The 113,508-nt window shown below is 52.3% G+C and carries 113 protein-coding genes and 7 tRNA genes (1 of these 120 cut by a window edge); 54 read left to right on the top strand and 66 right to left on the bottom strand.

The annotated features are described in order from the left end of the window. The first annotated feature begins 906 nt into the window (after positions 1–906). From Q9J80_RS01545 to yciA, 3 genes are all read left to right on the top strand, one after another. Positions 907–1,560: an opacity family porin gene (locus Q9J80_RS01545; protein WP_500796400.1), complete on the top strand. Its 654-nt coding sequence runs from the start codon at positions 907–909 to the stop codon at positions 1,558–1,560. A 690-nt stretch (positions 1,561–2,250) separates the two neighbouring features. Beyond that, positions 2,251–2,481, top strand: coding sequence for a hypothetical protein (locus Q9J80_RS01540; RefSeq protein ID WP_301673753.1), 231 nt, complete (start codon positions 2,251–2,253; stop codon positions 2,479–2,481). 207 nt (positions 2,482–2,688) lie between these two features. Beyond that, positions 2,689–3,135, top strand: coding sequence for an acyl-CoA thioester hydrolase YciA (yciA, locus tag Q9J80_RS01535; protein WP_002230436.1), 447 nt, complete (start codon positions 2,689–2,691; stop codon positions 3,133–3,135). A 50-nt stretch (positions 3,136–3,185) separates the two neighbouring features. On the opposite strand, the gene Q9J80_RS01530 is transcribed toward yciA, so the two are convergent. After that, the gene (locus Q9J80_RS01530) at positions 3,186–4,007 is read right to left on the bottom strand and encodes an SDR family oxidoreductase (RefSeq protein WP_304671467.1); all 822 of its coding nucleotides are present in this window, start codon (positions 4,005–4,007) and stop codon (positions 3,186–3,188) included. Between the two features lie 253 nt (positions 4,008–4,260). Between Q9J80_RS01530 and Q9J80_RS01525 the strand changes: the two genes are divergently transcribed. Further along, complete coding sequence (locus tag Q9J80_RS01525; protein WP_002213814.1) at positions 4,261–4,719, top strand: c-type cytochrome; 459 nt, start codon at positions 4,261–4,263, stop codon at positions 4,717–4,719. A 163-nt stretch (positions 4,720–4,882) separates the two neighbouring features. Here Q9J80_RS01525 and lst read toward each other — a convergent pair whose 3' ends face one another. Next, positions 4,883–5,998 carry an N-acetyllactosaminide alpha-2,3-sialyltransferase gene (lst, locus tag Q9J80_RS01520; protein ID WP_304671466.1) on the bottom strand — a complete coding sequence of 372 codons (1,116 nt, stop codon included), beginning with the start codon at positions 5,996–5,998 and terminating at the stop codon, positions 4,883–4,885. 329 nt (positions 5,999–6,327) lie between these two features. On the opposite strand from lst, the gene Q9J80_RS01515 reads away from it, so the two are divergent. Both Q9J80_RS01515 and Q9J80_RS01510 read left to right on the top strand, forming a co-directional pair. Continuing rightward, a complete protein-coding gene (locus Q9J80_RS01515; protein WP_304671465.1) occupies positions 6,328–8,553 on the top strand; it encodes an NADP-dependent isocitrate dehydrogenase in 2,226 nt (741 codons plus the stop codon). 142 nt (positions 8,554–8,695) lie between these two features. Further along, positions 8,696–8,998, top strand: a complete 303-nt coding sequence (locus Q9J80_RS01510; RefSeq protein ID WP_301673653.1) for a hypothetical protein — start codon at positions 8,696–8,698, stop codon at positions 8,996–8,998. A 314-nt stretch (positions 8,999–9,312) separates the two neighbouring features. Here Q9J80_RS01510 and Q9J80_RS01505 read toward each other — a convergent pair. From Q9J80_RS01505 to dut, 5 genes are all read right to left on the bottom strand, one after another. After that, positions 9,313–9,402: transfer RNA gene (locus tag Q9J80_RS01505), tRNA-Ser, on the bottom strand. A gap of 78 nt (positions 9,403–9,480) precedes the next feature. After that, a tRNA-Ser gene (locus Q9J80_RS01500) sits at positions 9,481–9,571 on the bottom strand. An 82-nt stretch (positions 9,572–9,653) separates the two neighbouring features. After that, positions 9,654–10,433, bottom strand: a complete 780-nt coding sequence (gene yaaA, locus Q9J80_RS01495) for a peroxide stress protein YaaA (RefSeq protein ID WP_301667824.1) — start codon at positions 10,431–10,433, stop codon at positions 9,654–9,656. A gap of 156 nt (positions 10,434–10,589) precedes the next feature. Beyond that, positions 10,590–11,777: a succinyldiaminopimelate transaminase gene (gene dapC / locus Q9J80_RS01490; protein WP_301673652.1), complete on the bottom strand. Its 1,188-nt coding sequence runs from the start codon at positions 11,775–11,777 to the stop codon at positions 10,590–10,592. 75 nt (positions 11,778–11,852) lie between these two features. Then, entirely contained in the window at positions 11,853–12,305 is a 453-nt protein-coding gene (dut, locus tag Q9J80_RS01485) for a dUTP diphosphatase (protein ID WP_301673651.1), read from the bottom strand. A 145-nt stretch (positions 12,306–12,450) separates the two neighbouring features. On the opposite strand from dut, the gene Q9J80_RS01480 reads away from it, so the two are divergent. Then, positions 12,451–13,161, top strand: coding sequence for an AzlC family ABC transporter permease (locus Q9J80_RS01480; protein ID WP_301673650.1), 711 nt, complete (start codon positions 12,451–12,453; stop codon positions 13,159–13,161). Further along, positions 13,158–13,466, top strand: a complete 309-nt coding sequence (locus Q9J80_RS01475) for an AzlD family protein (RefSeq protein ID WP_301673649.1) — start codon at positions 13,158–13,160, stop codon at positions 13,464–13,466. Before Q9J80_RS01480 ends, Q9J80_RS01475 begins: the two co-directional genes overlap by 4 nt. Before the next feature lie 68 nt (positions 13,467–13,534). On the opposite strand, the gene Q9J80_RS01470 is transcribed toward Q9J80_RS01475, so the two are convergent. The 6 genes from Q9J80_RS01470 to dnaB form a co-directional block, all read right to left on the bottom strand. Then, positions 13,535–14,008, bottom strand: coding sequence for a PilX family type IV pilin (locus tag Q9J80_RS01470; protein ID WP_301673752.1), 474 nt, complete (start codon positions 14,006–14,008; stop codon positions 13,535–13,537). A gap of 1 nt (position 14,009) precedes the next feature. After that, positions 14,010–14,606, bottom strand: coding sequence for a pilus assembly PilX family protein (locus tag Q9J80_RS01465; protein WP_301673648.1), 597 nt, complete (start codon positions 14,604–14,606; stop codon positions 14,010–14,012). Then, positions 14,585–15,526 (bottom strand): PilW family protein, encoded by a 942-nt coding sequence (locus Q9J80_RS01460; RefSeq protein ID WP_301673647.1) that lies wholly within the window; start codon positions 15,524–15,526, stop codon positions 14,585–14,587. The genes Q9J80_RS01465 and Q9J80_RS01460 overlap by 22 nt, the downstream gene beginning before the upstream one ends. Beyond that, on the bottom strand, positions 15,523–16,134 hold the full coding sequence (gene pilV, locus Q9J80_RS01455) for a type IV pilus modification protein PilV (protein ID WP_301673646.1): 612 nt from the start codon (positions 16,132–16,134) through the stop codon (positions 15,523–15,525). The genes Q9J80_RS01460 and pilV overlap by 4 nt, the downstream gene beginning before the upstream one ends. 28 nt (positions 16,135–16,162) lie before the next feature. Further along, positions 16,163–16,828 (bottom strand): GspH/FimT family pseudopilin, encoded by a 666-nt coding sequence (locus Q9J80_RS01450; protein ID WP_301673645.1) that lies wholly within the window; start codon positions 16,826–16,828, stop codon positions 16,163–16,165. 156 nt (positions 16,829–16,984) lie between these two features. Next, entirely contained in the window at positions 16,985–18,391 is a 1,407-nt protein-coding gene (gene dnaB, locus Q9J80_RS01445; RefSeq protein WP_301673644.1) for a replicative DNA helicase, read from the bottom strand. A 162-nt stretch (positions 18,392–18,553) separates the two neighbouring features. Between dnaB and Q9J80_RS01440 the strand changes: the two genes are divergently transcribed. Next, positions 18,554–19,135, top strand: coding sequence for a superoxide dismutase (locus tag Q9J80_RS01440; protein WP_301667832.1), 582 nt, complete (start codon positions 18,554–18,556; stop codon positions 19,133–19,135). Positions 19,136–19,199: 64 nt separating this feature from the next. On the opposite strand, the gene Q9J80_RS01435 is transcribed toward Q9J80_RS01440, so the two are convergent. Then, on the bottom strand, positions 19,200–19,532 hold the full coding sequence (locus tag Q9J80_RS01435; RefSeq protein WP_301673643.1) for a general secretion pathway protein GspG: 333 nt from the start codon (positions 19,530–19,532) through the stop codon (positions 19,200–19,202). A 333-nt stretch (positions 19,533–19,865) separates the two neighbouring features. Between Q9J80_RS01435 and cysT the strand changes: the two genes are divergently transcribed. The 3 genes from cysT to Q9J80_RS01420 all read left to right on the top strand — a co-directional run bounded on the left by cysT (position 19,866) and on the right by Q9J80_RS01420 (position 22,895). Next, positions 19,866–20,702: a sulfate ABC transporter permease subunit CysT gene (gene cysT / locus Q9J80_RS01430; protein ID WP_301673642.1), complete on the top strand. Its 837-nt coding sequence runs from the start codon at positions 19,866–19,868 to the stop codon at positions 20,700–20,702. 262 nt (positions 20,703–20,964) lie between these two features. Further along, entirely contained in the window at positions 20,965–21,825 is an 861-nt protein-coding gene (gene cysW / locus Q9J80_RS01425; RefSeq protein WP_301673641.1) for a sulfate ABC transporter permease subunit CysW, read from the top strand. Further along, a complete protein-coding gene (locus Q9J80_RS01420; RefSeq protein WP_301673640.1) occupies positions 21,822–22,895 on the top strand; it encodes a sulfate/molybdate ABC transporter ATP-binding protein in 1,074 nt (357 codons plus the stop codon). Before cysW ends, Q9J80_RS01420 begins: the two co-directional genes overlap by 4 nt. Before the next feature lie 56 nt (positions 22,896–22,951). Here the strand turns inward: Q9J80_RS01420 and ilvA are convergent, their stop codons facing one another. Beyond that, positions 22,952–24,478, bottom strand: a complete 1,527-nt coding sequence (gene ilvA, locus Q9J80_RS01415; RefSeq protein WP_301673639.1) for a threonine ammonia-lyase, biosynthetic — start codon at positions 24,476–24,478, stop codon at positions 22,952–22,954. Positions 24,479–24,625: 147 nt separating this feature from the next. Here ilvA and Q9J80_RS01410 point away from each other — a divergent pair, with 147 nt between their 5' ends. Continuing rightward, on the top strand, positions 24,626–25,795 hold the full coding sequence (locus Q9J80_RS01410) for a D-alanyl-D-alanine carboxypeptidase family protein (RefSeq protein ID WP_301673638.1): 1,170 nt from the start codon (positions 24,626–24,628) through the stop codon (positions 25,793–25,795). Positions 25,796–25,919: 124 nt separating this feature from the next. Here Q9J80_RS01410 and Q9J80_RS01405 read toward each other — a convergent pair whose 3' ends face one another. Both Q9J80_RS01405 and Q9J80_RS01400 read right to left on the bottom strand, forming a co-directional pair. Further along, positions 25,920–28,571, bottom strand: a complete 2,652-nt coding sequence (locus tag Q9J80_RS01405) for a restriction endonuclease (RefSeq protein ID WP_304671460.1) — start codon at positions 28,569–28,571, stop codon at positions 25,920–25,922. Between the two features lie 10 nt (positions 28,572–28,581). Continuing rightward, on the bottom strand, positions 28,582–30,210 hold the full coding sequence (locus tag Q9J80_RS01400) for a site-specific DNA-methyltransferase (protein ID WP_304671459.1): 1,629 nt from the start codon (positions 30,208–30,210) through the stop codon (positions 28,582–28,584). A gap of 66 nt (positions 30,211–30,276) precedes the next feature. Between Q9J80_RS01400 and Q9J80_RS01395 the strand changes: the two genes are divergently transcribed. Further along, the gene (locus tag Q9J80_RS01395) at positions 30,277–30,432 is read left to right on the top strand and encodes a hypothetical protein (RefSeq protein WP_301673635.1); all 156 of its coding nucleotides are present in this window, start codon (positions 30,277–30,279) and stop codon (positions 30,430–30,432) included. Between the two features lie 442 nt (positions 30,433–30,874). Here the strand turns inward: Q9J80_RS01395 and Q9J80_RS01390 are convergent, their stop codons facing one another. From Q9J80_RS01390 to Q9J80_RS01335, 12 genes are all read right to left on the bottom strand, one after another. Beyond that, on the bottom strand, positions 30,875–31,447 hold the full coding sequence (locus Q9J80_RS01390; protein ID WP_003678083.1) for a 50S ribosomal protein L25/general stress protein Ctc: 573 nt from the start codon (positions 31,445–31,447) through the stop codon (positions 30,875–30,877). A 66-nt stretch (positions 31,448–31,513) separates the two neighbouring features. Then, positions 31,514–32,497: a ribose-phosphate pyrophosphokinase gene (locus Q9J80_RS01385; protein ID WP_301673634.1), complete on the bottom strand. Its 984-nt coding sequence runs from the start codon at positions 32,495–32,497 to the stop codon at positions 31,514–31,516. A 167-nt stretch (positions 32,498–32,664) separates the two neighbouring features. Beyond that, a tRNA-Gln gene (locus Q9J80_RS01380) sits at positions 32,665–32,740 on the bottom strand. Positions 32,741–32,752: 12 nt separating this feature from the next. Then, positions 32,753–32,828 (bottom strand) — tRNA-Gln (locus Q9J80_RS01375). A gap of 8 nt (positions 32,829–32,836) precedes the next feature. Beyond that, positions 32,837–32,912, bottom strand: a tRNA-Gln gene (locus Q9J80_RS01370). Between the two features lie 7 nt (positions 32,913–32,919). Beyond that, positions 32,920–33,765, bottom strand: a complete 846-nt coding sequence (gene ispE / locus Q9J80_RS01365) for a 4-(cytidine 5'-diphospho)-2-C-methyl-D-erythritol kinase (RefSeq protein ID WP_304671458.1) — start codon at positions 33,763–33,765, stop codon at positions 32,920–32,922. 9 nt (positions 33,766–33,774) lie between these two features. After that, positions 33,775–34,356: an outer membrane lipoprotein LolB gene (locus Q9J80_RS01360; RefSeq protein WP_304671457.1), complete on the bottom strand. Its 582-nt coding sequence runs from the start codon at positions 34,354–34,356 to the stop codon at positions 33,775–33,777. 139 nt (positions 34,357–34,495) lie between these two features. Beyond that, positions 34,496–36,340: a tetratricopeptide repeat protein gene (locus Q9J80_RS01355; RefSeq protein WP_301673751.1), complete on the bottom strand. Its 1,845-nt coding sequence runs from the start codon at positions 36,338–36,340 to the stop codon at positions 34,496–34,498. 326 nt (positions 36,341–36,666) lie between these two features. Beyond that, complete coding sequence (gene panC / locus Q9J80_RS01350; RefSeq protein ID WP_301670150.1) at positions 36,667–37,503, bottom strand: pantoate--beta-alanine ligase; 837 nt, start codon at positions 37,501–37,503, stop codon at positions 36,667–36,669. Between the two features lie 122 nt (positions 37,504–37,625). Next, positions 37,626–38,417 carry a 3-methyl-2-oxobutanoate hydroxymethyltransferase gene (panB, locus tag Q9J80_RS01345; RefSeq protein WP_301673632.1) on the bottom strand — a complete coding sequence of 264 codons (792 nt, stop codon included), beginning with the start codon at positions 38,415–38,417 and terminating at the stop codon, positions 37,626–37,628. Between the two features lie 141 nt (positions 38,418–38,558). Then, a tRNA-Thr gene (locus tag Q9J80_RS01340) sits at positions 38,559–38,634 on the bottom strand. Between the two features lie 34 nt (positions 38,635–38,668). After that, positions 38,669–38,744 (bottom strand) — tRNA-Thr (locus Q9J80_RS01335). A 165-nt stretch (positions 38,745–38,909) separates the two neighbouring features. On the opposite strand from Q9J80_RS01335, the gene Q9J80_RS01330 reads away from it, so the two are divergent. Continuing rightward, a complete protein-coding gene (locus tag Q9J80_RS01330; protein WP_301673631.1) occupies positions 38,910–39,701 on the top strand; it encodes a polyamine aminopropyltransferase in 792 nt (263 codons plus the stop codon). 54 nt (positions 39,702–39,755) lie between these two features. After that, positions 39,756–40,397, top strand: coding sequence for an alpha/beta hydrolase (locus Q9J80_RS01325; RefSeq protein ID WP_301673630.1), 642 nt, complete (start codon positions 39,756–39,758; stop codon positions 40,395–40,397). 78 nt (positions 40,398–40,475) lie between these two features. Here Q9J80_RS01325 and Q9J80_RS01320 read toward each other — a convergent pair whose 3' ends face one another. Further along, the gene (locus tag Q9J80_RS01320; protein ID WP_301673629.1) at positions 40,476–41,399 is read right to left on the bottom strand and encodes an RluA family pseudouridine synthase; all 924 of its coding nucleotides are present in this window, start codon (positions 41,397–41,399) and stop codon (positions 40,476–40,478) included. Positions 41,400–41,741: 342 nt separating this feature from the next. Between Q9J80_RS01320 and Q9J80_RS01315 the strand changes: the two genes are divergently transcribed. The 8 genes from Q9J80_RS01315 to dcd all read left to right on the top strand — a co-directional run bounded on the left by Q9J80_RS01315 (position 41,742) and on the right by dcd (position 50,632). After that, entirely contained in the window at positions 41,742–43,802 is a 2,061-nt protein-coding gene (locus tag Q9J80_RS01315) for an HsdM family class I SAM-dependent methyltransferase (protein WP_301673628.1), read from the top strand. A gap of 17 nt (positions 43,803–43,819) precedes the next feature. Beyond that, positions 43,820–44,917 carry a restriction endonuclease subunit S gene (locus tag Q9J80_RS01310; protein WP_301673750.1) on the top strand — a complete coding sequence of 366 codons (1,098 nt, stop codon included), beginning with the start codon at positions 43,820–43,822 and terminating at the stop codon, positions 44,915–44,917. Between the two features lie 135 nt (positions 44,918–45,052). Further along, on the top strand, positions 45,053–46,348 hold the full coding sequence (gene hisS, locus Q9J80_RS01305; protein ID WP_301673627.1) for a histidine--tRNA ligase: 1,296 nt from the start codon (positions 45,053–45,055) through the stop codon (positions 46,346–46,348). Then, positions 46,349–46,978: a YfgM family protein gene (locus Q9J80_RS01300; protein ID WP_301673626.1), complete on the top strand. Its 630-nt coding sequence runs from the start codon at positions 46,349–46,351 to the stop codon at positions 46,976–46,978. A gap of 156 nt (positions 46,979–47,134) precedes the next feature. Beyond that, entirely contained in the window at positions 47,135–48,592 is a 1,458-nt protein-coding gene (gene der / locus Q9J80_RS01295) for a ribosome biogenesis GTPase Der (protein WP_301673625.1), read from the top strand. Between the two features lie 30 nt (positions 48,593–48,622). Then, positions 48,623–49,522, top strand: a complete 900-nt coding sequence (locus Q9J80_RS01290; protein WP_250314142.1) for a recombination-associated protein RdgC — start codon at positions 48,623–48,625, stop codon at positions 49,520–49,522. Between the two features lie 61 nt (positions 49,523–49,583). Further along, complete coding sequence (locus Q9J80_RS01285; RefSeq protein ID WP_301673624.1) at positions 49,584–50,000, top strand: MORN repeat-containing protein; 417 nt, start codon at positions 49,584–49,586, stop codon at positions 49,998–50,000. 65 nt (positions 50,001–50,065) lie between these two features. After that, on the top strand, positions 50,066–50,632 hold the full coding sequence (dcd, locus tag Q9J80_RS01280) for a dCTP deaminase (protein ID WP_061387521.1): 567 nt from the start codon (positions 50,066–50,068) through the stop codon (positions 50,630–50,632). Between the two features lie 63 nt (positions 50,633–50,695). Here the strand turns inward: dcd and Q9J80_RS01275 are convergent, their stop codons facing one another. Next, entirely contained in the window at positions 50,696–51,400 is a 705-nt protein-coding gene (locus tag Q9J80_RS01275; RefSeq protein ID WP_301673623.1) for an SIMPL domain-containing protein, read from the bottom strand. 153 nt (positions 51,401–51,553) lie between these two features. On the opposite strand from Q9J80_RS01275, the gene Q9J80_RS01270 reads away from it, so the two are divergent. Beyond that, positions 51,554–52,507 (top strand): PhoH family protein, encoded by a 954-nt coding sequence (locus tag Q9J80_RS01270; RefSeq protein ID WP_301673622.1) that lies wholly within the window; start codon positions 51,554–51,556, stop codon positions 52,505–52,507. A gap of 103 nt (positions 52,508–52,610) precedes the next feature. Here the strand turns inward: Q9J80_RS01270 and Q9J80_RS01265 are convergent, their stop codons facing one another. From Q9J80_RS01265 to yjgA, 5 genes are all read right to left on the bottom strand, one after another. Further along, a complete protein-coding gene (locus Q9J80_RS01265; RefSeq protein WP_301670138.1) occupies positions 52,611–52,934 on the bottom strand; it encodes a hypothetical protein in 324 nt (107 codons plus the stop codon). A gap of 172 nt (positions 52,935–53,106) precedes the next feature. Beyond that, the gene (locus Q9J80_RS01260) at positions 53,107–54,468 is read right to left on the bottom strand and encodes a polynucleotide adenylyltransferase PcnB (protein WP_304671456.1); all 1,362 of its coding nucleotides are present in this window, start codon (positions 54,466–54,468) and stop codon (positions 53,107–53,109) included. 300 nt (positions 54,469–54,768) lie between these two features. After that, positions 54,769–56,469 (bottom strand): single-stranded-DNA-specific exonuclease RecJ, encoded by a 1,701-nt coding sequence (gene recJ / locus Q9J80_RS01255; RefSeq protein WP_304674136.1) that lies wholly within the window; start codon positions 56,467–56,469, stop codon positions 54,769–54,771. A 68-nt stretch (positions 56,470–56,537) separates the two neighbouring features. Beyond that, positions 56,538–57,251: a YidX family protein gene (locus Q9J80_RS01250; RefSeq protein WP_304674135.1), complete on the bottom strand. Its 714-nt coding sequence runs from the start codon at positions 57,249–57,251 to the stop codon at positions 56,538–56,540. Between the two features lie 46 nt (positions 57,252–57,297). Beyond that, on the bottom strand, positions 57,298–57,810 hold the full coding sequence (gene yjgA / locus Q9J80_RS01245; RefSeq protein ID WP_304674134.1) for a ribosome biogenesis factor YjgA: 513 nt from the start codon (positions 57,808–57,810) through the stop codon (positions 57,298–57,300). A 152-nt stretch (positions 57,811–57,962) separates the two neighbouring features. Between yjgA and pmbA the strand changes: the two genes are divergently transcribed. Then, a complete protein-coding gene (gene pmbA / locus Q9J80_RS01240) occupies positions 57,963–59,294 on the top strand; it encodes a metalloprotease PmbA (protein WP_304672643.1) in 1,332 nt (443 codons plus the stop codon). Positions 59,295–59,620: 326 nt separating this feature from the next. On the opposite strand, the gene Q9J80_RS01235 is transcribed toward pmbA, so the two are convergent. After that, positions 59,621–59,824 carry a cold-shock protein gene (locus Q9J80_RS01235; RefSeq protein WP_003682902.1) on the bottom strand — a complete coding sequence of 68 codons (204 nt, stop codon included), beginning with the start codon at positions 59,822–59,824 and terminating at the stop codon, positions 59,621–59,623. A gap of 249 nt (positions 59,825–60,073) precedes the next feature. Between Q9J80_RS01235 and clpS the strand changes: the two genes are divergently transcribed. Beyond that, positions 60,074–60,376, top strand: a complete 303-nt coding sequence (clpS, locus tag Q9J80_RS01230; protein ID WP_301673618.1) for an ATP-dependent Clp protease adapter ClpS — start codon at positions 60,074–60,076, stop codon at positions 60,374–60,376. Between the two features lies 1 nt (position 60,377). After that, positions 60,378–62,669, top strand: coding sequence for an ATP-dependent Clp protease ATP-binding subunit ClpA (clpA, locus tag Q9J80_RS01225; protein ID WP_301673617.1), 2,292 nt, complete (start codon positions 60,378–60,380; stop codon positions 62,667–62,669). 71 nt (positions 62,670–62,740) lie between these two features. Here the strand turns inward: clpA and rfaD are convergent, their stop codons facing one another. The 5 genes from rfaD to adk all read right to left on the bottom strand — a co-directional run bounded on the left by rfaD (position 62,741) and on the right by adk (position 67,110). Next, complete coding sequence (rfaD, locus tag Q9J80_RS01220) at positions 62,741–63,745, bottom strand: ADP-glyceromanno-heptose 6-epimerase (protein WP_301673616.1); 1,005 nt, start codon at positions 63,743–63,745, stop codon at positions 62,741–62,743. Between the two features lie 63 nt (positions 63,746–63,808). Continuing rightward, positions 63,809–64,771, bottom strand: a complete 963-nt coding sequence (gene hldA / locus Q9J80_RS01215; RefSeq protein ID WP_301673615.1) for an ADP-heptose synthase — start codon at positions 64,769–64,771, stop codon at positions 63,809–63,811. Between the two features lie 104 nt (positions 64,772–64,875). Next, a complete protein-coding gene (locus Q9J80_RS01210; protein WP_301673614.1) occupies positions 64,876–65,268 on the bottom strand; it encodes a DUF2185 domain-containing protein in 393 nt (130 codons plus the stop codon). A 96-nt stretch (positions 65,269–65,364) separates the two neighbouring features. After that, positions 65,365–66,096 carry an orotidine-5'-phosphate decarboxylase gene (gene pyrF / locus Q9J80_RS01205; RefSeq protein WP_301673613.1) on the bottom strand — a complete coding sequence of 244 codons (732 nt, stop codon included), beginning with the start codon at positions 66,094–66,096 and terminating at the stop codon, positions 65,365–65,367. A 366-nt stretch (positions 66,097–66,462) separates the two neighbouring features. Further along, on the bottom strand, positions 66,463–67,110 hold the full coding sequence (gene adk, locus Q9J80_RS01200; protein ID WP_019272635.1) for an adenylate kinase: 648 nt from the start codon (positions 67,108–67,110) through the stop codon (positions 66,463–66,465). A gap of 214 nt (positions 67,111–67,324) precedes the next feature. Between adk and htpX the strand changes: the two genes are divergently transcribed. After that, positions 67,325–68,164 (top strand): protease HtpX, encoded by an 840-nt coding sequence (htpX, locus tag Q9J80_RS01195; RefSeq protein WP_301673612.1) that lies wholly within the window; start codon positions 67,325–67,327, stop codon positions 68,162–68,164. A gap of 217 nt (positions 68,165–68,381) precedes the next feature. On the opposite strand, the gene Q9J80_RS01190 is transcribed toward htpX, so the two are convergent. Both Q9J80_RS01190 and Q9J80_RS01185 read right to left on the bottom strand, forming a co-directional pair. Further along, positions 68,382–69,680 (bottom strand): adenylosuccinate synthase, encoded by a 1,299-nt coding sequence (locus Q9J80_RS01190; RefSeq protein ID WP_184910097.1) that lies wholly within the window; start codon positions 69,678–69,680, stop codon positions 68,382–68,384. 82 nt (positions 69,681–69,762) lie between these two features. Beyond that, entirely contained in the window at positions 69,763–70,935 is a 1,173-nt protein-coding gene (locus Q9J80_RS01185; RefSeq protein WP_301673611.1) for an ATP phosphoribosyltransferase regulatory subunit, read from the bottom strand. A gap of 335 nt (positions 70,936–71,270) precedes the next feature. Here Q9J80_RS01185 and norM point away from each other — a divergent pair, with 335 nt between their 5' ends. From norM to Q9J80_RS01145, 8 genes are all read left to right on the top strand, one after another. Continuing rightward, a complete protein-coding gene (norM, locus tag Q9J80_RS01180) occupies positions 71,271–72,650 on the top strand; it encodes a multidrug efflux MATE transporter NorM (RefSeq protein ID WP_301673610.1) in 1,380 nt (459 codons plus the stop codon). A gap of 63 nt (positions 72,651–72,713) precedes the next feature. Then, entirely contained in the window at positions 72,714–73,487 is a 774-nt protein-coding gene (locus tag Q9J80_RS01175; RefSeq protein ID WP_301673609.1) for an LEM-3-like GIY-YIG domain-containing protein, read from the top strand. Between the two features lie 46 nt (positions 73,488–73,533). Continuing rightward, positions 73,534–74,574 carry a UDP-N-acetylmuramate dehydrogenase gene (gene murB / locus Q9J80_RS01170; protein ID WP_304671450.1) on the top strand — a complete coding sequence of 347 codons (1,041 nt, stop codon included), beginning with the start codon at positions 73,534–73,536 and terminating at the stop codon, positions 74,572–74,574. 11 nt (positions 74,575–74,585) lie between these two features. After that, on the top strand, positions 74,586–75,236 hold the full coding sequence (locus Q9J80_RS01165; protein WP_301673607.1) for a TetR/AcrR family transcriptional regulator: 651 nt from the start codon (positions 74,586–74,588) through the stop codon (positions 75,234–75,236). 47 nt (positions 75,237–75,283) lie between these two features. Continuing rightward, a complete protein-coding gene (locus tag Q9J80_RS01160) occupies positions 75,284–76,090 on the top strand; it encodes an SDR family oxidoreductase (RefSeq protein ID WP_301673606.1) in 807 nt (268 codons plus the stop codon). 50 nt (positions 76,091–76,140) lie between these two features. After that, on the top strand, positions 76,141–76,707 hold the full coding sequence (locus Q9J80_RS01155; protein WP_301673605.1) for a ubiquinone biosynthesis accessory factor UbiJ: 567 nt from the start codon (positions 76,141–76,143) through the stop codon (positions 76,705–76,707). Between the two features lie 19 nt (positions 76,708–76,726). Next, on the top strand, positions 76,727–77,617 hold the full coding sequence (locus Q9J80_RS01150) for an NAD(+) kinase (protein WP_301673604.1): 891 nt from the start codon (positions 76,727–76,729) through the stop codon (positions 77,615–77,617). 24 nt (positions 77,618–77,641) lie between these two features. Continuing rightward, positions 77,642–78,400, top strand: coding sequence for a pseudouridine synthase (locus tag Q9J80_RS01145; RefSeq protein WP_301673603.1), 759 nt, complete (start codon positions 77,642–77,644; stop codon positions 78,398–78,400). Positions 78,401–78,454: 54 nt separating this feature from the next. On the opposite strand, the gene Q9J80_RS01140 is transcribed toward Q9J80_RS01145, so the two are convergent. Both Q9J80_RS01140 and folE2 read right to left on the bottom strand, forming a co-directional pair. Further along, complete coding sequence (locus tag Q9J80_RS01140; protein ID WP_301673602.1) at positions 78,455–79,120, bottom strand: NAD(P)H-dependent oxidoreductase; 666 nt, start codon at positions 79,118–79,120, stop codon at positions 78,455–78,457. A 112-nt stretch (positions 79,121–79,232) separates the two neighbouring features. Then, the gene (gene folE2, locus Q9J80_RS01135) at positions 79,233–80,006 is read right to left on the bottom strand and encodes a GTP cyclohydrolase FolE2 (RefSeq protein WP_369415224.1); all 774 of its coding nucleotides are present in this window, start codon (positions 80,004–80,006) and stop codon (positions 79,233–79,235) included. A 202-nt stretch (positions 80,007–80,208) separates the two neighbouring features. On the opposite strand from folE2, the gene Q9J80_RS01130 reads away from it, so the two are divergent. Continuing rightward, positions 80,209–81,366: a trans-sulfuration enzyme family protein gene (locus Q9J80_RS01130; RefSeq protein WP_301673600.1), complete on the top strand. Its 1,158-nt coding sequence runs from the start codon at positions 80,209–80,211 to the stop codon at positions 81,364–81,366. Between the two features lie 63 nt (positions 81,367–81,429). Here Q9J80_RS01130 and hemB read toward each other — a convergent pair whose 3' ends face one another. Together hemB and yhbY are read right to left on the bottom strand one after the other, a co-directional pair. Next, the gene (hemB, locus tag Q9J80_RS01125; protein ID WP_301673599.1) at positions 81,430–82,431 is read right to left on the bottom strand and encodes a porphobilinogen synthase; all 1,002 of its coding nucleotides are present in this window, start codon (positions 82,429–82,431) and stop codon (positions 81,430–81,432) included. Between the two features lie 182 nt (positions 82,432–82,613). Beyond that, positions 82,614–82,898 carry a ribosome assembly RNA-binding protein YhbY gene (gene yhbY / locus Q9J80_RS01120; protein WP_301673598.1) on the bottom strand — a complete coding sequence of 95 codons (285 nt, stop codon included), beginning with the start codon at positions 82,896–82,898 and terminating at the stop codon, positions 82,614–82,616. 108 nt (positions 82,899–83,006) lie between these two features. Here yhbY and Q9J80_RS01115 point away from each other — a divergent pair, with 108 nt between their 5' ends. The 10 genes from Q9J80_RS01115 to Q9J80_RS01070 all read left to right on the top strand — a co-directional run bounded on the left by Q9J80_RS01115 (position 83,007) and on the right by Q9J80_RS01070 (position 91,639). Further along, positions 83,007–83,627: an RlmE family RNA methyltransferase gene (locus tag Q9J80_RS01115; RefSeq protein ID WP_002213963.1), complete on the top strand. Its 621-nt coding sequence runs from the start codon at positions 83,007–83,009 to the stop codon at positions 83,625–83,627. A 63-nt stretch (positions 83,628–83,690) separates the two neighbouring features. After that, entirely contained in the window at positions 83,691–85,658 is a 1,968-nt protein-coding gene (gene ftsH / locus Q9J80_RS01110) for an ATP-dependent zinc metalloprotease FtsH (protein ID WP_301673597.1), read from the top strand. Between the two features lie 221 nt (positions 85,659–85,879). Continuing rightward, positions 85,880–86,311, top strand: coding sequence for a type II toxin-antitoxin system RatA family toxin (locus Q9J80_RS01105; protein ID WP_301673749.1), 432 nt, complete (start codon positions 85,880–85,882; stop codon positions 86,309–86,311). Beyond that, positions 86,304–86,582: an RnfH family protein gene (locus Q9J80_RS01100; protein ID WP_002217575.1), complete on the top strand. Its 279-nt coding sequence runs from the start codon at positions 86,304–86,306 to the stop codon at positions 86,580–86,582. Before Q9J80_RS01105 ends, Q9J80_RS01100 begins: the two co-directional genes overlap by 8 nt. A 52-nt stretch (positions 86,583–86,634) precedes the next feature. Then, the gene (gene pth / locus Q9J80_RS01095; RefSeq protein WP_301673596.1) at positions 86,635–87,213 is read left to right on the top strand and encodes an aminoacyl-tRNA hydrolase; all 579 of its coding nucleotides are present in this window, start codon (positions 86,635–86,637) and stop codon (positions 87,211–87,213) included. Between the two features lie 59 nt (positions 87,214–87,272). Further along, positions 87,273–87,479 carry a dioxygenase gene (locus Q9J80_RS01090; protein WP_301673595.1) on the top strand — a complete coding sequence of 69 codons (207 nt, stop codon included), beginning with the start codon at positions 87,273–87,275 and terminating at the stop codon, positions 87,477–87,479. Continuing rightward, positions 87,476–87,835, top strand: a complete 360-nt coding sequence (locus Q9J80_RS01085) for a VanZ family protein (protein ID WP_301673594.1) — start codon at positions 87,476–87,478, stop codon at positions 87,833–87,835. Before Q9J80_RS01090 ends, Q9J80_RS01085 begins: the two co-directional genes overlap by 4 nt. 228 nt (positions 87,836–88,063) lie before the next feature. After that, positions 88,064–89,479 (top strand): SLC13 family permease, encoded by a 1,416-nt coding sequence (locus tag Q9J80_RS01080; RefSeq protein WP_301673593.1) that lies wholly within the window; start codon positions 88,064–88,066, stop codon positions 89,477–89,479. Between the two features lie 105 nt (positions 89,480–89,584). Next, the gene (locus Q9J80_RS01075) at positions 89,585–90,094 is read left to right on the top strand and encodes a peptidylprolyl isomerase (RefSeq protein ID WP_039854612.1); all 510 of its coding nucleotides are present in this window, start codon (positions 89,585–89,587) and stop codon (positions 90,092–90,094) included. A 162-nt stretch (positions 90,095–90,256) separates the two neighbouring features. Further along, a complete protein-coding gene (locus Q9J80_RS01070; protein WP_304672649.1) occupies positions 90,257–91,639 on the top strand; it encodes a phosphomannomutase/phosphoglucomutase in 1,383 nt (460 codons plus the stop codon). 55 nt (positions 91,640–91,694) lie between these two features. On the opposite strand, the gene Q9J80_RS01065 is transcribed toward Q9J80_RS01070, so the two are convergent. From Q9J80_RS01065 to Q9J80_RS01055, 3 genes are read right to left on the bottom strand one after another with little or no spacing between them, the layout of a single operon-like run. Beyond that, positions 91,695–92,450, bottom strand: a complete 756-nt coding sequence (locus Q9J80_RS01065; protein WP_304672651.1) for an amino acid ABC transporter ATP-binding protein — start codon at positions 92,448–92,450, stop codon at positions 91,695–91,697. 9 nt (positions 92,451–92,459) lie between these two features. Then, positions 92,460–93,176 carry an amino acid ABC transporter permease gene (locus Q9J80_RS01060; RefSeq protein WP_192885359.1) on the bottom strand — a complete coding sequence of 239 codons (717 nt, stop codon included), beginning with the start codon at positions 93,174–93,176 and terminating at the stop codon, positions 92,460–92,462. Next, entirely contained in the window at positions 93,166–93,993 is an 828-nt protein-coding gene (locus tag Q9J80_RS01055) for an amino acid ABC transporter substrate-binding protein (protein WP_304672654.1), read from the bottom strand. Before Q9J80_RS01055 ends, Q9J80_RS01060 begins: the two co-directional genes overlap by 11 nt. A 269-nt stretch (positions 93,994–94,262) precedes the next feature. On the opposite strand from Q9J80_RS01055, the gene Q9J80_RS01050 reads away from it, so the two are divergent. From Q9J80_RS01050 to Q9J80_RS01035, 4 genes are all read left to right on the top strand, one after another. Beyond that, positions 94,263–95,171, top strand: coding sequence for a Dyp-type peroxidase (locus Q9J80_RS01050; RefSeq protein ID WP_304671443.1), 909 nt, complete (start codon positions 94,263–94,265; stop codon positions 95,169–95,171). Between the two features lie 78 nt (positions 95,172–95,249). Continuing rightward, positions 95,250–98,864: an exodeoxyribonuclease V subunit beta gene (gene recB, locus Q9J80_RS01045; protein ID WP_304671442.1), complete on the top strand. Its 3,615-nt coding sequence runs from the start codon at positions 95,250–95,252 to the stop codon at positions 98,862–98,864. Positions 98,865–98,902: 38 nt separating this feature from the next. Beyond that, positions 98,903–99,262: a rhodanese-like domain-containing protein gene (locus Q9J80_RS01040; protein WP_304671441.1), complete on the top strand. Its 360-nt coding sequence runs from the start codon at positions 98,903–98,905 to the stop codon at positions 99,260–99,262. Between the two features lie 59 nt (positions 99,263–99,321). After that, positions 99,322–99,801, top strand: coding sequence for a DUF302 domain-containing protein (locus Q9J80_RS01035; protein WP_304671440.1), 480 nt, complete (start codon positions 99,322–99,324; stop codon positions 99,799–99,801). Between the two features lie 275 nt (positions 99,802–100,076). On the opposite strand, the gene radA is transcribed toward Q9J80_RS01035, so the two are convergent. The 15 genes from radA to Q9J80_RS00960 all read right to left on the bottom strand — a co-directional run bounded on the left by radA (position 100,077) and on the right by Q9J80_RS00960 (position 112,377). Continuing rightward, positions 100,077–101,456, bottom strand: coding sequence for a DNA repair protein RadA (gene radA / locus Q9J80_RS01030; protein WP_304672657.1), 1,380 nt, complete (start codon positions 101,454–101,456; stop codon positions 100,077–100,079). A 188-nt stretch (positions 101,457–101,644) separates the two neighbouring features. Then, positions 101,645–102,709 carry a uroporphyrinogen decarboxylase gene (gene hemE / locus Q9J80_RS01025; RefSeq protein WP_304678505.1) on the bottom strand — a complete coding sequence of 355 codons (1,065 nt, stop codon included), beginning with the start codon at positions 102,707–102,709 and terminating at the stop codon, positions 101,645–101,647. A gap of 153 nt (positions 102,710–102,862) precedes the next feature. Next, positions 102,863–103,303: a hypothetical protein gene (locus tag Q9J80_RS01020; protein ID WP_002222725.1), complete on the bottom strand. Its 441-nt coding sequence runs from the start codon at positions 103,301–103,303 to the stop codon at positions 102,863–102,865. A 32-nt stretch (positions 103,304–103,335) separates the two neighbouring features. Beyond that, a complete protein-coding gene (locus tag Q9J80_RS01015) occupies positions 103,336–104,559 on the bottom strand; it encodes a heme biosynthesis protein HemY (RefSeq protein ID WP_301673585.1) in 1,224 nt (407 codons plus the stop codon). Beyond that, positions 104,556–105,890 carry a uroporphyrinogen-III C-methyltransferase gene (locus tag Q9J80_RS01010; RefSeq protein ID WP_304676161.1) on the bottom strand — a complete coding sequence of 445 codons (1,335 nt, stop codon included), beginning with the start codon at positions 105,888–105,890 and terminating at the stop codon, positions 104,556–104,558. Before Q9J80_RS01010 ends, Q9J80_RS01015 begins: the two co-directional genes overlap by 4 nt. A gap of 14 nt (positions 105,891–105,904) precedes the next feature. Continuing rightward, the gene (locus tag Q9J80_RS01005) at positions 105,905–106,666 is read right to left on the bottom strand and encodes a uroporphyrinogen-III synthase (protein ID WP_301673583.1); all 762 of its coding nucleotides are present in this window, start codon (positions 106,664–106,666) and stop codon (positions 105,905–105,907) included. Positions 106,667–106,683: 17 nt separating this feature from the next. Beyond that, positions 106,684–107,106, bottom strand: a complete 423-nt coding sequence (locus Q9J80_RS01000) for a protein Gly1ORF1 (RefSeq protein ID WP_301673582.1) — start codon at positions 107,104–107,106, stop codon at positions 106,684–106,686. Positions 107,107–107,356: 250 nt separating this feature from the next. Continuing rightward, positions 107,357–107,677, bottom strand: a complete 321-nt coding sequence (locus Q9J80_RS00995; protein WP_301673581.1) for a DUF2322 family protein — start codon at positions 107,675–107,677, stop codon at positions 107,357–107,359. A 22-nt stretch (positions 107,678–107,699) separates the two neighbouring features. Beyond that, positions 107,700–108,326 (bottom strand): uracil phosphoribosyltransferase, encoded by a 627-nt coding sequence (gene upp / locus Q9J80_RS00990; protein WP_002246895.1) that lies wholly within the window; start codon positions 108,324–108,326, stop codon positions 107,700–107,702. A gap of 106 nt (positions 108,327–108,432) precedes the next feature. Continuing rightward, a complete protein-coding gene (gene grxD / locus Q9J80_RS00985; RefSeq protein WP_002214004.1) occupies positions 108,433–108,744 on the bottom strand; it encodes a Grx4 family monothiol glutaredoxin in 312 nt (103 codons plus the stop codon). Positions 108,745–108,844: 100 nt separating this feature from the next. Further along, complete coding sequence (locus tag Q9J80_RS00980; protein WP_167435396.1) at positions 108,845–109,048, bottom strand: putative hemolysin; 204 nt, start codon at positions 109,046–109,048, stop codon at positions 108,845–108,847. A gap of 48 nt (positions 109,049–109,096) precedes the next feature. Further along, positions 109,097–109,876, bottom strand: a complete 780-nt coding sequence (locus Q9J80_RS00975; protein WP_304671437.1) for a TatD family hydrolase — start codon at positions 109,874–109,876, stop codon at positions 109,097–109,099. Between the two features lie 4 nt (positions 109,877–109,880). Continuing rightward, the gene (locus Q9J80_RS00970) at positions 109,881–110,231 is read right to left on the bottom strand and encodes a PilZ domain-containing protein (protein ID WP_002246878.1); all 351 of its coding nucleotides are present in this window, start codon (positions 110,229–110,231) and stop codon (positions 109,881–109,883) included. Between the two features lie 3 nt (positions 110,232–110,234). Further along, a complete protein-coding gene (locus Q9J80_RS00965) occupies positions 110,235–111,212 on the bottom strand; it encodes a DNA polymerase III subunit delta' (protein ID WP_304671436.1) in 978 nt (325 codons plus the stop codon). Positions 111,213–111,246: 34 nt separating this feature from the next. Further along, positions 111,247–112,377: a PilT/PilU family type 4a pilus ATPase gene (locus Q9J80_RS00960; protein WP_025457249.1), complete on the bottom strand. Its 1,131-nt coding sequence runs from the start codon at positions 112,375–112,377 to the stop codon at positions 111,247–111,249. Positions 112,378–112,544: 167 nt separating this feature from the next. On the opposite strand from Q9J80_RS00960, the gene Q9J80_RS00955 reads away from it, so the two are divergent. Together Q9J80_RS00955 and lepA are read left to right on the top strand one after the other, a co-directional pair. Next, complete coding sequence (locus tag Q9J80_RS00955) at positions 112,545–113,246, top strand: 5'-methylthioadenosine/adenosylhomocysteine nucleosidase (RefSeq protein WP_304671469.1); 702 nt, start codon at positions 112,545–112,547, stop codon at positions 113,244–113,246. A gap of 144 nt (positions 113,247–113,390) precedes the next feature. Continuing rightward, positions 113,391–113,508, top strand: partial view of a translation elongation factor 4 gene (gene lepA / locus Q9J80_RS00950; protein WP_036490455.1) — the beginning only. The gene runs 1,676 nt beyond the window's last position; only the first 118 of its 1,794 coding nucleotides appear in the window; it begins with the start codon at positions 113,391–113,393; the stop codon falls past the right edge of the window.

Here is a 113,508-nt window from a genome sequence, read left to right as displayed (position 1 = left end):
GCGTCATTCCTACGAACCTACATCCCGTCATTCCCACGAAAGTGGGAATCCAGAACGTAAAATCTGAAGAAACCGTTTTATCCGATAAGTTTCCGCACCGACAGACCTAGATTCCCGCCTGCGCGGGAATGACGAATCCATCCGCACGGAAACCTGCACCGCGTCATTCCTACGAACCTACATCCCCGTCATTCCCACGAAAGTGGGAATCCAGAACGTAAAATCTGAAGAAACCGTTTTATCCGATAAGTTTCCGCACCGACAGACCTAGATTCCCGCCTGCGCGGGAATGACGGCAGTGCTTCCTTGGCTTAGTTTTATTTTAACCAACTACATAGCGGATTAACAAAAATCAGGACAAGGCAACGAAGCCGCAGACAGTACAGAACCGATTCACTTGGTGCTTCAGCACCTTAGAAAATCGTTCTCTGTGAGCTAAGGCGAGGCAACGCCGTACCGGTTTTTGTTAATCCACTATAAAAACCATCAATCGGAAAATATTGCATAAACAGGCGGAAATATATCATTGAAAAGAAAACCCATACAATGTCTGACAGAAACAAGCCGCTTTGCCATTGTTTCCTAACAGTTAAACCCCGCCCTTCAAGGCGGCGAAGCAGGGCTTGCTTCAAAATGGCGCAAGGCCTTTCCGGCAGATGCAACGCGCAAGATTAAACCATAATGGCGGCTTTCTTATTGTTTCTTATTGAAACATCGCCCCAAACCCGATACAATCCGCCCTTGAACCATCAGTGAAAATCGTTCTTTTTTAATCAGTTAAACCGAATACGGAGCCGAAAATGAATCCAGCCCCCAAAAAAACCCTTCTCTTCTCTTCTCTTCTCTTCTCTTCTCTTCTCTTCCGCAGCGCAGGCGGCAAATGAAGACGGCGGCCGCGGCCCGTATGTGCAGGCAGATTTAGCCTACGCCTACGAACACATTACCCACGATTATCCCGGCGACAACGCCAAACTCTTCGACGACTACCGCAACGTCAAAACCCATTCCATCCACCCCCGCCTTTCCGTCGGCTACGATTTCGGCAACTGGCGCATCGCTCTCGATTATGCCCGTTACAATACCTGGAGACATGGCAAGCATATTCACGGAGAAGAAACAAAAACCGTCACACCTACTTCCGGCAGACCTATTGAGGTAAAAATAATTGCCGACCACACCGACAAAGGCACATTCAAAGCCGAATCCAACTACGGCATCTCCGCCATCTACGATTTCGACACCGGCACCCGCTTCAAACCCTATGCCGGCGTACGGGTTGGTTTAGGCAAAATCAGACACAGTATTACTGTGGAAGATAAAGCTGATGTTAAGGTTCCTAGTGTCAATGCGTCTCTACCTGGATATCCAAAAGTTATTAATAATATCCACGATAACCGCAGCATCCGCCGCGTGGGCTTCGGCGCAGTGGCAGGCGTAGGCATCGACATCACACCCAACCTAACCTTGGACACCGGATACCGCTACCACTACTGGGGACACTTGGAAAACACCCGCTTCAAAACCCACGAAGCCTCATTGGGCGTGCGCTACCGCTTCTGATTCCCCGATGCCGATGCCGTCTGAACCTTCAGACGGCATTTTTGATGCACTCGCCGTTGACAGGCGCGGGGCGGGCGCAGTGAAATACCCGAACCGTCATTCCCGACAACACCGTAATCTTGAAATCCGTCATTCCCGCGCAGGCGGGAATCCAGACCCCCGACGCGGCGGGAATCTATCGGAAATGACTGAAACCCCGAGATTCTAGATTCCCACTTCCGTGGGAATGACGGTTCAGTTGCTTAGGGTAGGATTTGGTGGAATTTGCAGGATTTGGTGGGATTGGTGGGCTGAAGCCCACCCTACAGCCCGCTGATTCCCGACACCGATGCCGTCTGAACCTTCAGACGGCATTTTTAATCGCTTGCCGTTTACAGGCGCGGGACGGGCGCAGTGAAATACCCGAACCGTCATCCCCGACAACACCGCAATCTTGAAACCCGTCATTCCCGCGCAGGCGGGAATCCAGACCCCCGACGCGGCGGGAATCTATCGGAAATGACTGAAACCCCGAGATTCTAGATTCCCACTTTCGTGGGAATGACGGGATGCGGGTTTCCGTGCGGACGTGTTCGGATTCCCGCCTGCGCGGGAATGACGGCATATAAGTTTCTGTGTTGGTTTGAGTACGCCGCAGGGTTGGCTGCAAGGTAAACTGTGGCGTGGCTATAGGGTGGGTTCAGCCCACCGATTCATCGACTCCAACGCTTCCGATGCTTCCAACGGTTTCAGACGGCATTTTTTACACAATTCCCGCCATTTCCTGTCATTCCCGACAACACCGTAATCTCGAAACCCGTCATTCCCGCGCAGGCGGGAATCCAGACCTGTCCGCACGGAAACTTATCGGATAAAAACAGTTGCCCAAACCCCGAGATTCTAGATTCCCACTTTCGTGGGAATGACGGTTCAGCTGCTTAGAGTAGGATTTGGTGGAATTTGCAGGATTTGGCGGGATTGGTGGGCTGAAGCCCACCACCCTACAGCCCCACCCTACAATGCGCCTTGCGAATCTGTCCCGCGCCCGCCCTTGTATGTCTCAAATGGGTTAAACTACGCACTTCCCGACTTCCCATTTCGGGCAGGGGTGCAGGTCCGATTTATCTTTCAATAAAACAAGGAAACTTTATGCAGCACGAAGAAGGCAACCGCCAACGCCCTCAAGGCGAACTGCTCCTGCGTACCGTCGCTATGCCGCGCGATACCAATCCCAACCAAGACATTTTCGGCGGCTGGATTATGTCGCAGATGGATTTGGGCGGCGGCATATTGGCGGCGGAAATCGCGCGGGGGCGCATCGTTACCGTCGCCGTTCAGGAAATGAACTTCATCCGCCCGGTCAAGGTCGGCAACGTCGTCTGCTGCTACGGGCATTGCGTCCGTGTGGGCAATACTTCCCTCCAGCTTAAAGTGGAAGTCTGGGTCAAAACTTTGATGAACGATTGCGTTACCGAAGACCGCCACCTCGTAACCGAGGCGGTGTTCACTTATGTCGCCATCGATGCGGAAGGCAATCCGCGCCCGATTCCGAAAGAAGGCAACCCCAAATTGTCGGGCTTATTGCCTACTCCGTAAAAATACCCGTAAAAATGCCGTCTGAAACTGTCTTCAGACGGCATTCCGCATCATTTGAACCAAGACCTGATGCGGGAAAACAGCGACATACTCTGTTTTTCAAAGTCTTCCCGCACTTCGGGCACGGCTTTTTTTATGACCTTCATTCCTGCAAAAGTCTGCGCCACGGGCATAATTTCAATCGTGTTCACATTCATATGCGCCGGCCGGCGGTACAGCCACAATGCGGTTTCCGCAATATCTTCGGGGCGGATAAATGCCACACCCTCATACACGCCCGCCGCCCTCTCGTCATCGCCTTTGAAGCGCACGTTGGAAAACTCCGTATTGCCGCACAAACCTGGCTCGATATTGGTAACGCGGATGTTCTTATCCGCCAACTCCGCGCGCAAATTCAGGCTGAACTGGCGCACAAACGCCTTGGTCGCTCCGTAAACGTTGCTGCCGGCATAAGCATAATTACCCGCAATCGAACCCAAATTCATCACATAGCCGCCGCCGCGTTCCACCATTTGCGGCAAAATCTTGCGCGTCAGAAACGTCAAACCCAAAACATTGGTTTGAATCATCGTTTCCCAATCTTCAAAATCCGCCTTGTCCGCCGTGTCCAGACCCAAAGCCAGCCCGGCATTGTTGATGAGGCAGTCGATGTCGGAAAATTCATCGGGGATGCCGTTTAAGGCATTTTCCACCGACTCGCGGCGCGACACGTCCATTTCCAAAGGGTAAAACAAAGCACCCAATTCATCCGCCAAGGCCTGAAGCCTGTCCGCGCGGCGCGCCGCACCGATAACGCGGTATCCCGCCCCGACAAACGCGCGACACATCGCTTCGCCGAATCCTGCCGAAGCACCGGTAATTAAAACAGCCATTGTTTTTCCTTTCTTTCTCGTTTCCCAAACCTGTTTCAGGTATCATAACGCCCTTCAGACGGCATCGCGCCGGCTGAAAATGACAACAACCATACCACCACGACAGGACACATTCAATATGTTTCAACACACAGGACGACACATAAAGCGTCGCCCTATGTGCCGTCCTGATTCGGAAGGGGTTACACCCTTCCCAAATAAAATCTGATTCTACCGCCCTAAAGGGCGGGGTTTCAACCGAAAAGGAAACACGATGAACATTCAAACCCGCCTTGCCGCAACCGCCCTCGCCCTATTCCTTTCCGCCTGCGGAAACGGCGGCGCGCCCGCACAGCCCAAAGGTGAAATTTCCGAAAACCGCACCGCCGCGTTCAAATCTATGATGCCCGACTTCTCGCGTATGGGCAAAATGGTCAAAGGCGAAGAGCCTTACGATGTCGAAAAATTCAAACAGGCGGCTGCGGCGTTTGCCGAAAGCAGCAAAAAACCGTTCACGCTTTTTGAGTCCGACCCGCAAGGCAACGGCCGCGCCCTGCCCGCCGTTTGGTCGGATGGTGCAAAATTTGAAGCCGAAAAAACAAAATTCGCCGCCGCCGTCGAAAAACTCAACGCCGCCGCCCAAACCGGCAAACTGGATGAAATCAAAGCCGCCTACGGCGAAACCGGTGCAAGCTGCAAATCCTGCCACGACAGTTTCCGTGCGCCGGAATAACATCCGAAACAGAACAATGCCGTCTGAAGCCTTCAGACGGCATTTTCTTTGTCATTTCAGCACACGCAAAGCAATCGGAAATTATCGTCAATTCAAAAAATACGCCATATCCTGATTTTTGCCTTACTTACTCCGCCATCTTCTATTTTGATTTGCTATGCGATTAATCTTTATCGTCAAATGTCAAAATTGGGATGCCGGATTGGGTAAACAGGGCATAAACGGGCTTGAGCCAATAATCTTCCGGAAGGGAAGCCGGTTTCAATGCGTAAACGTGTACATTGGGAAAATCCTTCATCGTCAACGCCGCGCCGCTGAAAAAGGTATAAATTTCATACCTCGTATGCGGGTTTTTCTTAATTTCGCGCAAAATATAGTCTTCGATGACATAGGGCGAATTTAACGCGGTTACGCCGGAAAGCCCGTAGGTTTGGCGGGGATGCGGCGCGACATATTGTATGTTGAAATCTTTTGCCGCCTTTTCCGAAATTTCCTTCATCTCCTTGTCGGGCGAACCCAAAAGTATCCGCACCGTGCCGCCCGTTTCATCCCCCGCCTTCAGTTCGGACGCATCGAACAGCGGCAGGTAAGTCATCTTGCGGCGGCCGTCGTCCATAATGTTTTTCAAGCCCTTGAATATCGTGTAATGCTCGTCGGAAGCATTGCGGGTTTTGGCGATGCTCCAATCCCCGACCATCATTCGGGCAAAATTCCGCTTGATCGTCCCGTTTACAGAAAACTCATCGCCCAAATAGCTGCTGCTTTGAATTAAATTGCCTGTCCCGTCGTCAAAGGTTTTGATTTCCGCATCCGGGTAAGTGCTCAAAAAGGCGGCAATGCTGACTTTTTCCAAACTTGCCAAATAAATCCGCTTGACCTTCGGCAGCAGCATCGACTTTACCTTCAGCTCCGCCATCGTCGGAATGAAATCAAACGATTTGTTCAAACCGTAGGGCAGGTAGAAAAAATACGCCCGCTCCGCCTTATCCTTTATCTGATTGAAATAATAATCGTATTTTTCGTTCCTGTTTTCAGACATCAGCACCACATAAAACCGCTCCCCCGGATGCTGCGCCATAATCCTTTCTGCCACCTTCATCTGCAATATGGTATAGCAGAAAATCAGATTGACCGGTTCCCCCTCTTCATTGAAGAGTTTGTCCTTCAGCAGGGAAACCGCATTCCTTTCCCCCTGATTTACCCGGTCAAACGTATAAAATATCCCGAAACAAAAAACAATCAGGCACAACACTGTCAGACAGACCTTTTTCAACCCCATATCCCTAAAACTCCATTCCGACAAATTGAACATACGCCCCGAGTGTCCCGGTGCGGAAAAATGCGGAATTTTAGCAGATATTCCGACAGTTACCGAATATTAAAATCAATTTCACCGAAAATGTGCCGCCGCACATCAGGCACAGCACCTCCGACACCGCCGCCAAACGCGGGAAAACCATTTTCCCCTTCTTTTCCCTCCGCCGCGTTCAAACGCGCCAAGATCGAACAAAGCGCGAACAAAGCCGCCAAAATATGCCATAATAGCCGCGCACATTCCCCGCGCAATGTGTTTCAAAAGAAAAAACCAACCTACAAGAGAATAATCCTATGACTCAAAAATCCACCATTGTTTATACCCATACCGACGAAGCCCCCGCGCTGGCGACCCAATCTCTGCTGCCGATTGTGCAGGCGTTTGCCCGCCACGCCGGCATCGAGGTCAAAACTGCCGACATTTCCCTGTCCGGCCGCATTTTGGCGGCATTCCCCGAATATCTGACCGAAGCGCAGCGCGTAAACGATGCGCTTGCCGAGTTGGGCGAACTGGTGAAACAGCCCGATGCAAACGTGATCAAACTGCCGAATATCAGCGCATCCGTACCGCAACTGACTGCCGCGATTAAAGAATTGCAGGCAAAAGGCTTTGCCGTTCCCGACTATCCTGCCGACCCTCAAACCGATGAAGAAAAAGCCGTGCGCGAACGTTACGACCGCATCAAAGGCAGCGCGGTCAACCCCGTTTTGCGCGAAGGCAACTCCGACCGCCGCGCGCCTAAAGCGGTGAAAAACTTTGCGAAAAAAAATCCGCACAGCATGGGCGCATGGACCAAAGACTCCAAAACCCACGTTGCCACCATGCAAAGCGGCGATTTTTTCCATAACGAACAATCTGTTACCGTACCCGATGCGACTTCCGTATCCATCGTGTTCACCGACAAACAAGGCAACAAAAAAGAGCTGCGCGAGCCCGTTGCCCTGAAAGCCGGCGAAATCATCGACGCGACCGTGATGAGCAAAAAAGCCCTGCTCGCCTTCCTTGCCGAACAAGTGCAAGACGCGAAAGCTAAAGGCGTATTGTTCTCGCTGCACATGAAAGCCACCATGATGAAAGTGTCCGACCCGATTATCTTCGGACACGCCGTCAAAGTGTTCTTCGCGCCCGTCTTTGAAAAATTCGGCGACAAACTGGCTGCCGCAGGTGTCAACGTCAATAACGGCTTCGGCAACCTGCTTGCCAATCTGGACAAACTGGATGCGGACACCCGCGCCGCCGTCGAAGCCGAAATCGCCGCCGTTTACGCCGCCAACCCCGATTTGGCGATGGTCGATTCCGACAAAGGCATCACCAACCTGCACGTCCCCAGCGATGTCATCGTTGATGCTTCTATGCCTGCAATGATTCGCAACTCCGGCCGTATGTGGGATAAAGACGGCAAAGCGCAAGACACAAAAGCCGTCATTCCCGACAGCAGCTATGCCGGTGTTTACCAGGCAACCATCGACTTCTGCCGCGAACACGGCGCATTCGATCCGACAACCATGGGTACCGTGCCCAACGTCGGACTGATGGCGCAAGCGGCGGAAGAATACGGTTCGCACAACAAAACCTTTGAAATCGAAGCCGACGGTCAAGTTCAAGTCATTGATGCAGCGGGCAAAGTCCTGATGCAGCACAACGTTGAAGCCGGCGACATCTGGCGTATGTGCCAAACCAAAGACGCGCCCGTCAAAGACTGGGTACAACTCGCCGTCAACCGCGCCCGCCTGAGCAACACGCCAGCCGTATTCTGGCTCGACGAAAACCGTCCGCACGACAAGAGCCTGCTCGCCAAGGTTAAAGCCTACCTTGCCGAACTGGATACCGACGGCCTCGACATCCGCATCCTCGCTCCTGAAGAAGCCGCCAAGTTCAGCTTAGGCCGTCTGAAAAACGGCGAAGACACCATTTCTGTAACCGGCAACGTCCTGCGCGATTATCTGACCGACCTGTTCCCGATTTTGGAACTCGGCACCAGCGCGAAAATGCTGTCTATCGTTCCATTGATGAATGGCGGCGGTATGTTTGAAACCGGTGCGGGCGGTTCTGCACCGAAACACGTCCAACAGTTCCTCGAAGAAAACCACCTGCGTTGGGACTCTTTGGGCGAATTTCTCGCACTCGCCGTATCGTTTGAACATCTGGCGCAAAAAACCGGCAACACCAAAGCCCAAGTCCTCGCCGACACTTTGGATGCAGCCACCGAAAAACTGCTGTTGAACGACAAATCGCCTAAACGCAAAGCTGGCGAACTCGACAACCGGGGCAGCCATTTCTACCTTACCCTCTACTGGGCGCAAGAATTGGCGGCGCAAGACAAAGACGCCGAACTGAAAGCCGCATTTGCACCATTGGCAGCCGCTTTGACTGCCGACGAAGCCAAAATCGTTGAAGAACTCTCTGCCGTACAAGGCAAAGCGGCCGACATCGGCGGCTACTACGCCGCCAATCCTGAAAAAGCCGCACAAGCGATGCGTCCGAGCGTAACCTTTAATCAGGCACTAAACGCCTTATAAGCACAAAGGCAAAAATGCCGTCTGAACATTTATCGTTCAGACGGCATTAGTTATCCCTATCTGCCTGATTATGATTAAACGCCGCACCCATTGGATATAAATCATATAATCTTTAGTTTTGACCCTAGGAAAAGACAATAATATGAAAACTGTTCCAACCATCCTGATTAGCATCCTTTTGGCAACCGCCCTTCCCGCATCCGCACACGGTATGCATAAGAGCAAGCCCCTGACTATGGACGAGCTGCCGCCGATTTGCCAACAATATTTCAAACGCGCCGAAACCTGTTACAACAAAGCCGGAAACAAAGCAGATTTCGCACGCAACAACACTAAATTCCTATTCCAAGCCCTACCTGCTGCCGACTTGAATCAGCGCAAGCAACTGTGCCAAATCGCCATGGATTCATTTGCAGAAAAAACCCGAGACCTGAATTGCGAATAAAGCCGTATCAGTAATAGCAATGCCGTCTGAAACCAAGGTTCAGACGGCATTCTCACATCAAAACGCACTAGCTTGATAAAACCCACCTTCCCCGCATCCCTGACCCGAACAGGATTAAACGGAGTAAGGGCTTTAACTATTATGGCAAGTTTCCATTCTCAAAAATTACCATAAAAACCGTAATCAAAGCATCTGCCGATTGCGGTTCGTTGCAGGGCGTTACGGAAAATCATAGTAAACCAATGATTCTTTTATGGTAATTGTGCAGATTCGCGCCAAAAAGAACCGCCCTGAATCAGGACGGTTTTGCTTTGTGGCGGAAACGGTGGGATTCGAACCCACGGAGGATTTACACCCTCAGCGGATTTCGAGTCCGCTGCATTCAGCCTCTCTGCCACGTTTCCGAAAGATGAAGTAAAACCAAATAAAAATGCCGATGCTTTATGCTACTTCATTTTTATTTGGTTTTTGACCTCAAGGATTGGCGGAAGCGGTGAGATTCGAACTCACGGAGGGCTATCAACCCTCGACGGTTTTCAAGACCGTTGCATTAAACCGCTCTGCCACGCTTCCGTCTTCTTGAAGATTAGGAATAATAATGAAGTTTATACATTTTGCCAAGCACTTTTTTCGGAAAATACTTAATTTATTGTTTTCACTTTATTTGTTCCGAACGCATAAACACCCATTCGCTTTCATTTGAAGCCGCGTCATCGAATGCGTAGCCTTCGTAATTAAAATTTTTCAGCATTTCAGGATCGGTAATATTGTGTTCTGCCGCATAGCGCACCATTAATCCGCGCGCGCGCTTGGCGTAAAAACTGATGATTTTATATTTGCCGTTTTTTTCGTCTTTAAATATCGGGGTAATCAGCCTCGCCCGAAGTTTTCTCGTGTTGACGGACTTGAAATATTCCTGTGAGGCAAGATTGACAAGCGTATTGCTGCCTGCTTGGGCAAGCGTGTCATTTAAAAGGTTGATAATGATGTCGCCCCAAAACTCATACAAATTCTTGCCGCGCAAATTGGCAAATGCCGTCCCCATTTCCAAACGGTAAGGCTGTATCAGGTCTAACGGGCGCAAAAGACCGTACAGGCCGGACAGCAGGCGGACATGGTTTTGCAGATATTGTATTTGATTGGTATCCAATGTGTTTGCATCCATACCTTCGTAAACATCGCCGTTGAACATAAAGACCGCCTGTTTGGCGTTTTCCGGCGTAAACGGCGTGTGCCACGCCGCATTTCGTTCGGTGTTTAAGAGTGCGATTTTGTCGGAAACGTGCATCAGTTCGGCGATCTGTTGCGGCGCAAGCTCGCGCAGCTGCTGCATTAGAATTTCGGACTCTGCCAGCAGGTCGGGTTGGGTAAACTCGCTGACAGGGGCAGGGTCTTTTTCGTTAAGGTTTTTCGCAGGGGAAAGGACAAAAAACATAATCTGCTCGGTATTGTGTCAAACATGGGGATTTTAAGTTTAAACGTGTTTGCGGGCAAGCCGATTAAAAGTGAAGTAAATACCGTTACAGCAAATTCAACCGTAAAATATTGAAAATGCCGTCTGAACAAAAGTTCAGACGGCATTTTTTATTCTTTACCGATATAGGGAAACAATAGTTTCCGCAGCTTTGACACAAGTTGCGACATCGGCAACCAAAGCGATACGCACATAACCTTCCCCGGGATTGCCCTGTTCGGTATCCCGCGCCAAAAAACGTCCGGGCAATACTTGGATAGCGGCTTTTTGCCATAAATTGCGTGCAAATGCCAAATCGTCGCCATCGGGGACTTTCAACCAGATGTAAAACGAGGCATCCGGTAATTTAACGTCAAATACCTGTTGCAAAATAGGAATAACGCGCTCAAATTTTTCCTGATACAGGCGGCGGTTGTCAATAACGTGTTGTTCGTCATTCCAGGCGGCAATACTGGCACGCTGCACGGGAATGCTCATTGCACTGCCGTGATAAGTTCGGTAAAGCAAGAAATTTTTAAGTAATCCCGCATCTCCCGCAACAAATCCGGAACGCAGGCCAGGAACATTGGACCGCTTGGACAAACTGGTAAACATAAGCAGTTTTTGCCTGCCTCGCCCCGACTGTGCAGCGGCCTGCAGGCAGCCCAAAGGCTTGTTGCCGTCGAAATAGATTTCGGAATAGCATTCGTCCGAGGCAATAATGAAACCATATTTGTCCTGCAAATCAAAAACTTCTTTCCATCCGTCCAAATCCAGCACGCTGCCGCTGGGGTTGTTGGGCGAGCAGACGAATACCAGTTTGGTACGTTTCCAAACCTCTTCGGAAATACTGCGCCAATCGGGGTTGAAAGACGGTGCGGGGCAATTGGCAAAATGGATTTCACCGCCGCCCAAAAGTGTCGCACCTTCATAAATCTGATAAAAGGGATTCGGGCTGACGATTACGGGTTTGATGCCGTCTGAAGCAGGGTTCAACACGGTTTGGACAAAAGAAAACAACGCCTCCCTACTGCCCAAAACCGGCAGAATTTCATTATCCGCATCCACTGTCAAGCCGTCATAACGGCGTTTTAACCAGTTCGCACACGCCTGACGCAGTTCAGGCAGACCCGCAGTCAGCGGATATTTTTCCAACTCGTGCAATGAGGCGGTCAGCGCATCCGTAATGACTTTCGGTGTCGGATGTTTGGGCTCGCCGATATGGAGGGGGACGGCTTCCAGACCTTCGGGAGCGGAAATGCCCTGCATCGCCTCGCGCAGTCGGGCAAAGGGATAGGGTTTGAGCTGCTTGAGTAAGGTATTCATGATTTTCTCCGGTTGTCGGTATATCGGAAGATATGCCGTCTGAACCTGACGTGCTCTTCAGACGGCATTTTATATTCAATGCAAACCCGTACTGCCGAAGCCGCCCTCACCCCGGCTGCTTCCGACAAATTCTTCGACACGTTTGAAACGCGCCTGCACGATTGGCACGACAACCATCTGCGCGATACGCTCAAACGGCTTAACGGCAAACGGTTCGCTGCTTCTGTTCCATAACGACACCTTCAACTCCCCCTGATAATCGGAGTCGATCAAGCCGACCAAATTGCCCAAGACAATACCGTGTTTATGCCCCAATCCGGAACGGGGAAGCAAAACGGCGGCGTATGCGGGATTCGCCAAATAAACCGCCAAACCTGTCGGTACAAGCAACGTTTCGCCCGGCTGCAAAACGACTTCCTTATCCAAACAGGCGCGCAAATCCAAACCTGCAGAACCCTCCGTTGCATAGGTAGGGACAAAATCCGCCATCCGTTCGTCCAATACTTTCATTTCTACTTCAATATTCATTGCCTTACTCCCGCATACGGTCGGTCTGTCTAAAGATGGTGGATTATACACAAGCCGTGTTTACACTGAAACACAGCAAATAGGTTTTGTTTTGAAATACTCCGTCTGTGTATAATGCCCGACCTTCTTACATATCAATATTAACATGACACACATAAGCTCGCCCCGTAACGAATTTATACGCGGCATAAAAAAAAGCTCACCCATACTTATCGGACTTCTGCCTTGGGCATTAATACTCGGTATGCAGGGTGGGCAAAAAGGCATGAGTTGGCTGGAGATGTTGTTGATGACGGGGATGAACTTTGCCGGCGGCTCCGAATTTGCAACGGTAAACCTGTGGGCGGAACCTCTGCCGATACTGCTCATCGCCACCGTAACCTTTATGATTAATTCGCGGCATATCCTGATGGGGGCGGCACTTGCCCCGCACATGAAAGAAATACCGCTGAAAAAAGCCGTGCCCGCACTGTTTTTTATGTGTGATGAAAGCTGGGCGATGGCATTCTCCGAAATCCAAAAACGGAAAGCAGCCGGCTTGCCCGCATTCAATATGCCTTTTTATATGGGCGTATGCTTTATCCTCTACATTACTTGGATAGGATTTGCCACTTTCGGCGCGGCAGTAGGACCTATGTTCGGCAATGTGGCCGCTTGGGGATTCGGCATGGCGTTTCCTGCCGTATTTCTGGTTTTATTGAGAGGTATGTGGAAAAGTTTTTCCGCATCAAGACCTTGGTTTGTTAGCCTGATTGTCGCATCAGCAGTTTATCTGACCGTTGAAGGCGCGTGGTATGTTCCCGCCGGCGCACTGTCCGGTCTGTTATCGGCTTATCTCTGGGGAGAACAAAAATGAAAGATTTGCTGTCGCTCCAATCATTCCTGTTGTTTGCCTCTATGCTTGCCGTAACCTACTCTACACGTCTGATAGGATTTTTCGCACTGCGTAACCGAGCCCTAAGCCGTCGCGCCCAAACTGTTATGGAAGCCGCGCCGGGCTGCGTCCTCATTTCCGTTATTGCCCCCTATTTTGTATCAGACAAACCGCACGAACTTATTGCCATCGCATTAACCGCCTTTGCAGCCTGCCGTTTTTCTATGCTGCTTACCGTATTGATAGGGGTCGGCTCGTCAGGCATCTTGGGATGGTTGATGGCATAACTCATTTCAAAATACCCATAAAAATGCCGTCTGAAAATTGATTTTCAGACGGCATCGGCAAAACAGCCCTATTTTTTACGGTTAGAGAAAGCCTCACAACCGGCATCTGCGGACAAGGTTTCCAAATGAGCCCGGGCAGAAGCGGCATCGCGGCATTTGTATCCGTCGCCCACGCTGTTTACCCATACCGACAAGGTATAACCCGTACCTGCCTTCGGAACGCCGACCAACCTGTATGCCCTTGATTTTGCCGCATCGACAAACTCCCCCGAAACACTATATTTTTCGGCAATTTTCGGATTCATCTTATAGGCCGGTGCAAACTTTTTCAGTTCCGCATCAAGTTTCTGATTACTTTCCCCGGGATTTTTCAAAATAATCTGCTTGAAAGCATTGTTGATACTGACCATCTCCGTATAAAGCTGGGACTGATAGCCTTTTTCAATATAACTTTGATAAGAAGGTATGGCAATGACGCTGATGATGCCGAGTATCGCGACAACTATCATCACCTCAACCAATGTAAACCCTTTTTGTTCCATTTTATTGCTCATCATTATTGCTTACATAAGATTGAAGGACGACCACGGTATTGGCATTCTTACCCCAAGCCTTGGCAGTAACCCTGTAAATATTCTGACCGTTCTTCACACCCAAATATTCGATAATATAGCGCGGCATTTTGCTGACGCTTCCTGTGCCTTTCCCATATACCATCCCTTTATTGTCAATGCACAGGTTGGTAGAATTTGCAGGACAAAAACGCTTCACCGCTTCAACGGTAGGCTCGCCTTGCACCACGATATTGTCAAAAGCCTCTTCATTATCATTATTTGTCCGCACATTAACTGCGGTACACAGGCCGTTTTCACAGTTTTCGCTAAATGTAACCTTACTGTCCGTAGTATATTCCAAATCCAAAACCTGAAATTCGCCGTCCCGCAAAGCCGCCTCGGCTAAAGACAAAGCCAATTTCCTGTCTGATTCGTTGGCACTGATCCGCTGCTCGGTATTGTAAGACTGCGCGGCAGTCACAACCAAAAAGGCCACTACTATCATAACCATCAGCACGATAAACAGTGCGAACCCCCTCTGTCCGTCAGAAGTCGGGATTCCCGTCAAAGCGTTCTGTTTGCGCATACATTTCCCCCGCGTATTGTCGCATCGATACGGTAAGCATAAATATTATTGTCTGAAGAAGCGGCAATCTTGGCATCGGTACCGCTATTCAATAAAACCTCCACCCCGGCGGGCGTAACAGCACCTTTGGAGCTGTCGAATTTATCCGTATATTTGAATTTTTCCTCTTTGCCGGCATCTCCATCTTCAGGGCAGTCGGAAACATAGACATACCGCACATTCATATGGGTAATCTTTTTCACGAGCAACTGGGGATTACCCCACCCGCCGCTATCATTCAATTGGAAGCGGAACAGCCCCTCCTCATCAGAAATCTTGCCGACCGCATAGGCATTGACCTCATGCCTTTGGCGCGCAATATTGCCATTTTGCCTGTTATCCGTATCCGAAATCTTCAATTCTTTTTTTACATTTTCTAATGTAGAGATTTGCTTGCCCGGTTTTGATATTGCGGCACAACTGCTGACGACGGTAGTCGCGGCGTTTGCATTAGCATCGTCGATACCGTATTGGAAAATCAATGCCTTACCGGACTGGGTAAAACCCGGATAGCCGATATTTGCAGATTCCGCCACAGGGATAAGTTTATCTATACCGTTCCTTTTTAAGGAAAAAAGGGGGTTTTGTTGCGCCGTATCGGAAACAACATCAGTTGCAGGATGCTCGGACATATTGAAACAACCGAAGCCCCCCGCCATTCTTGCGTCGCGGACAATCAATGTTGCCGCATTCCGCAAATCCTGTTGCGCGGAAAGACGCTCGTTTGCCGCATCATTTAATTTCCGAGATGTAAAGTAACTCGAACCGACCGCCATCAGGACAATCATACTGAGCAGGCCCGCAACCAAGAATTCAACAATGGTAAAACCCTTCATACCATCATAACTGCCTTTTGGTACGTTTAGCATTTTACGTCTCATTCCCGACCTCCGACCCTTGCCTGATAGGTATATACGATATTGTCGCCGTTCGCCTCAAGATTCGTACGGGCAATATCCGAATCCCCTGCCGAATCATTTACCCACAATACTTTAATCAAAGTATCCCCATTTGCCTTATTGTCGCAATTTGAAGAAAAAGTACCGCTGTCGGACAATGTCGGCGCGTTACCCGACGAATCCTTGCAGACGGCGTAATGGATACCGGCTGCATCCGGCAAGGCATTTTTCAATTCATAACCGAACCTGTCCAACTGGGCTTTTGCCAAATCCTTCTTGGTTTTCAAATTATTAAGCGTGAAATCGCCGTCAGAGGAAGAAGGGGTGTACGACCCTGTGTAAAGATTATAGTTTTTCTTGTTGCTGTCCGAATCAATGGTCGGATTCATCAACATTCCCTCCATCAGGTTTTGCGTGATTTGGCTGACGATGGTTTGCGTCTCTGCCTCCCTGACGGAAGCGACTGTCCGCAACTGCACGGACAATAGTGCCAAAATACCGATGGTCAGAACGAGCATAGCGACCAAGACTTCTATCAGCGCCATACCGGACTGGGGATTTTTCAGGCGGAAGCAATCATTATTCTTCATTTTTTATTTCCCAAACCGACTAAAACAGTCATTGATGTTGGCATACGGCACGCGTATCGTTTCTAGGGCAAACCTCAACCCTGCCGCTGCTGTCAATCAAAACCACCGCCGAACGGAATTTCTTTTCATCGGCGGAAACCGCCTTCGCATCTGTCAGCACGATTTGGATATAACCGTCGGAGTAAACAAATCTGGAAGTACGCGCGAGATTCTGATCGGGAGAATAGCCGAATGCCCCGTTTTGGTTGAAAGTCCAAACAACACGCTCGGCGGTCGGCTGAGACGAACCGAAAGCGATATGGTTGAAGGTATAATTAATCCGGCTGTCGTCGGCATCATTCAACACCACGCTGCGGAGGAAAACATCCGCCGCATCGCCGTCATATGCCTTATTGCCGTTTTTGTCGCCGAAAGCCAACACTCCCTGCCCCTTCTTGCCGAAGTCGCACTGGTTGTTGACCGTACCGTCTTTTTTAACTTGAACAGGACAGATATAGACAGGGAGATTGAGCCGGACGGCTTCGCCCCTGGAGAAACGCAAAAGGTTGGCAACCTGCTCCGCATGACTGGCAATGCGGCGGGATGCAATCCACCGGCTCATACTGGGGAGGGCTATCATCGCCATAATGGCTGCGATGACCATCACGATAAGCAGCTCTATTAGCGTGAAACCTTGTTGTTTTCGTGTACACATATAAGCAATAGGACGTTAACTGGTAATGTATTTTCAATTATATGCCGTCTGAATGCAAAAATGCCTCAAGACCGCATTTTATTTTTTAGGGCAATCTCTAAGCATGATTTTAAACGATTTTGCCTGATTTCGCCTAATAAATTTTTATATAACCATTTAATCTTCTATCTTTGCCTCCTCGGGAACATAGGCAGCATTGTCGAATTTGGTAAACTGCCCCATCCATGTCAGGACAACTTTTCCGACCGGACCGTTGCGGTGTTTGCCGATAATACATTCGGCAAGGCCTTTCATGGGTGAGTCTTGGTTGTAGTATTCGTCGCGGTACATGAACATAATCAGGTCGGCATCTTGCTCGATTGCGCCAGACTCGCGAAGGTCGGACATCATCGGGCGTTTGTCGGTACGCGATTCGACCGTCCTGCTCAACTGAGACAAAGCGATGATAGGAACCTGCAATTCTTTCGCCAAGGCTTTGAGGGAACGGGAAATTTCGCCAAGCTCCGAAGCGCGGTTGTCGGAACGGCCGGATCCCGCCATCAATTGCAGGTAGTCAATGACGATCAATCCAAGCTTATTGTTAAATTGACGGGCGAGACGGCGGGCACGGGCGCGCAGCTCGAGGGCGGTCAGATTCGGGGTTTCGTCAATAAACATAGGTGCGTCGGAAAGTTTGACGACTGCTTCGTTCAGACGACCCCAGTGTTCGTCTTCCAACCTGCCTGTTTTCAAGACGCTTTGATCCAACCGTCCGACCGAGCCGAGCATACGCATGACCAGTTGCGCACCGCCCATCTCCATCGAGAAGACGGCAACGGGCAGCTTGCCCTCTACGGCAACGTGTTCGGCGATATTGATAGAAAAGGCGGTTTTACCCATAGACGGGCGGCCGGCGACGATAATCAGGTCTCCGGGCTGAAGGCCCGAGGTTTTTTTGTCGAGGTCGATGAACCCCGTCGGCACTCCGGTTACTTCATCGGGATTGTCGCGCGAGTAGAGCATATCGATGCGCTGTACGACTTCTTTCAGCAAATCGGGCATCTCCAAAAAGCCCTGTTTGGATTTGGCGGTGCTTTCGGCGATTTGGAATACTTTGTTTTCCGCCTCGTCCAAAAGCTGCCCCGCGTCCCTGCCTTGCGGATTGTATGCGCTGCGGGCGATTTCCGTCCCCACTTCGGCGAGTTGGCGCATAATGGAACGCTCGCGCACGATTTCGGCATAACGGCGGATGTTGGCGGCGGACGGGGTGTTTTGCGCCAGCGTAATCAGGTATTCAAATCCGCCTGCCGCTTCCAATTCTTCGTTCCGCTGCAAATCTTCCTGAACCGTAATCACATCGGCGGGACGGCTTTCGTTGATCAGCTTGGCAATGGATCGGAAAATCAGGCGGTGTTCGTGGCGGTAGAAATCCTCTCCCGAAACCACATCGGCAATCCTGTCCCATGCCGGATTTTCCAGCATCAAACCGCCCAAAACAGACTGCTCCGCCTCCATCGAATGGGGGGGCAGCGACAATGCGCCGACCTCGCGGTCTTCAGACGGCATAGCTGCGTAATCGTTCATGGTGCATCCTATCTATTGTGCCGAAATTGCATTTTTTTATTATAGCGTAAAGCAGGTTCAATTAGTTTCCATCCCTCAAAACAGGTAGAATGCGTGAGCTGCCGATTCGTTTGCAGCAACACTGCCAAAATACAACATTTAAAACAATATTAGGAGTACAAAATGGAACATAAGCTGCCGCAACTGCCTTATGAACTGGACGCATTGTCCCCGCATCTGAGCAAAGAGACTTTGGAATTCCACTACGGCAAACACCATCAAACCTACATCACCAACCTGAACAATCAAATCAAAGGCACCGAATTTGAAAACCTGCCTTTGGAAGAGATTGTGAAAAAATCTTCGGGCGGCGTGTTCAACAACGCGGCGCAAACTTGGAACCACACCTTCTACTGGCTGGGTTTCACGCCCAAAGGTCAAGGCAAGCCTGCCGGCGAACTGGCAGCCGCCATCGACGCGAAATGGGGCAGCTTCGAAAAATTCCAAGAAGCGTTCAATGCCTGCGCGGCCGGTACTTTCGGCTCCGGTTGGGCGTGGCTGGTGAAAACCCCTGCCGGCGGATTGGATTTGGTTTCCACTTCCAACGCCGCTACGCCGCTGACCACTGAAAACACGCCGCTCTTGACTTGCGACGTGTGGGAACACGCCTATTACATCGACTACCGCAACAGCCGTCCCAACTACCTGAAAGGTTTTTGGGAAATCGTCAACTGGGACGAGGTTGCCAAACGTTTTGCCGCATAAGCCGCAAACCGGCAAAATGCCGTCTGAACACATTTCAGACGGCATTTTTTACGGGAAGTCCGAATCAATGTCCGCAGGCGCAAGCATCGCCGCGGTGTCCGCAACCTTTAGCCGCTTCGAGCCACGCGTCATCATCGCCTTCAAACTCTTCCACTTCGTCAAACTCGCCGCGTTCCACCATGGCGCACAACTCTTCAAGGCTTTCCGCGCCCTCTACCCAAAAACAGGGAATGCCCGGCGGCGTATCGGGCGCAAGCAGTGCCGCCACGCCTTCATGCCACGCAATCCAATAGCCGTTGTCCGTGCGGACGAATTGTGCGTTTTCGTTGACCGACTCGCCTTCCGTGCCTTCCAGCATACGTTCCGCAATGTCCGCCTGAAAAGATAAAATCTGCATAAGTGTTCCTTTATATGATGGTTTTCCGTCAAAACAAGGCGTTATAGTGGATTAACAAAAACCAGTACGGCGTTGCCTCGCCTTAGCTCAAAGAGAACGATTCTCTAAGGTGCTGAAGCACCAAGTGAATCGGTTCCGTACTATTTGTACTGTCTGCGGCTTCGTCGCCTTGTCCTGATTTTTGTTAATCCACTATATTTTAAAACATCACGCCCGCTTGAGAAACTGCCAACCGCTTTATAACAAATTCGTCTTTGCACCAAACTTTCCATTCTTTCCGTTTTTCAGACGGCATCGTTAAAGTAATGCCTTTATTTTCCACCCTTACCGACCATGTTACTGCTCAAAACACCCGGCATCCTTCCCGGCTTCAAAATCAGCCTCGGCCTGACCGTATTGTGCCTGTCGCTTCTGGTGGTTTTGCCGTTTGCGATGATGGCGGCGAAGGCGGCGGAAATCGGCTGGGGCGGCTTTTGGAACACGATTGCCGAGCCGAACGTGTTGGCGGCGGTGTGGCTGAGTTTGCGGATGTCGTTTTATGCGATGCTGACCAATGTCGTGTTCGGCACGCTGGTGGCGTGGGTGTTGGTGCGCTATGAATTTCCGGGCAAGGGCTTGGCGAACGCGCTGGTCGATTTGCCGTTTGCTCTGCCGACAGCGGTAACAGGTATTGCGTTGGCGACCCTGTATGCGCCCAACGGTTGGTTAGGCCGTTTTTTCGAGCCTTTAGGCATCAAAATCGCGTTTACGCCCGTCGGCATTTGGATTGCGCTGGTCGTCGTCAGCCTGCCCTTTATCGTCCGCGCCGTGCAGCCGGTATTGGAGGAATTGTCGGGCGAATATGAGGAAGCGGCGGCGACTTTGGGCGCAAACCGCTTTACGACGTTCCGCCGCGTGCTGCTGCCGGAAATCACGCCGGCACTCCTGACAGGCGCGGGCATGATGTTCGCGCGGGCAACGGGGGAATACGGCTCGGTGATTTTTATCGCGGGCAACATTCCGATGGTTTCCGAAATCCTGCCGCTGATTATTACGGGCAAACTGGAACAGTTCGACGTGCAGGGCGCGTCGGCGGTAGCGTTGTTTATGCTGCTGGTTTCGTTTGTCATCCTGTTTGCGCTGAACGTGATGCAGTGGGCGTTGGGCAGGCGTTCGGGCGCGAAGGGTTGAGGTCGTCTGAAATACCTGTTACCGTCATTCCCGCGCAGGCGGGAATCCATTGGTGAATTTCGGCTGCCTTATTTATTTTCTGTTTTCCTGTTGCCCTGTGGTGGATTCCCGCCTGCGCGGGAATGACGGCAGCCGAACGTTTTTTGCTCCCCTTTTAATCTATAAAAGATAAAAGGCCGTCTGAAAACGAATCCGCCCCACAAAAAACAGTTTTTCAGACGACCTCCAAACATTTTAAAACCAACCAGAGAACACCACCGACATGAAACCCTATTCCGCCAATCCCAACCTGACCGAACCGCGTTGGCTGCGCGTATTGCTGACTGCTACCGCCTTGGGCTTTCTGTTGCTGATGTTGGTTGTGCCTTTGGTTGCCGTATTCTACGAGGCCTTAAAAGGCGGTTGGGATTTGTACCTGAAATCCTTAAGCGATTCCGAAGCGTGGTCTGCCATCAAATTGACGCTGATTACCGCGCTGATTGTCGTCCCCGTCAATGCCGTCTTGGGCGTGGCGATGGCGTGGCTGCTGACCCGTTTTGATTTTCGCGGCAAGCAGTTGCTGACCACCCTGCTCGATTTGCCGTTTTCCGTATCACCCGTGGTGGCCGGTTTGATGTTCGTCTTATTGTTCGGCGCGCACACGGCATTGGGCGGCCGGCTGGAAGCGCAAGGCATACAGATTATCTTCGCTATCCCCGGCATTGTTTTGGCGACGCTGTTCGTTACCTTCCCCTTTGTTGCACGCGAAATCATCCCGCTGATGCAGGCGCAGGGCGACAGCGAAGAACAAGCCGCGCTGATTCTCGGCGCAAGCGGCTGGCAGATGTTTTGGCGCGTTACCCTGCCCAACATCAAATGGGCGTTACTCTACGGCATCATCCTCACCAACGCCCGCGCGATGGGCGAGTTCGGCGCGGTCAGCGTGGTATCGGGACACATACGCGGCGAAACCAACACCGTCCCGCTTTTGGTCGAAATCTTCTACAACGAATACAACTTCACCGGCGCATTCGCCCTCTCCGGCGTATTGGCACTTTTAGCACTGGCGACGCTGGCGGTGCAGAACATCATCACCAAATTACAAGATAAAAAACTCGCCGCCGCCGAAAGGAAAGCAGTATGAGCATCACCATTCAAAACTTAAACAAACACTTCGGTAGTTTCCACGCGCTGAAAAACATCAACCTCAACGTCCCCACCGGCAAACTCGTTTCCCTGCTCGGCCCGTCCGGCTGCGGCAAAACCACGCTTTTACGCATTATCGCCGGACTGGAAAACGCCGACGGCGGCAAGATTCTGTTTGACGGGCAAGATGTAACCGCCAAACATGTGCGCGAGCGCAAAGTCGGCTTCGTGTTCCAACACTACGCCCTTTTCCGCCATATGAACGTGTTTGACAACGTCGCTTTCGGTTTGACCGTATTGCCCAAGTCCGAACGCCCGTCCAAAGAACAAATCCGCACCAAAGTCGAAGAATTGCTCAAACTCGTGCAGCTCTCCCACCTCGCCAAATCCTATCCGCACCAACTCTCCGGCGGCCAACGCCAACGCATCACCCTTGCCCGTGCGCTTGCGGTCGAACCGAAACTCCTGCTTCTGGACGAACCCTTCGGCGCACTGGATGCCAAAGTGCGCAAAGAATTACGCACCTGGTTGCGCGACATCCATCACAACCTAGGCGTAACCAGCATTTTGGTGACACACGACCAAGAAGAGGCCCTCGAAGTTTCCGACGAAATCGTCGTCATGAACCACGGCAAAATCGAACAAACCGGCAGCGCCGAAGCCATTTACCGCAAACCCGAAAACGCCTTCGTTACCGAGTTCTTAGGCGAAACCGACGCTTTTGAAGGTCGCATCGAAAAAGGCATCTGGCACTACAACGGCTTCGCGTGGAAATTGGACGCGCACTACAAATGGCAGGAACAAACCGCTATCGGCTATATCCGCCCACACGAATGGCAACTTGCCGCTGAAAACGAAACCCCGATGATTCGTGCCAAAATCGAAAAAATCCACGCCGTCGGCGCATTGACGCACGTTTTGGTGAAACACGGCAAACAGGACGTGCATATCACGCTGGCTGGCAGCGATGCCGCGCGTTACCCAATCGCCGAAGGTAAAGAATTGAATCTGATTCCGAAACAGGTTTATGTCTTCTCTCAAAACGAACTGATTGAATATTCGATTTAACTCTGAAAGCACAATGCCGTCTGAAAGGCTTTCAGACGGCATTGTGCTTTCAAGCATCAGGCAAGAAACAGCTTGTACGCGGCATTTTGCGTTTCCTCGTGATAGCTGTATCCCAGACTTTCCAAGAAACCGTCAAATGCGGCGGCATCATGCGGCGGCACGTCGATACCGACCAAAATCCGCCCGTAATCCGCACCATGGTTGCGGTAATGGAAGAGCGTAATGTTCCAACCGCCCTGCATATGGTTCAAAAAACGCGCCAACGCCCCCGGACGCTCCGGAAACTCAAAACTGACCAAACGCTCGTTTTCTACTTTGTCCGTCCGTCCTCCGACCATATAACGGATATGGATTTTGGCAATCTCATCATCGGTCAGGTCGACATTGGGCAATCCCGCCTCATCCAACCGGCTGCCGATAACCGCCAAATCCTGCGGGCCTGCCGCTTGAAGTCCGACAAAGATATGCGCTTTTTCATCGTCCCCGTAGCGGTAGTTGAACTCGGTAATATTCCTATTTCCCAATATATTGACAAACTTAAGGAAGCTGCCGCGTTCTTCAGGGATGGTAACGGCAAAAATACCTTCGTTGCCCTCGCCCAATTCGCTCCGTTCCGAAACGTGGCGCAAACGGTGAAAATTCATATTCGCACCGCTGGTAACGGCAATCAAGGTCTGCCCCTTGATGCCGCCGCGTGCGATATAAGCCTTCAGTCCTGCCAATGCCAACGCGCCGGCCGGCTCGGTAATGCTGCGCGTATCATCGAAAATATCCTTGACCGCACCGCAAACCGCATCGGTATCGACCGTAATGATTTCATCCAAAAGTTCTTTGCAGAGGCGGAAGGTTTCGTCGCCGACGACTTTGACCGCAGTGCCGTCTGAAAACAGCCCGACATCTTTCAAATGGACGATTTCTCCCGCTTCGATCGACTGCTTCATACAGCAGGAATCGTTGGTCTGTACGCCGATAACTTTGATTTCGGGACGAACCTGTTTGATAAATGCCGCCACGCCCGCTGCCAAACCGCCGCCGCCTATCGGTACGAATACGGCGCGGATTGAATCGGGATGTTGGCTGACAATTTCCATCCCCACCGTCCCCTGTCCCGCAATCACATCAGGATCGTCAAACGGTGCGATATAGGTCAGCCCTTCCTGTTCCGCCAGCTCCATCGCATAATCGTAGGCATCGTTGTATGAAACACCGCGCAAAACCACCTCGCCGCCACGGCTTTTGACCGCATCCACTTTGATTTTCGGCGTAGTCTCCGGCATAACGATAACGGCACGGCAGCCCAAACGCTGTGCGGACAATGCCACGCCTTGAGCATGATTGCCCGCGCTTGCCGCAATCACGCCGCAAGCGAGCGCATCTTTCGGCAACTTGGACATTTTGTTGTACGCACCGCGTATTTTGAACGAAAAAACCGGCTGCAAATCTTCGCGTTTCAAAAGGATGTTGTTTTTCAAACGTACAGAAAGGCTGCGTGCCGGTTCCAAAGGCGTTTCGACCGCCACATCATAGACAGATGCCGTCAGGATGCGGATAAGGTAATCGGAATAAGGAAGGGGCGTGTTCATAATTCAATATGGGATAATCGGTTTGTTAAAATCGCAAAACCCCAAACCATACGCCCAAGACAGCCCGAAAGCAAGAAAAATCCGCCCGATCAGACACCCTAAGCGTATAATCGGCAGGCTGAAACACTCACACAATTAGAATATTTCATGACAGCACATAAAATCCTGCCCGTCCTGCTTTCCATTATCTTAGGCGTTTCTCACGCAACGGCTGCATCGCCCGCGCCCAACAGACCGACGGTACACGCCGCCCCCTCGCTCCAAACACCCGAAACCCTCACAGCGGCACACATCGTTATCGACCTTCAAAGCAAACAGACTTTATCCGCCAAAAACATCAATACCCCCGTAGAACCGGCGGCACTAACCCAACTGATGACTGCATATTTGGTTTTCAAAAACATGAAATCAGGAAATATCCAATCTGAAGAAAACTTAAAAATACCCGAATCCGCATGGGCTTCAGAAGGAAGCAGAATGTTTGTACGTCCCGGCGATACGGTCAGCACCGACAAACTCTTAAAAGGCATGATTGCCCTATCCGCAAACGATGCCGCCCTAACCCTTGCCGGCCGGCTGGGCAACGGCTCGATTGAAAATTTTGTGCAACAAATGAACAAAGAAGCCCGACGCCTGGGCATGAAAAACACCGTATTCAAAAACCCGACAGGCTTGAGTAGAGAAGGACAGGTTTCCACCGCCAAAGACCTCGCCCTGCTGTCTGAAGCATTGATGCGCGACTTTCCGGAATATTACCCGCTGTTTTCCATCAAATCTTTCAAATTCAAAAACATAGAACAAAACAACCGCAATATCCTTTTATATAGGGACAACAATGTAAACGGTCTGAAAGCCGGACACACAGAAAGCGGCGGCTACAACCTTGCCGTGTCATACTCCGGCAACGGCAGGCACATCCTTGTCATCACATTGGGTTCGGAATCGGCGGAAACACGCGCATCGGACAACAGCAAGCTGCTGAACTGGGCATTGCAATCCTTTGACACTCCGAAAATCCATTCGGCAGGCGAAATTGTTACCAAAATACAAGTCTTGGGCGGAAGCAAAAAAAACGTCCATGCGGGTTTTCCGAAAGGAGTCTATATCACCCTACCGCATACCCAAGCAAAAACGGCCGAACAAATTCTGGAAACCATACAGCCGCTCCGTGCACCAGTAAGAAAAGGGCAGGTCCTAGGAAAAATCAAAATCAGACAAAACGGACATACTGTTGCCGAAAAAGAAATCGCCGCGTTGGAGGACGTAGAAAAGAAAAACTGGTGGAAAAAACTCTGGGCACGCCTGACGGGACAATAAGCTTGAGACCTTTGCAAAATTCCTTTTCCTCCCGACAGCAGAAACCCAAACACAGGTTTTCAGAAGAAACCTCCACAAAAGGCGCGGCGGAAACGTCAACGGAAAACAAAGCGGACAGCATATTTCAAGCCTGCTCCTCTTTTTCTAACTTTAAGTCCCCCACTTTTTCCACAACACGGTATGCCAAACCGCCCAGTGCTTCAAAATGCCGTTCACCGCATTCGATTTTCAGCCGTTCGTTTTCGCGCAGCTTGCCCGCATCTACCCCCGCCTGAATGCCTTTGCCGGTATTTTTGGTTTCTGCAACGAAATACACTTTGTCCCGAACCTGTTTTACCACCGCCCAATCGGGATTGTAATTGCCCAGCGGGGTCGGGATTTTGAACCAGCCGGGCAGTTTGAAGTAAAACACCACGCCGCCTTCATTTTCGGCATCATAATCCTCGCAATTTCGGGCAAAGGCTTGTTCCGTGCCGGAATCCAGAGGGATATAGTTTTCGCAAATGGTTTTTTGCGGATTACCGACTGCAAACGTAAAATTGTTTTCATAAAACTCGATGCCTTCGTGCGCCATATCTTCCAACAGCTTTTGGTCGTACACTTCGCCGGTTCGCTCATACTCGATTCCTGCCGCCATCAATGCGTGCAGGCTGCGGTTTACCGCTTCGGCGGCAAGGTCGATGAAGCGTTGCGGGTTGCCCGGAACATCTTTCAGACGGCCTGACTGTATGATGATCTCGTACACCGTGCGCCGCGTCAGCCCCGTTTTTCTTTGGATTTCGCCGAGTATGTCCGGAATCTCCCATTGAACGTCCATTTCACGGCTGCGGCTGGCAATTTCGACTGTTTCGATACCATAGGTTTGTGATTGTTTTAATTGCGCCTTGCGGACGCGGATTTTCGGCTTTTGGATTTCCGGCAGGTTTGCCACCGCCGCCGAAGCCTGTTTGATCAATTCTTCCGTATCGAAGCGCACGCGGTAGCGCGTTTTGTATTTCAACTTGTCCCAAATTGCCTGAAATTCGGGATCGAGCGGAAAATCTTTGCGGAACAGCTGTTTTTTCTTCTTATTGCCGTTTTTGATGTTTTCGGCGGCAAATTTGATACCGCATTCGTCTTCGTATTCCTTTTGCAGATTTGCGGCAAACAATTCGTAGCTTTCGTTCGGCACAACGGTCAGTATGTTCACGTTTTCATCGCGCACGCGCCGTCCTTCCTGATTGACGGCGATACGCAGCCCGCGCCCGATTTCCTGCCGCTTTTTCAGCGGCGAGCGGGTTTCGTTGAGCGTGCAGATTTGGAATACATTGGGGTTGTCCCAGCCTTCTTTCAGCGCGGAATGGGAAAAGATAAAGCGCAGCGGGCTGTCAAAGGAAAGCAGGGTTTCCTTGTCGCGCATAATCAGGCGGTAGGTATCGTTGTCCGCCTGCGTCGTGCCGTCGGTGTTTTTCAGACGGCCTTTCCTGTCTTGCGAGAAATAGCCGTCGTGTACGCCCGCCGTATCGGTATTGCCTGCAAGCTCCCGATAGATTTCTTCAAACCAAAGGGCAAACTTGCCTGCCGTTCCGTCTTCTGTGCGGTAATTCTCCACGCGGTCGATAAAGAACAGCGACAGCACCTTAATCCCCAGCGGATTCAGCCGTTTCTCCTTCGCCAAATGCTCCCTTACCGTTTCGCGGATTTGGTTTTTCATGATCTCATCGCGCACCGCATCGCCGTCTCCGCCGCGCATAATGGTTTTACCGCTTGAGAACGCCAATTCCTGATTCTCAAAATCCAGGCCGTCGATGATGAAACCGTGGCGGTAGGCTTCGTTGCCGCCCGATTTTTCAAACAAATCGTCTCCCGATTTGACGGATACCTTTTTCTTCTTGGTTTCCTTTTTATCCTGATAATGAATGTTCAAATCGGCTTTCAGACTGCCTTTGGCCGCCTGTTTCACTTCCAACAGCTCCGCAAATGCGCCGTTCACATCGTTTTCCGCCAATACCGGCAAAACTTCGATTTGCTTGACCAGCTTCAAATTGTATGCCTGTACGGGATTCAGGCTGTACACCTTGTGGTACGGTTTTTTATGCGTTGCCGAATAGCGCAGGGTAAAAAGCGGATGGAGCGATTCCAAAGCGTTCAGACGGCCTTCCGTTTCCATATTCTGCGGCTCGTCGATGATGACGATAGGACACGTTTCTTGAACAAACTTTATCGGTGCTTCTCCGCTTTCGTTTACCTTGTTGATCACGTTTCCATCTTTTTCAAACGACTGGATGTTGATCACTAAAATTTCGATGTGGTCGTTTACCGCAAAAGCGCGTAAGTCCGACAACCGGCCGCTTGAATATTCCGCATAACGCATCACGGGCCTGCCGAACACTCCGTCAAAATGTGCCTTCGTAATTTCCAGGCTTTTCAACACGCCTTCGCGTATCGGTACGCTCGGTACGACAATGACAAATTTCTTCCAGCCGTAGAGCTTGTTCAATTCGTAAACCGTGCGCAGATAGACATAGGTTTTGCCCGTACCCGTTTCCATTTCCAGAGAAAAATTCAGCCCGTGCGCGCCGATTTCCGTTTCAGGCTGTCCGTTTTGCTTTTGCACTGCATTCAGATTCCGACCCAGCGTTTCCCAATCCAAATCCAAGCCGTTGCCGACAAACCGCCCCGTCCCCTGACTGGTCAAATCAAATGTCCGGGCGTGGTTCGGCTGCCCTGCAAAAAGATTCGCAACGGCATTTACCGCATCAAGCTGATAGGGCAGTTCTTCAAATTTCAATTCCATCGTTTTCTCCCTACACGCACTCGAACATCACGCCCGCATCCTTCATCTGCAATACGGTATTGCCTTTGAGCGCGTCGTCTCCCTCAAACAGCCTGTCCAAAACCACCACCTTGACGGGATGCTTCGCCAGCACGGCATCAATCAAATCCTGATTCACGCGTTCCAGCAGGAAGGCGTACAGTCCGCCCGTATCCTCGTCTTCCACGAAATACACGCCGTCTGAAAGCGAAACCTTGCAAGTCAGCTTCAAACCTAAACGCAGCATCAATTCGCAGAGCAGGTTTTCAGACGGCATTTCAGACAACACGGAATCGATATTCAAGGACAATTCGCCTTGCAGGGCTTCCGTATCGGCTTGTCCGGGCCGCCGCCATTGTTTGAAACCGCTTTCGGCAAGTTTGAAGACTTTAAAGCCCGTATCCACGTTTTGACCGCTTTGAAGGCCGTCTGAAACCTGCCTGCCCGCACGGCGGATGCGTTCTTTGGCGATTTCGGCAATCGTGTCGAAACCCGCCTTGCGCGCTTCGGACTTTTCGTCGGTTTCTTCGGGGAGTTGGACACAGATAAAACGGCGGCAGCCGCCGTCTTCGGCGTTAAGCTGCATCACGGCATGGGCGGTGGTGCCGCTACCGGAGAAGAAGTCTAGGATAATGCCGTCTGAAACATGTAGGATTTGCAATAAGTATTTGATTAGGGATGACGGTTTGGGAAAATCAAATAACTTGCCTTCAAACAATTCGGTAATTTCTTTTGTACCGTTCAGCGACATACCGACATTTTCAGGCAGCCTTGTGCTGACTGCCTTGCGCCCGAAACGTTCCCCGGCTTTCCCCATATCGTCATCTTTGAAATAACGCATAACAGGATTTTTGATTTTAAGAAAGTCATAATCATCGGGAAAAACGATTTTCCCCGCATCGTAATACTCTTGAAATGTTTCTTCCGTAATCGCCCATGTCCTTAATGGATTTGCCGGATATTCTTTCCCGTTTCTTGGATTGATCATAGTGAAAAAACTGTTTGGGCGTTCTGCGGCACTCGTCTGTTTTGTCAAATCATGCGTCCGCCACGGGCGATTCGGGAAATCATCGGTTTCAAAATATCTGCGTTCTTCCGCATCGATACTGGCAATAAAGGCATTACTGCGGGCATAGGCAAGCAGATATTCATAATCGGCGGAAACGCCGAACGGCACGTCCGATTTTGCCGTGCGTTTGCGCCAAGGAAACTGACCAACAAAATTCTCCACCCCAAACACTTCATCACACAACAATTTCAACTGCGCCTGTTCGTTGTCGTCAATGCTGATAAAAATCACGCCGTCTTCGCGCAGCAGAGTTTTCGCCAGATGCAGGCGCGGCAGCATCATGGAGAGCCAGTTGCTGTGGTAATGGCCGCTGTCTTTGCCGTTTTTGCGCCACGCGCCCTGGAATACGCCGTCGCGCTTCAGGTAGCCCGCGTCGTCGGTATCGCCCACGCGGCGGGCGTATTCTTCGCGGCTTTCGGAGAATTTGTCAGGATAGACGAAGGAATCGTTGCCGGTATTGTAGGGCGGGTCGATGTAAATCATCTTTACGCTGCCGGCGTAGGATTTTTGCAGGATTTTCAGTGCTTCGAGGTTTTCGGCTTCGATAAACACGTTTTGCGTACCGTCGAAATCTGCGGATTCTTCTTTGCAGGGAACGAGGGTGCGGGAAGTGGGGCTTTGCAGGTTGAGATATGCGGCGGTTTTGCCCGCCCAATCGAGCTGATAACGTTCGCCCGCGCCGGCAAGGTTTTCTGCGCCAAGGACGAGTTTGAGCTTTTCAAAGTCGATTTGGTCTTCGCAAAAGACTTCAGGAAAGATTTGTTTGAGTTTTAATATGTTGTTTTGTTTGAAATTATTTTCTAAATCGTGTATAATTTCGGTTCGGTTCGGTTCGGTTCGGTTCGGTTCGGTTCGGTTCGGTTGCCATAACTATGTCCATCAAGAGCGGGTTACAAAATATCCTTTTATCGGGATGTTTCAAAAGTTGAAAGAAAAGTGATTTTCAGGGTAAAAGTTGACCGACTATCTCTGATAGCCGGTTCGAGCCGGACAGCTACTGGAATGTGAACGACATATCTTCTTCATTTTCATCCGGTACGAAATGCCGTTTTTAAGCTAACCATCCGTTGTCGCGCAATACACCTAGATAGATTTCTACCCAAACGAAAATAAGCGGTTTTCCCTTATAAACGGATGAAATCAACCAAATATTGAAACACAACCAAAAACAATAAGGCGGTACGCATCATATACGTACCGCCTGCTTTTCAATCAATTAGCGTTTTTTACCGGTAACGGTGGCAACAGCCAGATTTTCGTTACGTTTCAGGGAAACGCTTTCTACACCTTCAGGCAGTTTGATGTCGGACAGATGCAGAATGTCGCCGGCAACCACTTCGGCACAATCCAAATCCAAGAAAGCAGGGATATTGGCAGGCAACGCAACCACTTCAACAGTCGTGTTCAGCAGAGATACGCGACCGCCTTGCAGTTTGACCGCTTGGGAATTTTCAGCGTTAACGATGTGAAGGGGAACACGGATACGTACAAGTTGATCGGCTTTCACAGCTTGGAAGTCGATGTGTTGAACTTCGCGGCGGAACGGATGCATTTGGAAATCGCGGACGATAACGTCTTTAGTTTCACCGTTCAGAGACAATTTAATCAACGCGGTATGGAAAGATTCCTTTTCCAGTGCGTAGAATACGGTTTTGTGATCTACGGCAATCGCAACGGGCTCTTGACCTTCACCGTACAGAATGCCGGGGATTTGGCCTTCGCGACGCAGGCGGCGGCTCGCACCAGTGCCTTGTGCTTCACGAACAGAAGCTTGAATTTCATAAGTCATGTTAAATACTCCAATTTAAATAAAACTACCGTCATCGGCCGCGACCAGCTTAAGACGGCATCGGGGTTACGGCAGCAACATGCTGCCTGTCATCACTTCTTCATTGAAAAGATATGAGACGGATTCTTCATTACTGATGCGGCGGACGGTTTCGGCCAACAGACCGGCAATCGTTACCTGACGGATACGGTCGCAGTTTTTAGCTGCTTCAGACAAAGGAATGGTATCGGTTACGACCACCTGGTCGATTTCGGATGAGGAGATACGGCTGACCGCTTCTCCGGAAAATACTGCATGGCTGGCGTATGCCAAGACACGTTCTGCACCGCGCTCTTTCAGGGCGACGGCGGCTTTGCACAGCGTATTTGCAGTGTCGATCATATCATCCACAATCAGACAGGTTCTGCCTTGAATGTCGCCGATGATGTTCATGACTTCCGCCACATTGGCTTTCGGGCGGCGTTTGTCGATGATTGCCAGGTCGGCATTCAGGGATTTTGCGACGGCGCGGGCGCGGACGACACCGCCGATGTCCGGGCTGACGACGGTCAGGTTTTCAATCCGCTGCTGCTTGATGTCGTTCAACAGAATCGGGGTGGCATAAATATTGTCCACCGGAATATCGAAGAAACCTTGAATCTGGTCGGCATGCAAATCGACAGTCAAAACACGGTCGATACCTGCCGAATACAGCATATTTGCCACCAGTTTGGCAGAAATCGGAACGCGGACGGAACGCGGACGGCGGTCTTGGCGCGCATAGCCGAAATACGGAATAGCTGCGGTAATACGGCCTGCCGAAGCGCGTTTGAGCGCATCCGCCATTGTCAGGATTTCCATCAGGTTGTCATTGGTCGGCGCGCAAGTAGGCTGAAGGATGAAAACATCACGGCCGCGTACGTTTTCCAACAGTTCGACGGCAACTTCACCGTCTGAAAACTTGGAAACGGAAGCATTGCCCAAAGAAATGTCCAAATGCTTGACAACACGTTGTGCCAATTCGGGATTGGCATTGCCTGTAAATACCATCAAACTGTCGTACGCAGCCATATTCTCACCTGATTTTATGTTTAACTTCCGCTCAGAAAACACAATGCTTCCCTCCGCTTGTACCAAGCCCGACATTATACCTGCAACATCCGACACAAACAAAGGCATTTCAATATTTTTATTTCTATGAAATAAAAAGCGTGTAAGCAGGCTTACACGCTTTTGTCTGGCTGGGGAGGAAGGATTCGAACCTTCGCATGCTGGAATCAAAATCCAGTGTCTTAACCGCTTGACGACTCCCCAACTCGTTTGACTTGGCTGGGGAGGAAGGATTCGAACCTTCGCATGCTGGAATCAAAATCCAGTGTCTTAACCGCTTGACGACTCCCCAAAAAGGGCTGGCTGGGGAGGAAGGATTCGAACCTTCGCATGCTGGAATCAAAATCCAGTGTCTTAACCGCTTGACGACTCCCCAACAATGTTTATACGGACAACAAAGGATGTTTTGAAAGACCCTCTGCCAAATATGCCTCGTACAAACCTGAAACTTGTCGGTATATATTGTATGCGCTATCCCTATCTTGAAATGCTGCAAATATACAGGCTCCTGAGCCTGTCATCATTGCGGAACCGTATTTCGACAACTCGGAATAGGCTTTCCAAACTTCAGGGTATTCTTTAAATACAACTGCCTGCATATCATTTCTGAACGGTTGCAGGTTTTGGAAAGTCGGCATTATGCTTGAGGCGGAATTTCGTGTCAAGCCTTCGTGTGTGAAAATTTTTGCGGTGGAAACGTGGGTGGGCGGTTTGACGATAACATACCACTGTTTCGGAATATCCATTTCGTCCAGCCTGTCGCCTATACCCCGCGCAAACGCATTCTTGCCGAAAATAAAAAACGGCACGTCCGCACCCAGTGTTGTACCCAGTTCAATCAGCTGCGGCGTTGTGAGCCCGCACTGCCACCAACGGTTCAACACCAGCAAAACGGTTGCCGCATCCGAGCTTCCTCCGCCCAAACCCGCCCCTGTCGGGATTTTTTTGTCCAGCCATATTTCCACGCCGTCGGGGTTGCGCGCATATTTTTGCAGTAATGATGCGGCACGGTAGCTTAAATCCGCTTCCTGCGGCATTCCGTCAACTGGATTGTGCAGGATGATTTTGCCGTCGTCCCTCGGTTTCAAATATACGGTATCCTGCAAATCTATCAGGCAGAATATGCTTTCGATATTATGATAACCGTCTTCCCGCCTGCCGGTAATCCTCAAATCGAGATTCAGTTTGGCAGGGGCGGGAAACGCCTGCCGTCCGTCCGCAATATTCATCTGTCCGCCTTATCTCATGCGCGCCGCACAGCGTTCCTGGGTTTCGGTTTCAGACGGCATACCGATTTCGCTGAAAACCAGCCTGATGTTCAATTTCCCGTTATCCAATTGCAGGATGCGGGCTTTTCCTTCGCTGCCTGCGGTTCTGCTGATTATCCAACCGTATTGTTCCAATATGCCGTCTGAAAGGATGCGGTAAGGTGCGCGTGCAACCCGTCTGCCGTCTGCCCAGATATGCAGATATTGGATTGGCAGGTTGAAACCAATAAGCTGCTGGCTCAACTCCTCCGCACTTTCCGCCTGATAAACATTTCCTTTAGCATCCACTGCCAACGCACCGTCTTTGTCTTGACACAACTGCCCGAGCGTACTGCCCAAAGGGGTGTTGATATTGATGGTTTCCACGGGCGGTTGGTATGTCCAATCGAAATTTGCATACGAACCTTTCCCTTCCGCTTTGACTGCCAACCGCCCTTCCGCCGTGAAACTGCGGGTGTGTTCGGACGGCTGCCACAGGTTTTCGTTATTTTGAGGTAATTGCGCGCAAGCGGTCAAAAGCAGGATGACCGATGCGGATACGGTGTGTTTCATCAGAATTTCCTTAACGGGTGCCATCCTGTCGGCCGGCGGGTTCGGCGTGCCGTGCAAAACGCGTGCGAACTACATGCCGTTTGCCCGAATGCCGCAGCTTCCCGGCAAACCTTATGCCGTCTGAAAGGATAGGCCTGCATTATTTCCGGGGTTTGCGGGAAGATTGGGGCAATGCGATTCCGTAGCGTTTGAGCGTTTCGCGCCATATTTTCTTGTCTCCCGTAAGGTGTGCCGCCTGAGTCCACACGTCAACCGCCTGATCGCGTTCACCCAATGCCCACAACACCTCGCCCAGATGGGCGGCAACTTCGGGCCCGGGCTCGTTTTCAAACGAATACCGCAGATACGGCAGCGCGCTTTCCGCGTCGCCTTTCAGGTAATACGCCCAGCCTATGCTGTCGTTGACGGCGGTATCGTCCGGGTTGATTTGGTATGCCGTCTGAAGCAGGGCGAAACCTTCGTCCAAACGCTTGGGATCGGTCAGCAGGCTGTAGCCCAGATTATTCATAATTTGTGCATTATCGGGCGTAAGTTTGAGCGCGGTTTCAAGGTCGGCAATCATTTTTTCCCGTTTGCCTGACTGCTCGTAAAAAATGGAACGCTGTGCCAATGCTTCCGCCAAAGGTTCCGCACTTCCCGCCGCCGAAAGTTTGGCGACGATCTTGTTCAGCCCGATCAGGGCTTCCCGTTTGTCGGGCAGCTTCGACAGGGCGAGCATCTGTATTTTGGACAAATTGTCTGCCGTAAAATACCGCCCCTGCTGTTCGGGCAGCTTCCTGACCTTCCCGATCTGCCGCAAGGCGGGTTTGGCACCGTCCAATTCGGCAGCCGCCGCAGCCGCCAGCACGCCTTTGTCGAACAGATATTCCGGCGCGGACACTTTTTTCAGCCACTGCCTGACTTTGGCGTAATCCCTGCGGTCGGCATACATCATCGCCGCCGTCATTGCCGCCCTGCTCCGCTGTTCCTCCGTCCCCCTGCCGTATGCCTTTTCGACATAGCCGTCGATAACGGAAATATCTTCTTTCCGGTTTGCCGCCAATATTGCCGCCTGAATATACAGATCTGCATTCGGGTTGTGTTCCAACAGCACGTTCAGACGCGCATAGGCATCATCCGGCCTGTGCAGGGAAACCAGATTCATAATTTCCATTTCCTGCCAGACGGCCGAAAGGTTTCGGGTGTCTGTCTGCTCGAAAAAGCCGTCGAGTATTTCGGGATATTTGCGTGCAGTCAGACGCAACGTCATTAAAGTGAGGGGCAGTATTTCCGTATCGAGCTTCGCCAAACGCTGCAAAGCGCCGATTGCCTTTTCCTTTTCGCGTCCCTGTACGCTGAACACCACATCGGCAACCGCCGCTTCGGGCAGATGTTCATATTTCAACGCCGCGCGGTGGACGGCCTCCGATGCTTTTTTCGCCAATCCGTCCTGCTGCACGGCGGCTTGCGCCAGCAGCAAAAATATCCTGCGGTTTTGCCCGTCATCCGCCTGCGCCAATATCTCTTCCAGCCCGTCCAAACGTTGATTTTCTTCTCCTTTCATCACACTCCGCAACCAGGCCATCCGTTTCTGCGCCTCACCCGGTATAGGCTCAATCTGCCGCCATTTCTGATAAATCATCTCAGCCTGTTCAAACGCATTCAGCGACACGGCCATTTCCAAGGCACGTTCGGCAACTTCGGGGGATTTTGTACGCTCCAACATCAGCATATAGGCGGCAAGTGCCGTTCCCGCCTGCCCCTTTTGCAAGGCGGTTTCGCCGCCCAGCAGCGTAAACACCCTGTTGACCCGTTCGCCCACTGCCGCAAGCCGTGCGCGTTCGTTTTTGATTTCTTCCTCGCTGTAACGCTGCTGCTTTCTGAAAACCTTTCCGACTTCCTTCGGCGGCTTCACATCAACCGCATCCCTGCCGGCGGCGGACACCTGTCCGGCAAGCAGGGCTGCCGAGAGCACAGATAAAATGGTGAAACGGGCGGGTAACATAATCATCCTTTATCCGACATCCGTCCGAACCTTCAGACGGCATATTGAGCCTATAGACAAGGCATCACTTTATCACAAGCCAAACGGTTTGTAGATTTGCAAAACCCGCCAGAAGGCAGGGCTGCATTTTGGGATTGCGTCGGTTTGCCTGCATACGATGCAGGACAATCCTTGCCTTATCATTTGGTTTGACAGTTTAATTTATTGAACAAAAAGAAATTTATTTCATTCCGTCTATTTTTCGACATGATTCCGAAGCACAGCCGACGGCAAAATGCCGTCTGAAACGCAAATCCGCTTCAGACGGCATTCCCGACTCCGACGGGCTAAGGCAGGACGACTTCCACATTGTCAATCAGGCGCGTCGTCCCCAGACGGGCGGCGGCCAAGACCACCAGTTTCTTATCTCCCGCCCGAGCCACTTCGAGCGTATTGGCGCGGCGGATTTCGACATAATCGACCGTCCAGCCGTGTTCCGTCAGGGATTGGACGGCGCGTGTTTCCAAACCCGCATAATCCAAACCGCCCTGCGCCAAGGATTCGGCAACAGCCTTTAATTCGCGGTACAGGCGCGGTGCTTCGGCACGTTCCGCCGCACTCAAATACTGGTTGCGGCTGGAGAGTGCTAACCCGTCTTCCGCGCGCCCTGTATCGACAGGCACTATTTCAACATCAAAATTCAAATCCTCGACAAAACCTTTAATCACAGCGAGCTGCTGGTAATCCTTCTTACCAAAACAGGCGATGTCCGGGGAAACGATATGGAACAGTTTGGACACCACCGTCGCCACACCGCGAAAATGCCCCGGGCGGAATTTGCCGCACAATTCGTTTTGCAGATGGGGCGGTTCGACGTTGTAACGCTGTTCCACGTTCGGATAGAGTTCTTTCTCATCGGGCGCGAAAACAACGGCAACGCCTTCGGCGGCAAGTTTGTCCGCATCCTGCTGCAAAGTACGCGGATATTTGTCGAAATCCTCGCCCTGACCGAATTGCAGGCGGTTGACGAATATGCTGACAACAACGTTGTCGGCGCGTTTTTTGGCTTCGCGAACGAGGGCAAGATGCCCTTCATGCAGATTGCCCATGGTCGGCACAAATGCCACCTTTCCCGCATTTTTACGCCACGCGCGCAGTTCTCGAATGGTATGTATGATTTGCATAACGGTAATCCTTATCCTTCGGGCTTCCTGCCCGACAAAACGCGCCGATTATACGCGCCGCGCACGGCAAAACAAAATGCCGTCTGAAACGGCATTCAGACGGCATCGGCAGCAGACCTTGTTCAGTCTGCAAAAATATGTTCCGCAGCAGGGAAGGTTTTGGCTTTGACTTCGGCAACATACGCCCGAACCGCCGCCTGAATGCTGCTTTGCCCGTGCATAAAGTTTTTGACGAATTTCGCCGTCTTGCCCGGAAAAATACCGAGCATATCGTGCATCACCAAAACCTGCCCGTCGCAATCCACACCCGCACCGATACCGATGGTCGGACAAGAAACGGATTCAGTTACCTTTTTTGCCAGTTCCGCAGGAACACACTCCATCAACACGACCGCCCCCCCCGCATCGTCATGCGCCTTGGCATCGTTAAGCAACGCCTGCGCCTTACTTCCGCGCCCCTGAACTTTATATCCGCCGAAGACAAACACGGATTGCGGGGTCAGACCGATGTGGGCACAGACCGGAATACCGCGCATTTGCAGAAATTCAGTCGTTTCCGCCATCCACACGCCGCCTTCGAGTTTGACCATATGCGCTCCTGCCGCCATCAGTTCGGCGGCGGCGGCAAACGCCTGCTCCTTACCCTGCTGATATGCACCAAACGGCAAATCACTGACAATCATCGCATTTTTTGCACCGCGTGCTACACATTCAGTGTGATAGCACATATCGCGCAGGCTGACCGGCAGCGTCGATTTCCGCCCCTGAACCGCCATACCCAAAGAATCGCCAACCAACAGCATTTCCACACCGGCATCGTCCATCAGCGCGGCAAAACTGGATTCGTAAGCGGTCAGCATGGCGATTTTCTCGCCCGCCGCCTTCATTTTTTGCAGTGTGTTCACAGTAATCATCAGATATTGTTACCCCGCCCTTTTCAGACGGCCTTTTCAGTTTGAAACGGGCTATTATAGTGAAATGCCCGCAGCCCTGCCACCGACCGTGCCGCAAATGCAAAACAGCCCGACTGTTTTACACAATTGGGCTGTCAAATCTGGTGCCGGCACCAAGAGTCGAACTCGGGACCCCCTGATTACAAGTCAGATGCTCTACCAACTGAGCTATACCGGCTTACTGAAATGTTTTGCAACACCATCAGCAGAAATGGTGCCGGCACCAAGAGTCGAACTCGGGACCCCCTGATTACAAGTCAGGTGCTCTACCAACTGAGCTATACCGGCAAAGAAAGCGAATTATGCAGGCAACTTCACACTTTGGCAAGAAATTTGTTCGACCCCCTCATAAAAATACACTAAGTATCTTATTTAAAACAAAATTAATTTGAAACAGAACAAGCATCGGCATTCTGATAAAATATCCGCCTTTCAAACTGACCGTTCACACCGATGGCAAGACATCCCTACCGCCGCCTCCGTCCTGCAAAATCCGGCTTTCCCGAAGTCGGTATTTCCGAAGAAGGCAATATCCGTTCGCTTCACTTGGGCAGCGACACCGTTCAAAGCTCGATGAACCTCGACCATCCGTCCAAGCTGGTGCTCTCTTACAGCCGCGCGATGATGGGCTGGCTGCTGTTTGCGGAACGCCTGCCGCAACATATCACCCAAATCGGCTTGGGTGGCGGCTCGTTTGCACGCTGGATAGATACCTACCTGCCCGACACGCGCCAAACTGCCGTGGACATCAATCCGCAGGTCATCGCCATTGCCCGCAGCCTGTTCGAGCTGCCTTTCGAGGGCGAGAAATTTGAAATTATTGAAGCAGACGGTGCAGAGTACATCAAAGTCTTCCGCCACAACACCGATGTGATTTTGGTGGACGGGTTCGACGGCGAACAAATCATCGATGCGATGGTTGAAGAACCGTTTTTCCGAGACTGCCGCAACGCGCTCTCTTCAGACGGCATTTTCGTTACCAACTGGTGGGGCGGCGACAAACGTTATCAACACTTTATCGAACGCCTGTTAAACGTCTTTGAAGGGCGCGTCTTGGAACTTCCTGCCGAAAGCCACGGCAATGTCGCGGTAATGGCATTCCAAAGCAGCCCCAAAGAGCAAAACATAGGCAAACTCAAAAAACGTGCCGACAAACTGAGCAGCGCATACGGATTGGACTTCCACCGTATGCTCGCCGGCCTGAAAGCGTCCAACCCCAACAACGGCAAGCATTTCCACCTTTAAGCCGCCATCTTCGCGGCTGCATCGGAATATGCGGAAAATCAAGAGGAAACCATTATGCTGAAACCCGAAACCATACACATACCCGGCCCGGCCGGCATTTTAGAAACCATCCATATCCCGTCCGAACAAGTACCGGCACGCGGTGTTGCCGTCATCAATCATCCCAACCCCCTCCAAGGCGGGACGAACACCAACAAAGTTATCCAAACCGCCGCCAAAGCATTGAGCAAACTCGGATTCCACTGCTACCTTCCCAACCTTCGCGGCGTAGGCAACAGCGAAGGCGAACACGATTACGGACGCGGCGAAACGCAAGACTGCCTCGCCGTCATCGATTATGCCCGCGCCCAACATCCCGAAGCCCCCGAATTTGCCTTATCCGGCTTCTCCTTCGGCGGCTATGTCGCCACATTTGCCGCACAAGAACGCATACCCGATTTATTGCTGCTCATCGGCGCGGCAGTCTGCCACTATACCGACCGCCCCGAGCCGTCCGCCGTTCCCAATATTGCCAAAACACTGATGATACACGGCGCGGAAGACGAAGTCGTCGAAATCGAAAAAGCACTGAAATGGGCGGAACTGCAAGATTTGCCCGTCATTGCCATCGCCGGTTCCACGCATTTCTTTCACGGCAAACTCATCGTCCTGCGCGACACCATCCTCCGCTTCGCGCCCGTATGCCTGAACGGATAAAGCCCCTTTTCAGACGGCATCGATAATATAAAACCCGTATCGGCGGCATCTGCCGATACGGGTTTGCATTCCCTCTCATTACAGGCAAAACCCGCTGCAAAACACCCTTTCCCGACCCGACAAAGGATCTGCAAACGCAATCTTTTTTGCCAATAGCTTCAAAGGTTTCCGATAATCCTCGCTGCCCGCTTCAGACGGCACGGGATAGAGCGCGTCATTCAACAGCGGCATACCCAAACCCATCATATGCACGCGCAACTGGTGTTTCTTGCCGGTATGCGGCGTAAGGCGGTAAAGGCTGAATTCCCCCCTGTTTTCAATCAGTTCAACCGTCGTATGTGCGTTTGGTTCGCCTTCCGCCTCTTGCGTCGTAAAAAATTTTTCACCCCTTACCAAACGCGAAACCACATCAATCGGATACGGCAAATCCGTCCTTGTTGGCGCAACCGCCTCATACGTTTTCCATACCGTTTTGTTTTGAAACATCGTCTGATAGGCTCCGCGCGTGGCAGGATTGTGCGACAACAACATCACACCCGCCGTATCCTTGTCCAAGCGGTGCAGCGGCGTAATGTCTTCAACATTCAAATGCTGCAATTCAGGGCGCAGGCGCAGACGTGTCAACAGCGTTTCCCTCAAAAAACGCCCACTGGGGATGACGGGCAGAAAATGCGGTTTGTCCACGACAATCAAATGTTTATCAATATGCAAAATCTTTTCTTCAAACGGAATACGCGGCTCATCCTCACTGCTGGTTTCCCGATAATAAAACATCGTCTTACCGGGCTCGAATAAAGTATTCTCATCAAACGGTACGCCATCCGAACCGACCACAAAACCGCTGTTCAACCGCCTGCGCCAATTGTCCGCGCCCACAAAAGGAAAGCGGATGCACAGAAAATGCAGCAGCGGCAGCCCGTAAAACTGCTTTTCATGCGGCAGCACCAAATAACTGGGTTTGACACCGTTCAACAGCGGAAGAGGATTATTGCGTTTTTTCATACGGCGGATTGTAACTGTTTTTCACAAACTTTTCAGACGGCCTTTATGATTGCCATAGACGCGATATTGCACTTTTCATCACCATTTTCGTTGCAGGTGGAAATCTATCTTTTATAACGGACAACCTGTTGTAAAGTAGGAAAACTGTATTTTCTCAGGAAGAATAGGAACGACACCTTTTCCGGATTTGATATTGCAAACAGATTAGCTATTCCAATCAAAGGTTGTTTGAAATTTTGAGGATGGTTTTCAAACGACTTTAGTAGGAATAAATTAAGCATGAAAGGGGCGAGTATATTATCATAGCGGTTGTTTACACATTTCATATGTCGGATAAAACCAATGACCCAAGCAAGCAAAAAATCCAACAAATCCATTGAACCCAATATCGCTGACCTTGCCAACGGCTGGCTGAAATCCTACAAGCTCGATTATAGACTTGAACAAGCAAGTCTAAATACTGAAATCGACAAAGCCTTAGACGACTATTATTCCAAAAATGGTGGCATTGGCGGAAACCGTCCCGATGTGAAGCTATTGTTACAAAGTAGTAAAAACGGGCGTTACTACCCCGTGCTTATCGAATATAAAGGTCATAAAGACAAGCTGGAAAAACTCGATGCTGATGGTAATGTCGAAAACCGCAACGCTAAAAACGAGCCAATTTTCAAAAACATCAACGGCTATGCCGTAAACGGCGCGGTACATTACGCCAACGCCGTACTACACCATACCAGTTACACTGACATCATCGCCGTCGGCATGACGGGCTACAAAGACGAGCAAGGAGAAATTCGTTATAAAATCGGCGTGTATTATGTGTCTAAAAGCAATTTAGGCGTAGGACAACGTGTCGGTGATTTTAATGACTTTTCATTTCTAGCAGCAGAACACTTTGAAGATTTCATCAGCCAAGTCGAAGAACTCTCGCTAACGCCCGAAGAATTGGACAGGCTCAAAGAAAAGCGTGAAAAAGAAATCGATGCCAGCCTGACCAAGCTCAACAACGACATCTACCAAAACGAAAAAGGCCTAGGCGAAAACGACCGTGTCTATCTCGTTGCCGCCGCCATCATCGCCACCATCGGCATACCCGGAAAAGTTGCGCCGCTGGAAAAATCCGACCTCAAATCATCAAACGAACGCGGCTGGCGCGACGGCGACATCCTTGTGCGTAAAATTGAGTCTTTCTTGGAAGAAAAAGCCCTACCCAAAGAAAAGAAAGAGATGATTTTACGTACATTGTCCAATACCCTTCTAACCGAAAACATCAACAAAGTTCAGAGCGGCGAAACCCAATTAAAACGCGTCTTTACTAAAATTGTCGATGACTTGGGCATCTACTACAAAATCGGGCTGACTACCGATTTTACCGGCAAGCTCTTTAACGAAATGTACTCATGGCTGGGCTTCACCCAAGATTGGCTCAACGATGTGGTACTGACCCCGTCTTATGTCGCCACATTACTTGCCAAACTCGCCCGTGTTAATAAAGATTCCTATGTTTGGGACTTCGCCACAGGCTCGGCCGGGCTTTTGGTCGCCGCCATGAACGAAATGCTGATAGATGCCAAAAACAGCATCAGCTCGCCCGAAGAACTCCGCAAAAAAGAAGCCCAAATCAAAGCCGAACAGCTTTTGGGTTTAGAGTTGCTTTCCAGCGTCTATATGCTTGCCATTTTGAATATGATTCTGATGGGCGATGGTAGCTCCAATATCTTAAACAAAGACTCGCTGGCCGATTTTGACGGCAAATACGGTTTCGGTAAAACCGACCATCCGTTCCCCGCTGATGCCTTTATCCTCAATCCCCCGTATTCCGCCAGCGGCAACGGCATGAACTTTGTCGAACGCGCCCTCGGCATGATGAAAAAAGGCTACGCCGCCATCATCATCCAAAATTCCGCAGGCTCAGGAAAAGCCCGTGAAATCAACAGGCGGATTCTGCAAAACAATACTCTGCTTGCTAGCATAAAAATGCCTCTTGATTTATTTATTGGTAAATCCAGCGTGCAAACCAATATTTATGTTTTCAAAGTAGGCGAACCGCATGAGAAAGACGAAACCGTTAAATTTATCGATTTTTCAAATGACGGCTACACCCGCACCAACCGCAAAAAAGCCAGCAACAATTTGAAAGACACGGGCAATGCGCGCGGACGCTATGCAGAACTGGTGCAACTGGTGCGTTTCGGCAAAAAGAAACTCAACATATTTAGTGAAAAAGAATACTATGAAGGCACCATCGACCCGGAAAACGGCGCAGACTGGAACCAAACCGCCCCGATAGACACCCGTCCGACGCTGGACGATTTCAAAAAAACAGTCAGCGATTATTTGGCTTGGGAAGTTTCCAACTTGTTAAAACGTGGAAGCGGACAGAACGACACGCTGGGAAAGTAGATGCCCGCTTGACCGAGATGTTGGAATCGGTTGAGTGGGGGGAATTTTTGATTGGGGATTTGTTTGAAATCAATCCGACAAAATATTATCGGCTGAGTAATGAAGAAATTATTTCGGCAAATGGTACTGTACCTTTGGTTTCAAATTCTTCCGTGGATAACGGAGTAATGGGGTTTTCCAAGCTGCCGGCAAATAATAAAGGCAATACGATAACTTGTTCCGATACAACGATTGGTGCGGATACAATGTTTTATCAAGAGAAGGCCTTTATCGGTTATTCGCATATTCAACATTTTGTCCCCAAGCCTAAAATAACAAGATTCAACAGGGCGATTGCACATATAATCATCACGGCAAGCAGAATTGCTACAGCCAAAAAATACGATTATGGAGCGAAATTCAACAGAAAGGAGATGCGTTCAACAAAAATTCATCTCCCCGTCAAAAACGGTCAAATAAACCTTGACTTTATGGAAAATTTCGTAGCCGAGCTGGAAGCTCGGCGTACCGCCGAGCTGGAAGCCTACCTTTCAGCCGCAGGGCTGAAAGACTACACGCTGACGACGGAAGAAGAGCGGACATTGGCGGACTTTGGGCAACAGCAGTGGGGAAGGTTCAATCTGCACGATTTGTTCGGAAAAGCCACACGCGGCAAACGCTTAAAAAGTGATGACAGGGTTTCAGGCAGCCTGCCGTTTGTTACCGCTGGCGAAGCCGATACGGGCATTTCCGCCTTTATCGGTAATCCGGTTCACCGTTTCAAAGCCAATACAGTTACGATTGATATGTTCGGTTCGGCAAAATACCGTAATTACGAATATGGCGCAGACGACCATGTAGCAGTCGTGCATACCGATGAATTGGAAAAAATGGCGGTGTTGTTCATTACTTCCGCCATCCATAAGGCGGCATATACGGGAGAGTTCCACTATGGACGGAATTTCTACGCCAAAGATGCAGATAATCTGATGATTAATTTACCTGTAAAAGACGGAGGACCTGACTACGCTTATATGCAAACCCTGATTTCCGCCGTGCAAAAACAAGTCATCAAAGATGTGGTGCGTTACGCCGATGAAAAAATCGCCGCCACCAAAACGGTAACGGCAAGGTAAACCCGTTTAAAATTGAAGGCCGTCTGAATGCGAAAACCGATTTTCAGACGGCCTTTTGATTTGTTCCCAACCTCACAAACCCTTAAAAATCCGCTATAATCGCCCGCATTTGATTTCAGCACCCCCCTTTTTGAAATGGCACAAAAAATCCAATCCGTCAAAGGTATGAACGACCTTCTGCCTGTCGGGCAAAAAGATTTCAAACTGACGGCTGCGTTTTGGCAGGCGTTTGAAGATACGGTAAACCGTTGGACGCGCGCTTACGGTTATCAGCAAATCCGTACGCCGATTGTCGAGCAAACCGGTTTGTTTGTCCGCTCCATCGGCGAGGAAACCGACGTGGTCGGCAAGGAAATGTACACCTTTTCCGATTCAAACGATTCTTTGAGTTTAAGCCTGCGTCCTGAAGGTACGGCGTCTTGTCTGCGTGCGGTGGTCGAACACAACCTTCTGTACAACAGCCCGCAAAAGCTGTGGTATATGGGGCCGATGTTCCGCCGCGAGCGTCCGCAAAAAGGCCGTTATCGTCAGTTCCATCAGGTCGGCATCGAGGCTTTGGGTTTTGAAGGGCCGGATATTGATGCGGAAATCATCGCGATGTCTGCCGACTTGTGGGAAAAATTGGGTATTCGCGAATACCTGACTTTAGAAATCAACAGCTTGGGCAACCGTGAGGAACGCGCGGCACACCGTGCGGCATTGGTTGAATATCTGACCCGTTATGAAGATAAATTGGATGAAGACAGCAAACGCCGTCTGAAAACCAATCCTTTGCGCGTTTTAGATACGAAAAACCCTGATTTGCAGGAAATCTGCAACGCCGCGCCGCGTTTGGTGGATTACTTGGGCGAGGCTTCGCAAAACCACTATGCACGCTTCAAGGCGATGTTGGACGGTTTGGGTATCCAATATATTGAAAATCCGCGCTTGGTACGCGGTTTGGATTACTACAATCAGACGGTTTTTGAGTGGACGACCGACAAACTCGGCGCGCAGGCGACTGTGTGCGGCGGCGGCCGTTACGATGGTTTGATTGAGGAACTTGGCGGCAAACCTGCGCCGTCTATCGGCTTTGCGATGGGTATCGAGCGGCTGCTGCTTTTGGTAAGCGAATACGGCTCGCTGGAAATGAACGCCGCGCCTGATGTCTATGCAATGCACCAAGGCGAAGGTGCGGACTTGCAGGTGATGAAATACGCGCAAGCCTTACGCGCTCAAGGTTTCAATGTAATGCAGCATTCCGGCTATCAGAGCCTGAAAGCACAAATGAAAAAAGCCGACAACAGCGGCGCGCGCTTTGCCCTGATTGTCGCGCAAGACGAACTGGCGAACGGTACGGTTACGCTCAAAGACATGAACGGCGCACACGGTCAACAAACCGTCGCCGCCGAGGATTTAACCCCTACTTTACAACAATGGAAGAACGCATAAATGGCAGCCCATCTCGAAGAACAACAAGAGTTAGACAACTTCAAATATTTTTGGAAAACCACGGGCAAATGGCTGTTTGCCCTGCTGATTTTGGCGGCACTCGGCTACTTGGGATACACGGTTTACCAAAACCGTAAAGTTTCCCAAAATCAAGAAGCCGCTGCTATATTGGCTGAAATTGTGGAAAAGGCGCAAAACAAGGCCCCGCAAAACGAAATCAATGCCGAATTGGCCAAACTCCAACAAAGCTACCCCCAGTCTATTTCCGCGGCACAGGCCACACTGATGGCGGCGGCAACCGAATTTGACGCACACCGTTACGATGTTGCCGAAGGCCATTTGAAATGGGTGTTGTCCAACCAAAAAGACAGCCTGATTCAAGCGTTGGCGGCGCAGCGTCTGGGCGTTGTGTTGTTGCAACAAAAAAAATACGATGCCGCCCTTGCCGCACTCGATACGCCGGTAGACGCAGCCTTTACCCCGCTGCTGATGGAAACCAAAGGCGATGTCTATGCCGCACAGGGAAAAAGCCAGGAAGCCTTAAAAAACTACGGACAGGCTTTGGAAAAAATGCCTCAAGATTCTGTCGGTCGCGAATTGGTTCAAATGAAACTCGATTCACTGAAATAAATGCCGTCTGAAATGCCGTCCATTATTTATCAGACGGCATTTTACCCTCCCTCTTTATGGCCTCTTGCCGTGAAGGACCTATTTACCGTGTTCCAACGAACACCTGCTCGTGTTCAGGCTCCTCCAAGCCTGCACTTGACACAGAAAGACTCAATCATGAAACCAACCATCGCGCTTGTCGGCCGTCCCAATGTCGGCAAATCTACTTTATTCAACCGTTTGACGCGCACCAAAGACGCGCTCGTACATGACTTGCCAGGCCTGACCCGAGACCGCCATTACGGTCATGGCAAAGTCGGCAGCAAACCTTATTTGGTCATCGATACCGGCGGTTTTGAGCCGGTTGTGGACAGCGGCATTTTGCACGAAATGGCAAAACAAACCTTGCAGGCTGTTGATGAAGCCGATGCAGTTGTGTTTTTGGTGGACGGCCGCACCGGTTTGACGCCGCAAGATAAAATCATTGCCGACCGTTTGCGCCAAAGCCCGCGTCCTGTTTATTTGGCCGTGAATAAAGGCGAGGGCGGCAATAGGGCCGTGCTTGCCGCCGAGTTCTACGAACTTGCTTTGGGCGACCCTTATGTTATTTCAGGTGCGCACGGCGATGGCGTGTATTACCTGATTGAAGAAATTTTAGAAAAATTTCCTGAGCCTGAAAAAGAAGAGGAAGAGGCGAAACATCCCGTTTTTGCCGTTATCGGCCGTCCGAACGTCGGCAAATCTACGCTGGTAAACGCTATCCTCGGCGAAGAGCGCGTGATTGCCTTCGATATGGCAGGCACTACGCGCGACAGTATCCACATCGATTTTGAACGTGAAGGCAAACCGTTTACCATCATCGATACCGCAGGTGTGCGCCGTCGTGGCAAAGTGGATGAGGCGGTGGAAAAGTTCTCCGTTATCAAAGCGATGCAGGCGGTTGAGGCGGCAAACGTTGCCGTCTTGGTATTGGACGCGCAACAAGACATCGCCGACCAAGATGCGACGATTGCAGGTTTCGCTTTGGAAGCAGGCCGTGCCTTGGTAGTTGCCGTCAACAAATGGGACGGCATCAGCGAAGAGCGGCGCGAGCAAGTGAAGCGCGACATTTCCCGCAAACTGTATTTCCTTGATTTTGCTAAGTTTCACTTTATTTCCGCGTTGAAAGAGCGCGGTATAGACGGTTTGTTTGAAAGCATTCAAGCTGCCTATAATGCAGCGATGATTAAGATGCCGACGCCGAAAATCACGCGCGTCCTGCAAAGCGCGATCGAGCGTCAGCAACCGCCACGTGCAGGCTTGGTGCGTCCGAAAATGCGCTATGCCCACCAAGGCGGTATGAACCCACCCGTAATTGTGGTACACGGCAATTCGCTGCACGCGATTTCCGACAGCTATACGCGCTATCTGACCCAGACCTTCCGCAAAGCCTTCAATCTGCAAGGTACGCCGCTCAGAATTCAATACAATGTTTCGGAAAACCCGTATGAAAATGCAGAAGACAAACCGAAGAAAAAACCGCTGCGCCGCGTCAGCCTGAGCAACCGTATTGAGAAACGCGAAGGCCGCAAGGAAGAGAAAAACCGTTTTAAAAAGAAAACCAAAGTCAGCGTGAAAAAACAATTCAGCAAATAATTCCCGACATTTCAAACAACAGGAAACATTATGTGGTTCAAGCAGATTAGTTTTTATCCGCTCAACAAAGAAAAGCTGCCTGAGGCGGACGTACTTGCCGACAAACTTGCTGAAGCTGAATTTACCCATTGCCAAGGCTTAGACTGGTTCAGCGAAGGCTTTACCGCGCCGGTTTCTTTTTCGCCCGAACTCGTTTTCCCTGCCGACTTTACCTTGCGCGTCGCCCTGAAAAAAGAGGAAAAAGTCCTGCCTGCCGGCGTCATCCGCGATATTTTGGAAGAGAAGGTAGCGGAAATCCAAAACAATGAAGCCCGCAATGTCGGCCGCAAAGAAAAACAAGAACTTAAAGAGCAAATTACAGATGACCTGCTACCCCGGGCGTTTACCCGCAGCAGCCGTACAGAAGCGGTGTTTAACACCCGCCACGGCTACCTGCTCGTCAATAACGCGGCTTCCGCCAAAGCAGAAAACATCCTGACCAAGCTGCGCGAAGCCTTGGGCGGTTTGGAAGCCTCACTGCCGAATACCAAGCAATCGCCCTCTTCCCTGATGACCGGCTGGCTGTTGCAAGGACATTGCGAAGGCGGTTTTGAATTAGACAGCGATTGCGAACTCAAAGGTACGGGCGATATTGTTCCCATCGTCAAAGTATCCAAACAAGATTTAACCGCCGACGAAGTGGTTCAACACGTCAAAAACGGTAAGACCGTAACCCAGCTCGGTTTGGTTTGGCGTGAACAAATCGCCTTTATCCTCACTCAAGACTTCACACTCAAGCGCATCCAATACCTCGACGTATTGCAGGAAGAAGCCGAAAGCAACGGCGACGATGCCGCCAGTCTTGCCTTCGCCTCGCAAATCCTGATGGCGGAATCCGTCAGCACCATGTTGGAAGAGCTGGTTTCCTATTTGGGCGGCTGGCAAGATTGATTTTTCAGACGGCTTTTACACGACAAAATACCGTTAACCAAAATCCAATGGAATAACCCTTATGCTTAAACATCTCGCATTCCTACTGCCCGCCATGATGTTCGCCCTCCCCGCCGCGTCCGCCGTCCTGACTTCCTATCAAGAGCCGGGCTGCACCTACGACGGCGATGTCGGCAAAGACGGTAAACCCGTCGGCAAAGGCACATGGCGCTGCCAAGACGGGCGCAACTATACCGGTTCGTTTAAAAACGGCAAGTTCGACGGACAAGGCGTTTATACCGTTGCCGCCAACCGCGAAATATTTATCGAACCGTTCAATTCCGACAGTACCAAATTCCGCAACATGATACTCTCGGGCACATTCAAAAAAGGCTTGGCACACGGCAGGTTCACCGTCTCGCAAAACGGCGAAACCCTCTTCATTATGAAATGCGAAAACGGCATGATTAAAGAAGTGAAACTGCCCAAAAACAAATAAGCCCCGTTTTCAGACGGCATCCCCGAATGCTTTGTCCGAACATCAAAAGAAACAAGGAAAACATTATGAGCATCAAGTCCGACAAATGGATACGCCGCATGAGCGAAGAATTCGGCATGATCGATCCCTTCGAGCCGAACCAAATCAAAGAAGCCGACGGCAAACGCATCATCTCCTACGGCACGTCCAGCTACGGCTACGACATCCGCTGCGCAAACGAATTTAAAATCTTCACCAACATCAACAGCACCATCGTCGATCCCAAAAACTTCGATCCCAAAAACTTCGTTACCGTCGAAGATAACTGCTGCATCATCCCGCCCAATTCCTTCGCACTGGCGCGCACGGTCGAATATTTCCGCATCCCGCGCAACGTCCTGACCGTATGCTTGGGCAAATCCACCTACGCCCGCTGCGGCATTATCGTCAACGTTACCCCGTTCGAACCGGAATGGGAAGGCTACGTTACCCTCGAGTTTTCCAACACCACCCCACTGCCCGCCAAAATCTACGCCGGCGAAGGCGTAGCGCAAGTCCTCTTCTTCGAGAGCGACGAAGTGTGCGAAACTTCATACAAAGACCGCAACGGCAAATACATGGGACAAACCGGCGTAACCCTGCCCAAAGCCTAAAATATAAATGCCGTCTGAACCGTATCATCCGGTTTCAGACGGCATCTACCTGTTTATCCGTGGTTAGAACTGAACCGTTCCATTGACACTGATGCTGATTTCCTCCACACCAGGTGCAACGGAATCCGTACCCTCCACGCCGTAACTTGCCGCCATCGGCATGGCACGAAGCATTTTTGCCTGAGCAGCTCCCCCACCCGCGATATGGCTGCCGATGTGTCCCAAATTTAATTTGACGATTTTATAACCGGACGTACCCAATATGCCCGACAACTTGTCGGCACGCGCCTTGAAACGCAAAATAGCATCTTTACTGACCTGATCGATGACCTCGTTTCGGCGTTCGCGCGACACATGGAAATCCGTATATTCCAATGCGGCATCTGCCTGAACATCGGCAATAAAACGGTTTAACTCATCAAAATCCCTACCTTCGACCTTAAATTCCGCACGCTCCTCCCAACCTGTTTGAATGCGTCTGCCGTTGGTATATTGATAGCGCGGCATCGCACTGCGCGATACCAATTCGGTTTTAAAGCTACCATTTTTTGATTTTCTGGTGAAATTGTTGAATTTTTTAACAAACTCGGCATTGACGGCATTTTTGTCCCGTCCTTCCGCCGTCACTTGGAAACGCGCGGACATTGTATCCTGAACCGCCTCGATACCCGCCGATTCGGAAAATTCGACAATATTGTAATTCAATGCCTCAGCCGCCGCCGGAAAAGATACCGCCAGCAGGGAAGCCGCCAAAATAGAACGCAACATATCCGTATCCTTACTTGAAAAACCGCCAATCTAGCACATCGGCGCGCCAAATTGCATTAGCGCTGGGCAATTATTTCAAACCGCGTTTTCTCCTGCCGCCAGCAAGGCAAAATAGATTAAAATCACACAATATCCAACCATTCGGATGAACATATGACACATACCGTCCACCTGCACTTGGAAGAAACCGACAACTTGGCATTGCAACGCCTGTGCGGTTCTTTCGACAGCAACCTCGATTCGCTCGCCAAAACACTCGGCATCAGCATCAGCCGCCGTTTTCAACATTTCACCTTCAACGGCGCATTTGCACACGCCGGAAAACGCGCACTGCTCAAACTTCTAGAAACGGCGCAAACACGCGATTTGGGCGACAACGATATCAGGCTTGCCGCCGTCGAAGCCCAAACCGAAGATGCCGGGCATCAGGAAAAAAACCTTGACCACGCCTATTATTTCCGTACGAAGCGAGGCAGCATAGGCGGCAGAACGCCACGGCAGAACGGCTACATCCGCGCCCTGCTCAACCACGATATCGTATTCGGGCTGGGGCCCGCAGGTACGGGCAAAACCTATCTTGCCGTCGCCGCCGCCGTCGATGCGATGGAAAAACACCAAGTCGAACGCATCATTTTAGTTCGCCCCGCCGTCGAAGCCGGTGAGAAACTGGGCTTCCTGCCCGGAGACCTGACCCAAAAAGTCGACCCCTACCTCCGTCCGCTTTATGACGCGCTTTACGACCTGATGGGTTTCGACCGCGTCAGCAAACTGATTGAAAAAGGCCTGATCGAAATCGCCCCGCTCGCCTATATGCGCGGCAGGACGCTCAACGGCGCATACATCATCCTCGACGAGGCACAAAATACCACGCCCGAACAAATGAAAATGTTCCTGACCCGCATCGGCTTCGGCGCGAAAGCCGTCATTACCGGCGACACCAGCCAGATTGACCTGCCCAAAAACATCAAATCAGGATTGAAAGACGCGCGTGAGAAACTGCACGGCGTGGAAGGGCTGTATTTCCATACCTTTACCGGCGAAGACGTTGTCCGGCATCCTCTGGTGCAAAAAATCGTCGAAGCCTACGAATCGGCAGAACACGACTGACACTCCAATGCCGTCTGAAACCCGATGCACGGAAAATCAGGCAGAAAAAACGGATACGGAAGCCAAGCTCCGTATCCGTTTCTTTATCCGTCCAACCGATACATCAATCGAATTTTCTGCATCGGATTGCCTCATCTCCGCAAAACATTGCCGAAGTTTCGCGGTTGCACGCCTGACGCACTTTCTGCCGCGCCACGCCTTCATTCCGATCGCTTGCCTCAAACGTCTTTTGAAAAGGCGTAACGCTGCATACATACATGGTGGGATTTGAACCGAAAAAATCGATTTTGACGGTATTGCCGCCGCTTTCCAATACGGCGACACGGTGTTCCAACTGCGCCAGACGTGCTTCCAAATCGCTGATTCTGTCGGCAAATGCAGGCATGGCGGCACACGCGGTCAAAATGCCCAAAATACATTTTTTCATCAATTTTTCCTTGTTGCTTGAACCCTGCCCACCCGGACATCCTTTTTCCGGGCGGCAGGGTCAGACTTTATTTGCGGAGATAAAGTCCCTTACAAATCAGTGCAATACATGGAACGGTACTTTATGCTTCATCCCATGTGTTGAAACTTCATTGTTCCTTGTCTGTTGACCCTTATTCCCAATCCGTTCCCACAACCTTCGGCTTGGGTTTGCGCCTGCGACGGCGGCGTTTTTTCGCCTGTCCTTCGTTTTTTTCGTGTCGGGCGGCGGCTTCGTTTTTGGTCATCTCCGACCGCTGTTCCGCCGATGCCGTCTGAAACGCCGTCCACCACTCGGCAAGTGCGCGGTCCGCATTGCCGGTTTCGGCGCGCAAGAGCAGGAAATCATAGGCGGCACGGAAACGCGCCTGTGCAAACAGTTTGTGCGGACGTGCGCCTTTGCGGTTTTCAAACTGCGGCTGGAACATCCAAATTTCGCGCATCGTGGCGGAAAAGCGTTGCGGCACGCCCCAACCGCGTTCGACGGTTTCGCGCATCGTATTGATTGCATCGGACAGGGCGGGCGCGGGTTTCAAACCCTGTTGCAGATTGCTTTTCCAATGGCGGGCCAACTCGGGCCACATTAACGCCGCCAACACAAAGCCGACCGAAACCGATTTGTCGGCACGCAGCCGCTCATCGGTATTTTTCAGGGCAAGCACCGTCATTTTTCCGGCGATGCCGTCTGAAACGAGCAAGGCATTGAGCAGCGGATGGATGTCGTCCGGTATGTCAAATCCGTTCAAACGTTTCAGACACTCGCGCGCGTGCCCTGAAAACAGCAGTTTCATCATTTCGTCGAACAGCCTTGCCACAGGTTCGTGCTTCAGACGGCATATCGATTCGTCAATCGGTGCGGCGGTTTCTTCCGACAGTTCAAATCCCAATTTGCCCGACAGGCGGATGGCGCGCAAAATCCTGACAGGGTCTTCCTGATAGCGTTCGGCGGCATCGCCAATCATAACCAGCCTGCGGGAGGCAACATCGGCAATCCCGTTGTGGAAATCCAAAATCTCTTCTTTTTCAGGATCGTAATACAAGGCATTGCAGGTAAAATCGCGCCGCATCGCATCTTCTTCGATGCTGCCGTAGGTGTTGTCCTTCATGATTCTGCCACGCGCGTTCTGCTGAACCTTCGCACCGCCGCGAAACGTCGTTACTTCGATAATCTCCGCACCGTTCATCACGTGGACGATTTGAAAACGCCTGCCGATGATGCGGCTGCGGCGGAAGAGTTTGTGCACCTGTTCGGGCGTGGCATCGGTTGCGACATCGAAATCCTTGGGTTCGATGCCGAGCAGCAGGTCCCTGACCGCGCCGCCGACCACATAAGCCTGAAACCCCGCCCCTTTCAGGCGGCGTATGACGTTTTCGGCGGCAAAGCTCAACATTTCGGCACGGATGTTGTGTCTTTCGGCGGGAATGACCGTTTTACTTTCCGCTTTTTTACTGCTCCGACCGGAAGGCAGCATCTTATTCAACCATTTTTTCAGCATAAGTATTCTGACCCGAAGAGCGGCATCTCCACGGGCAACCGTGTTCAGACGGCATCAGGCGGTACGATTCCGCAAGATGCCGTAACCATAAACAAAAGGCGTAGAAACTACGCCGTCCGAATCACGCCGCCCTCGCGGCGGCAACGCGCCATTATAACAGATTGCCCTTTAAAAAAATCAGACCCTGCTTTTGTGGCGGAGTCTGACATTTGATTCACCTTTTCCGATTGGGAACATTCCCGTCGTACAAACAGGCAAATGAAGGAACAGAAATCATATTCAAACGGCGTTCCGCCACCTCTACGCCGCTTCCCAGTAATCGATATACAGCTGCAATTCGAGATTGTTGCGCCATTCGTTGGCAACGGGGCGGTACACCGTGCGGATGTATTCGGGGATGTCTTCGCTGCAACGCCAGAACATCGCTTCAAATTCGCAGCCGTCTTTTTGCAGCCACGCTTTTTTGTGTTTGCCTTCCGCGCCCAAAGGCTGCTGGCGGACGACGTGGAACTCGTCGGTAAAACTCGGCGGCGCGAAGCCTTGTCCCCAAACGTGGCGGGCGAGGTTTTGCGCCTGTTCCAGCGTAATATCGCGTGCAGGCAGGCTGCCGTCGGTGATGAAGGTTTGCGACAAATCGTCTTCGCACACCATCTCGCGCACGGCTTCTTCAAAGGCCGTCTGAAACGCGGGGATATTGTGTTCGAGTATGCTCAAACCCGCCGCCATCGCGTGTCCGCCGAATTTCAAAATCAAATCAGGATGGCGTTTGGACACCAAGTCCAAAGCATCGCGCAGGTGCAGATTGGGAATGGAGCGTCCCGAACCGCGCACTTCGCCGTTGTCGGCAGGCGCAAACACGATGGTCGGACGATAAAAACGGTCTTTGAGGCGGCTGGCAACGATGCCGACCACGCCTTGATGGAAGTCGTCGCGATACGCCACCAAAGTCGTCTGACCCGGAGGGAGGGTTTCGGGAAAGGCGTTCAGCGCGTCTTGCAGCATAGACTGCTCAATTTCGCGGCGTTCGATATTGAGGTTGTTCAACTGAGCCGCCAGTTCCTGCGCTTCGGCATCATCTCGTGCCAACAGGCAGGCAATGCCGACCGACATATCGTCCAGCCGTCCGGCCGCATTGATGCGCGGCCCCAACGCAAAGCCCATATCAAACGGCTGAGCCTTGCGCCAATCCCGTCGCGCCACTTCAAACAAGGCGCGGATACCCGGGCGCATTTTGCCCGAACGCATCCGTTTCAAACCTTGCGACACGAGGATACGGTTGTTGTGGTCGAGGGGGACGACATCGGCGACCGTGCCGAGTGCGACCAAATCCAAAAGGTTGCCCAAATTCGGCTCTTTGATGCCGTCTGAAAAATAATTGCGGCGGCGCAGTTCGGCACGCAACGCCGTCAACACATAAAAAATCACGCCCACGCCCGCCAGGCTTTTGCTTTGGAAACCGCAGCCTTTTTGGTTCGGATTGACGATGATGCAGTCTGGCACGGTCTCGGCAGGCAGATGGTGGTCGGTTACAATCACATCCAAACCCAATTCCTGCGCACGCGCCACGCCTGCGATGCTGGCAATGCCGTTATCGACCGTAATCAGCAAATCCACGCCTTGCGCGGCGGCGATTTCGGCCAGCTCGGGCGTTAAACCGTAGCCGTGTTCAAAGCGGTTGGGCACGAGGAAATCTACTTTCGCGCCCATCGCCGCCAAACCGTCCAAACCGACGGCACACGCTGTCGCACCGTCGGCATCATAGTCGGCGACAATCAGAATTTTTTCCTGACGCCCAACCGCATCCGCCAAACGGCAGGCGGCGGCTTCGCAATTCGTCAGCGATTGATAAGGCAGGAGGGAAGCGAGTTTGTCGTCCAATTCGGCAGGACTTTGCACACCGCGCGAGGCACAAAGCCGTGCGATTAAAGGATCGGCACCGGCGGCGAGCAAATGATTAAAAACGTCGGTATTGACGGATCGGGTTTGGATTTTGGCTGACATAGCGTGTAACTTTACAGTGCGGATGTGTTTGAAATGCCGTCTGAAGGCTTTTCAGACGGCATTGCTGCTCATTTTCCGGCGGCATCCATGAGCGCGCCCAAAGCCGCCGCAGGCAAAACCAGCACCGCGCCCACCGCATCCAGTATCAACGTGGTGGGCGTATATGCAATATTTTCAAACAACTTGGATTTGTCGGTATGTTTTTCCGTAACCGTGTAATAAATATCGGCAGGCACACTTTGCTCAAAATGATAATCGGCGTTCAGTTCTTGCGGTGTGGCGTAGTATTTGCCTTTGGCGGAGACGCAGCGCGTGTAAATGGTTCGATTGTCGAGTTCGACCGCTTCAAACTCAAGCTGTTTCAGCTTGGCGATGTCGGCAGGTCTGTCGGTATCGTAGCGCAGGCAAAGGCCGTCGGTACTGAAATTCTGGCTGGCGGGCGATTCGAGTTTGACCGGCAGGGCTTGGTAGGCAAAGCGCGGGTTGGGCTCAACCATTTGAAACTGCTTGTCCAACCCGGCCTTCAAAATGCCCGTCAGCTTCGCCGAATCTTCAGGATTGACGACGAACCAGTATTTCCCGCCCATCATCACCAGGCTGCCCTTTTCCAATTGGGCATTGTCTTTGGCAACCACACCGAAGGCGCGGATTTGGTCTTTGTCAACATGTTTGCGGGCGGTCGTTTCGCTGAACGGGCTGTTCATACCCCACATCATTACCGTACAGCCGTTAAGCATCAAGGTTGCCGCCAAAACGGCGGCGGTCGTTTTACGGAACAACATTTTATCCTCCAATCAGAATGACGGCGGATGCCGTCTGAAAATATGCCTAAGCCTCCCCTGTTCCGCCTTGGATTTCCATAACGGTTTTCAATTCCTGAAACAGGGCGCGGAAATTTTTCGGCGGTTTGTTTTGTTCCTGCTCTTTTTTGGTATTGCGGATGAGTGTCCTCAGCTTGCCCGCGTCCGCATGCGAAAAATCCGATATAAACTGCGTCAACGCTCCGTCATCTGCCAACAGCCGTACGCGCGCCTGTTCCACACGTTGCAAAAAGGCATTGTGCGCCACATCGTCGCCGCGCAGCTTGGCAAGAAACGACTCGATGGGCGCGGGATCGGTATCGCGCATCAGGCGGCCGATAAATTGCGCCTGCCGCTTGAGCGCGCCGTTGGACGTAATCTTTTTGTAGGCGGTTACCGCCTCGTACAAATCCGTGTCCAAACCGATTTTTTTCAGCGTATCGTTTGAGAGCTTGGTCAACGCCATGCCCAAATCCTGCAAATCGTTCATCTGCTTTTTCATTTGGGTTTTGCTGACCCATTCATCTTCTTGTTCAAACATCTTGGTTCTCAAATTTTATCCGATAGGCGCATTTTAACAGAATGATTCCGCGTTCAGACGGCATTTTTCCCCATATGCCTGTTAACCGGTACTTTTGCCCCTGTCGGCCGAAACGGTTAAAATGCCGCAACGCTCCACCAAGAAAGATTTCTATGCTGTTCAACCACACCGCTTCCGAACTCCTCGACCTCTGCCGCCGCACGCTCGACTTGGCAAAAGCGACGGGCGCAACCGCCGCCGAAGCCGATTTCAGCGAATCATTGGGACAAAGCGTCAGCGTGCGGCTGGGCGAAATCGAACAAATCGAGTTCCAGCAGGACAAGTCGCTGGACATTACCGTTTACGTCGGCAAACGCAAAGGCCGCGCCAGCACTGCCGACTTCTCCGAAAAAGCCCTGCAAGACACCGTCAAAGCCGCCATCGACATCGCCCGCTACACCGCCGAAGACGATTGTGCAGGTTTGGCAGACGCGTCCCTTATGGCGCAACACGTCGGCGACCTCGACCGTTACCACGAATGGGATTTAAGCACGGAAGCCGCCGTCGAGTTGGCAAAACAATGCGAACAAGCCGCCCTGAACGAGGATGAGCGCATCGAAAACTCCGAAGGGGCGGCGGTACAAACCGGACATTACCAATACGTTTACGGCAACACCCACGGTTTTGCCGCACACCAGCAAGGCACACGCCACAGCATTTCATGCAGCGTCGTTGCCGCCGACGAAAACGGCATGCAGCGCGACTACTGGTACGATTCCTCCTGCCGCCATCAAGACATGGACAGCCCGGAGCAAATCGGTCAAACCGCCGCCGAACGTACCTTACGTCGTTTGAACAGCCGCAGCATTCCGACCGGAAGCTACCCCGTCCTATTCGATGCGACCGTTTCGGGAGGTCTGATCGGACACCTCGTCGGCGCACTGTCCGGCGGCTCGCTCTACCGCCAAAGCAGCTTCCTGATCGACAGCATAGGCAAACAGGTTCTGCCCGATTTCCTCAGTCTGCGCGAAGAGCCGCATATTCCCCGCGCCTTCGGCAGTACCTATTTCGATTCCGAAGGTGTCGCCACGCGGCCGCGTTTCGTTATCCGCGACGGCATCGTCGAAGGCTATTTCCTCAGCAGTTACAGCGCAAGGAAACTCGGTATGCAGACCACAGGCAACGCCGGCGGCGCGCACAACCTGTATTTGAACCATACGCACGAAACGCAATCAGACCTGCTGAAAGAAATGGGCACGGGATTGTTGGTAACCGAACTCATGGGACAAGGCGTAAACGCCATTACCGGCGACTACTCGCGCGGTGCAGCGGGTTTTTGGGTGGAAAACGGCATCATTGCCTACCCCGTCCATGAAATCACCGTTGCCGGCCGCCTTCAGGATATGTACCACAACATCGTCGGCGTGTCCGATGATGCCTTACGCCGTTCGTCCAACCAAATCGGTTCTATCCTGATAGGAAGCATGACGGTTGCCGGCAACTGAAACCCCCAACCGGATACCGTCTGAAAACAAAGGGCCGAACCTGCTGCGGTTCAGCCCTTTTTTAATACATCCTTTCTTTTAGATTTCCGCAAAAATCCCAGACAAACAATCTGCACATTTTTTAATCATATAGGATTTTTCCTTATTCCTCAGCATACTATCAAACATATCCACAACAGGATTCACACAGGCTAAGGATAAAGCAGATAAAAAGATACCCGTTCTTTTCAGACGGCATTCCCCCTGTTTCTGCAAACGGCAAAACAAAACGGCAGGACATCGTCTGTCCTGCCGTTTCACATATACGGTTTCCCGTACACTCGGGATTAAGCAGCCTGAATGTTAGCAGCTTGTTTGCCTTTAGGGCCGGTGGTTACGTCGAAAGATACGCGTTGACCTTCTTTCAGGGTTTTGAAACCATCCATGTTGATCGCTGAGAAGTGAGCGAACAAATCTTCGCCGCCTTCGTCAGGAGTGATGAAACCAAAACCTTTAGCGTCGTTAAACCATTTTACGATACCGGTTGCCATTAGAAACTTCCTATACTTAAAAATTAACAAAATCAGCAAAATAAGGCATACAGCAAACTTAAACGTTCAGCGTTTCTCCCCAGCTTTATATACTTGGTCGAGTGCCGGCTTCTGCTTAACCGTCTTTTTACATTTGTTAAGCCGAAACGTCAAGCTATGTTTCCAAAAAAGTGAGAAAATAAGCGGAAAGACCGAAAATACAACAGAAATGCCGTCTGAAAACGGCTTCTTCCCGATAGAAAACAACTTATGACGACACACTGCCAATCTGATACGCTTTTAAGCGACCTTAACACCCTGCCGCCAAAACGTTACGGCGTTTTCCTATTGAACGACGATTACACCACGATGGAATTTGTCGTTGAAATCCTGACCGAAATCTTTATGCTCGGACAAGAACAGGCGGTAGCGGTAATGCTCTTGGTTCATCACGAAGGCAAAGGCCTGTGCGGCACTTACACGCGCGATATTGCCCAAACCAAACAACGGCAGGTCATGCAGCGGGCAAAAGCCGAAGGGCATCCGCTGCAATGTATTATCGAGGAGATTTGATATGCTTGCACCCGAATTGGAACAGATTTTGCAGCAGCTTTACCGCGAGGCGCGTAAGGCTCATTATGAATTTATCAGCCTCGAGCATCTGCTTTTGGTACTCATCGAAGAAGATGCCGCCGTCCCCAACGTCCTCAAACTCTGCGGTGCGGATTTAAAAGTGGTGTCCGAACAACTCGCCGCCAGCGTTGCCGAAAACACCCCCCTGATTCCCGACCACCTTTTAGACACGGTCGAAACCCAGCCCACGCTCGGCTTCCAACGCGTCATCCAACGGGCGATGGTGCATACCCAATCGGCAGGCAAAGGCTTGGTCGAGCCTTTGGACGTTTTGGTCGCGCTGATGAGCGAAACTGACAGCCACGCCGTCTATTTCCTCAAGCTGCAATCGGTTACGCGTTTTGAAGTTTTGCGCTGTATTGCCCACGGCTCTCCCGATGAAGATGAAGACGATGGCAACTATTCTTCAGACGGCATGGACGACGATAATGAGAACCGCACCAAACCGAGCAAAAACCCTTTATCGGAGTACACCGTCAACCTCAACGCCGAAGTCAAAGCCGGCCGTATCGACCCTTTGATTGGTCGCAAACACGAAATGGAACGGCTGGTGCAAATCCTGTGCCGCCGCCGCAAAAACAATCCGCTTTTGGTCGGCGAAGCAGGCGTGGGCAAAACCGCGCTGGCGGAAGGTTTGGCACATCAAATCGTCAATGGCGACATTCCCGACACGCTCAAAGAGGCCGAAGTGTACGCGCTGGATATGGGTTCGCTTTTGGCGGGCACGAAATACCGCGGCGACTTTGAAGCGCGGGTCAAATCCGTCTTGAAACAGCTCGAAAAAATCCCACACGCCATTTTGTTTATCGACGAAATCCACACCATCATCGGCGCAGGCAGCACCAGCGGCGGCACGATGGACGCATCTAACCTGCTCAAACCCGCATTGGCGAAAGGTTCATTGCGCTGTATCGGCGCAACCACTTACGATGAATACCGCACCATTTTCGACAAAGACCACGCCCTAAGCCGCCGCTTCCAAAAAATCGACGTGGTCGAACCCACCGTCGCCGAAACCGTTCAAATCCTGCGCGGCTTGAAACCGATGTTCGAAGGTTTCCACCAAGTCCGCTACACGCAAGGCGCACTCGAAGCCGCCGCCGAACTCTCCGCCCGCTACATCAACGAGCGTTTCCTGCCCGACAAAGCCATCGACGTGATGGACGAAGCAGGCGCGGCACAACGGATTTTGCCCAAATCCAAACAGAAAAAAGTCATCGGCAAAGCGCAAATCGAAACCGTCATCGCCAAAGTTGCACGGATTCCCGAAAAAACCGTGTCGCACGACGACAAACAAGTGCTGCAATTCCTCGGCCGTGATTTGAAAAACATGGTTTACGGTCAGGAAAACGCCATCGACGCGCTGGTTGCCGCCGTCAAAATGTCGCGCTCCGGCCTCGCCCTGCCCGACAAACCCATAGGCAGCTTCCTCTTCTCCGGCCCGACCGGCGTCGGCAAAACCGAAGTCGCCAAACAGCTTGCCTACTCGATGGGCGTACCGCTGCAACGCTTCGACATGTCCGAATACATGGAGCCCCACGCCGTATCGCGCCTTATCGGTGCGCCGCCGGGCTACGTCGGCTTCGACCAGGGCGGCCTTTTGACCGAAGCCGCCAACAAACATCCGCACTGCGTATTGCTCTTGGATGAAATCGAAAAAGCCCATCCCGACATTTTCAACGTCCTCCTGCAAGTCATGGACGCAGGCAAACTGACCGACAACAACGGCAAGAGCGCGGATTTCCGCAATGTTATCCTGATTATGACCACCAACGCAGGCGCGGAAAGCCTCAGCCGTCCCAGCCTCGGCTTTACCGCCAAGCGCGAACGCGGCGACGAAATGCAGGCAATCAACAAACTCTTCACGCCCGAATTCCGCAACCGCTTGGACGCGATTATCCCGTTTGCGCCCTTGTCCGAACCCGTCATCGCCAAAGTCGTGGACAAATTCCTGCTCCAGCTCGAACACCAGCTTCTCGACAAAAAAGTCGAAGCCGAATTCATGCCCGCATTGCGCAAATATCTGGCGGAAAAAGGTTTCGACCCACAAATGGGCGCACGCCCGATGCACCGCCTGATTCAGGAAAAAATCCGCAAACCACTCGCCGACGAACTCCTGTTCGGCAAACTCGCCGACGGCGGCTTCGTGCGGATAGACTGGGATGCGGCAAAAGAAGAAGCCGTGTTGAAGTTTAAGAAAAGCAAGGTCAAACCTAAAGCAGAAACTGTTTAACCACCTGAAAAATAAAAGGCCGTCTGAAATTTCAGACGGCATTTTCTTTCAAACAAAATTACCAATCGTGTTTAAGCCAAATTTTCCAGCATCCATTTGACGTAGCGGTCGACGCCTGCTTTGACATCGAAAAATTCTTCCTTATATCCGGCTTCGCGCAATTTGGTGATGTCGGCTTGGGTGAAGCTTTGGTATTTGCCTTTGAGCGCGTCGGGAAATGGGATGTAGCGGATAAGTTCTTCTTCTACCAGCTCTTTTAAGCTCATTTCAGGTTTGCCTTCGGCGGCGCGGCAGGCGTTGACGGTGGCGGCGGCGAGTTCGTTAAACTGTTGGCTGCGGCCGGTGCCGAGGTTGTAGATGCCCGAGAGTTCGGGGTGGTCGAAGAAGTAGAGGTTAACTTTGGCAACGTCTTCGACGCTGACGAAGTCGCGGGTTTGCTCGCCGTTGCCGTAACCGTCGTTGCTGCCGAACAGGTTGACGTAACCGTGTTCGCGGTATTGGTGGAAATGGTGGAAGGCGACGGATGCCATGCGGCCTTTGTGTTGTTCGTGTTGTCCGTAAACGTTGAAGTAGCGGAAGCCGACGACTTGGGCGGTCAAGCCTTCTTCCATACGGCGGCGCAATACTTGGTCGAACAGGAATTTGGAGTAGCCGTACACATTAAGCGGTTTTTCGAGTTCGCGCTCTTCGCGGAAGATTTCGCCTTTGCCGTAAACCGCCGCACTGGAGGCATAAAGGAAGGGGATGCGTTCGTCCTGACACCAGTCCAGCAAATCCAGCGTGTACTGGTAGTTGTTTTCCATCATATACAAACCGTCGTGGTTCATCGTATCGGAACACGCGCCTTGATGGAAAACGGCTTCGATGTTTTGATAAGGTAAAATGTGTTCCCTCACTTGGCGGATGAATTCGTGTTTGTCGAGGTAGTGGGAGATTTCACACTCGGCAAGGTTTTTGAATTTTTCGCCTTTGCTCAAATTATCGACGGCGACGATGTCGGTAATGCCGCGCCGGTTGAGGGCTTTGACAATGTTGCTGCCGATAAAGCCGGCCGCGCCTGTTACGATGATGGTCATATTGGGTTTCCTTTGTTTTGAGGGTTTCAGACGGCATTGGATGGTCATGCCGTCTGAAAAGATTTATTGCCCGTCCAGTGCTTCAACCAACTCTGCAAACGAGCAAACCGCCGTACCAAGTTTCGCCACGACAACCCCAGCCGCAGTATTGGCAAGGTGCATGGCTTCAGGCATGGTATAACCAGCAGCCAAACCCAAGCCCACTCCGGCAATAACGGTGTCGCCTGCGCCGGACACGTCGTAAACTTCTTGGGCGCGGGTGGGCTGGTAAATCGGTTCGCCTTCACTGAACAAGGTCATGCCTTCTTCGCTTCGGGTCAGCAAAATCGCGGTCAAATCGAGGTGGCGGCGCAGGTTTTGCGCTTTTTCGGTCAACTCGCCTTCGTTTTTCCAACTGCCGACCACTTCTTTCAATTCGGCGCGGTTGGGCGTAATCAGCGTAGCACCGGCATATTTTTCGTAATCGTCGCCTTTGGGGTCGATTAATACGGTTTTGCCTTCGTGTTTCGCCCAATCAATCATATCGGAGATGTGCGACAGGCCACCTTTGCCATAGTCTGAAAAAATAATTGCGTCGTATTCGGGCAAGATTTCACGGTATTTCCGCTTGATTTGTTCCAATACTTCTCGGTTGGGATGTTCTTCAAAATCAAGGCGGATAAGCTGCTGGTTGCGGGCGACGACGCGCAGTTTGACGGTGGTGGCGATTTGTTTGTCGCGCATCAGATAGGAGGCGACGCCGTCCTGCACCATCAGCGCGTCGAGCGCGTTGGCGGCTTCGTCGTCGCCGGTTACCGACAACAGCCCTGCTTTGCCGCCCAGCGAAGCGATATTGCGCGCAACGTTCGCCGCACCGCCCGCGCGTTGGTCGATACGTCCGATTTTTGCTACCGGCACGGGGGCTTCGGGCGAAATTCGGGACACGTCGCCAAACCAATAGCGGTCGAGCATCACGTCGCCGACCACCAGGACTTTGGCTTGCGCGAAACGGGATTTGAGGGTTTCTTGTTGAAACTTGGCGGGCATTTTATGCACTCCAAAATAAGTTGTTTTTTGTGTGTGAAAACTTCACTGTATTCTCAGTAATTATCTGGCAAATTTACTGATTAATAATAAAATCCGGCTTTTTATTATTCTTCAAAATCGAAAGGAGACCAATCGGCAACAGGAGAAAAACAATCCTCTCCTTCTTTTTTCTCAAAAACGCTATCTATATCCGCCCAAAACAGCTCCCCAACATCTGCTTGATAATGAGTGAGCCGTGTCAAACTATGAAAGGAGAAGTTATCAGGGTTATTCGAGTATTCATCATCTTCTGTTCCAGAAAATACCCGCCATCCGCTATCAAATGGTAAATCCCCTTGATGTTCCCGATACATAAATTTAATAGGAAGCCCCTCTTCGACAATTTTATGCGACACGATTGCATACCATCCAACAGGGGTATCCTTTACAAGCAAATCATCTTCCGGAAATGCATCATAATCAAAAATATTGCTCACATCTGAACCACATTGAGACATCGGATAAATTCCTTTCTAAGCTGAAATTTTCCGGCTATTGATCTATCGTATCAAAGTAAGGCAGTTTTCTTTGAACAGCATCAAAATCGTTGATGCTTAAGTGTTTGCCACGCGGTTCACTTCGCGCAATACGGCGACCGGATCGGCGGCTTGGGTTACAGGGCGGCCCATTACCAAATAGGTTGAACCTGCCGCCAAGGCTTCGGCGGGTGTCATAATGCGGCGTTGGTCGTCATTATTGCCTGCAACGTCCAAGCGGATACCAGGCGTTACCAAGACAAAATCTTGTCCCAACTCGCAACGCAACGGTGCGGCTTCTTGAGCGGAACAGACCACGCCGTCCAAGCCTGAACTTTGCGCCAGTTTCGCCAAGCGGATGACTTGTTCTTCGGGAGCGATGTTCAAACCGATTTCGGCCAAGTCGTTTTGTTCCATGCTGGTCAACACGGTTACACCAATCAAAAGCGGCTTGGTGTGATATCCGGTAACGGCTTCTACGGCGGCTTCCATCATGCGGCGACCGCCCGATGCGTGCATATCGACCATCCAAACGCCCATATCGGCGGCAACTTTGCATGCCTGCGCAACGGTGTGGGGAATATCGTGGTATTTCAAATCGAGGAAAAGTTTGAAACCTTGATTGATTAAGCTTTCTGCCAAATTGCGGCCGGTTGCGGTAAACAGCTCTTTGCCGATTTTGATTTGACACAATGTCGGGTCAAGATTACGGACAAATCCGAGCGTGTCTTTTTCGTTGGCAAAATCAAGGGCGACGATAACGGGAGTGCGGTGTTGCTGGGTTTGGAAGTCGGTAATTAAAGGATTCATGGTGTTTTCGTTTCAGTTTTCAGACGACCTTTATCGTCTTTTCGCAGTACAACGTAAATTTAAACCGTAGGTCGGGCATGACGTCCGACCTACGCGGACTCAAGCCCCCGACAAACTGTTTCGGATGAATTTGAACCGGTACATCAGCCGTCATTCCCGCGCAGGCGGGAATCCATTGATAAAACTCAGTTCATCAGATTTAAACAGCGATTGCCCAAATTCAGAAATGGATTCCCGCCTGCGCAGGAATGACGCCGAATGATTATTTTCCGGTTGCAACACGCTGTTTATCAAAAACAGGTCGTCTGAAACCTGATTTCCTGTTTTCAGAGTGCGAAGCCTGCCCGTGGGTACGACCTTTTCGATTTATTTGCCCAAGCCTTTCAATACTTCGGCTTTCACGGCTTCTACTGCTTGGGTACCGTCAACTTTGATGTATTTCGGCGCGTGTTCGCCTTCCAGCTTGCTGTAAAAATCGACCAGCACTTCGGTTTGCTCGTGGTACACGGCAAGGCGTTTTTTCACGGTTTCTTCTTTATCGTCGTCGCGCTGAATCAAATCTTCGCCGGTTACGTCGTCTTTGCCTTCGACTTTGGGCGGATTGTAGGTAACGTGGTAAGTACGGCCGGAAGCCAAATGCACGCGGCGGCCGCTCATGCGGTCGACAATCACGCTGTCGGGTACGTCGATTTCAACAACCGCGTCCAAATCCACGCCTGCTTCAACCATCGCTTCGGCTTGTGCCAATGTGCGTGGGAAACCGTCAAACAGGAAACCGTTTTTGCAGTCGTCTTGGGCAATGCGTTCTTTCACCATGCCGATGATGATGTCGTCGCGTACCAAACCGCCTTCATCGATGATTTTTTTCGCTTCCAAACCCAGCGGGGTGCCTGCTTTAATGGCCGCGCGGAGCATGTCGCCGGTAGAGATTTGCGGAATGCCGAACGCGGCGGTAATGAATTGCGCCTGAGTGCCTTTGCCCGCTCCCGGCGCGCCTAAAAGTAATGCTTTCATGAAGTTATCCTTTTAAATGTGTTTATTGGAATCAAACAGATAATTTACGATTCTACACGGCTTGGCACAATAGTTCAAAAACCAACTGCACAAACTGCCATTTGCAAGCAAATGTTTTGCATACCTTTGCCGAGTCTGATATTCACAAGCCGGCAACTTTTTGGGACAATCCCCAAAATTTCAAAACATCACACCCTACCAAAAAGGAACATCCGTGAAACGAATTTTTCTGTTTTTGGCTACCAATATCGCTGTTTTGGTCGTAATCAACATTGTTTTGGCGGTTCTGGGCATCAACAGCCGGGGCGGCACGGGCAGCCTGTTGGCGTATTCCGCCGTCGTCGGCTTCACTGGTTCGATTATTTCGCTGCTGATGTCCAAATTCATCGCCAAACAATCGGTCGGCGCGGAAGTCATCGACACGCCGCGCACCGAAGAAGAAGCCTGGCTTTTGAACACTGTCGAAGCCCAAGCGCGGCAATGGAACCTGAAAACGCCCGAAGTCGCCATCTACCACTCCCCCGAACCCAATGCCTTTGCCACAGGCGCATCGAGAAACAGCTCCCTGATCGCCGTCAGCATCGGTTTGCTCGACCATATGACGCGCGATGAGGTGGAAGCGGTTTTGGCGCACGAAATGGCGCACGTCGGAAACGGCGACATGGTTACGCTGACGCTGATTCAAGGCGTGGTCAATACCTTTGTCGTGTTCCTGTCGCGCATTATTGCCAACCTGATTGCCCGAAACAACGACGGCAGCCAGTCGCAGGGGACTTACTTCCTCGTCAGCACCGTATTTCAAATCCTGTTCGGCTTCCTTGCCAGCCTGATTGTCATGTGGTTCAGCCGCCAGCGCGAATACCGCGCCGACGCAGGCGCGGCAAAACTGGTCGGCGCGCCGAAAATGATTTCCGCCCTGCAAAGGCTCAAAGGCAACCCGGTTGATTTGCCCGAAGAAATGAACGCAATGGGCATCGCCGGAGATACGCGCGACTCCCTGCTCAGCACCCACCCTTCACTGGACAACCGAATCGCCCGCCTCAAATCGCTCTGAGCCGATTTGAAACAACAAAAAAACCGTACGCATAAGCAGTACGGTTTTTTCATAGTAAACCAATGCCGTCTGAAAACATCGGGTTTGCCATACCGGATACGCCGCATTGATATATCCCCGACAAACCGTTTCCGGACAGAGAATATCAGATAAAACAGCGGTAAAAATGCCGTCTGAAACCAATTAGGGCTTCAGACGGCATTTTCACTGCAAAACCTTATGCGAACGGATGATGCAGCACAATCGTTTCCTCGCGGTCGGGGCCGGTGGAGACGATGGCGACCGGTGCGCCACAGACTTCTTCAATCCGTTTCAAATATGCTTTGGCGTTTTCGGGCAATGCGTCGTAGTTTTTCACGCCGAAGGTCGATTCGCGCCAGCCGGGCATAGTTTCGTAAATCGGCTTGCAGGTTTCCACCGCGTCCGAACCACAAGGCAGGATGTCGGTTTTGCCGCCGTCGGGCAATTCGTAGCCGACACAGATATTGATGGTTTCAACGCCGTCCATTACATCAAGTTTGGTAATGCACATACCGGAAATGCCGTTGATTTGAATGGAGCGTTTCAGGGCGGCGGCATCGAACCAGCCGCAACGGCGCGCGCGGCCGGTTACCGAACCGAATTCGTGTCCGCGTTCCGCCAAACCTGCGCCTACTTCGTCGAACAATTCGGTCGGGAACGGGCCCGAACCGACGCGCGTGGTATAGGCTTTGACGATGCCCAAAACATAATCCAGCATTTGAGGACCTACGCCCGCGCCTGCCGAAGCCGCGCCGGCGAGGCAGTTGGACGAGGTAACGAAGGGGTAAGTGCCGTAGTCGATATCCAACAACGCACCTTGCGCGCCTTCAAACAGCAGTTTTTCACCGTTTTTGTTTTTTTCGTTCAACACGCGGGACACGTCGGCAATCATCGGCGCAATGCGCGGCGCGACTTTTTCGATAACCGCCATCACGTCTTCCGCTTTAACAGGTCCGGCGTTGTGCAGGTATTGGAGTTGGACGTTGTAATAGGCAAGGACGGCATCCAGTTTTTCACGTAGTTTTTCAGGATGCAGCAAATCGGCGGCGCGGATGGCGCGGCGTGCCACTTTGTCTTCGTAGGCGGGGCCGATGCCGCGTCCGGTCGTGCCGATTTTGCCTTTGCCGCGCGATGCTTCGCGGGCTTGGTCGAGCGCGATGTGGTAAGGCAGGATCAGCGGGCAGGTCGGCGCGATTTTCAAACGGCCTTCGACGTTTTTCACGCCCGCCGCGTTCAACTCGTCGATTTCGCCCAACAGGGCTTCGGGGGAAACGACAACGCCCGAACCGATAAAGCAATCCAATCCTTCGTGCAGGATGCCGCTCGGAATCAGGCGCAAAATGGTTTTTTTGCCGCCGACGACCAAAGTATGACCCGCATTGTGACCGCCTTGGAAGCGCACGACACCGCCGGCTTCTTCCGCCAGCCAGTCAACGATTTTACCTTTACCCTCGTCGCCCCACTGTGCGCCGATTACTACAACATTTTTAGCCATAGCCATATAACCTATCGATATTAAAAATTATTGCGGAAATCCCCAAACCGGTGCGGCTTTGCGCCACGCCTCGGTTTGCCTTTCATCCGCTATGAACGGGTATTTGGCATTTCACGACCTGCCAAACGCCGTCCGTCTTTTTCAGACGGCCTGCAAGCTCTTCCGAAACATTGTGTCCGATACCGTAGTCAATCACGACACACTGCCCTTGTTCACGCAAGGCTTCGACTGCTTCGCGCGCCGCTTCGGCATCTTCCGCATCGACCAACACGGCGGGCTGCCGTTCGATGGCGGGCAAACGCCCGATAAAGCTGCGCAAGTCGAAACTGAATCCCGTTGCCGGGCGCGCCCTGCCGAAATATCCGCCCAATCCGTCATAACGCCCGCCTCTCGCGACCGCGTCGTGGAAATCGGCGGCATAGGCGGCATACAGCAAGCCCGTGTGGTAATTGTCGACACGCAGCTCGGACAAGTCGATATGGATTTCATTATCGGGAAATGCGTCGCACACCGCCTGCAATTCGTCCAACGCGCCGCCGACCGCCGACAAATCCGGCAACCGTCCGCGCGCGTCGGACAACACTTCCCGCCCGCCGTACAGGCGCGGCAGCAGCGAGAATGCTTTTGCCCACATACCGTCCAGCTTCCAAGCCTTGACCTGCGCTTCGACCGCCCCGGTATCTTTATCCTGCATCAGCGACAAAAGTTCTGCCGATTGCTCGGCATTGAGATGCGCCGCATCGGATAGGGCGCGGAATACGCCGATATGCCCCAGCGACAGCAAAACTTCGCCCATATCGGCAATCTTCATACTTTTGAGCATCAGGTCAATCAGTTCGATATCCGCCCGGATGTCGGCGAAACCGTACATTTCTGCCCCTGCCTGCAAGGGTTCGCGCATATTCAGCAGACCGTCGGGCTGCGCGTGCAACACGGAGCCTGCGTAACACAACCGGTTAATCCCTTGGTTGGCGGACAAAAGATGGGCATCGATACGCGCCACCTGCGGCGTAATATCGGCACGGATGCCCAACTGCCTACCGCTCAACTGATCGACCACTAAAATGGTTTTCAACGACAAGCCTGCGTCAATATGCGTCAGCAGGGAGTGGCTGTATTCCATCAACGGGGGTTGGACCAACTCGTAACCGTGTACGCGGAACAGTGCCAACAACTGCTCGCGCGCGCTTTCAAGCTGCCGCGCGTTCGTGGGCAGTACGTCGGCGATATGTTCCGGAAGCTGCCATGTCTGCATGAGAATCTGCCTTCTATTTTATTTTGCAAACACAAAAGGCTGCCCGATCCGCAATCAGACGGCATCTTTGCCGCAACGCATCACGCCGCTGTCAAAACGGCGATGCTTCCTTCCGATTCAGAATCCGAACAGCCCCTGTCCGACGGCTCAATGCCGTCAAGTTGTTAAAACCAAACTTTACCATAAAATACACACAATCTGAATATACTTTTATACCCTGTATCCGCCTTCTGACGGCACGGCATTTTTTTACTATATAATGTGCACCACTATTTCTCATCACTCCCTGCTGCCGTTTTTTTGTTTCAGACGGCATTTTTGTTGATTGAACACTTATGCTGCTCGACCTCGACCGCTTTTCCTTTTCCGTCTTCCTGAAAGAAATCCGCCTGCTCGCCTCCCTTGCCCTGCCCATGCTGCTGGCGCAGGTCGCTCAGGTGGGCATCGGTTTCGTCGATACCGTGATGGCGGGCGGTGCGGGTAAGGAAGATTTGGCGGCGGTGGCTTTGGGCAGCAGCGCGTTTGCCACGGTTTATATTACCTTTATGGGCATTATGGCGGCGTTGAACCCGATGATTGCCCAGCTTTACGGCGCGGGTAAAACCGACGAAGTGGGCGAAACGGGGCGGCAGGGGATTTGGTTCGGGCTGTTTTTGGGCGTGTTCGGCATGGCATTGATGTGGGCGGCGATTACGCCGTTCCGCAACTGGCTGACCTTGAGCGATTATGTGGAAGGCACGATGGCGCAGTATATGTTGTTTACCAGCCTGGCGATGCCGGCGGCAATGGTGCACCGCGCGCTGCACGCCTACGCCTCCAGCCTGAACCGCCCGCGCCTGATTATGTTGGTCAGCTTCGCGGCGTTTGTGTTGAACGTGCCGCTGAACTATATTTTCGTTTACGGCAAATTCGGTATGCCCGCTTTGGGCGGCGCGGGCTGCGGACTGGCGACGATGGCGGTGTTTTGGTTCAGCGCGCTGGCATTGTGGATTTATATCGCCAAGGAAAAATTCTTCCGCCCGTTCGGGCTGACGGCGAAATTCGGCAAACCGGATTGGGCGGTGTTCAAACAGATTTGGAAAATCGGCGCGCCCATCGGACTGTCTTATTTTTTGGAAGCCAGCGCATTTTCGTTTATCGTGTTTTTGATTGCGCCCTTCGGCGAGGATTATGTGGCGGCGCAGCAGGTCGGCATCAGTTTGTCGGGGATTCTCTATATGATTCCGCAAAGCGTCGGCTCGGCGGGGACGGTGCGCATCGGCTTTTCATTAGGACGGCGCGAATTTTCGCGGGCGCGTTATATTTCGGGCGTGTCGCTGGCGTTGGGTTGGATGCTCGCCGTGATTACCGTGCTTTCTTTGGTATTATTCCGTTCGCCGCTGGTAAGTATGTACAACAATGATCCGGCGGTTTTAAGCATCGCTGCCACCGTCCTGCTGTTCGCCGGCTTGTTCCAACCTGCAGACTTCACCCAATGTATCGCGTCCTATGCCCTGCGCGGCTACAAAATCACAAAAGTGCCGATGTTCATCCACGCCGCCGCCTTCTGGGGTTGCGGCCTGCTGCCGGGCTACCTGCTCGCCTACCGTTTCGATATGGGCATTTACGGCTTCTGGACGGCATTGATCGCCTCACTCACCATCGCAGCCGTCGCCTTGGTGTGGTGCTTGGAATTGTGCAGCAGGGAGATGGTCAGATCGCATAAGGTCGTCTGAAATTTCTTTCAGACGACCTCCATTGATATTCCATTTACGACTTATTCACTTTTAAGGAAAAAAATGTTTTCAACTTCCATTATAGAAAAACTTGCTTACTATATTTATTGCTTGATTGACCCTAGAGACGGCAATATTTTCTATGTAGGTAAAGGCGTGGGCAATCGCGTTTTCCATCATGCCCTAGGTTCATTACAAGAAACAGAAACGCCAAGTGATAAAATTGCTTTGATTAGGGAAATACATAAAAGCGGACACCAGCCCGTGTATTACATTCTGCGGCACAACATCCAAACAGACAAACAGGCTTTTGAATATGAAGCGATGGCAATAGACCTACTCTCCCTAGTCAAGCCGAGCCAGCAGCCGCTGACTAATATTCAAGGCGGCACGCATTCTTCAGAAGTAGGATTAATGAGTTTGCCCGAATTAAAACGAAAATATGATGCGCAAGAATTAAAAACTGATAAACTTATTGTTTTAATTACGATTAATAATGAATACGAGAAACTGAAAAAAAGTATTAGATCCGGAAATATTCCTGAAGCCAATAGGAATAAGGAAATTTACGAACGCACACGGAAATATTGGAAAATCGGAAGCCGACGTGAAAAAGCAAAATATGCAGTTGCAGTCTATCGCGGCTGGACATTAGCAGTATATGAAATCGAAAGATGGATTTCTGCCGACGATATTATTCAAGGCCGTTGGATGTTTGAAGGCAAGCCGTTGCCAAAAGAGTCCGACATTTATCAAGAAATCGTAGACAAGCTGACCTATTCTTCCCAAGAAAACTATAAAGCTCCCCAAAACCCCATTACCTATCGTAATTGTTAAATAGTAAGTTTTCAGACGACCTGAATCCACAAAATCACAAATCATCATGCAACCCATCCAATACCAAACCGACCTCACACCCTACAACACCTTCGGTCTTCGCGCCCAAGCCCAAGCCTTTATCGCGCTCGAACACGCCGACGAGTTGCGCGACATCATCCGACTGCCCGAGTTCAACCGCGATACTGTTTTATGGCTCGGCGGCGGCAGCAATATCCTTTTGATGCAGGATTACGACGGCTTGGTCGTACACATGGAAAACAAGGGCATACGCGAGATTACGCGTTCAGACGGCATGGTTCTGATTGAAGCGCAGGCGGGCGAAATTTGGCACGATTTTGTCCTGCACACCGTCGCGCTGGGTTTAAGCGGTTTGGAAAACCTGAGCCTGATTCCGGGTACGGTCGGCGCGTCGCCCGTGCAGAATATCGGCGCATACGGCGTGGAGGCGAAAGACGTAATTCACAGCGTGCGCTGCTTCGATTTGGATACGGAAACCTTTGTAACCCTTTCCAATGCCGACTGCCGCTTCGCCTACCGCGAAAGCCTGTTCAAGCAGGAAGGCAAAGGGCGTTATGTGATTGTTTCGGTCGTATTTGCATTAAAAACGCATTTTGTGCCGAACTTGAGCTACGGCGATTTGGCGGCGAAGGTTGCCGAACTGAGCGCGGGCAGAGCACCGACGGCGAAAGACGTTTCCGATGCGGTGTGCGCCATCCGCAACAGCAAATTACCCGACCCGAAAGTTTTGGGCAATGTCGGCAGTTTCTTTAAAAACCCCGTCGTCAGCGCAGAAAAAGCCGCCACCCTGTTGCAGCAGCATCCCGATATGCCGCGCTATCAGCAGCCCGACGGTTCGGTCAAACTCGCCGCCGGCTGGCTGATCGACCAATGCCGTCTGAAAGGCTTCCAAATTGGCGGCGCGGCGGTACACGACCGGCAGGCTCTGGTTTTGGTGAACAAAAACAATGCTTCTTCAGACGACATCTGGAAACTGGCGCAACACGTCTGCAATACAGTATTTACTCGATTTCAGGTAGAATTACACGCCGAACCCAATTGGCTGCCTGCTTCGTTCAGCCTATAAATCCAAGGAGTATGCCCGTGACCCGCATTGCAAAAACCAATACTTACACCCGCATCATCGACGCCAGCCTTGCGCTTTTCAACGAGGAAGGCGAGCGCAACATCAGTACCAACCATATCGCGGCACATTTGGGCATCAGTCCGGGCAATCTCTATTACCACTTCCGCAACAAAGACGAAATCATCGTCCAGCTCTTCAAACGTTACAGCGAAGCCCTGCTGGCATACCTGAATGAAGCCGTGTTGCCGTCTGATGTCGAAGATTCCATCAACTATATGGCAGGGATTTACGATGTGATGTGGGAATACCGTTTCCTCTTCAGCGACGTGAACACCCTGCTTGCGCGCAGTACCGAACTTTTGGGCGAGCACAACACCTTCACCCAAGCCAAAGTCTCCCCGCTCTTGGTCAACCTGCTCACCCAGCTCAACGGCCTGAACATCATCCAAGCCGACCAAACTGCTATGAACGACCTCGCCGTCAATATGTGGATGGTCACGAAATATTGGTTCGACTTCGACAGCTCACTGCGCGGGCGTACCAAGCTGACCGAAGACTCCAAAGCACGCGGCATCCGCCGCACCTTAAGCCTCCTGCGTCCTTATCTTTTGCCCGAACACCGCGCGGAATACGACCGGAAAATCAGCAGTACGCATTCATAATTTCCATACCGTCTGAGCTTATTTTCAGACGGCATTCATCTATAAACATGATACATACACCCCCTTCCGCCTCCCCCGACGCATCTATCTTAGGCTTAGGCTATCTCGGCCGTCCTTTGGCGCAGAAACTTTACGAACACGGCAGCCGCGTTGCCGCCGTCAAACGCAGCCTGACTTCGGACGATATCAATCTGCCCATACACCTCGATACCATCGACCTCAATCAAGACAGCGTGTTTCAAAGCGCGAACCTTGCCCGCGATACAAGCTTTTGGCAGCACCACGCCGACAAACCCGTCTGGTTCTTCCTGCTGCCGCCCTCCTCGCTGACGCATTACGCCGATACCGTCAAACAATGGGCAGAACTTGCCTGGGCGTGTAACGTGCAACACCTGATTTTCACGAGCAGCACCAGTGTTTACGGCGATAAGGCGCGCGAATGCGACGAAACCACCCGACCTGACCCGCAAACCGAGTCCGCCCGACAAATCCTCGCCGCCGAACAACACCTGCTCGACAGCGGCGTTCCGAACATCGACATCCTGCGGCCGGGCGGGCTTTATTGCGCCGAACGCCATCCCGTCAGCCGCCTTGTTCAAAAGCAAAACATCCAAGGCGGCAACTGGCCTGTCAATATCGTCCACCGCGACATCGTCGTCGAAAGCCTGTTTCAGACGGCATTCAAACCCGGCGGCAGGCGGCTGAAAAACATTATCGAACCGCGCCACCCGACACGCCGCGAATTTTATACGGAAGAAGCCGCCAAACTCGGCCTGCCCGCGCCGGATTTCGCACCCGACGACAGCGTGGGCAAAATCATCCGTACCGTTTGCGATAACGGCTTAAGCCTGTAAAATAAGCGGCAACAGCAACAAACAGGCATTCTCCGCCCCAATCAGAAAATATGTCCGCCCTCCTCCCCATCATCAACCGCCTGATTCTGCAAAGCTCGGACAGCCGCTCGGAACTTGCCGCCTTTGCAGGCAAAACACTGACCCTGAACATTGCCGGGCTGAAACTGGCGGGACGCATTACAGAAGACGGTTTGCTCGCGGCGGGAAACGGCTTTGCAGACACCGAAATCATCTTCCGCAACAGCGCGATACAGAAAATCCTCCAAGGCGGCGAACCCGGGGTGGGCGACATCGGGCTCGAAGGCGACCTCATCCTCGGCATCGCGGTACTGTCCCTGCTCGGCAGCCTGCGTTCCCGCGCATCGGACGAATTGGCACGGATTTTCGGCACGCAATCAGACATCGGCAGCCGTGCCGCCGACATCGGACACGGCATCAAACAAATCGGCAGGAACATCGCCGAACAAATCGGCGGATTTTCCCGCGAACCCGAGTCCGCAAACATCGGCAACGAAGCCCTTGCCGACTGCCTCGACGAAATAAGCAGACTGCGTGACGACGTTGCCCGCCTCAACGAACGCCTCGACAGGCTCGAACGCGACATTTGGATAGACTAACCTTCAGACGGCATCCGACATGAACAGTCCTTTTCACAACATCGGCATCGTAACCCGCCCCAACACACCCGACATCCAAGATACTGCACATACACTGATTACCTTTTTGAAGCAGCACAGCTTTACCGTCTATCTCGACGAAGTCGGCATAAAGGAAGGCTGCATCTATACCCAAGACACCGTCGGCTGCCACATTGCCAACAAAACCGAACTGGGGCAATACTGCGACTTGGTCGCCGTCTTAGGCGGAGACGGCACCTTTCTCTCTGCCGCCCGAGAAATCGCCCCGCGCGCCGTTCCGATTATCGGCATCAACCAAGGTCATTTGGGCTTTCTTACCCAAATTCCCCGCGAATATATGACAGACAAGCTATTGCCTGTTTTAGAAGGAAAATACCTTGCCGAAGAGCGCATCCTGATTGAAGCCGCACTGATCCGCGAAGGCAAAACCGCCGAACGCGCCCTCGCCCTCAACGATGCCGTCCTCTCCCGTGGCGGTGCCGGACAGATGATTGAATTTGAAGTCTTCGTCAATCAGGAATTCGTCTATACACAACGTTCGGACGGGCTGATTGTCTCCACCCCCACCGGATCGACCGCCTATTCGCTTGCCGCCGGCGGTCCCATCATGCAGGCAGGATTACACGCCTTCACACTCGTACCCATCTGTCCGCAATCCATGACCAACCGCCCTATCGCCATTTCCGACGCATCTGAAATAGAAATCCTCGTTACCCAAAGCGGCGACGCCCGTGTTCATTTCGACGGACAATCCTTCATCGACGTGCAAAACCTCGACCGCATCACCATCCGCCGCTACCGAAACCCCTTACGCATCCTACATCCGACCGACTACCAATATTTCAAAACCCTGCGCCAAAAACTGCACTGGGGCGAGCAATTAGTCTAAGCCGGCCTTTACCCGAAAGTATCCATGAATTCCAAAATTTCCTCCGACCATACAGAAGATACCATGCGCCTGTCCAAACGTATGGCGCAACTGGGGCTTTGTTCGCGCCGCGAAGCCGACGGCTACATCGAACAGGGCTGGGTAACGGTCAACGGCAAAACCGCCGTACTCGGTCAGAAAGTTTCACCGGCCGACCGTATCGAACTAAACAAGAAAGCCCACGAACAGCAGGCGGCACGCATTACCATCCTGCTGAATAAACCCGTCGGCTATGTCAGCGCACAAGCGGAAAAAGGCTATAAATCCGCCGCCGAACTGATTACCCCTGAAAACCGCTGGGAAGGCGACACCGGCCGCATACATTTCGATCCGAAACACAAAATCGGCCTCGCCCCCGCCGGCAGGCTGGACATCGACTCGGTCGGATTGCTGGTATTGACGCAGGACGGCCGTATCGCCAAGCAGCTTATCGGCGAAAACAGCGGCAGTGAAAAAGAATATTTGGTGCGCGTGCGCGGAAAATTGGACGAAAAAGGACTTGCCTTACTGAATCACGGATTGAGTTTGGACGGCGAGAAACTGCGTCCCGCCCAAGTAGAATGGCAAAACGAAGACCAACTGCGCTTCGTGTTGAAACAGGGTAAAAAGCGGCAAATCCGCCGTATGTGCGAACTGGTCGGACTGCGCGTCGTCGGGCTGAAACGCATCCGCATGGGCAAGGTCAAACTCGGCAGGCTACCGCCCGGTAAATGGCGTTATCTCGCTCCCGGAGAATCGTTTTAAATAAGCATTAAAAAATGCCGTCTGAAAATCCTTGCGTTTTCAGACGGCATTGCCTTATGCCCAAATAACGGTTTCTTCCAACGGCCTGCGCGCTTTCGTGGCGATTTCCTGAACCCGGTAGCCGAATGTCGCGGCAACGGACACACCCCATTCTGCCGCATCGAACAAACCGAACTGCCCGGACAATACGCGTTCCATATCGGCATAGTTGAAACCTTCCACCGGGCAGGAATCGATACCTGCCATCGCCGCACCCGTCATCATGTTGGCTAACGCGATATAGGTCTGGCGGCAGCACCAGTCAAACAAGGCGCGCGAATCGTCCAAAATCTTGATGTCGTCAGCTTGAAACGCCTGATACCTCGCCAAAGATTTTGCCACGGCATCCGGTTCGGTAACGCCGCGCCGTTTGAGGCTTTCCAACATAAACGGGCTGTCGAAGTGGGCATTTTTCTTCGCCAAAAACACCACCAAATGACTGGCGGTATCCAAAGCATCCGCCATACCCCAAGAAAACGGCTTGATTGCCTGTCGGATTTCGGGATTTTGAACCACAACAAACTGCCAAGGCTCCGAACCGACCGAACTGGGCGACAAACACCCGAGTTCTAAAATAAACTGAAAATCCTCGGCACTGATTTTGCGTGCCGCATCGTAATACCGGCACGATTTGCGGTTTTTAAATGCGGATAGAACCTGCTCTTTGCTTAATACTGTCATCGTGCATCCTTTATTACTTTTATTGCAAATTGATTTCAAACCGATACGGCGGCAGATTCGCGAATGCCGCCCCAATGCCTTTCAGACGGCATTTGGGTCATCGCAAACACGCCTACGGATACGCGATATAGGCATAAGCCGAATGGTTGTGGATAGATTCGAAATTCTCGCTCTCGACAACGAAACTCTTGATGCGTTTGTCGGCAATCAGCGAAGTAGCGACATCGCGCACCATATCTTCCACGAATTTCGGGTTTTCGTAGGCTTTTTCGGTAACATATTTTTCATCGGGGCGTTTGAGCAGGCCGTAGAGTTGGCAGCTTGCCTGCGCCTCCACATAATCGATGACTTCCTCAATACCGACTTCGGCATCGGCAGTCAGGCTGACGGTAACGTGCGAACGCTGATTATGCGCGCCATATTGAGAAATTTCTTTGGAACACGGACAAAGCGAGGTTACGGGAATCATGACCTTCATACTGTGGCCGTATGCCCCGTCTTTGATTTCGCCCGTGAGACAGACATCATAATCCAGTAAGGACCGAATACCGGAAACCGGCGCGGTTTTCTTGCGGAAAAACGGAAAAGAAACGCTGATTCTGCCGGCGCGGGAATCCAAAAGCGCGACCATTTCGGCAGTCAGCCTATGCAATTGTGCGAAATCCAAGGCTTCAGAATGTTGCTCCATCAATGCGACAAAGCGCGACATATGCGTACCCTTCTGCTCGGCGGGCAGGTAAACCGTCATGGTCAGACGGGCAACGGTGGACTGGATGCCTTCTGCAGTTTGCAGGGTAATCGGAAAGCGCAGGTCTTTAATGCCGACCTGATTGATCGGCAGGTTGCGTAAATCTCTGCTGGATTGCACGTCTGCAATGGCGTTCATGCGTTGTTTGTCCTTAATATTCAGATAATTATTGAGATGTGTGTATTGTATGGCAGGCAGATGCCGTCTGAAAAAACGCTGTTGGCCGCCTGCCTGCAAATGCGAGATTATATCACTTGCTTTTGGCGGCTGCATTGATTGTTTCTATTTTCGGGATAGTGATAAAATCCCGACTTATTCATATCTTACAAGGCAGAAACAGATGAAATTCGCCACGAAAGCCATTCATTCCGGCTACGATTGCGACGAACACAACCGCGCGCTGATGCCGCCGATTTATCAAAACAGTATGTTTGCGCTGCACGAAATCGGCGAAAATGTGCCTTACCGCTACTCGCGCCTGAGCAACCCGACCCGTCAGATTTTAGAAGACACCGTTGCCGATTTGGAACACGGTGCGGCAGGTTTTGCGTTTTCCAGCGGTATGGCGGGAATTGATGCCGTATGGCGCACTTTCCTACGCCCGGGCGATACCATTGTCGCCGTCGCCGATATTTACGGCGGCGCGTATGACTTATTGGTCGATGTTTATCAAAAATGGGGAGTGAACGTTGTTTTTGCCGATTTGGGCAATCCCAATAATTTGGACGAATTGCTTAAAGCGCACAAGGTCAAACTGGTTTGGCTGGAAACGCCGTCCAATCCACTTTTACGCTTGGTAGACATCAAAGTCCTTGCCGCAAAAGCCAAAGCGGTCGGCGCACTGGTCGGCATCGACAATACTTTTGCCACGCCGTATCTGCAACAGCCCTTGGATATGGGTTGCGATTTTGTATTCCATTCCGCTACCAAATATTTGTGCGGCCATTCCGACGTATTGATGGGCGTAGTCGTTGCCAAAACTAAAGAGCTGGCGCAGCCTTTACACGACATGATGGTGCATACCGGCGCGATTGCAGGCCCGATGGACTGCTGGCTGGTGTTACGCGGTATCAAAACATTGGCCTTGCGCATGAATGCCCATTGCCAAAACGCACTCGAAATCGCGCGCCGTTTGGAAGCCCATCCTGCCATTGAAAAAGTGTTCTATCCCGGCCTGCCGTCGCACGAGCATTACGAACTGGCGAAAACACAAATGCCCAAAGGCATCGGCGGCGTGGTTACGGTTTATCTCAAAAACGACACGCGTGAAGCGGCTAATAGCGTGATTAAAAACATGAAACTGGTCAAAATGGCTTCCAGCCTCGGCGGCGTGGAAAGTTTGGTCAACCATTGCTATTCCCAATCCCACAGCGGCGTGCCGCATGATGTGAAAATGGAAATGGGCATCAAACTCGGCCTGCTGCGTTTCTCTATCGGCATTGAAGACGTAGATGATATTTGGAACGATATTTCTGCCGCACTGGATACGACTGTATAATCCACGCAAAATGCCGTCTGAAACCATAGTTTCAGACGGCATTTCAATATTGCGAATCAAATATCAACGCTTCAGCATCTTTGCCGCCTCAATGGCGTAATAGGTCAAAATCCCGTCCGCACCCGCACGTTTGAATGCCAGCAGGCTTTCCAAAACCACTTTGCCGCCGTCCAGCCATCCGTTGGCAACCGCCGCCTGCAGCATCGCATATTCGCCCGAAACCTGATAGGCATAAGTCGGTACGCCGAACTCGTCCTTCACGCGGCGGACAACGTCCAAATACGGCAAACCGGGCTTGACCATCACCATATCCGCACCTTCCTGAATGTCCAACGCCACTTCGTGCAACGCCTCATCGGTATTTGCCGGATCCATCTGGTAGGTTTTCTTGTCCGCCTTGCCCAAATTGCCCGAACTGCCCACCGCATCGCGGAACGGCCCGTAAAACGCCGAAGCATATTTGGCAGAATACGCCATAATCCGCGTGTGGATATGCCCGGCATCCTCCAACGCCTCGCGAATCGCACCAATACGCCCGTCCATCATATCGGAAGGGGCAACGACCTGCGCACCCGCTTCAGCGTGGCACAAAGCCTGCTTGACCAAAACCTCGACGGTTTCATCGTTCATCACATAACCGTTTTCGTCCGTCAGCCCGTCCTGACCGTGAACCGTATAAGGATCGAGCGCGACATCCGTCATAATGCCCAGTTCGGGAAATCTCTCGAGCAAGGCGCGGACGGCTGCCGGCACGAGTCCTTCGGGATTGTACGCCTCCTCCGCACGCTCGGTTTTGTTTGCCGTAACCACGGGAAAGAGTGCCAACATCGGAATACCGAGCTTCACCGCCTCCTCCGCCGTAAACAGCAGCCTGTCCAAACTCTGACGCTTCACACCCGGCATAGAAGGCACATCCTCCTCGCGCGCCGACCCCTCCAATACGAACACCGGATAAATCAAATCATCGGCGGTCAGCGTATGCTCGCGCATCAGGCGGCGTGAAAAATCATCCCTGCGCATACGGCGCATACGCGAAGCCGGAACATTGCGGTAAGGAAACTGCATAATCCCTCCAATCATCCTGTCAACAATTCAAATCATACAGAAGCCGCCGCAACTTGCAGACGGCATCGGGCGGTAATCAAAATCCGTTTTCACCGGAAAGGGTTTCGGCACGCCGGAATGCCGCGCCGGAGGACAGCGTCCCGCCCGTTAAAGAACAATAGCAAAACAACCGCTTCAGGCTGTCAGGCTTCGATATTCTTACGCCACAATACCAAAAGTTTTCCGATATGCTGAACCAGTTGCGCATCAACCGCCTCACATAAGGCATTGCAGATTTCGATGCGTTCGGCACGGTCGTCGCCGAATACGCGCACCTTAATCAACTCGTGCGCCGTCAGTGCTGCATCGGTTTCCTTGATGACCGCGTCCGTCAAACCCTGCTGACCGACCATCACAACAGGATGGAGATGGTGCGCGCGCGCTTTCAGTTCCAAAATTTCTTTGGTATTCAATTTGCTATCCGTCATTTTCCTACTGCTTGAATAAAAAGAATAATGCGGCATTGTACGCGATTTGGCACGGCAACGGCAAAATTAACGTACAATACGCGGTTTCATTCCGACCCGCGAACCACTATGGCTGTACGTTCCAAATCCTCAAAAGCGTGGCTGCACGAACACGTCAACGATCATTACGTCCATATGGCACAAAAAGACGGCTACCGCGCCCGTGCCGCATACAAACTTTTGGAAATCAACGAAAAAGACAAGCTGATCAAACCCGGCACGGTACTTGCCGACTTGGGCAGCGCACCGGGAAGCTGGTCGCAGGTTGCCGCCAAACTGACGGGGACTTCCGGAGCAGTTTTCGCCTTGGACATCCTGCCTATGGAAGCCATAGGGGGCGTGTCCTTCATTCAGGGCGACTTCCGCGAGAACGACGTACTGGCACAATTTGAAACCTTGTTGGACAACCGCCCGCTCGACCTTGTAATTTGCGATATGGCACCCAATATGTCGGGCAATGCCGTAAGCGATCAGGCACGCAGCTTTTATCTGTGCGAACTGGCTTTGGACTTCGCCTCGCAACACCTGAAAACCGGAGGCAGCTTTTTGGTCAAAGTCTTTCAGGGTGCAGGCTATCAGGAATATATGGCAGCCATGCGCGAAATTTTCGGCACGGTGCAGACGCGCAAACCCGAAGCCTCGCGCAATCGCTCCAGTGAGATTTATTTATTGGGCAAAAATAAACGCTGACAATACAGACGGCGTGTTTTACAATCATTTCCGTTTTACACCTCAATTATGGAGCCTTGCTAAGTGGGGAACACCTTTAAATCAATCCTTGTCTGGGTCGCCTTGGGTATCGGTCTGATGGCTGCGTTCAACGCTTTAGACGGTAAAAAAGAAGACAACGGACAAATCGAATATTCTCAGTTCATCCAACAGGTCAACAACGGCGAAGTATCCGGCGTCAACATCGAAGGATCCGTCGTCAGCGGTTACCTGATTAAAGGCGAGCGCACCGACAAAAGCACCTTCTTTACCAACGCGCCTTTGGACGACAACCTAATCAAAACGCTTTTAGACAAAAACGTCCGCGTAAAAGTAACGCCGGAAGAAAAACCGAGCGCGCTGACTGCCCTGTTTTACAGCCTGCTGCCCGTCCTGCTGCTGATTGGCGCATGGTTCTACTTTATGCGTATGCAGACGGGCGGCGGCGGAAAAGGCGGCGCATTCTCCTTCGGCAAAAGCCGCGCCCGCCTGCTGGACAAAGATGCCAATAAAGTGACCTTTGCCGATGTCGCCGGCTGCGACGAAGCCAAAGAAGAAGTGCAGGAAATCGTCGATTACCTGAAAGCCCCGAACCGCTATCAAAGCTTGGGCGGGCGCGTACCGCGCGGCATCCTGCTGGCGGGCAGCCCGGGTACGGGTAAAACCCTGCTGGCAAAAGCCATTGCAGGCGAAGCCGGCGTGCCGTTCTTCAGTATCTCCGGTTCCGATTTTGTCGAAATGTTTGTCGGTGTCGGCGCGAGCCGCGTCCGCGATATGTTCGAGCAGGCGAAGAAAAACGCCCCCTGTATCATCTTTATTGATGAAATCGACGCAGTAGGCCGCCAACGCGGCGCAGGATTGGGCGGCGGCAACGACGAGCGCGAGCAAACATTAAACCAATTATTGGTTGAAATGGACGGTTTTGAGAGCAACCAAACCGTCATCGTCATTGCGGCAACCAACCGCCCCGACGTACTCGACCCCGCGCTGCAACGCCCCGGCCGTTTCGACCGCCAAGTCGTCGTCCCCCTGCCGGACATCCGGGGGCGCGAACAGATTTTGAACGTCCATTCTAAAAAAGTGCCTTTGGACGAATCCGTGGATTTATTGTCCCTCGCGCGCGGCACGCCGGGCTTTTCCGGTGCGGACTTGGCGAACTTGGTCAACGAAGCCGCCCTGTTTGCCGGCCGCCGCAACAAAGTCAAAGTCGATCAGAGCGATTTTGAAGATGCCAAAGACAAAATCTATATGGGTCCGGAACGCCGCAGTATGGTGATGCACGAAGACGAAAAACGTGCGACGGCGTATCATGAGTCCGGACACGCGATTGTTGCCGAAAGCCTGCCCTTTACCGACCCCGTCCACAAAGTAACCATTATGCCGCGCGGACGCGCACTGGGCCTGACTTGGCAGCTTCCGGAGCGCGACCGCATCAGTATGTATAAAGATCAGTTGTTGAGCCAACTCTCCATCCTGTTCGGCGGACGGATTGCCGAAGACATCTTCGTCGGACGCATCTCCACCGGCGCATCAAACGACTTTGAACGCGCAACCCAAATGGCGCGCGAAATGGTGACGCGCTACGGTATGAGCGACAAAATGGGCGTGATGGTTTATGCGGAAAACGAAGGCGAAGTCTTCTTGGGACGCAGCGTAACCCGTTCGCAAAATATTTCCGAGAAAACCCAGCAGGACATCGATGCGGAAATCCGCCGGATTCTGGACGAGCAGTATCAGGTTGCCTACAAAATCCTCGATGAAAACCGCGACAAGATGGAAACGATGTGCAAAGCCCTGATGGAATGGGAAACCATCGACCGCGATCAAGTGCTGGAAATTATGGCGGGCAAACAACCCAGTCCGCCCAAGGATTACAGCCACAACCTGCGCGAGAATGCGGATGCGGCGGAAGATAACGCGCCGCACGCTCCGGCTCGGGAAAAAACCGGAGCACCTGCCCCGGCAGACACCGCTTCGACAAAGTCCGGGCAGCAGCCTGAAAACAAGGCTTAACTCCCCGAACAAACGGCAGCCCGCAAGCTGCCGTTTTCCCATCCCGTTTTCAGACGGCATTTTCCGCCCAATGCCGTCTGAAACGCCAAAGCCGTATCGGTTTTTGCGAATCTGCGATATGGCGGTTTAAATTGAAATCAGAACGGGGCAAGGCTATACCGGTTTAAAATTAAACCGCTATAATACCGCCCTTCGAATACACGACCGCATTGGTGATGCCCGTGAAAAAAGTTGAAAAAAACATCTTGGTGCTGCACAGCGCGGACAAAATGTTCGAGCTGGTCGACAAGGTTGAGGATTACCCGAACTTTCTACCGTGGTACAGCAAAACCGAGGTCATCGGGCGCAACGACAACGAACTGAAGGCGCGGCTGTTTATGGACTATATGCACGTTCGCCAATCATTCGCCACGCACAACCGCAACATCCCCGGCAGGGAAATCCGTATGGAACTGCTCGAAGGCCCGTTCAAAACCTTGCGTGGAACGTGGAAATTCATCGATTTGGGCGACGATATGTGCAAAATCGAATTCAATTTGGAATACGATTTTTCCAATGCCGTTTTGTCTGCCTTAATTTCCCCCGTATTCAACCACCTTTCCGCCACGCTGGTCGAGGCGTTCGTTAAAGAGGCGGATCGCCGTTATGCTTGAAATTGAGATTGTGTACGGTCTGCCCGACCGGCAGGTTTTGAAAACGATGCAGCTTGCCGAGGGAACAACCGTCCGCGCCGCCGCACTGCAAAGCGGTTTGGACGGCATATTTGAAGATTTAAACCTGCATTCCGCGCCTTTGGGCATTTTCGGCAAAGCCGTCAAAGACGATACGCCGCTGCGCGACGGCGACCGCATCGAAGTGTACCGCCCGCTGTTGATCGACCCCAAAGAAGCGCGCCGCAAACGCGTTCAAAATCAAGAAGAATAACCATGCCGTCTGAAGTCTTCAGACGGCATTCGACAGAAACACGGAAAATATCATGTCAAACACAATCAAAATGGTTGTCGGCTTGGGCAACCCGGGCAAAGAATACGAACAGACCCGCCACAATGCGGGTTTTTGGTTCCTCGACGAACTGGCTTGGAAGTGGAAGGCTTTGTTTAAAGAAGAAAAAAAATTCTTCGGCGAAGTTGCCCGCGCCACCCTGCCCGACGGCGATGTTTGGCTGCTCAAACCGGCCACGTTCATGAACCGTTCCGGACAGGCGGTTGCCGCGCTTGCACAGTTTTATAAAATCAAACCCGAAGAAATCCTCGTCGTCCACGACGAACTCGACATCCCTTGCGGACGGATCAAATTCAAACTCGGCGGCGGAAACGGCGGACACAATGGGTTGAAAGACATTCAGGCACGGCTCGGTACGGCCGACTATTACCGCCTGCGCCTCGGTATCGACCACCCGGGCGACCGCAACCTCGTCGTCGGCTATGTCCTGAACAAACCCAGTGCGGAACACCGCCAACAGATTGACGATGCCATCGCCAAATCCCTGCAGGCCATACCCGACATCATTTCCGGCAAATGGGAAGAAGCAACACGTTTCCTGCACAGCAAATGACCCTATGCCGTCTGAAGCCCCTTCAGACGGCATTCCCGCCATCAGCGAGAACCCGCACTATGTCCAAACTCAACCGGCTCATCCAAACCGAATCCGTTGCCGTCATTGAAGAAACTTTAAATTTCCTGCTGTACGAATGCAGCATCGACGACGCACCGTCTGCCGAAGAAGTGGCACAATGGCGCGATATGCTGGCCGCACGCGGCGGAAAATTCCTGCGCCTGTCCAAAATCTGCCAAACGTGGCTGGACGAGGAGGCAGCATGAAGCTGCCGCGCAACCGCTTTGCCCTGCTTTCGGCATTGTGGTTTGCCGGCGGCATCTATGCGCTGCTCAAACCCGCCGAAACCGCGCCGCCGCCTTTTCCGCATTTTGACAAAGTGGCGCACCTCGCCCTGTTTTTCGCACAAATCTGGCTTCTGACCAAAGCATTCAGAACCGGAAAACTTCCCATCCCCTACCGCAGCCTGATTGCGTTCGCCTTCTGTTTTGCCGTAGTCAGCGAATGCGCTCAGGCATGGTTTACCGCAACGAGAACCGGCAGTTTGGGCGATGTCCTTGCCGATATGGCGGGTACGGTTCTCGCACTCTTTGCCGCCCGCGCCGCCTGCCGCCCGGACTGAATCGGTTTATTTCTCCCAAACAGGATGAATCCCCTCGATGCATCCTGTTTTTCTCCTTACATATCAATCCCATCTCATAAACAAAACCGACAAATCGTTTACAATATATTTACACTACATCGGATTACAAATATACTCGAACCAGTTGCAGAACCGGCGGTTTCGCAGACCGTTTCGAATTGCACGACACAAAAGAAAAACCGATTTTGTTGCCTTAAAGGAGCATTCATGAACCTGCATGCAAAGGACAAAACCCAGCATCCCGAAAACGTCGAGCTGCTCAGTGCGCAGAAGCCGATTACCGACTTTAAGGGTCTGCTGACCACCATCATTTCCGCCGTCGTCTGTTTCGGCATTTACCACATCCTGCCTTACAGTCCCGATGCCAATAAAGGTATCGCGCTGCTGATTTTCGTTGCCGCACTTTGGTTTACCGAAGCCGTCCACATTACCGTAACCGCACTGATGGTGCCGATTCTCGCCGTCGTACTCGGTTTCCCCGACATGGACATCAAAAAGGCAATGGCAGGTTTCGCCGATCCGACAATTTATATCTTCTTCGGCGGTTTCGCACTCGCCACCGCCCTGCATATGCAGCGTCTCGACCGCAAAATCGCCGTCAGCCTGCTGCGCCTGTCGCGCGGCAATATGAAAGTGGCGGTTTTGATGTTGTTCCTCGTTACCGCCTTTCTGTCCATGTGGATCAGCAATACCGCCACCGCCGCGATGATGCTGCCTTTGGCAATGGGTATGATGAGCCACCTCGACCAGGAAAAAGAACGCAAAACCTATGTCTTTGTTTTGCTCGGCATCGCCTACTGCGCCAGTATCGGCGGCTTGGGAACAGTCGTCGGTTCGCCGCCGAACATGATTGCCGCCAAAGCCCTGAATCTTGATTTCGTCAGCTGGATGAAACTCGGTCTGCCCATGATGCTGTTGATTCTGCCGCTGATGCTGTTCTCCATGTACGTCATCCTTAAGCCCAACCTGAACGAACGCGTGGAAGTCAAAGCCGAATCGATTCCGTGGACTTTGCACCGCGTTATCGCATTGCTGATTTTCCTTGCCGCTGCCGTCTCTTGGGTATTCAGTGCCAAAATCAAAGCCGCATTCGGTATTTCCAACCCCGATACCGTTATCGCCCTGATTGCCGCCGTTGCCGTCGTCGTATTCGGCGTGGCGCAATGGAAGGAAGTCGCCCGCAACACCGACTGGGGCGTATTGATGCTCTTCGGCGGCGGTATCAGCCTGAGTGCGCTGCTGCAATCTTCCGGCGCATCTGAAGCACTGGGTCAGCAAGTTGCTTCCACGTTCTCCCATTCTCCCGCATTGCTGGTGATTTTCGTGGTTGCCGCCTTCATCATCTTCCTGACCGAGTTCACCAGTAACACGGCTTCTGCCGCCCTGCTTGTGCCTATTTTCGCCAGTATCGCCGCGCAAATGGGGCTGCCCGAACAAGTCTTGGTATTCGTCATCGGTGTCGGCGCATCTTGTGCCTTTATGCTGCCGGTTGCCACACCGCCTAACGCGATTGTGTTCGGCACGGGCTTAATCAGGCAACGCGAAATGATGAATGTCGGCATACTGCTGAACATCCTCTGTATCGCGCTGGTTTCGCTGTGGGCATACTTCTTCCTGATGTAAATCCGATTCCCTAAAACGATGCCGTCTGACATAATCCGTTCAGACGGCATTGGATTTTCCGCAAGCCTCCCAATTTTGCCTGTGATTTTCAACGAAAGGAAATATATGATTATCCTGCACACCAACAAAGGCGACATCAAAATCGAACTCGATTTCGACAAAGCCCCCGTTACCGCCAAAAACTTTGAACAATACGTCAAAGATGGCTTCTACGACGGCGTAATCTTCCACCGCGTCATCAAAGGCTTCATGATTCAAGGCGGCGGCATGGATGAAAACATGAACGAAAAAGAAACGCGCGATCCGATTCAAAACGAAGCGTCCAACGGCCTGCCCAACGATAAATACACCATCGCCATGGCACGCACTTCCGACCCCCATTCCGCCAGTGCGCAATTCTTCATCAACACTGCCGACAATGCCTTCCTCAACCACCGCTCCAAAGAAATGTACGGCAGAACCGTCGTACAAGACTGGGGTTACGCCGTATTCGGCAAGGTAGTCGACGGTTTTGACGCTGTCGACGCCATCGAAGGCGTATCCACCAAACGCCACGGCTACCATGACGACGTACCGACCGAACCTGTCATCATCATTAAAGCCGAAGCGGTATAAACCGGCAATCCGAAAGCAGCCTGCACAAAGGCTGCTTTTTTTGTTTCAGGCGGCATAAAATCCAAGCACATATGCCGTCTGAACACCTCCCGCAGGCCTTCGGACAATGTTGCAACGTGTTAAAATAGCCTCCTTTCCTGAAACCACAACAAGGAAACCATCATGGCAAATATTGCCCGCGACATCTTCAAAGCCTACGACATCCGAGGCATTGTCGATAAAACCCTGACCAACGAAGCCGCCTATCTCATCGGCAAAGCCATCGCCACCAGAGCCGCCGAAAAAGGTATTACCCGCATCGCACTCGGACGCGACGGCCGTTTGAGCGGCCCCGGCCTGATGGCACAAATCCAACGCGGTTTTACCGACAGCGGCATCGACGTCCTCAACGTCGGCATGGTTGCCACGCCCATGCTGTATTTCGCCGCCATCAACGAATGCGGCGGCAGCGGCGTGATGATTACCGGCAGCCACAATCCGCCTGATTACAACGGTTTCAAAATGATGCTCGGCGGCGACACGCTCGCAGGCGAAGCCATTCAAGAACTTTTAGCTATTGTTGAGAAAGACGGCTTTGTTGCCACCGACAAACAAGGCAACGTAACCGAAAAAGACATCTCCGACGAATACCACAACCACATCGTCGGCCACATCAAACTCAAACGCCCCATGAAAATCGCTATCGACGCAGGCAACGGTGTCGGCGGCGCATTTGCAGGCAAACTCTACAAAGGTTTGGGCAATGAAGTGACCGAACTTTTCTGCGAAGTGGACGGCAATTTCCCTAATCACCACCCTGATCCTTCCAAACCCAAAAACCTGCAAGATTTGATTGACGCACTGAAAAACAGCGATGCCGAAATCGGCTTGGCATTTGACGGCGATGCCGACCGCTTGGGCGTGGTCACCAAAGACGGCAACATCATCTATCCAGACCGCCAATTAATGCTTTTCGCGCAAGACGTGTTGAGCCGCAATCCTAAAGCCAAAGTGATTTTCGACGTCAAATCCACCCGTCTGCTCGCGCCTTGGATTAAAGAACACGGCGGCGAACCTGTGATGGAAAAAACCGGCCACAGCTTCATCAAATCCACCATGAAAAAAACCGGCGCACTGGTTGCCGGCGAAATGAGCGGTCACGTTTTCTTTAAAGAACGCTGGTTCGGCTTCGACGACGGCATGTATGCCGGTGCACGCCTCTTGGAAATCCTGTCTGCCTTCGACAATCCGTCCGAAGTGTTGAACAAGCTGCCGCAAAGCATTTCCACCCCCGAACTCAACATCAACCTGCCGGAAGGCAGCAACGGCCACAAAGTGATTGAAGAGTTGGCTGCCCATGCCAAGTTTGAAGGTGCGACCGAAATCATCACCATCGACGGCTTGCGCGTTGAATTCCCTGACGGCTTCGGCCTGATGCGTGCTTCCAATACCACGCCGATTCTGGTGTTGCGTTTTGAAGCGGATACGCAAGAAGCGATTGAGCGTATTCAAAACCAATTCAAAGCAGTCATTGAAAGCAATCCGAATCTAATCTGGCCTCTGTAAAAATAGAAAAAATGCCGTCTGAAAGTTTCAGACGGTATTTTTCACACATGGTTAATCAAATCTTGGCAGATTGGATTTGGCTTAAAAATCTCCGCGTCCGTTCGTGTTTGGGGTGGTCAAACAATTCTTTCGGGCTGCCCTGCTCTACGATAACGCCGCCGTCCATCACGACGACGGTCGTGGCAACTTCCAGCGCGAACTTGATTTCGTGGGTCACGACGACCATCGTCCAACCTTCCCGCGCCAATTCCTTCATAGCGTTCAACACGTCTTGCACCAACTCGGGGTCGAGTGCGGAAGTCGGTTCGTCAAACAGCATCAGCTCGGGCTGAATCGCCAATGCGCGGGCGATGCCGACGCGCTGTTGCTGACCGCCGGAAAGCTGGTAGGGATAAAGGTCAACCTTGTCGCCCAAACCGACTTTTTCAAGCAATTTCAAAGCTTCTTCGCGCGCTTGGGCGGCAGGTTTGCCTTGTACGGCAACCGGTCCTTCCATCACGTTTTCCAACGCAGTTTTGTGCGGAAAGAGGTTGTATTGTTGGAACACCATGCCGGACTTGCGGCGCAGTGCCAAAATATCGTGTTTGCTTGGTTTTTTGGCAAAATCGATGCTTAATGGCTGCTCGTTGTCAAACTCGATCTGACCTTGTTCAGGCATTTCCAGCGCGTTTAAACAGCGCAGAAACGTCGTTTTGCCCGAGCCGGAAGGCCCGAGGATGACGACCACCTGCCCTTTGCCCACATCCAAATCGATGCCGCGCAAAATGGTGTTTTCGCCGAAGGTCTTATGGATATTGCGGATTTTAATCATGACAACTCCTTATTTGGCGACATAACGGTCGAAACGTTTTTCCAAACGCGCCTGAATCAGGAACAGCACTTTGCAGAAACACCAATAAACCAATGCGGCTTCGATATAAACCGGCAAAAAGTCGTAAGTGCGGTTTGCCGTCTCTTGGGCGACACGGAAAAGCTCCGTTACCGTTACCACTGCGGCGAGCGAGGTGTTTTTGAACAAGCCGATAAACTCGTTGCTCAAAGGCGGCACGGCAACGCGGAATGCCTGTGGCGCGACAATACGGCGGAAAGTCTGCATATAGGTCATGCCGATGGAGAAACCTGCTTCCCATTGGCCTTTCGGCACGGACAAAATCGCTGCGCGTATGGTTTCGGAAGCGTATGCGCCGACATTGAGCGAAAAGCCGATGATGGCGGCAGGAATCGGATCGATATAGATGCCGACGGATGGCAGTCCGTAAAACACAATCACAAGCTGAACCAACAGCGGCGTACCGCGAATGACGGAAATATAAAATTCCACCAATTTCAGCAGGATTTTCCGCACGATGCCGCCGGCGGGCATAATCCGCACCAAAGCCACGGCTACCGCAATCATCATACCGATAACGAAAGAAGCGATCGCTAAAGGCAAAGATACTGCGAAGCCGGCTTTGACCATAGGCCAAAACGCGCTGACAATCATATCGGCGCGTGTTTCCGTCATAAACGGCAGCGAAGCAAGGAAATTATTGAACACTGATGTCTTTTCCGAAGAATTGTTCGCCCAGTTTTTTCAACGTGCCGTCGGCTTTCAGCTCGTTGATTGCCGTACTGAATTTCGCCACGGCTTCGTCATTGCCCTTATTGACAATCAGGCCGGAACCGACTTTTTCATCCGCAGGCGCGGACCAAACAATTTTCACGCCGGCATTTGGGTTTTTCTTCAGGTAATCCAATACCGCCAATTCGTCGTTCAGGGTTGCATCGGCACGTTTTTGTTCAATCAGGGTCAGCGATTGCGCCAAACCATCAACAGCCACCAAATCTGCGCCTGCAGCTTTGGCTTTTTCGCCGTAGTTGCTGGTCAGGGATTGTGCAGTTTTCACGCCTTTGATGTCGGCTATGGATTTGATGTTGCTGTCTTTACGGGCAACCAAAACCGCACCGCTCCAGCTGTAAGGATCGGATTTGTCGAATGTCGCTTGGCGTTCGGGGCTGGTCAGACCGACTTGGTTGGCCACCACGTCGAAACGCCCCGCCTTCAAACCCGCCATCATCGAATCCCATTGCGTTTCTTTAAACTCGACTTTCACGCCCAGTTTTTCCGCCACGGCGCGGGTTACTTCCACATCGTAACCGGTCAGTTTGCCGTCCTTGTCGTGGTAGGTAAACGGTGCGTAAGTGCCTTCCGTGCCGACGGTAACCGTGCCTTTATTGTTGATGCGCTCGATTAAAGAACCGGAAACTGCCGATTGTGCAGGCGCGGAAGATGCTCCGCTGCCGCCTTCCGAACCGCCGCAGGCCGCCAAAACCAATGCGGCAATGCCGCCGAGTACGAATTTTTTCAACATCATCCTCTCCTGTAAAAAGTGTGCAAGTGCGGCATTCTAAGTGAAATTGCGGCAAACACAAAGAATACTTTTTTATATGGCTATTCCAAACCGGAATGGAAAAGATATGCCGAAGCCGCCGGAAGCGGGAATAAAGGCGACGGGCGGCACGAAACCAAAAAGCAGCATCAGGTACGCAAACGGCGGATTCACGCACGCTGTTCCGGCAAAAATCCGCCTGCCGATTCGGTGCTATAATCCACCCGAAACAGATGACACCAAAAAGGAACATCATGAACACACCCCAATCCGCCATCATTCCCGACCACGCCCAAGCCGGCATCTTTATCGAAGCCGACTTCGCCGCCAACCGCCTCAACGATATTAAAGCCGCCTGCCGCGCTTCGCTCGACGCGTTATCCGCCTTGAAAGCCCGCTTTCCGGACGATATTTTGGGTCTGACCATCGCCTTCGGCAGCGAAGCCTGGGCAACATTCGGACACACGGACGAAGGCAGTGAAATCAAACCCTTCCCCGAAATGGGTAACGGGCTTGCACCATCCACGCAGCACGATATGTACATCCACATCCAATCCTTCCGCCAAAACGCCGCCTACGCGCTTGCGCAATCCGTTTTGGGCGCATTCGGAGACAGCATATGCGTCGCCTCCGAAGAACACGGTTTGCGTCTGTATCAGGATCGCGGGCTGGACGGTTTCGTCGACGGCACGGAAAACCCGCAGGGCGATGAAAAAATCCGCGAAGTCGCCATCATCCCCGAAGGAAAACCCGATGCAGGCGGCAGCTATGTCCTGCTGCAAAAATACCTGCACGATTTGAAAAAATGGGATGCCGTCCCCGTCGCCGAACAGGAGGCCTCGGTCGGACGCAGCAAGGAAACCGACGACGAATTCAGCCGCGATGTCCGCCTGCCCGATTCGCACCTCGGCCGCGTCAACCTGAAAGAAAACGGCATTGGTCTGAAAATCGTCCGCCGCAGCCTGCCCTTCGGCAAAATCAGCGGCGAACACGGTTTGATGTTTACCGCATACTGCCGCACGCTGCACAATATCGAAGCGCAATTATTGAGTATGTTCGGCGATACGGACGGCAAAACCGACCTGCTGCTCCGGCATCTCTCCGCCGCCGTTTCGGGCGGATACTACTACGCGCCGTCTGTAGAACGCCTGCAAAACCTCTAAGCCGGACGATGCCGTCTGAAACCCTTTTTCAGACGGCATTTCCCGTTTTACCGTCCAACCGTTTCCCGAGCGCGCACTATGTCTGCAAGCATCCAAGCATTCGACCCGCTAACCGTCCCCATTTCCGGCACCAACCTGATTGAGGCCTCTGCCGGCACCGGCAAAACCTACGGCATTGCCGCCCTGTTTACACGTTTGATCGTATTAGAACAAAAAAGCGTCGAGCGCGTATTGGTCGTTACCTTCACCAAAGCCGCCACCGCCGAGCTGAAAACACGCCTGCGCGCGCGTTTGGACGATGTGTTACAAGTTTTAGAAAGCAAAGAAATTGCCAAACTTGGAGACGACACGCTTTCAGACGGCATTGCCGCCTATTGTGCGGAACACCACAAAGGCGACACCTTCCTGCCCGCACTCTTAAAACAGGCTTTGCAAAAAGAAAGCCGGACGCGTCTGATTGTCCGCCTCAAAGCCGCCATCGGGCAATTCGACAACGCCGCCATCTACACCATCCACGGATTCTGCCAGCGCATCCTGCGCGACTACGCGTTTTTGTGCCAAGCACCGTTCGATGTCGAACTGACCGAAGAAGACGGCGACCGCCTGCTTGTCCCGGCGCAAGATTTTTGGCGCGAACGCGTCAGCAACGACCCCCAGCTTGCCGCATTGGCGTTTAAACGCAAGGCTGTGCCGCAAACCGTCCTTGCCCAAATCCGCGCCTACCTGTCCCGCCCGTACCTGAGTTTCCGCCTTCCGCAGGCGGATTTGCCGCAAGCCCGGGACGCCGCTTTGGAAAGCTGGCAAAACATTTGCGGAAATCTGGCTGAATTAAAAGAAACGTTTTGGCGCATCCACCCCCTTTTAAACGGCAATTCGTATCGGAAAAACAGTTTTGCCGAACTGTTTGACGCGTTGGAACAAAAAGCCCTGTCGCCGGATTTGCCCTTTTTGGAGGCGAAGCTGCACGAACGGCTCTTGAAACTCTCGTCCGACAAACTCGAAGCCGGACTGAAAAAAGGCAAAACGCCCGATGCGGCAGTATTTGCCGAATTGCAGAAACTGGCAGACTTCGGGCGCGATTTGAACGCACTCGAAGAAGCGGAAGAAGCAACAATAATCCGGCTGCAACTGGATTTAATCGGATACCTCAACCGCAGCCTTGCCGAGATGAAAAAATCGCGCCGCGAACGCGGTTTCGACGACCTGCTGCTTGATGTCCACACCGCGCTGACCGACAATCCACACGCCGAAACCCTCGCCCGCGCCGTTGCCGAAAACTGGGAAACCGCGCTGATTGATGAATTCCAAGACACCGACCCGCTGCAATACGAAATCTTCCAAAAAATCTTCATCGCCCAAAACCGCCCACTGTTTCTGGTCGGCGATCCCAAACAGGCGATTTACAGCTTTCGCGGAGCGGACATTTACGCCTACCTTCAGGCGGCGGAAGACGCGCGGCACCGCTACACGCTCGCCACCAACTACCGCAGCCACGCCGCGCTTATCGGCAGCATAGGCGCGCTGTTCCGTCTCAAAGAACACCCGTTCGTTTTGGAAAACATCGGCTATTCGGAAGTCGGTGCGGCGCGTGCCGAAAGCAGGTTGTCCCCCGAACGTCCTGCCGTACAGGTTCGTTGGCTGCACGAAAACGACAATGAAAAAACCAACAAAGACGTTTTGCGCCGCCGTGCCGCCGACTATTGCGCCGACGAAATCGCCCACGCGCTCAACGAAGCCGCCGGAGGCCGTCTGAATTTCAAAGGCTGCCCGCTGCAGTCGGGCGATATTGCCGTGCTGGTCCGCACGCACAATGAAGCGGTGATGGTTTCCGCCGCCCTGAAAAAACGGCAGGTGCAAAGCGTCCTGCTTTCGCGCGAATCCGTGTTCACCTCGCCTGAAGCCGCCGCCCTATCCGCACTCATCGGCTTTTGGCTCGAACCGCGCCGCACCGGAACGCTGCGCTTTGTCCTGACAAGCAGCATATTCGGTTATGACGCGCAGCAATTGCACGACTTCAACCAAAACGAAAGCGAGATTTTGCATTGGGCGGAATCTGCCCGAACCGCACTCGACAACTGGAATCAATACGGCATTTTTGCCGCCATGCAGCAGTTTTCCCACGAACACGGCATCGAAACATGCCTTTTGAAGCGGCAGAACGAACGCAGCCTGACCAACTATTTCCAACTACTCGAACTGCTTGCTGCCGAAGACGCGCAAAACCGCAACCCCGCCGCCTTGCACAAGTGGCTGAGCGACCAAATCAGCCTTGCCGAAAACAACAGCAACGACAACCGCGCCATCCGTCTGGAAAGCGACGAAGATTTGGTCAAAATCGTTACCATGCACGCCTCGAAAGGTTTGCAGTATCCGCTGGTATACTGCCCGTTTGCGTGGGACGCGCAAGATACCGGGCCGTCCGACTGGCAAATCCTCCACCAAAGCGCAAACCGAACCGAACTGTTGGCAAAGGCCCAACTGTCGGAAGACGAACAGAAGCAACATGCCGACGAAGAAATGGCGGAACGCCTGCGCCTGCTTTATGTCGCGCTGACGCGTGCCGAGGAACAGCTCAACATCTACGCCGCCTATTCTTCCGATACCGCCGACAACCCCCTTGCCTACCTAATCGAAGGCTTGCCGCAAGACAACCGCGAAACCGTCCGCCGTGCCTATGCGTGTGAAAAAGACGGCATCGCGATGCTCAAACGCAACTGGCGGCGCGTGGCGGACAACGCCCCTTCCGGCACAAATTTCGCCTTCACAGAAGATGCGCCGCCTCCTGCCGTATATTGCGGCAATGCCGGTCAAACCGCCGAATTTGCCGCAAACAGCATCCCCGATCGCGGATTCCGCCTCATCCGGCACACCAGCTTTACCGCATTAAGCCGCCATACCCAAACGCTTGACGGCGGGGAAGAAGATGTGCAGCCTTCCCTAGACCCTGCAGAAACGGCAGAGTCAACCATGCCGTCTGAAACACCGTCGGATTCAGACGGCATGACGATACACAACTTTCCGAAAGGCACGCATGCCGGGCTGTGCCTGCACGAAATTCTGGAACACTTCCCATTCGACCGTCCTGCCGCCGGACAGGAAATACCCATTGCCGACACGCTGAAGAAATACGGGTTTGAAGAAACATGGCTGCCCGCCGTTGCCGAAATGGTGGAAGCCTGCCGGAAAACGCCGCTGACGGGAACATACAGCCTATCCGACATTCCGCCCGAGTACCGCTGCCCCGAAATGGGCTTTACGCTCTTTACCGAAGACTTCAGCCTCAAACGGCTGCGCGACTGGTTTGCCCGCGACGATATCCGATTGCCCGAAGTCTGCCGTGCCGCCGCCGAAACGCTAGACTTCCACACCGTCAACGGCTTTTTAAACGGCTTTGTCGATATGATCTGCCAAGACCCCGACGGCAATATCTGCGTCATCGACTACAAATCAAACCACCTCGGCACGGATGCATCCGCCTACACGCGGCAGGCGATGGACGAAGCCGTCGCGCACCACCACTATTACCTTCAGGCACTGATTTACGCCGTTGCCGCCATGCGCTACTTCAAACTGCGCGGACAACCGCCCGCCGCCGTTTCCGTCCGCTACCTGTTTTTGCGCGGATTGGATGGCAAAGGCGGCGGCGTTTGGCGTTGGGACATAGATGCCGCCGCTTTGGAACAGATAAAATAACTTCCCGTCCCTTAAGACGACAACCGCAGGAGAACCCTATGAATATCAAACACCTGATTACCGCCGCGCTCATTGCCTCAGCCGCCTTTGCCGCGCAGGCAGCCCCGCAAAAACCCGTATCCGCCGCCCAAACCGCACAACATGCAGCCGTTTGGATTGATGTCCGTTCCGAACAGGAATTTAGCGAAGGGCATTTGCACAACGCGATCAACATCCCCGTCGACCAAATCGTCCGCCGCATACACGAAGCCGCACCCGACAAAGACACGCCGGTCAACCTCTACTGCCGCAGCGGACGGCGTGCCGAAGCCGCCCTTCAAGAACTGAAAAAAGCAGGCTATACGAAGGTTGTCAATCACGGCGGTTATGAAGACCTGCTCAAAAAAGGGATGAAATAACACCATGCCGTCTGAAAGGCTTCCTTCTTTTCAGACGGCATTTATTTTGAAAGCACACAATGAAACGTATATTTTCCCTGACAGCCGCCGCCGTATTCGCCCTCTCAACCGCTTCGGCACACCCTGCCGGTGAACCGCAAACCCAAAACGAAACCGCCATGACCACGCATACCCTCACCTCAAAATACAGTTTTGACGAAACCGTCAGCCGCCTTGAAACCGCCATAAAAAGCAAAGGGATGAACATTTTTGCCGTCATCGACCATCAGGAAGCCGCCCGCCGAAACGGCTTAACGATGCAGCCGGCAAAAGTCATCATCTTCGGCACGCCCAAAGCCGGTACGCCGCTGATGGTCAAAGACCCCGCCTTTGCCCTGCAACTGCCACTGCGCGTCCTCGTTACCGAAACAGACGGCAAAGTACGCGCCGTCTATACCGATACGCACGCCCTGATTGCCGGCAGCCGCATCGGTTTTGACGAAGTGGCAAACACTTTGGCAAACGCTGAAAAACTGATACAAAAAACCGTAGGCGAATAAGCCCGTCGCCGGCATATGGCGGATGGAAATCAAATGCACACGCCCCTCATTCCCACGAAGTCGGGAATCCAATCGGTTGGATTGCCGTGATTTTCAATCATTGCCAAAACGGACGATTCCGGATTCCCGCCTTCGCGGGGATGACGGGCGTGTGTGTTTTTGCCATATCACAGGCAACTTTGCCGCAAATCTTATCTGTCGCCGGTATGCCTTCTTGTTTCAATCCGCCACAAACCAAATGCCGTCTGAAACCCGATTTCAGACGGCATTTCCGTTTATTCCCTGCTGTCGCGGCAAATATCGATGGCTTCCTGCAAACTCGAAACGCCATATATTTTCAGGTTCGGAAACTCTTTGACGTTGCGCGGCATATTGGCTTTGGGGACGATGGCGCGTTTGAAGCCGAGTTTTTCCGCTTCTTTGAGCCGCTCTTGTCCGCGTGCAACGGGGCGGACTTCGCCGCTCAAACCGATTTCGCCAAATGCGACCATTTTTTCGGGCAGCGGACGGTTGCGGAAGCTGGAAAGCATCGCGAGGATGACCGCCAAATCCGCCGCCGGTTCGCCGATTTTGACGCCGCCGACGGCATTGAGGAACACGTCTTGGTCGAAACAGGCGATGCCGCCGTGACGGTTGAGGACGGCAAGCAGCATGGCGAGGCGATTTTGTTCGAGACCGACGGTGAGGCGTTTGGGGGTGAAGCCGTGCGCGTCATCGACCAACGCCTGAATTTCGACCAAAAGCGGGCGGCTGCCTTCCTGCGTAACCAAAACACACGAACCGGGCGTATCGTCGCGGTAGCTGGCGAGGAAGATGGCGGACGGGTTGGACACGCCTTTCAAACCGTTTTCAGTCATGGCGAATACGCCCAGTTCGTTTGCCGCGCCGAAACGGTTTTTGATGGCGCGTATCATGCGGTAGTTGGAATGTTGGTCGCCCTCGAAATACAGCACGGTATCAACCATGTGCTCCAGTACGCGCGGGCCGGCAATCGCGCCGTCTTTGGTGACGTGTCCGACCAATATCATGGCGATACCCATTTGTTTTGCCATGCGCGTCAGTTGGGCGGCACACTCGCGCACCTGCGACACGGAGCCGGGGGCGGAAGTGATTTGGTCGGAATACATGGTTTGGATGGAGTCGATGACGACGACTTCGGGCTGATGCTGTTTCAAGGCCGTCTGAATGGCTTCCATGCGGATTTCGGCAAGCAGGTTCACGCCTTCGGTGGGCAGTTCCAAACGTTGCGCGCGCAGGGCGACTTGTTGGGCGGATTCTTCGCCGGAAACGTACAGCACTTTACGGCTTTGCGCCATTTTGGCGATGGTTTGCAACAGCAGCGTGGATTTGCCGATGCCGGGATCACCGCCGAGCAGGATGACCGCGCCATCGACCAAACCGCCGCCCAATACGCGGTCGAGTTCGCCCATGCCGGTCGGATTGCGCGGCACTTCGGTCGCGGTAACGGCGGAGAGGGATTGGACGGCCGAAGTATCCGCCGCCCAAGATTGGAAGCGGGCGTTTTTCGGCTCGGGCGCGGCCAGGCTTTCCTGAAGCGTGTTCCACTCGCCGCAATGCGGGCATTTGCCCTGCCATTTCGGGGAAGTGCCGCCGCATTCGGTGCATTGGTAAAGGGTTTTAAGCGTTTTTGCCATCGGTTTTCCCTGAATCTGAAAACAAAAATGCCGTCTGAACATAGGGACGGTTGGGATTGCGCCAATGCGGCAACACCGCCGCCGTCATGTACTATCCATACACGGCGGATATTGCCGCATTGCCTTATTTTTACCCTAACCGGCCATCTCTCGGCTTCAGACGGCATATCGGGCGGTTTCCTGCCGGCTTACCCGCCGTGATACTGCCGCGACAATTCGTGTACGGTATCGACCAAAATTTTGGCGTGTTCGGGGTCGGCGTGTTGGTTGATGCCGTGTCCGAGGTTGAAGACATGGCCGCTGCCGTGTCCGTAGTCGGCTAGGATGCGCGCGACTTCGGTACGGATGGATTCGGGCGTGCCGAAGAGGGCGAACGGGTCGAAGTTGCCTTGCAGGGCGACTTGGTTGCCGACGCGGCGGCGTGCTTCGCCGATGTTGCACGTCCAGTCCAAGCCCAATGCGTCTGCGCCGATTTCTGCCATGCTTTCCAGCCACAGCCCGCCGCCTTTGGCAAATACGATGACGGGAACGCGACGACCTTCACTTTCGCGTTTCAATCCGGCAACGATTTGGCGGATGTATTTGAGGCTGAATTCTTTAAACGCCGCATCGCTCAACACGCCGCCCCAAGTGTCGAAAATCTGCACCGCCTGCGCGCCCGCGTCGATTTGGGCGTTGAGGTAGGCGGTAACGGCTTGGGCGTTGGTGTCGAGGATTTTGTGCAGCAAATCGGGGCGCGAGTACATCATGGTTTTGATGGTGCGAAATTCCTTGCTGCTGCCGCCTTCAACCATGTAGCAGGCGAGCGTGAACGGGCTGCCGGAGAAGCCGATAAGCGGTACGCGTCCGTCCAGTGCTTTACGGATGGAAGTTACCGCGTCAAAGACGTATTGCAGTTTTTCCATATCGGGGACGTGCAATTTGGCGATGTCGGCTTCGTGTTGCAAGGCGCATTCGAATTTCGGGCCTTCGCCTTCGGCAAAATACAGTCCCAAGCCCATTGCGTCTGGGACGGTCAGGATGTCGGAGAACAAAATCGCCGCGTCCAAATCGAAGCGGTCTAAAGGTTGGATGGTAACTTCGGTCGCCAATTCGGTGTTTTTGCACAAATCGAGGAAGCTGCCCGCTTTCGCGCGTGTGGCTTTGTATTCGGGCAGATAACGCCCCGCCTGACGCATCATCCAAATCGGGGTGTATTCGACGGGCTGTTTGAGCAGGGCGCGGAGGAAAGTGTCGTTTTTTAAAGAGGTCATGTGGGGCTTTCGGTTTGTTTGTAAAACGGAGAAGGAAAACAGTTTTCAGGCAACCTTTGCGGCGGTTTCCGCAATGAAAGGTCGTCTGAAAGGGGGGGAGCGGACACATTTGCCTAGGTAATCATCAGTAGATGATTAAACGGCAGCAGGTTTTCAGGGGGTTTCAATGGTGCGTTTATCTTCGATATGGATAACTTTGGGTTCTTCAGCATCACAATCGCGATGAGAGCGCCCTTCGATACCGATTTTGAAATCTTCATCCAATCCTTCTTCTTTTAGGATTAGCGTAAAAATTTCGGGATGATGGCATGAAACGGCATATCCATCGCCACTATCTAAAGTGATAATGCCAAAATCTGCAGATGGTGTTCCTATTTGAACCTTGCCCCATTTGCTTAACATCTCTTTAGCTTGTTTCGCCAAATCTTTTTCCGGTTCAAGTAAAATGACGCAAGTCCCATTTTCAAAGAGCACCCAAGATTTTTCGTTTCCATTAATGCTCTTTTTCCAAACATCAATTAACTTTTGGCGATAAGCAGGCGTTCCAATTTCAAATATTTCTTTCTTTTCCTTAAAGGAATCTGAAGACCCCATCAAATTCTCCCAGATAAAGATATTTCCCAAAATCAGCTATGCTGCTCTAATGCTGCGTGGCGTTCGTCATCGGAGACGGCTTCCAAAACCAATTTGCGCTGTGCTTCGGCTTTTTGCGGCTGTTCGGTTTCGTCAAAGACTTTCGCCAACACCAGACGCGCCGAAACGCTCGGTTGCAGGGCGATACTGGCTTCCAAATAACCTTTCGCCTTGCCCCACAGCCGACGGCTGTAGGCGAGCCGGCCGAGATACATCAGCAGAAGCGCGTTGTCGGGCTGTTCTTTCAGCCAAGAATCGGCAAAATCGATGGCTTTCTGCTGTTCGCGCTCACCCAAAAAGCGCACGCTTTCGACAAAGGCTTCCAAAAGCTCGGGGCGGCGGTTGTGCGGATAATGCTGTTTGACCCATCTGACCGCTTCGGCATACAGTCCCAAACGTTCGTACTTTTCCGCAACCGATACGCTCAATTCCCCGTTTTTAAGGCTGTCGGGAATCCGCTTCAGGCAGGTTTTCAAAGCAGCGGCATCGGCAGCATCCGCCAGCTGGCGGCGGTATGCCCAATTTTGATACCGTTCCATTTCCGATTTGCCCAATGCGCCCGCCTTGGAAAGTTTTTCGGTTTTTGCCAGAACCTGCAACGCGTCGCCCCGATCGAAGGCGTAACGAAGTTGCAGACGCACGAGGCGCGTAAGGTTGGCATTCATCTTCGCCGCCGCATGAAGGTTGGCTTCCGCCGCTTCGTAATCGTGCCGGTTCAACGCCGATTCCGCCAGCAGCAGGTAGCGGGAAAGCTGCTGTTTTTCCGGCAGTTTGGCGATTTCCGCAAGATAACGGTCGCGCAGCTCGATGTTTTCCATCTGTCCGGCGGCGTGCGCGCCCAGCATCAATGCCAAAGTCCGGTTGTCTCCGGCCTCTTTGTTGCCCAACACACGCGAGGCTTCGAGTTCCGCCTTTTCAAAACGCCCTTCAAAATACGCCAAACCTGCCTTGTTCAAGGCAAGCGCGGCCTTGCGGCCTTTCCGCGCCGAACCCGAACGCCGCAGCTTTTCGGGGATATTGAGTACGCCGATGATGAATTTGAACAGGAAATACCAAGCCGCAACGGCAATCAGCAGCCCCAGCACAAAGGCGTGCAGGTTGATTCTGAGCATGGTCTGTCCGAGTACGATATACACGTCGCCGGTGTAAATACCTGAAGCAAGCGCCAGTCCGACGGCGGCGGCAAACAGGACGACAATCCAGACTACCGTTTTCATGCGCGTTCTCCTTTAGCGGACGGCGAACGCCCTGCCTTTTCCGGTACGGGCTGTTTTTTTGCAGGCTGTTCCGGTTTGCGTTCCGAAGGCAGGGACGGTGCTTCTATGGTCTTCACATCCGATGCGGCAGCCGGTTCGGAAGCTGTTTTTTCGTTTGCCGGTTCGGAAGCCGCCTGTTCCGCTTCTTGATTTTCCGCCGCCATCATGCGCGTACCGTCGCGATAGGCGCGGACGGCATTTAGGCTGTTTTTCAAACCGTCATCCGCCGTCATGCGCACATCCAACGCCTTCAATTCCGCCAGTTCTTTCAGCCACGACTGCGTGGCGGGCGACTTGGCATCGAAATACTGTCTGACGGCGGCTTCGGCATTGTTCAAATCGCCTTGATAAACTTCGCTGTTGCGCTGCATCAATGCGGTGCGCGCATCCAAAAGGCGGAGGCGCAGGTTTTCACGCACAAAATAGACCTGTTCGGGAGAAATCAGCATGGCATCGTTGTTTTCCAAACGGCGGATTTCGACCAGCCCTTTCAATGTGCCGAGGGATTTTTCCCATACGTTCTGCCACCATGAAGCGGAAACGGCTTCGTTCTTCACCTGTACGCCCGGTTTCAGCACACCGTCGAGCATCAGCGGCAGTCCGGATACGGCGGTTTCCAGCCTGTCGAGGCGCAATGCCGTACCGGAAATATCGACATAGGGACGGTTTTTCAGTTCCGCCAAATCGCTGCTGACCGCCTGTTTGATCGGCAGAAGCTCTGCCTGATCGAAACGGGACAGGCGGCTGTCGATATGCTCCAACACGCCGACTGCCGTTTGGATATTGCTGGTCAGCACCAACTGTTGCGCCGCCAGATTGAGTATGGTCTCGGTTTCGTCCACCAGCCAATCGGCACGCCCTTTGGTCAGCTCGCGATAGGCTTTTTGCGTCATCAGAATCTGTTCGCCGTTGGCTTTGACACCGCTGTCCAAACGGTCGAGTTCGGACTGTATGGCACTTTGGCGGTTGAGGTTGTCTTTGAGCAGGGCGGCGTTTTCCGACTCGCCCAAGGCGGCTTTGTCGATTTTTTGGTTGAATGCCAGCTCTTGGTTTTTCAAGACATTCTGTCCTTGGACAAACAAAAAACCACTTGCGCCCAAACCCAATGCCGCCAATACCAAGGCGCAGGTTGCCAAAGCGTTGCTGCCGGACTGTTTGACGATAAAAGGAGCGGCAGGAATGTGTACTTCTGTTTCGTTTTCTTTGCGTGGGGAAGAGGTTTCAGACGGCATTTCTTTTGATGCCTGTATCTCGCGTACGGATTCGGATGATTTGTTTTCAGGTTCGCCCACCGTTTTGCTCCTTATTAATTTGAGGTTCCGGGAAAGACCATGCCGTCTGAAACGGAAATGGAAGAATGGGAAAGCGCGGCTTCCAGCGTAGGGACGGTTTCGACCGAACACACGCCTTCGCGCTTCAATGCCTCCGCAATGCGCGGATGATGGGTAAAGTATAGCAAGGATTTGAAGAATCGGGAAAATTGCGGCGGAAGCTGTGCAAACAGCGACTGCACGAGTTCTGTGGACGTAATATAGGCGGCGGCAATATTTTCGGTTTGGAAATTTTGAAAGTTCAAAGGTTTATGCCGTCTGAAATAGACTTCTGCCACCTCCGTCCGAAAACCTTTCTCCTGCAAGGCATTCATCAGAAAATCCCGCCCGCCGTGTCCGCGCACAAACAATACGCGCGCACCTTCGGGCAGACTGTTCCAAACCGGCAGGCGCAAAACCGCCTCGCTGTCGTTTCCGTCATCAGGCGCAAACACGCCCGCGCCCGCATAACGCGTCAAGGCACGGCGGCTGCCCTGCCCTACGGAAATGTGCATCTTTATGCCGTCTGAAAAGTCCAAGTACTGCGCGGCGGTTTCAACGGCGGTCGGACTGACCCAAAACACGGCATCCGCACGGGCATACATTTCCGGCAACCGTTTCAGGCTTGCTTCGTCGGTTTCGATTTCAATCGGACTCAACACTTCCGCCTGCCATCCGGCACGACGGCAGGTTTCCACATCGTCCTTCGCCCTGCCCGACGGACGGACAATCAGCATGATGGGGGTCGCTGTTTCCATCGCCTTATCCGCCCCGATTACCAGGAAAAATCGTCATCATTGAAATTCGCCTGTGCGGTTTTCGGCGTACAGCCGACCCGTGCGACTTCCTTGCCCCTACGCTCCACAACGACACCGCTGCTTTCCGTATGAGTCACGGAATCGAAGCCTGTCCATACGGTGTACATAAATTCGCCGTTTTGGAATTTCATCGTTGCCCAACGACCGCTGCCCATACCTTGCCACCTGTCGGAACGCCCCAACAGGTCAGCTTTGCTGTTGCGTATGGCAATTTCTTTTTTTGCCGCACTGCCGAACGAATATTCGTAAAGATTGCGGTTGATTTTTTGGACTTCTATATATTTGTTGTTGTCCGTTTTACAGGAAAACACCGTATCCGCCCACACGGTTTGGGCGGCAGCCGACAGAAGCAATACGGCAGAAAGGAACATTTTTTTCATCGTATTTCCTTAATGGTTGAAACCCCGCCATTTGGACATCCGTCCTTCGTGGCAGCAGCATCAGATTTTATTTGAGAGGGGTGTAACCCCTTCCAAATTAGGGCAACACATAGGGCGACGCTTTATGTATCGTCATACGTGTTGAAACATCATTGCCCGTATCCTGAAATAGAAAAGAAAATGCCCGTTTTACAGTCTTCTTTCCGACAAAATGCCGTCTGAAACGGATTTCAGACGGCATGGTCGAAAATTATTGCGCGGCAAGCGGCTTGAGCAGGAAGGTTTCGCCGCTTTGTACGACATTTTCCAGCAGATCGATGTTCGGATGCTTGCCCGGATGGGCACGGGCATCGTCAACGTGCTCGGCAAACCATATCAAACCCTGCTCTGCCGCTTCTTTGTCCAATTTTCCGCCAAAACGTTCCGCCAAGGCATTGTACAGCTTGAGCGAACCGAGCTTGCCCTGAACGGCGGGAATGTGGTGAACCGTTTTGCCGTCGGCATCCTGAATGTCCAAACCGCCCAGATGGTCGATTGAAGGAAATGTGGCGAGATAATCTTGAAAATTCATATCAACTCCGAAAATCAGTCAGTTAGCGCGTACCGAAAATCTTGTCGCCCGCATCGCCCAAGCCGGGGATGATGTAGCCGTTCTCGTTCAAGTGGCTGTCGAGCGCGGCGGTGTAAATCGTAACGTCGGGATGCGCGTCGTTGACCGCCTTCACACCCTCGGGCGCGGCAACCAGCACCAGTGCCTTGATATTTTTGCAGCCCTTGGCTTTCAAAAGGTCGATGGTGGCAACCATCGAACCGCCCGTCGCCAGCATCGGGTCGATAATCAGGGCAGGACGTTCGTCCATGCTGTCCACGAATTTCTCGAAGTAGGAAACGGGTTTCAGCGTTTCCTCGTCGCGCTGCAGTCCGACTACGCTGATTTTGGCAGTCGGAATCAGGTCGAGTACGCCGTCAAGCATACCCAAACCTGCACGCAGGATGGGAACGACGGTCAATGTTTTGCCCTTGATGCGATCGCCTTCAATCTGACCGCACCATCCGTCGATAAGGTATTTTTCGATTTCAAAATCACGGCTTGCCTCGTATGCCATCAGGCGCGCCAGCTCGGTGGCAAGCGTCCGGAATTTGTAGGTGCTGCAATCCGCCTCCCTCATCAGGGTCAGTTTGTGGCGGACGAGCGGATGGTTGATAACGTTAACGTTCATCGCGGTGTTCCAATGTGATTTTGAGACGCGCCATTATACTTTTTTTTTGATTTTCCGGAAAAGAAAATGCCGTCTGAAACACGTTCAGACGGCATTGCCGAATCCATCAGGCTTTCAGCAGCTCTTGCAGCTCACCTGCCTCATACATCTCCATCAGGATGTCCGAACCGCCGACAAATTCGCCGTTCACATAAAGTTGGGGAATGGTCGGCCAGTCGCTGTATTCCTTAATACCTTGGCGCACTTCTGGATTTTCCAATACGTTGACGGTAACGTAATCGGTGCAGCCTGCCGCGTTCAGGATTTGCACGGCGCGGGAAGAGAAACCGCATTGCGGAAACTGTTTCGTACCTTTCATAAACAATACGACGCGGTGTGTCGTTACTACTTCTTTAATTTGGTCGTGGATGGAAGCCATCGCTTATTCCTTTTGATAAAGTTGACAAAATTTGTCAGGTAGGGCGCATTATACGCAAAAGCGGAAACTTCCCACAATATTTGCTGTATATCGCGCAGTATCAATGTTGTGAACGGAAATATTCCCACTCCTCGACAATCCTGCTGTCCGGCAAATGGCACAGGGCATATCCGCTGCCGCTTTCGTCTTTTTTTGCTTCCCGTCTGCCGCCTTTGGCAATGCAGAATTTGGAAGCGGAATTTGCCATACCGACTGCCTCATGCCTGTCCGAAACGTGTTGGCAGGCAGTCAGCAGCGCGGACATGCATACGGATGAATTGCCTTCATGGTTTTCCTTATCGTCGGCACAGGGTCAGACGGCCCGCATATCGGGTACTTTTTTAAACAGCCGGTAAAAGTTTTCCGTCGTGTATGCCGCAACCTGTTCCAATGTTTGGTTCCGCAATTTGGCGATATGCTCTGCGGTATAACGCACAAAAGCCGGTTCGTTCTGCCTGCCGCGCTTGGGTACGGGGGCGAGGAACGGCGCATCGGTTTCCACCAAAATGCGGTCGTCCGGAACGTATTTTGCCGCCTCCTGAACCAAGGGTGCGTTTTTAAACGTAACGATTCCCGAGAAAGAAATGTAAAGCCCCAAATCCATGGCAGCCCGGGCAAAGGCTGTGTCTTCGGAAAAACAGTGGATCACACCCGAATTGGTTTTACATTCTTTCAAAATCGCCAAGGTGTCCGCCGCCGCATCGCGCGTATGGACGATAACGGGCAGCCCGGTTTGATTGGCTGCCTCGATGTGGTCTGCAAAACGTTTGTACTGCCAGGACAAATCGCCTTTGCACCAGTAATAATCCAAACCCGTCTCGCCGATGCCGACCACTTTCGGATGGGCGGCGGCTTCGACCATTTCCGCGACGGAAAATTCTTCCGCTTCCCTGCTGTCGGGATGTACGCCTATGGTGCAATAGATGTGTTCGTGCGCTTCAGCGACGGTAAAGACTTCGGAGAAGCTTTCCCTACTGACGCTGATGGCGAGTGCCTGCCCCACACCGTTTGCTTCCATGTTGGACAAAACTTCGGGCAGGCGTTCTTTCAAACCTTCAAAATTGAGGTGGCAGTGCGAATCGATGATATGCATGGCGTTACATGGTAAACGTAGGTCTGCTGCCGCTGATTGTGCTGCCCAGTTCGACTTCGATCTGGTCTTTGACTTTCAGGCAGTTTTCGTGTTTTGTGAATGCCAGCCCCACCCCTTTGGGTTTGGAGGAAGTACGCGCCGGATTGATCCACGCCACCTGTGTCGGCAGGAACAGTTTGGGGAAGTTGAGGATTTCCACGGCAAGCAGAATGTCTTCCCCGATGGAAAATACGTCGTCGGTCTGCACAAACAGACCGCCGTGTTCCAAAAACGGCATATAGGAGCTGTACAGCAGATTCATGTCTTTCAGCTGCAACGACATCATTTTTGCCGGAATATTTTGTCCGTCTGACATAATTCACCCGTTCTCTTTCTTCAATTCCAAATAATTGATGAGCAGATGCTCGATCTGCATTTTGACATTTAAAGTATGAAACCCGTAAGGGGCGAGCTGTTTGAGCATATCCTCCGCCGCAAATACATTGCGCGGACGGAAACCGGATGCCGTCTGAAGCAGCCTGTCTTCATAAGCAGGATAATAGACAGGTTTCATGTGTTGCAGGCACAGGCCTAAATCGACCAGCCACTTCTGCATCCACCCGACAAATACGGCGAGCGGAAGTTTTTCCTTATCGAAAAGCGCGGCGTAATCCAAAATCTTCAACAACCTCGGTTCTGCCAAAATATCCAGCAGCTTTGCCCGCAATTCACGAAGCCCGTCTTCCTCCTGAAACAGCGGCGCGCCCGAATGGAAAGCCAAAAATTCTTCCGGCTCCGCCACGCCCCTTTCACGCAGATACGCCGATGCTTCCTCATGCGAAGGCGCCGGCAAAACCATCTTCCGGCAGCGGCTTTTGACAGTCGGTAAAACCTTGTCCGCCGCGTGGCTTACCAGCAAAAAGACCACTTGTGGCGGCGGCTCTTCCAACACTTTCAACAAACTGTTGGCGGCTTGGACATTCATACTTTCCGCAGGATGAATCAGGATCACGCGCAAACCGCCCCGTACCGAAGTCAGGTACACATTATCGATGATTTCCCTGACGGCATCGATTTTGATTTGCAACAGTTTGCGTCCGTTTTCCCGTTCGTCCGTCAGGGGGGTGATTTCGTAAAAATCGGGATGGCTTCCCTGCTCGAACAAATGGCAGGACGCGCATACCCCGCAAGGCACATTGCCCGTCACGGGTTTTTCGCACAACAGCGCCTTCGCCGCAAAACGGGCAAACGCGGTTTTCCCCGTCCCCTTTTTGCCGACAAACAGCCAAGCATTGGGACGGCTCGTCCAATGCTCCGCAATCTGCCGCCATTGTTCATTATGCCACGGATAGATCATGTCAAACTGCCCGTCCGGAAATCCATACCGTTCATCAGAGCAATTCCAAATCGGGTCCGGAACTTTGCGCGCGGCGGCTCCGCAACTGTACCGCCAAACGCAAATCATGTGCGGAGTCGGCATTTTTCAAGGCATCCTGCAAGGAAATCTCGCCTTTTTCATACAATTGGTAAAGGTGTTGGTCGAAGGTCTGCATACCCAAGGTGGTGGATTTCTTCATAACTTCTTTGATTTCATGGATATTGCCGTTATGAATCAATTCGGAAATCAAAGGCGAATTGAGCAGCACTTCGACTGCCGCCACCCTGCCCTTGCCGCCGTCTCGCGGAACGAGGCGTTGCGAAATAAACGCCTGAAGGTTGAGCGACAAATCCGTCAGCAATTGTTCGCGCCGCTCCTCGGGGAAAAAGTTGATGATGCGGTCGAGTGCCTGATTGGTGCTGTTGGCGTGCAGCGTCGCCATACACAAATGCCCCGTTTCGGCAAAGGCGATGGCGTAATCCATGGTTTCGCGGTCGCGGATTTCGCCGATCAGAATCACATCCGGCGCCTGCCGCAGCGTGTTTTTCAACGCCGCCATCCAGTTTTCCGTATCCACGCCGACCTCGCGCTGGGTGATGATGCAGTTTTTGTGTTCGTGGACAAACTCGATCGGGTCTTCGATGGTGATGATGTGTCCGAACGAATTTTCATTGCGGTAATCGATAAGCGAGGCAAGCGAAGTCGATTTGCCCGAGCCGGTGCCGCCGACAAAAATAACCAGCCCGCGTTTTTTCAGCGCGACATCCTTCAAGACCGGCGGCAGGTTCAGGCTTTCAAACTTGGGAATCTTGCTGGTAATCGCGCGGAATACCAATGCCGTCGCACCGCGCTGTATCATCGCATTGACGCGGAAGCGGCTGGTGTCCGGCAGGCTGATGGCGAAGTTGCACTCGTTGGTCGATGAAAATTCTTCCGCCTGCTTCGCACTCATAATCGAAAAGGCGATTTCCATACATTTTTCCGCCGTCAGCGGTTCGTCCGTGATGCGGGTGATTTTGCCGTCCAACTTCATCGCGGGCGGGAAATGGGTCGTCACAAACAGGTCGGAACCTTTGTTTTTGTTCATATGGCGCAGCCATGCGAACAGTTCTTCCTTTGCAGTCATATTTTCATCGGTAAACATCTTCATCCCCCAATCTTCAAACAATCTGTACCTTCCCATTCTACCAAAAACCCGCCATGCCGTCTGAAACCGTTTCAGACGGCATGGACAAACCGCCTCCACTCAATCCTGCCGTGTTAGCGTGTATAATTCGGCATTCTATCCGAAATTCACAGCAGGTCAGCAATATGTCTTTGAAAACAGTAGCCGTTATCGGCGCGATGGAACAGGAAATCGAGCTTTTGCGCGAGATGATGGAAAATGTCAAAGCCGTCTCTTTCGGCAGATTTTCCGCCTATGAAGGCGAATTGGTGGGAAAACGCATGGTGCTTGCATTGAGCGGCATCGGCAAGGTCAACGCGGCAGTTGCAACGGCCTGGCTTATCCATCAGTTCGCACCGGACTGCGTCATCAACACCGGCAGCGCGGGCGGCTTGGGCAAGGGCTTGAAAGTCGGCGACGTGGTTGTCGGCACGGAAACCGCGCACCACGATGTCGATGTAACGGCGTTCGGCTATGCCTGGGGGCAAGTGCCGCAACTGCCGGCAAGGTTTGCTTCAGACGGCATTTTGATTGAAGCGGCAAAACGGGCGGCGCGGACGTTTGAAGGCGCGGCGGTAGAACAAGGGCTGATTGTCAGCGGCGACCGCTTTGTCCACAGCAGCGAAGGCGTGGCGGAAATCCGCAAGCACTTCCCCGAAGTCAAAGCAGTGGAAATGGAAGCGGCGGCGATTGCCCAAACTTGTCATCAGTTGGAAACGCCTTTCGTCATCATCCGCGCGGTTTCCGATTCGGCGGACGAAAAGGCAGACATCAGCTTTGACGAATTTTTGAAAACGGCGGCGGGAAGTTCTGCAAAAATGGTGGCAGAAATCGTCAAATCTTTATAAAACCTTTATCAAACTTATGCCAAAACAGCGGTTTTCCGCTAGAATGTCGGGCTGTTTATCCCGTTGCGACCGACATTTGGACGCAGCGCCGTTTGTTCAGACGGCATTTCCCAAACCCACTGTCCGACATTCAAAATAACTCTAATGAAAAATATCCGAAATTTCTCCATCATTGCCCACATCGACCACGGCAAATCGACGCTTGCCGACCGCTTCATCCAATACTGCGGCGGCTTGGATTTGCGCGAAATGAGTACGCAGG

The sequence above is a fragment of the Neisseria blantyrii genome, assembly GCF_962747855.1.
In the GTDB taxonomy this organism is placed as follows: Bacteria; Pseudomonadota; Gammaproteobacteria; order Burkholderiales; family Neisseriaceae; genus Neisseria; species Neisseria viridiae.
This window is presented reverse-complemented; position numbering and strand designations above follow the sequence as displayed.

What these genes read in the sequence shown, in the direction of transcription:
- yciA (WP_002230436.1), top strand. Translation starts at nt 2,689, where the DNA reads ATGCAGCACGAAGAAGGCAACCGCCAACGCCCTCAAGGCGAACTGCTC.
- Q9J80_RS01530 (WP_304671467.1), bottom strand. Translation starts at nt 4,007, where the DNA reads ATGGCTGTTTTAATTACCGGTGCTTCGGCAGGATTCGGCGAAGCGATG.
- Q9J80_RS01525 (WP_002213814.1), top strand. Translation starts at nt 4,261, where the DNA reads ATGAACATTCAAACCCGCCTTGCCGCAACCGCCCTCGCCCTATTCCTT.
- lst (WP_304671466.1), bottom strand. Translation starts at nt 5,998, where the DNA reads ATGGGGTTGAAAAAGGTCTGTCTGACAGTGTTGTGCCTGATTGTTTTT.
- Q9J80_RS01515 (WP_304671465.1), top strand. Translation starts at nt 6,328, where the DNA reads ATGACTCAAAAATCCACCATTGTTTATACCCATACCGACGAAGCCCCC.
- Q9J80_RS01510 (WP_301673653.1), top strand. Translation starts at nt 8,696, where the DNA reads ATGAAAACTGTTCCAACCATCCTGATTAGCATCCTTTTGGCAACCGCC.
- yaaA (WP_301667824.1), bottom strand. Translation starts at nt 10,433, where the DNA reads ATGTTTTTTGTCCTTTCCCCTGCGAAAAACCTTAACGAAAAAGACCCT.
- dapC (WP_301673652.1), bottom strand. Translation starts at nt 11,777, where the DNA reads ATGAATACCTTACTCAAGCAGCTCAAACCCTATCCCTTTGCCCGACTG.
- dut (WP_301673651.1), bottom strand. Translation starts at nt 12,305, where the DNA reads ATGAATATTGAAGTAGAAATGAAAGTATTGGACGAACGGATGGCGGAT.
- Q9J80_RS01480 (WP_301673650.1), top strand. Translation starts at nt 12,451, where the DNA reads ATGACACACATAAGCTCGCCCCGTAACGAATTTATACGCGGCATAAAA.
- Q9J80_RS01475 (WP_301673649.1), top strand. Translation starts at nt 13,158, where the DNA reads ATGAAAGATTTGCTGTCGCTCCAATCATTCCTGTTGTTTGCCTCTATG.
- Q9J80_RS01470 (WP_301673752.1), bottom strand. Translation starts at nt 14,008, where the DNA reads ATGGAACAAAAAGGGTTTACATTGGTTGAGGTGATGATAGTTGTCGCG.
- Q9J80_RS01465 (WP_301673648.1), bottom strand. Translation starts at nt 14,606, where the DNA reads ATGCGCAAACAGAACGCTTTGACGGGAATCCCGACTTCTGACGGACAG.
- Q9J80_RS01460 (WP_301673647.1), bottom strand. Translation starts at nt 15,526, where the DNA reads ATGAGACGTAAAATGCTAAACGTACCAAAAGGCAGTTATGATGGTATG.
- pilV (WP_301673646.1), bottom strand. Translation starts at nt 16,134, where the DNA reads ATGAAGAATAATGATTGCTTCCGCCTGAAAAATCCCCAGTCCGGTATG.
- Q9J80_RS01450 (WP_301673645.1), bottom strand. Translation starts at nt 16,828, where the DNA reads ATGTGTACACGAAAACAACAAGGTTTCACGCTAATAGAGCTGCTTATC.
- dnaB (WP_301673644.1), bottom strand. Translation starts at nt 18,391, where the DNA reads ATGAACGATTACGCAGCTATGCCGTCTGAAGACCGCGAGGTCGGCGCA.
- Q9J80_RS01440 (WP_301667832.1), top strand. Translation starts at nt 18,554, where the DNA reads ATGGAACATAAGCTGCCGCAACTGCCTTATGAACTGGACGCATTGTCC.
- Q9J80_RS01435 (WP_301673643.1), bottom strand. Translation starts at nt 19,532, where the DNA reads ATGCAGATTTTATCTTTTCAGGCGGACATTGCGGAACGTATGCTGGAA.
- cysT (WP_301673642.1), top strand. Translation starts at nt 19,866, where the DNA reads ATGTTACTGCTCAAAACACCCGGCATCCTTCCCGGCTTCAAAATCAGC.
- cysW (WP_301673641.1), top strand. Translation starts at nt 20,965, where the DNA reads ATGAAACCCTATTCCGCCAATCCCAACCTGACCGAACCGCGTTGGCTG.
- Q9J80_RS01420 (WP_301673640.1), top strand. Translation starts at nt 21,822, where the DNA reads ATGAGCATCACCATTCAAAACTTAAACAAACACTTCGGTAGTTTCCAC.
- ilvA (WP_301673639.1), bottom strand. Translation starts at nt 24,478, where the DNA reads ATGAACACGCCCCTTCCTTATTCCGATTACCTTATCCGCATCCTGACG.
- Q9J80_RS01410 (WP_301673638.1), top strand. Translation starts at nt 24,626, where the DNA reads ATGACAGCACATAAAATCCTGCCCGTCCTGCTTTCCATTATCTTAGGC.
- Q9J80_RS01405 (WP_304671460.1), bottom strand. Translation starts at nt 28,571, where the DNA reads ATGGAATTGAAATTTGAAGAACTGCCCTATCAGCTTGATGCGGTAAAT.
- Q9J80_RS01390 (WP_003678083.1), bottom strand. Translation starts at nt 31,447, where the DNA reads ATGACTTATGAAATTCAAGCTTCTGTTCGTGAAGCACAAGGCACTGGT.
- Q9J80_RS01385 (WP_301673634.1), bottom strand. Translation starts at nt 32,497, where the DNA reads ATGGCTGCGTACGACAGTTTGATGGTATTTACAGGCAATGCCAATCCC.
- ispE (WP_304671458.1), bottom strand. Translation starts at nt 33,765, where the DNA reads ATGAATATTGCGGACGGACGGCAGGCGTTTCCCGCCCCTGCCAAACTG.
- Q9J80_RS01360 (WP_304671457.1), bottom strand. Translation starts at nt 34,356, where the DNA reads ATGAAACACACCGTATCCGCATCGGTCATCCTGCTTTTGACCGCTTGC.
- Q9J80_RS01355 (WP_301673751.1), bottom strand. Translation starts at nt 36,340, where the DNA reads ATGTTACCCGCCCGTTTCACCATTTTATCTGTGCTCTCGGCAGCCCTG.
- panC (WP_301670150.1), bottom strand. Translation starts at nt 37,503, where the DNA reads ATGCAAATCATACATACCATTCGAGAACTGCGCGCGTGGCGTAAAAAT.
- panB (WP_301673632.1), bottom strand. Translation starts at nt 38,417, where the DNA reads ATGATTACTGTGAACACACTGCAAAAAATGAAGGCGGCGGGCGAGAAA.
- Q9J80_RS01330 (WP_301673631.1), top strand. Translation starts at nt 38,910, where the DNA reads ATGGCAAGACATCCCTACCGCCGCCTCCGTCCTGCAAAATCCGGCTTT.
- Q9J80_RS01325 (WP_301673630.1), top strand. Translation starts at nt 39,756, where the DNA reads ATGCTGAAACCCGAAACCATACACATACCCGGCCCGGCCGGCATTTTA.
- Q9J80_RS01320 (WP_301673629.1), bottom strand. Translation starts at nt 41,399, where the DNA reads ATGAAAAAACGCAATAATCCTCTTCCGCTGTTGAACGGTGTCAAACCC.
- Q9J80_RS01315 (WP_301673628.1), top strand. Translation starts at nt 41,742, where the DNA reads ATGACCCAAGCAAGCAAAAAATCCAACAAATCCATTGAACCCAATATC.
- Q9J80_RS01310 (WP_301673750.1), top strand. Translation starts at nt 43,820, where the DNA reads ATGTTGGAATCGGTTGAGTGGGGGGAATTTTTGATTGGGGATTTGTTT.
- hisS (WP_301673627.1), top strand. Translation starts at nt 45,053, where the DNA reads ATGGCACAAAAAATCCAATCCGTCAAAGGTATGAACGACCTTCTGCCT.
- Q9J80_RS01300 (WP_301673626.1), top strand. Translation starts at nt 46,349, where the DNA reads ATGGCAGCCCATCTCGAAGAACAACAAGAGTTAGACAACTTCAAATAT.
- der (WP_301673625.1), top strand. Translation starts at nt 47,135, where the DNA reads ATGAAACCAACCATCGCGCTTGTCGGCCGTCCCAATGTCGGCAAATCT.
- Q9J80_RS01290 (WP_250314142.1), top strand. Translation starts at nt 48,623, where the DNA reads ATGTGGTTCAAGCAGATTAGTTTTTATCCGCTCAACAAAGAAAAGCTG.
- Q9J80_RS01285 (WP_301673624.1), top strand. Translation starts at nt 49,584, where the DNA reads ATGCTTAAACATCTCGCATTCCTACTGCCCGCCATGATGTTCGCCCTC.
- dcd (WP_061387521.1), top strand. Translation starts at nt 50,066, where the DNA reads ATGAGCATCAAGTCCGACAAATGGATACGCCGCATGAGCGAAGAATTC.
- Q9J80_RS01275 (WP_301673623.1), bottom strand. Translation starts at nt 51,400, where the DNA reads ATGTTGCGTTCTATTTTGGCGGCTTCCCTGCTGGCGGTATCTTTTCCG.
- Q9J80_RS01270 (WP_301673622.1), top strand. Translation starts at nt 51,554, where the DNA reads ATGACACATACCGTCCACCTGCACTTGGAAGAAACCGACAACTTGGCA.
- Q9J80_RS01265 (WP_301670138.1), bottom strand. Translation starts at nt 52,934, where the DNA reads ATGAAAAAATGTATTTTGGGCATTTTGACCGCGTGTGCCGCCATGCCT.
- Q9J80_RS01260 (WP_304671456.1), bottom strand. Translation starts at nt 54,468, where the DNA reads ATGCTGAAAAAATGGTTGAATAAGATGCTGCCTTCCGGTCGGAGCAGT.
- recJ (WP_304674136.1), bottom strand. Translation starts at nt 56,469, where the DNA reads ATGTCAGCCAAAATCCAAACCCGATCCGTCAATACCGACGTTTTTAAT.
- Q9J80_RS01250 (WP_304674135.1), bottom strand. Translation starts at nt 57,251, where the DNA reads ATGTTGTTCCGTAAAACGACCGCCGCCGTTTTGGCGGCAACCTTGATG.
- yjgA (WP_304674134.1), bottom strand. Translation starts at nt 57,810, where the DNA reads ATGTTTGAACAAGAAGATGAATGGGTCAGCAAAACCCAAATGAAAAAG.
- pmbA (WP_304672643.1), top strand. Translation starts at nt 57,963, where the DNA reads ATGCTGTTCAACCACACCGCTTCCGAACTCCTCGACCTCTGCCGCCGC.
- Q9J80_RS01235 (WP_003682902.1), bottom strand. Translation starts at nt 59,824, where the DNA reads ATGGCAACCGGTATCGTAAAATGGTTTAACGACGCTAAAGGTTTTGGT.
- clpS (WP_301673618.1), top strand. Translation starts at nt 60,074, where the DNA reads ATGACGACACACTGCCAATCTGATACGCTTTTAAGCGACCTTAACACC.
- clpA (WP_301673617.1), top strand. Translation starts at nt 60,378, where the DNA reads ATGCTTGCACCCGAATTGGAACAGATTTTGCAGCAGCTTTACCGCGAG.
- rfaD (WP_301673616.1), bottom strand. Translation starts at nt 63,745, where the DNA reads ATGACCATCATCGTAACAGGCGCGGCCGGCTTTATCGGCAGCAACATT.
- hldA (WP_301673615.1), bottom strand. Translation starts at nt 64,771, where the DNA reads ATGCCCGCCAAGTTTCAACAAGAAACCCTCAAATCCCGTTTCGCGCAA.
- Q9J80_RS01210 (WP_301673614.1), bottom strand. Translation starts at nt 65,268, where the DNA reads ATGTCTCAATGTGGTTCAGATGTGAGCAATATTTTTGATTATGATGCA.
- pyrF (WP_301673613.1), bottom strand. Translation starts at nt 66,096, where the DNA reads ATGAATCCTTTAATTACCGACTTCCAAACCCAGCAACACCGCACTCCC.
- adk (WP_019272635.1), bottom strand. Translation starts at nt 67,110, where the DNA reads ATGAAAGCATTACTTTTAGGCGCGCCGGGAGCGGGCAAAGGCACTCAG.
- Q9J80_RS01190 (WP_184910097.1), bottom strand. Translation starts at nt 69,680, where the DNA reads ATGGCTAAAAATGTTGTAGTAATCGGCGCACAGTGGGGCGACGAGGGT.
- Q9J80_RS01185 (WP_301673611.1), bottom strand. Translation starts at nt 70,935, where the DNA reads ATGCAGACATGGCAGCTTCCGGAACATATCGCCGACGTACTGCCCACG.
- norM (WP_301673610.1), top strand. Translation starts at nt 71,271, where the DNA reads ATGCTGCTCGACCTCGACCGCTTTTCCTTTTCCGTCTTCCTGAAAGAA.
- Q9J80_RS01175 (WP_301673609.1), top strand. Translation starts at nt 72,714, where the DNA reads ATGTTTTCAACTTCCATTATAGAAAAACTTGCTTACTATATTTATTGC.
- murB (WP_304671450.1), top strand. Translation starts at nt 73,534, where the DNA reads ATGCAACCCATCCAATACCAAACCGACCTCACACCCTACAACACCTTC.
- Q9J80_RS01165 (WP_301673607.1), top strand. Translation starts at nt 74,586, where the DNA reads ATGCCCGTGACCCGCATTGCAAAAACCAATACTTACACCCGCATCATC.
- Q9J80_RS01160 (WP_301673606.1), top strand. Translation starts at nt 75,284, where the DNA reads ATGATACATACACCCCCTTCCGCCTCCCCCGACGCATCTATCTTAGGC.
- Q9J80_RS01155 (WP_301673605.1), top strand. Translation starts at nt 76,141, where the DNA reads ATGTCCGCCCTCCTCCCCATCATCAACCGCCTGATTCTGCAAAGCTCG.
- Q9J80_RS01150 (WP_301673604.1), top strand. Translation starts at nt 76,727, where the DNA reads ATGAACAGTCCTTTTCACAACATCGGCATCGTAACCCGCCCCAACACA.
- Q9J80_RS01145 (WP_301673603.1), top strand. Translation starts at nt 77,642, where the DNA reads ATGAATTCCAAAATTTCCTCCGACCATACAGAAGATACCATGCGCCTG.
- Q9J80_RS01140 (WP_301673602.1), bottom strand. Translation starts at nt 79,120, where the DNA reads ATGACAGTATTAAGCAAAGAGCAGGTTCTATCCGCATTTAAAAACCGC.
- folE2 (WP_369415224.1), bottom strand. Translation starts at nt 80,006, where the DNA reads ATGAACGCCATTGCAGACGTGCAATCCAGCAGAGATTTACGCAACCTG.
- Q9J80_RS01130 (WP_301673600.1), top strand. Translation starts at nt 80,209, where the DNA reads ATGAAATTCGCCACGAAAGCCATTCATTCCGGCTACGATTGCGACGAA.
- hemB (WP_301673599.1), bottom strand. Translation starts at nt 82,431, where the DNA reads ATGCAGTTTCCTTACCGCAATGTTCCGGCTTCGCGTATGCGCCGTATG.
- yhbY (WP_301673598.1), bottom strand. Translation starts at nt 82,898, where the DNA reads ATGACGGATAGCAAATTGAATACCAAAGAAATTTTGGAACTGAAAGCG.
- Q9J80_RS01115 (WP_002213963.1), top strand. Translation starts at nt 83,007, where the DNA reads ATGGCTGTACGTTCCAAATCCTCAAAAGCGTGGCTGCACGAACACGTC.
- Q9J80_RS01100 (WP_002217575.1), top strand. Translation starts at nt 86,304, where the DNA reads ATGCTTGAAATTGAGATTGTGTACGGTCTGCCCGACCGGCAGGTTTTG.
- pth (WP_301673596.1), top strand. Translation starts at nt 86,635, where the DNA reads ATGTCAAACACAATCAAAATGGTTGTCGGCTTGGGCAACCCGGGCAAA.
- Q9J80_RS01090 (WP_301673595.1), top strand. Translation starts at nt 87,273, where the DNA reads ATGTCCAAACTCAACCGGCTCATCCAAACCGAATCCGTTGCCGTCATT.
- Q9J80_RS01085 (WP_301673594.1), top strand. Translation starts at nt 87,476, where the DNA reads ATGAAGCTGCCGCGCAACCGCTTTGCCCTGCTTTCGGCATTGTGGTTT.
- Q9J80_RS01080 (WP_301673593.1), top strand. Translation starts at nt 88,064, where the DNA reads ATGAACCTGCATGCAAAGGACAAAACCCAGCATCCCGAAAACGTCGAG.
- Q9J80_RS01075 (WP_039854612.1), top strand. Translation starts at nt 89,585, where the DNA reads ATGATTATCCTGCACACCAACAAAGGCGACATCAAAATCGAACTCGAT.
- Q9J80_RS01070 (WP_304672649.1), top strand. Translation starts at nt 90,257, where the DNA reads ATGGCAAATATTGCCCGCGACATCTTCAAAGCCTACGACATCCGAGGC.
- Q9J80_RS01065 (WP_304672651.1), bottom strand. Translation starts at nt 92,450, where the DNA reads ATGATTAAAATCCGCAATATCCATAAGACCTTCGGCGAAAACACCATT.
- Q9J80_RS01055 (WP_304672654.1), bottom strand. Translation starts at nt 93,993, where the DNA reads ATGATGTTGAAAAAATTCGTACTCGGCGGCATTGCCGCATTGGTTTTG.
- Q9J80_RS01050 (WP_304671443.1), top strand. Translation starts at nt 94,263, where the DNA reads ATGAACACACCCCAATCCGCCATCATTCCCGACCACGCCCAAGCCGGC.
- recB (WP_304671442.1), top strand. Translation starts at nt 95,250, where the DNA reads ATGTCTGCAAGCATCCAAGCATTCGACCCGCTAACCGTCCCCATTTCC.
- Q9J80_RS01040 (WP_304671441.1), top strand. Translation starts at nt 98,903, where the DNA reads ATGAATATCAAACACCTGATTACCGCCGCGCTCATTGCCTCAGCCGCC.
- Q9J80_RS01035 (WP_304671440.1), top strand. Translation starts at nt 99,322, where the DNA reads ATGAAACGTATATTTTCCCTGACAGCCGCCGCCGTATTCGCCCTCTCA.
- radA (WP_304672657.1), bottom strand. Translation starts at nt 101,456, where the DNA reads ATGGCAAAAACGCTTAAAACCCTTTACCAATGCACCGAATGCGGCGGC.
- hemE (WP_304678505.1), bottom strand. Translation starts at nt 102,709, where the DNA reads ATGACCTCTTTAAAAAACGACACTTTCCTCCGCGCCCTGCTCAAACAG.
- Q9J80_RS01020 (WP_002222725.1), bottom strand. Translation starts at nt 103,303, where the DNA reads ATGGGGTCTTCAGATTCCTTTAAGGAAAAGAAAGAAATATTTGAAATT.
- Q9J80_RS01015 (WP_301673585.1), bottom strand. Translation starts at nt 104,559, where the DNA reads ATGAAAACGGTAGTCTGGATTGTCGTCCTGTTTGCCGCCGCCGTCGGA.
- Q9J80_RS01005 (WP_301673583.1), bottom strand. Translation starts at nt 106,666, where the DNA reads ATGGAAACAGCGACCCCCATCATGCTGATTGTCCGTCCGTCGGGCAGG.
- Q9J80_RS01000 (WP_301673582.1), bottom strand. Translation starts at nt 107,106, where the DNA reads ATGAAAAAAATGTTCCTTTCTGCCGTATTGCTTCTGTCGGCTGCCGCC.
- Q9J80_RS00995 (WP_301673581.1), bottom strand. Translation starts at nt 107,677, where the DNA reads ATGAATTTTCAAGATTATCTCGCCACATTTCCTTCAATCGACCATCTG.
- upp (WP_002246895.1), bottom strand. Translation starts at nt 108,326, where the DNA reads ATGAACGTTAACGTTATCAACCATCCGCTCGTCCGCCACAAACTGACC.
- grxD (WP_002214004.1), bottom strand. Translation starts at nt 108,744, where the DNA reads ATGGCTTCCATCCACGACCAAATTAAAGAAGTAGTAACGACACACCGC.
- Q9J80_RS00980 (WP_167435396.1), bottom strand. Translation starts at nt 109,048, where the DNA reads ATGTCCGCGCTGCTGACTGCCTGCCAACACGTTTCGGACAGGCATGAG.
- Q9J80_RS00975 (WP_304671437.1), bottom strand. Translation starts at nt 109,876, where the DNA reads ATGCATATCATCGATTCGCACTGCCACCTCAATTTTGAAGGTTTGAAA.
- Q9J80_RS00970 (WP_002246878.1), bottom strand. Translation starts at nt 110,231, where the DNA reads ATGTCAGACGGACAAAATATTCCGGCAAAAATGATGTCGTTGCAGCTG.
- Q9J80_RS00965 (WP_304671436.1), bottom strand. Translation starts at nt 111,212, where the DNA reads ATGATCTATCCGTGGCATAATGAACAATGGCGGCAGATTGCGGAGCAT.
- Q9J80_RS00960 (WP_025457249.1), bottom strand. Translation starts at nt 112,377, where the DNA reads ATGTTTACCGATGAAAATATGACTGCAAAGGAAGAACTGTTCGCATGG.
- Q9J80_RS00955 (WP_304671469.1), top strand. Translation starts at nt 112,545, where the DNA reads ATGTCTTTGAAAACAGTAGCCGTTATCGGCGCGATGGAACAGGAAATC.